The sequence below is a fragment of the Streptomyces sp. NPDC048295 genome, assembly GCF_040652135.1.
Taxonomy (GTDB): Bacteria; Actinomycetota; Actinomycetes; order Streptomycetales; family Streptomycetaceae; genus Streptomyces.
Genome location: NZ_JBEZLL010000015.1, coordinates 76,579 through 191,921 on the forward strand (window position 1 = coordinate 76,579; position 115,343 = coordinate 191,921).

The 115,343-nt window shown below is 70.7% G+C and carries 83 protein-coding genes, 2 tRNA genes, 4 pseudogenes and 1 riboswitch (1 of these 90 running past the window's edge); of the genes and pseudogenes, 28 read left to right on the forward strand and 61 right to left on the reverse strand.

Features of this window, described 5'->3' with window-relative positions; all coding sequences use genetic code 11:
• The first annotated feature begins 260 nt into the window (after positions 1-260).
• Positions 261-1,106 carry a hypothetical protein gene (locus AB0D53_RS22595; protein WP_362449313.1) on the forward strand — a complete coding sequence of 282 codons (846 nt, stop codon included), beginning with the start codon at positions 261-263 and terminating at the stop codon, positions 1,104-1,106.
• Between the two features lie 74 nt (positions 1,107-1,180).
• Here the strand turns inward: AB0D53_RS22595 and AB0D53_RS22600 are convergent, their stop codons facing one another.
• The 3 genes from AB0D53_RS22600 to AB0D53_RS22610 form a co-directional block, all read right to left on the reverse strand.
• Positions 1,181-1,498, reverse strand: coding sequence for a hypothetical protein (locus tag AB0D53_RS22600; RefSeq protein WP_329815249.1), 318 nt, complete (start codon positions 1,496-1,498; stop codon positions 1,181-1,183).
• A 119-nt stretch (positions 1,499-1,617) separates the two neighbouring features.
• The gene (locus tag AB0D53_RS22605; RefSeq protein ID WP_329815248.1) at positions 1,618-2,505 is read right to left on the reverse strand and encodes a Bax inhibitor-1/YccA family protein; all 888 of its coding nucleotides are present in this window, start codon (positions 2,503-2,505) and stop codon (positions 1,618-1,620) included.
• Positions 2,506-2,833: 328 nt separating this feature from the next.
• Positions 2,834-2,919: transfer RNA gene (locus tag AB0D53_RS22610), tRNA-Leu, on the reverse strand.
• 479 nt (positions 2,920-3,398) lie between these two features.
• Between AB0D53_RS22610 and AB0D53_RS22615 the strand changes: the two genes are divergently transcribed.
• Together AB0D53_RS22615 and AB0D53_RS22620 are read left to right on the forward strand one after the other, a co-directional pair.
• Positions 3,399-4,166 (forward strand): ABC transporter ATP-binding protein, encoded by a 768-nt coding sequence (locus AB0D53_RS22615; RefSeq protein WP_362449316.1) that lies wholly within the window; start codon positions 3,399-3,401, stop codon positions 4,164-4,166.
• Between the two features lie 58 nt (positions 4,167-4,224).
• Positions 4,225-6,753, forward strand: coding sequence for an FtsX-like permease family protein (locus tag AB0D53_RS22620; protein ID WP_362449318.1), 2,529 nt, complete (start codon positions 4,225-4,227; stop codon positions 6,751-6,753).
• Positions 6,754-6,847: 94 nt separating this feature from the next.
• On the opposite strand, the gene AB0D53_RS22625 is transcribed toward AB0D53_RS22620, so the two are convergent.
• The 13 genes from AB0D53_RS22625 to AB0D53_RS22685 form a co-directional block, all read right to left on the reverse strand.
• Positions 6,848-8,152, reverse strand: coding sequence for a cyclopropane-fatty-acyl-phospholipid synthase family protein (locus AB0D53_RS22625; RefSeq protein WP_362449320.1), 1,305 nt, complete (start codon positions 8,150-8,152; stop codon positions 6,848-6,850).
• 276 nt (positions 8,153-8,428) lie between these two features.
• Entirely contained in the window at positions 8,429-9,814 is a 1,386-nt protein-coding gene (locus AB0D53_RS22630; protein ID WP_329815244.1) for an NAD(P)/FAD-dependent oxidoreductase, read from the reverse strand.
• Positions 9,815-10,227: 413 nt separating this feature from the next.
• Positions 10,228-11,169: a Ppx/GppA phosphatase family protein gene (locus AB0D53_RS22635; protein WP_362449322.1), complete on the reverse strand. Its 942-nt coding sequence runs from the start codon at positions 11,167-11,169 to the stop codon at positions 10,228-10,230.
• Positions 11,170-11,254: 85 nt separating this feature from the next.
• Positions 11,255-11,788 carry a DUF501 domain-containing protein gene (locus tag AB0D53_RS22640; RefSeq protein WP_362449324.1) on the reverse strand — a complete coding sequence of 178 codons (534 nt, stop codon included), beginning with the start codon at positions 11,786-11,788 and terminating at the stop codon, positions 11,255-11,257.
• 58 nt (positions 11,789-11,846) lie between these two features.
• Positions 11,847-12,317 carry a septum formation initiator family protein gene (locus AB0D53_RS22645; protein WP_362449326.1) on the reverse strand — a complete coding sequence of 157 codons (471 nt, stop codon included), beginning with the start codon at positions 12,315-12,317 and terminating at the stop codon, positions 11,847-11,849.
• Between the two features lie 98 nt (positions 12,318-12,415).
• Entirely contained in the window at positions 12,416-13,696 is a 1,281-nt protein-coding gene (eno, locus tag AB0D53_RS22650) for a phosphopyruvate hydratase (RefSeq protein ID WP_329815240.1), read from the reverse strand.
• Between the two features lie 286 nt (positions 13,697-13,982).
• The gene (locus AB0D53_RS22655; protein WP_362449328.1) at positions 13,983-14,741 is read right to left on the reverse strand and encodes a transglycosylase family protein; all 759 of its coding nucleotides are present in this window, start codon (positions 14,739-14,741) and stop codon (positions 13,983-13,985) included.
• A 3-nt stretch (positions 14,742-14,744) separates the two neighbouring features.
• Positions 14,745-14,916: riboswitch (cyclic di-AMP (ydaO/yuaA leader) on the reverse strand.
• Between the two features lie 300 nt (positions 14,917-15,216).
• The gene (locus AB0D53_RS22660; RefSeq protein ID WP_362449330.1) at positions 15,217-16,158 is read right to left on the reverse strand and encodes a transglycosylase family protein; all 942 of its coding nucleotides are present in this window, start codon (positions 16,156-16,158) and stop codon (positions 15,217-15,219) included.
• Positions 16,159-16,263: 105 nt separating this feature from the next.
• Positions 16,264-17,577, reverse strand: coding sequence for a cytochrome P450 (locus tag AB0D53_RS22665; RefSeq protein WP_362449332.1), 1,314 nt, complete (start codon positions 17,575-17,577; stop codon positions 16,264-16,266).
• A gap of 50 nt (positions 17,578-17,627) precedes the next feature.
• Positions 17,628-18,590, reverse strand: a complete 963-nt coding sequence (locus AB0D53_RS22670) for a nucleoside triphosphate pyrophosphohydrolase (RefSeq protein ID WP_362449334.1) — start codon at positions 18,588-18,590, stop codon at positions 17,628-17,630.
• Positions 18,591-18,636: 46 nt separating this feature from the next.
• Positions 18,637-19,293 (reverse strand): SurA N-terminal domain-containing protein, encoded by a 657-nt coding sequence (locus AB0D53_RS22675; protein ID WP_362449336.1) that lies wholly within the window; start codon positions 19,291-19,293, stop codon positions 18,637-18,639.
• 138 nt (positions 19,294-19,431) lie between these two features.
• On the reverse strand, positions 19,432-19,833 hold the full coding sequence (locus AB0D53_RS22680; protein WP_362449338.1) for a GtrA family protein: 402 nt from the start codon (positions 19,831-19,833) through the stop codon (positions 19,432-19,434).
• Positions 19,830-20,792: a glycosyltransferase family 2 protein gene (locus tag AB0D53_RS22685; protein ID WP_362449340.1), complete on the reverse strand. Its 963-nt coding sequence runs from the start codon at positions 20,790-20,792 to the stop codon at positions 19,830-19,832. The genes AB0D53_RS22680 and AB0D53_RS22685 overlap by 4 nt, the downstream gene beginning before the upstream one ends.
• A 123-nt stretch (positions 20,793-20,915) precedes the next feature.
• Between AB0D53_RS22685 and AB0D53_RS22690 the strand changes: the two genes are divergently transcribed.
• Positions 20,916-23,414 (forward strand): YfhO family protein, encoded by a 2,499-nt coding sequence (locus tag AB0D53_RS22690; RefSeq protein WP_362449342.1) that lies wholly within the window; start codon positions 20,916-20,918, stop codon positions 23,412-23,414.
• A 4-nt stretch (positions 23,415-23,418) separates the two neighbouring features.
• Here AB0D53_RS22690 and AB0D53_RS22695 read toward each other — a convergent pair whose 3' ends face one another.
• From AB0D53_RS22695 to AB0D53_RS22735, 9 genes are all read right to left on the reverse strand, one after another.
• On the reverse strand, positions 23,419-24,435 hold the full coding sequence (locus AB0D53_RS22695; RefSeq protein ID WP_362449344.1) for a hypothetical protein: 1,017 nt from the start codon (positions 24,433-24,435) through the stop codon (positions 23,419-23,421).
• A gap of 511 nt (positions 24,436-24,946) precedes the next feature.
• Positions 24,947-25,450, reverse strand: coding sequence for a hypothetical protein (locus tag AB0D53_RS22700; protein ID WP_362449346.1), 504 nt, complete (start codon positions 25,448-25,450; stop codon positions 24,947-24,949).
• Positions 25,450-36,216 (reverse strand): LamG-like jellyroll fold domain-containing protein, encoded by a 10,767-nt coding sequence (locus AB0D53_RS22705; RefSeq protein WP_362449348.1) that lies wholly within the window; start codon positions 36,214-36,216, stop codon positions 25,450-25,452. The genes AB0D53_RS22700 and AB0D53_RS22705 overlap by 1 nt, the downstream gene beginning before the upstream one ends.
• A gap of 100 nt (positions 36,217-36,316) precedes the next feature.
• Positions 36,317-36,901: a BMP family ABC transporter substrate-binding protein gene (locus tag AB0D53_RS22710; RefSeq protein ID WP_362449350.1), complete on the reverse strand. Its 585-nt coding sequence runs from the start codon at positions 36,899-36,901 to the stop codon at positions 36,317-36,319.
• Between the two features lie 41 nt (positions 36,902-36,942).
• Positions 36,943-37,326, reverse strand: a complete 384-nt coding sequence (locus tag AB0D53_RS22715) for a hypothetical protein (protein WP_362449352.1) — start codon at positions 37,324-37,326, stop codon at positions 36,943-36,945.
• 165 nt (positions 37,327-37,491) lie between these two features.
• Positions 37,492-38,226 carry an HNH endonuclease family protein gene (locus AB0D53_RS22720; protein ID WP_362449518.1) on the reverse strand — a complete coding sequence of 245 codons (735 nt, stop codon included), beginning with the start codon at positions 38,224-38,226 and terminating at the stop codon, positions 37,492-37,494.
• Positions 38,227-38,522: 296 nt separating this feature from the next.
• Positions 38,523-40,586, reverse strand: a complete 2,064-nt coding sequence (locus AB0D53_RS22725) for an NACHT domain-containing protein (RefSeq protein WP_362449354.1) — start codon at positions 40,584-40,586, stop codon at positions 38,523-38,525.
• A gap of 58 nt (positions 40,587-40,644) precedes the next feature.
• On the reverse strand, positions 40,645-41,424 hold the full coding sequence (locus tag AB0D53_RS22730; protein ID WP_362449356.1) for a GntR family transcriptional regulator: 780 nt from the start codon (positions 41,422-41,424) through the stop codon (positions 40,645-40,647).
• Entirely contained in the window at positions 41,421-42,023 is a 603-nt protein-coding gene (locus AB0D53_RS22735; protein WP_362449358.1) for a UTRA domain-containing protein, read from the reverse strand. The genes AB0D53_RS22730 and AB0D53_RS22735 overlap by 4 nt, the downstream gene beginning before the upstream one ends.
• An 88-nt stretch (positions 42,024-42,111) precedes the next feature.
• On the opposite strand from AB0D53_RS22735, the pseudogene AB0D53_RS22740 reads away from it, so the two are divergent.
• Positions 42,112-42,513: pseudogene (locus AB0D53_RS22740) on the forward strand (ATP-binding protein).
• 54 nt (positions 42,514-42,567) lie between these two features.
• Here AB0D53_RS22740 and mfd read toward each other — a convergent pair.
• The 3 genes from mfd to AB0D53_RS22755 all read right to left on the reverse strand — a co-directional run bounded on the left by mfd (position 42,568) and on the right by AB0D53_RS22755 (position 49,796).
• On the reverse strand, positions 42,568-46,110 hold the full coding sequence (gene mfd, locus AB0D53_RS22745; RefSeq protein WP_362449360.1) for a transcription-repair coupling factor: 3,543 nt from the start codon (positions 46,108-46,110) through the stop codon (positions 42,568-42,570).
• Positions 46,111-46,425: 315 nt separating this feature from the next.
• The gene (locus tag AB0D53_RS22750) at positions 46,426-49,011 is read right to left on the reverse strand and encodes an FtsX-like permease family protein (RefSeq protein WP_362449362.1); all 2,586 of its coding nucleotides are present in this window, start codon (positions 49,009-49,011) and stop codon (positions 46,426-46,428) included.
• Entirely contained in the window at positions 49,008-49,796 is a 789-nt protein-coding gene (locus AB0D53_RS22755) for an ABC transporter ATP-binding protein (protein ID WP_329815219.1), read from the reverse strand. The genes AB0D53_RS22750 and AB0D53_RS22755 overlap by 4 nt, the downstream gene beginning before the upstream one ends.
• A 535-nt stretch (positions 49,797-50,331) precedes the next feature.
• Between AB0D53_RS22755 and AB0D53_RS22760 the strand changes: the two genes are divergently transcribed.
• Both AB0D53_RS22760 and AB0D53_RS22765 read left to right on the forward strand, forming a co-directional pair.
• Positions 50,332-50,736, forward strand: coding sequence for a DUF485 domain-containing protein (locus AB0D53_RS22760; RefSeq protein ID WP_362449365.1), 405 nt, complete (start codon positions 50,332-50,334; stop codon positions 50,734-50,736).
• A complete protein-coding gene (locus tag AB0D53_RS22765; protein WP_362449367.1) occupies positions 50,733-52,352 on the forward strand; it encodes a cation acetate symporter in 1,620 nt (539 codons plus the stop codon). Before AB0D53_RS22760 ends, AB0D53_RS22765 begins: the two co-directional genes overlap by 4 nt.
• A gap of 192 nt (positions 52,353-52,544) precedes the next feature.
• Here the strand turns inward: AB0D53_RS22765 and AB0D53_RS22770 are convergent, their stop codons facing one another.
• From AB0D53_RS22770 to AB0D53_RS22780, 3 genes are all read right to left on the reverse strand, one after another.
• On the reverse strand, positions 52,545-53,438 hold the full coding sequence (locus AB0D53_RS22770) for a cellulose-binding protein (protein WP_362449369.1): 894 nt from the start codon (positions 53,436-53,438) through the stop codon (positions 52,545-52,547).
• A gap of 206 nt (positions 53,439-53,644) precedes the next feature.
• The gene (locus tag AB0D53_RS22775; RefSeq protein WP_362449371.1) at positions 53,645-56,236 is read right to left on the reverse strand and encodes an SUKH-4 family immunity protein; all 2,592 of its coding nucleotides are present in this window, start codon (positions 56,234-56,236) and stop codon (positions 53,645-53,647) included.
• Between the two features lie 5 nt (positions 56,237-56,241).
• A complete protein-coding gene (locus tag AB0D53_RS22780; protein ID WP_362449373.1) occupies positions 56,242-57,219 on the reverse strand; it encodes an SMI1/KNR4 family protein in 978 nt (325 codons plus the stop codon).
• Positions 57,220-57,533: 314 nt separating this feature from the next.
• Between AB0D53_RS22780 and AB0D53_RS22785 the strand changes: the two genes are divergently transcribed.
• On the forward strand, positions 57,534-58,058 hold the full coding sequence (locus AB0D53_RS22785) for a YwqJ-related putative deaminase (RefSeq protein ID WP_362449376.1): 525 nt from the start codon (positions 57,534-57,536) through the stop codon (positions 58,056-58,058).
• Positions 58,059-58,068: 10 nt separating this feature from the next.
• Complete coding sequence (locus AB0D53_RS22790) at positions 58,069-58,602, forward strand: SUKH-3 domain-containing protein (RefSeq protein ID WP_362449378.1); 534 nt, start codon at positions 58,069-58,071, stop codon at positions 58,600-58,602.
• A gap of 212 nt (positions 58,603-58,814) precedes the next feature.
• Here AB0D53_RS22790 and AB0D53_RS22795 read toward each other — a convergent pair whose 3' ends face one another.
• A complete protein-coding gene (locus tag AB0D53_RS22795; RefSeq protein WP_362449380.1) occupies positions 58,815-60,131 on the reverse strand; it encodes a histidine kinase in 1,317 nt (438 codons plus the stop codon).
• A 671-nt stretch (positions 60,132-60,802) separates the two neighbouring features.
• Between AB0D53_RS22795 and AB0D53_RS22800 the strand changes: the two genes are divergently transcribed.
• From AB0D53_RS22800 to AB0D53_RS22825, 6 genes are all read left to right on the forward strand, one after another.
• Positions 60,803-60,873, forward strand: a tRNA-Gln gene (locus AB0D53_RS22800).
• A 109-nt stretch (positions 60,874-60,982) separates the two neighbouring features.
• Positions 60,983-62,431 (forward strand): bifunctional UDP-N-acetylglucosamine diphosphorylase/glucosamine-1-phosphate N-acetyltransferase GlmU, encoded by a 1,449-nt coding sequence (glmU, locus tag AB0D53_RS22805; protein ID WP_362449382.1) that lies wholly within the window; start codon positions 60,983-60,985, stop codon positions 62,429-62,431.
• Positions 62,432-62,551: 120 nt separating this feature from the next.
• On the forward strand, positions 62,552-63,526 hold the full coding sequence (locus tag AB0D53_RS22810) for a ribose-phosphate diphosphokinase (protein ID WP_030976866.1): 975 nt from the start codon (positions 62,552-62,554) through the stop codon (positions 63,524-63,526).
• Positions 63,527-63,708: 182 nt separating this feature from the next.
• The gene (locus AB0D53_RS22815; protein ID WP_362449384.1) at positions 63,709-64,296 is read left to right on the forward strand and encodes a 50S ribosomal protein L25/general stress protein Ctc; all 588 of its coding nucleotides are present in this window, start codon (positions 63,709-63,711) and stop codon (positions 64,294-64,296) included.
• A 117-nt stretch (positions 64,297-64,413) separates the two neighbouring features.
• The gene (gene pth / locus AB0D53_RS22820) at positions 64,414-65,007 is read left to right on the forward strand and encodes an aminoacyl-tRNA hydrolase (protein ID WP_329815203.1); all 594 of its coding nucleotides are present in this window, start codon (positions 64,414-64,416) and stop codon (positions 65,005-65,007) included.
• A gap of 254 nt (positions 65,008-65,261) precedes the next feature.
• A complete protein-coding gene (locus tag AB0D53_RS22825) occupies positions 65,262-65,732 on the forward strand; it encodes a hypothetical protein (protein WP_362449387.1) in 471 nt (156 codons plus the stop codon).
• Between the two features lie 28 nt (positions 65,733-65,760).
• Here the strand turns inward: AB0D53_RS22825 and ppc are convergent, their stop codons facing one another.
• Complete coding sequence (gene ppc, locus AB0D53_RS22830; RefSeq protein WP_362449389.1) at positions 65,761-68,490, reverse strand: phosphoenolpyruvate carboxylase; 2,730 nt, start codon at positions 68,488-68,490, stop codon at positions 65,761-65,763.
• 325 nt (positions 68,491-68,815) lie between these two features.
• On the opposite strand from ppc, the gene AB0D53_RS22835 reads away from it, so the two are divergent.
• The 3 genes and pseudogenes from AB0D53_RS22835 to AB0D53_RS22845 all read left to right on the forward strand — a co-directional run.
• Positions 68,816-69,817: a fatty acid desaturase gene (locus AB0D53_RS22835; RefSeq protein ID WP_362449391.1), complete on the forward strand. Its 1,002-nt coding sequence runs from the start codon at positions 68,816-68,818 to the stop codon at positions 69,815-69,817.
• Complete coding sequence (locus AB0D53_RS22840; protein WP_362449393.1) at positions 69,814-70,500, forward strand: TetR/AcrR family transcriptional regulator; 687 nt, start codon at positions 69,814-69,816, stop codon at positions 70,498-70,500. Before AB0D53_RS22835 ends, AB0D53_RS22840 begins: the two co-directional genes overlap by 4 nt.
• A gap of 820 nt (positions 70,501-71,320) precedes the next feature.
• A pseudogene (locus AB0D53_RS22845) lies at positions 71,321-71,535 on the forward strand (IS1380 family transposase); the annotation flags it as partial.
• A gap of 899 nt (positions 71,536-72,434) precedes the next feature.
• Here AB0D53_RS22845 and AB0D53_RS22850 read toward each other — a convergent pair.
• Positions 72,435-72,815, reverse strand: a complete 381-nt coding sequence (locus AB0D53_RS22850) for a hypothetical protein (protein ID WP_362449395.1) — start codon at positions 72,813-72,815, stop codon at positions 72,435-72,437.
• Positions 72,816-72,887 (reverse strand): annotated as a pseudogene (locus AB0D53_RS22855) (hypothetical protein); the annotation flags it as partial.
• Between the two features lie 55 nt (positions 72,888-72,942).
• On the opposite strand from AB0D53_RS22855, the gene AB0D53_RS22860 reads away from it, so the two are divergent.
• Positions 72,943-73,134 carry a hypothetical protein gene (locus tag AB0D53_RS22860; protein WP_362449397.1) on the forward strand — a complete coding sequence of 64 codons (192 nt, stop codon included), beginning with the start codon at positions 72,943-72,945 and terminating at the stop codon, positions 73,132-73,134.
• 298 nt (positions 73,135-73,432) lie between these two features.
• On the opposite strand, the gene AB0D53_RS22865 is transcribed toward AB0D53_RS22860, so the two are convergent.
• Complete coding sequence (locus AB0D53_RS22865; protein WP_362449399.1) at positions 73,433-75,529, reverse strand: RHS repeat-associated core domain-containing protein; 2,097 nt, start codon at positions 75,527-75,529, stop codon at positions 73,433-73,435.
• Between the two features lie 18 nt (positions 75,530-75,547).
• Here AB0D53_RS22865 and AB0D53_RS22870 point away from each other — a divergent pair.
• A pseudogene (locus tag AB0D53_RS22870) lies at positions 75,548-75,679 on the forward strand (Uma2 family endonuclease); the annotation flags it as partial.
• A 3-nt stretch (positions 75,680-75,682) separates the two neighbouring features.
• Here AB0D53_RS22870 and AB0D53_RS22875 read toward each other — a convergent pair.
• The gene (locus AB0D53_RS22875) at positions 75,683-76,048 is read right to left on the reverse strand and encodes a VOC family protein (protein WP_362449401.1); all 366 of its coding nucleotides are present in this window, start codon (positions 76,046-76,048) and stop codon (positions 75,683-75,685) included.
• Positions 76,048-76,845, reverse strand: coding sequence for a trans-aconitate 2-methyltransferase (locus AB0D53_RS22880; RefSeq protein ID WP_362449403.1), 798 nt, complete (start codon positions 76,843-76,845; stop codon positions 76,048-76,050). Before AB0D53_RS22880 ends, AB0D53_RS22875 begins: the two co-directional genes overlap by 1 nt.
• Before the next feature lie 88 nt (positions 76,846-76,933).
• Between AB0D53_RS22880 and AB0D53_RS22885 the strand changes: the two genes are divergently transcribed.
• Positions 76,934-77,431, forward strand: coding sequence for a MarR family transcriptional regulator (locus AB0D53_RS22885; protein ID WP_072487439.1), 498 nt, complete (start codon positions 76,934-76,936; stop codon positions 77,429-77,431).
• Here AB0D53_RS22885 and AB0D53_RS22890 read toward each other — a convergent pair.
• The 14 genes from AB0D53_RS22890 to rsmI all read right to left on the reverse strand — a co-directional run bounded on the left by AB0D53_RS22890 (position 77,390) and on the right by rsmI (position 95,034).
• On the reverse strand, positions 77,390-78,175 hold the full coding sequence (locus tag AB0D53_RS22890) for a response regulator transcription factor (protein WP_362449520.1): 786 nt from the start codon (positions 78,173-78,175) through the stop codon (positions 77,390-77,392). The genes AB0D53_RS22885 and AB0D53_RS22890 overlap by 42 nt on opposite strands.
• Before the next feature lie 337 nt (positions 78,176-78,512).
• Positions 78,513-79,709: a galactokinase gene (gene galK / locus AB0D53_RS22895; RefSeq protein WP_362449405.1), complete on the reverse strand. Its 1,197-nt coding sequence runs from the start codon at positions 79,707-79,709 to the stop codon at positions 78,513-78,515.
• Complete coding sequence (gene galE, locus AB0D53_RS22900) at positions 79,706-80,686, reverse strand: UDP-glucose 4-epimerase GalE (RefSeq protein ID WP_362449407.1); 981 nt, start codon at positions 80,684-80,686, stop codon at positions 79,706-79,708. The genes galK and galE overlap by 4 nt, the downstream gene beginning before the upstream one ends.
• Positions 80,683-81,726, reverse strand: a complete 1,044-nt coding sequence (gene galT / locus AB0D53_RS22905; protein ID WP_362449410.1) for a galactose-1-phosphate uridylyltransferase — start codon at positions 81,724-81,726, stop codon at positions 80,683-80,685. Before galT ends, galE begins: the two co-directional genes overlap by 4 nt.
• Positions 81,727-81,938: 212 nt before the next feature.
• A complete protein-coding gene (locus AB0D53_RS22910; RefSeq protein ID WP_362449412.1) occupies positions 81,939-82,649 on the reverse strand; it encodes a LuxR C-terminal-related transcriptional regulator in 711 nt (236 codons plus the stop codon).
• Positions 82,650-82,965: 316 nt separating this feature from the next.
• Positions 82,966-84,861 carry a PQQ-binding-like beta-propeller repeat protein gene (locus tag AB0D53_RS22915; RefSeq protein ID WP_362449414.1) on the reverse strand — a complete coding sequence of 632 codons (1,896 nt, stop codon included), beginning with the start codon at positions 84,859-84,861 and terminating at the stop codon, positions 82,966-82,968.
• A gap of 133 nt (positions 84,862-84,994) precedes the next feature.
• A complete protein-coding gene (locus AB0D53_RS22920; RefSeq protein WP_362449416.1) occupies positions 84,995-86,809 on the reverse strand; it encodes a PQQ-binding-like beta-propeller repeat protein in 1,815 nt (604 codons plus the stop codon).
• A gap of 246 nt (positions 86,810-87,055) precedes the next feature.
• Positions 87,056-88,801: a PQQ-binding-like beta-propeller repeat protein gene (locus AB0D53_RS22925; protein WP_362449418.1), complete on the reverse strand. Its 1,746-nt coding sequence runs from the start codon at positions 88,799-88,801 to the stop codon at positions 87,056-87,058.
• A gap of 108 nt (positions 88,802-88,909) precedes the next feature.
• The gene (locus tag AB0D53_RS22930; RefSeq protein ID WP_362449420.1) at positions 88,910-90,727 is read right to left on the reverse strand and encodes an ABC-F family ATP-binding cassette domain-containing protein; all 1,818 of its coding nucleotides are present in this window, start codon (positions 90,725-90,727) and stop codon (positions 88,910-88,912) included.
• Between the two features lie 100 nt (positions 90,728-90,827).
• Complete coding sequence (locus AB0D53_RS22935; protein WP_362449422.1) at positions 90,828-91,721, reverse strand: 4-(cytidine 5'-diphospho)-2-C-methyl-D-erythritol kinase; 894 nt, start codon at positions 91,719-91,721, stop codon at positions 90,828-90,830.
• A complete protein-coding gene (gene rsmA / locus AB0D53_RS22940) occupies positions 91,718-92,623 on the reverse strand; it encodes a 16S rRNA (adenine(1518)-N(6)/adenine(1519)-N(6))-dimethyltransferase RsmA (protein WP_362449424.1) in 906 nt (301 codons plus the stop codon). The genes AB0D53_RS22935 and rsmA overlap by 4 nt, the downstream gene beginning before the upstream one ends.
• 47 nt (positions 92,624-92,670) lie before the next feature.
• On the reverse strand, positions 92,671-93,537 hold the full coding sequence (locus AB0D53_RS22945; RefSeq protein WP_362449426.1) for a TatD family hydrolase: 867 nt from the start codon (positions 93,535-93,537) through the stop codon (positions 92,671-92,673).
• 57 nt (positions 93,538-93,594) lie between these two features.
• The gene (locus tag AB0D53_RS22950) at positions 93,595-93,966 is read right to left on the reverse strand and encodes a hypothetical protein (protein ID WP_362449428.1); all 372 of its coding nucleotides are present in this window, start codon (positions 93,964-93,966) and stop codon (positions 93,595-93,597) included.
• Positions 93,967-94,137: 171 nt separating this feature from the next.
• Positions 94,138-95,034 carry a 16S rRNA (cytidine(1402)-2'-O)-methyltransferase gene (gene rsmI, locus AB0D53_RS22955; protein ID WP_362449430.1) on the reverse strand — a complete coding sequence of 299 codons (897 nt, stop codon included), beginning with the start codon at positions 95,032-95,034 and terminating at the stop codon, positions 94,138-94,140.
• A gap of 53 nt (positions 95,035-95,087) precedes the next feature.
• Here rsmI and AB0D53_RS22960 point away from each other — a divergent pair, with 53 nt between their 5' ends.
• Positions 95,088-96,854, forward strand: coding sequence for a phospholipid carrier-dependent glycosyltransferase (locus tag AB0D53_RS22960; RefSeq protein WP_362449432.1), 1,767 nt, complete (start codon positions 95,088-95,090; stop codon positions 96,852-96,854).
• Between the two features lie 79 nt (positions 96,855-96,933).
• Here the strand turns inward: AB0D53_RS22960 and AB0D53_RS22965 are convergent, their stop codons facing one another.
• Positions 96,934-97,137, reverse strand: a complete 204-nt coding sequence (locus AB0D53_RS22965) for a hypothetical protein (RefSeq protein WP_266492964.1) — start codon at positions 97,135-97,137, stop codon at positions 96,934-96,936.
• A 201-nt stretch (positions 97,138-97,338) separates the two neighbouring features.
• Between AB0D53_RS22965 and AB0D53_RS22970 the strand changes: the two genes are divergently transcribed.
• The 3 genes from AB0D53_RS22970 (at position 97,339) to AB0D53_RS22980 (ending at position 100,461) form a co-directional block, all read left to right on the forward strand.
• Positions 97,339-98,976, forward strand: a complete 1,638-nt coding sequence (locus AB0D53_RS22970; RefSeq protein WP_362449435.1) for a penicillin-binding transpeptidase domain-containing protein — start codon at positions 97,339-97,341, stop codon at positions 98,974-98,976.
• Positions 98,977-99,112: 136 nt separating this feature from the next.
• Positions 99,113-99,613, forward strand: coding sequence for a YbaK/EbsC family protein (locus tag AB0D53_RS22975; RefSeq protein WP_362449437.1), 501 nt, complete (start codon positions 99,113-99,115; stop codon positions 99,611-99,613).
• Positions 99,610-100,461 (forward strand): DMT family transporter, encoded by an 852-nt coding sequence (locus tag AB0D53_RS22980; protein ID WP_362449439.1) that lies wholly within the window; start codon positions 99,610-99,612, stop codon positions 100,459-100,461. Before AB0D53_RS22975 ends, AB0D53_RS22980 begins: the two co-directional genes overlap by 4 nt.
• 255 nt (positions 100,462-100,716) lie before the next feature.
• On the opposite strand, the gene AB0D53_RS22985 is transcribed toward AB0D53_RS22980, so the two are convergent.
• The gene (locus AB0D53_RS22985; RefSeq protein WP_362449522.1) at positions 100,717-102,255 is read right to left on the reverse strand and encodes an MFS transporter; all 1,539 of its coding nucleotides are present in this window, start codon (positions 102,253-102,255) and stop codon (positions 100,717-100,719) included.
• Between the two features lie 288 nt (positions 102,256-102,543).
• Here AB0D53_RS22985 and AB0D53_RS22990 point away from each other — a divergent pair, with 288 nt between their 5' ends.
• The gene (locus AB0D53_RS22990; protein WP_362449441.1) at positions 102,544-103,536 is read left to right on the forward strand and encodes an AsnC family transcriptional regulator; all 993 of its coding nucleotides are present in this window, start codon (positions 102,544-102,546) and stop codon (positions 103,534-103,536) included.
• 40 nt (positions 103,537-103,576) lie between these two features.
• Here the strand turns inward: AB0D53_RS22990 and AB0D53_RS22995 are convergent, their stop codons facing one another.
• The 5 genes from AB0D53_RS22995 to AB0D53_RS23015 all read right to left on the reverse strand — a co-directional run bounded on the left by AB0D53_RS22995 (position 103,577) and on the right by AB0D53_RS23015 (position 108,209).
• Complete coding sequence (locus AB0D53_RS22995; protein WP_362449443.1) at positions 103,577-104,377, reverse strand: SDR family NAD(P)-dependent oxidoreductase; 801 nt, start codon at positions 104,375-104,377, stop codon at positions 103,577-103,579.
• Complete coding sequence (locus AB0D53_RS23000; RefSeq protein ID WP_329818484.1) at positions 104,374-105,537, reverse strand: serine hydrolase domain-containing protein; 1,164 nt, start codon at positions 105,535-105,537, stop codon at positions 104,374-104,376. Before AB0D53_RS23000 ends, AB0D53_RS22995 begins: the two co-directional genes overlap by 4 nt.
• A gap of 77 nt (positions 105,538-105,614) precedes the next feature.
• Positions 105,615-106,391, reverse strand: coding sequence for an ABC transporter ATP-binding protein (locus AB0D53_RS23005; protein ID WP_362449445.1), 777 nt, complete (start codon positions 106,389-106,391; stop codon positions 105,615-105,617).
• Positions 106,388-107,149, reverse strand: a complete 762-nt coding sequence (cbiQ, locus tag AB0D53_RS23010) for a cobalt ECF transporter T component CbiQ (protein WP_329818429.1) — start codon at positions 107,147-107,149, stop codon at positions 106,388-106,390. Before cbiQ ends, AB0D53_RS23005 begins: the two co-directional genes overlap by 4 nt.
• A gap of 1 nt (position 107,150) precedes the next feature.
• Entirely contained in the window at positions 107,151-108,209 is a 1,059-nt protein-coding gene (locus tag AB0D53_RS23015; protein WP_362449447.1) for an energy-coupling factor ABC transporter permease, read from the reverse strand.
• A 179-nt stretch (positions 108,210-108,388) separates the two neighbouring features.
• On the opposite strand from AB0D53_RS23015, the gene AB0D53_RS23020 reads away from it, so the two are divergent.
• Positions 108,389-108,751: an SsgA family sporulation/cell division regulator gene (locus AB0D53_RS23020; protein WP_362449449.1), complete on the forward strand. Its 363-nt coding sequence runs from the start codon at positions 108,389-108,391 to the stop codon at positions 108,749-108,751.
• 209 nt (positions 108,752-108,960) lie between these two features.
• On the opposite strand, the gene AB0D53_RS23025 is transcribed toward AB0D53_RS23020, so the two are convergent.
• The gene (locus AB0D53_RS23025; protein WP_362449451.1) at positions 108,961-111,195 is read right to left on the reverse strand and encodes an MMPL family transporter; all 2,235 of its coding nucleotides are present in this window, start codon (positions 111,193-111,195) and stop codon (positions 108,961-108,963) included.
• 136 nt (positions 111,196-111,331) lie between these two features.
• The gene (locus AB0D53_RS23030) at positions 111,332-111,904 is read right to left on the reverse strand and encodes a TetR/AcrR family transcriptional regulator (RefSeq protein WP_362449453.1); all 573 of its coding nucleotides are present in this window, start codon (positions 111,902-111,904) and stop codon (positions 111,332-111,334) included.
• 189 nt (positions 111,905-112,093) lie between these two features.
• On the opposite strand from AB0D53_RS23030, the gene AB0D53_RS23035 reads away from it, so the two are divergent.
• Positions 112,094-115,343, forward strand: partial view of a S41 family peptidase gene (locus AB0D53_RS23035; protein WP_362449455.1) — the 5' portion only. It continues 41 nt past the right edge of the window; 3,250 of the gene's 3,291 nt are visible here — the first part of the coding sequence; the start codon lies at positions 112,094-112,096; its stop codon lies beyond the right edge, outside the window.

Sequence of the window (115,343 nt, forward strand, 5' to 3'; positions counted from 1 at the left end):
AGCCCGAGCGGCTGAGCTGAGCACGCCCCCCCAAGGTGGCCGGTTCCGAGCCCCGACCGTGACCGAATCTCCCCCAGGATGTGACCTATCTCCTGGGGGAGAGTCATTCCCGCAGGTCACACCCACATCAGGGTTAAACCCCAGGCCCAAAGACCTGTCCACTTCGTGACGTAATGCACTGACACAGGGCGCAGGTAGGGGACAAGCTGATGTAGGAAGTCGGGGGATCGATTGAAACCGGGAGTATGTCAGTGAGCGCCATGTCTCTTGCCCTGTTGCTGACCACCGCCGCCGCCACGGCCGTGGGCGCTGCTGCTCTGCACGCCGCTCACGGGCTGCGCAAGCAGGTCACGGCCCTTCGTTCGGATCTCGCCGAGGCCCGTGCGCACGGCGTCGCCGTGCCCGCGCAGAGCCGCGGCACCGTCACCCCCGTCGCCGAGATACGCGCGGCCGTCGCCGAGGCACTCGCCGAGGAGCGCGAGCGCGAACTCGCCGAGGCCCGGGCCTTCTGGGCCACCCAGGAGGCGCGCGATGCCGCCGATGCCCCGTCCCTGCTGGGCGGCCTGACCGGTGCGGGCGAGGACGTCCCGTTCTTCATGCCCCGCCAGGCCGACTTCGTGGGCCTGGAGGCGATGGACCTCGACGCCGGCGAAGCCCTCGACGAGCTGACGGAACTGACGGAACTGGCCGACGTGACCGAGCTGCCCGGGACCGCGGAGTTCGCCGAGGACTCCCCCGAGCTGGCCGCCGCCCGTCGCCGGCACCCCTCGCACCCCGACTTCGTACCGGTGCAGACCCCGGTCGTCACCGACCACGAGCGCACCGTGGACCGCCTCGAAGAGCTCGCCGACAACCGTACGGAGCTGGCCGATGTGCGCCCCGGCCCGCTCGGCACGCTCGATGTCTATGTCTTCGCCGACGGCACCACGCTCTGTATGACCCCCGGGCACCGCGAGACGGCCGAGCGTCTGGCCGGTGCGCTGCGCGACGGTGAGCACCCGGTGCTGCTGGGCGGCTCCGGTGTCTCCGGCGCGTACGCCCTGACCTTCTCCTGCGGCGAGGAGAACGTCTACATCCTCGCCGACCGGGTCATCGCCTCGTTCTGACCCCGCGGCATCCGGGCACAGCGGCTCTCGCCGGCCGCCGCCCCCGGGCCGGTTCCCCGCGCCGCCGTCCGCCGCTACGCGAAGGCGCGCGCGGCGGCCTCGTCCACGAATTGCACGGCCTCGTCGAGCTCCTGCGACGGGGCCGTTTCCAGTGCCGTCGCCAGATCGCGCCCCGCCACGGCGAGCTGGTCGCCGATCGAGAAGATCCCGGCGTCCGGCATGACGCGCGGCTCCCGGTCCGGCGCCTCGATCCGCTGGGCGCGCAGCGCGAGCTCCCGCGCCGCGGCGAGCCCTTCGGCGGCGGCGCCGCGCTGGAGACGGCTCTGCGGGGCGGCGCGCAGCCGGTCGGCGAATCGGTCCACGGCAGTGATCAGCGGGGTCGTATCGAGCACCCAGCGACCCTACGCGCCCCGGCAGGACGGTCGCCAGCGGGCCGCCGATGCCCGGAGAACGCGGAACGGCCCGCAGGCGGTGCCTGCGGGCCGTTCCCGTCGTGCGGGTGCGGGCGGGATCAGTCGTCGCCGCTGAGGATGGAGAGCAGACGCAGCATCTCCAGGTAGATCCACACCAGGGTCATGGTGAGGCCGAAGGCCGCCAGCCAGGACTCCTCGCGGGGGGCGCCGTAGGCGATGCCGTCCTCGACCTGCTTGAAGTCCAGGGCCAGGAAGCACGCACCGAGGACGATCCCGATGACGCCGAAGAGGATGCCGAGGCCGCCGCTGCGGAAGCCCAGGCCGTCACCGCCGCCGAAGACGGCGAACAGCAGGTTGACCACCATCAGGAGCATGAAGCCCATGGCGGCGGCCATCACGAAGCCGTAGAAGCGGCGGGTGACACGGATCCAGCGCATCTTGTACGCGAGCAGCACACCGGCGAAGACACACATGGTGCCCAACACGGCCTGCATCACGACGCCCGGTCCGATGTACGTGCTGACCGCGCTGGAGATCACTCCGAGGAAGACACCCTCGAAGGCCGCGTACGAGACGATCAGCGCCGGTACCGGCTTGCGCTTGAAGGACTGGACGAGCGACAGGACGAACGCCACCAGGGCGGCGCCGATCGCGATGCCGTACGACTTGCCGAGGTTCGCCTCGTCGACCGGCAGCAGCGCCCAGGCGAGCGCGGCGCCGAGCACCACGGTGCCCAGCGTGATCGCCGTGCGCGTGACGACGTCGTCGATCGTCATCGCGCCGGTGCGCGCGGGCGCCTGCGGGGCGCCGTACTGGGCGTCCGGCTGGGCGTAGGGGTTGGTGGCGTACGGGTTGGCGGCGGTGCCCTGCGCGTACGGGTTGGCGCCCGCTGCGGGGGCCCCGGCCTGCGGCGCCGCGTTGAAGCCCGCGTATCCGTTGTCGCGGCTGAAGCCCCGTCGCGAGAAGACCGGGTTGCTGCTCCTCATCTCACTCCTCCATGGCCACCCTGCGTGGCCTTCCCACAAGAGTAATGGGTAGGCAAAAGAATCAGACTAGTGCTTGGGGAGGATCTTTGCGGAAGCGTGTCATCCGCGACACCCGCCCGTCGGCCACCCGGCCGAAGGGAAAACCGGCTCGCCCCATACCGCCCGGGCCCGCGGTCCAGTAACGTGCCGACCGACCGGTTTACGGCGCCGTCGCGCCGGGAAGACGGGAAGGGCGGCCACGTCGTGGGAAATGCACCGAGAGCGGCCCGCCGCACCGGAAGCGGCCGCGGTCCGAGGGGTTCCGCCGGCTCGGACGCCAAGTGAGAAGTGGTGCCTGGAACCGGACTCGAACCGGTACGCCCCCGAGGGGCAGCGAGGTTTAAGCTCGCCGTGTCTGCATTCCACCATCCAGGCCTGGCGCGCGGCTCCGCGTTGGCACATGACCCTATCCGGGGACTTCCCCCGAACAGCGGATCAGTGGCGCGATGTTGTCTTATTTTATTGACCGCTTGAGGGGTCGTCAGCACTCGCGAAAGGGCATCGCCACATGCCTGGGCGGGGTAGGGGGCACGACGGTCGGCAATCCGGATTGACGTAAAGTCGCCGCACCCGGACGGCGCATTCCCCGGCGCGCGACGGCGTCCGCCGCGGGCGCGCCACCGGGCCGGGCGCCGGGGGCCCGGAGCACCGGGCCGGACGGCGGCCCCCGGGCCGACGTCTCAGGGTCGGTGTCATACCGGAGGAGGACGCGACGCCCTCCCGGTGCGACTCAAGACTGCCCCGGGAACGGGCACGCGGACTGACGCCCGGCGGCGGAACGGCGGCGACGATTGAAGGGTTCCGAACAATTCCCGGACGAACCCTCGGCCGGAGCCCCGAAACAGGAGAATCCCGTGACCACTTCCACCGCACCCCGCGTCACCACGGTGGCCGCCCGCGCCACGGATCTGTCGAAGGTCTACGGAGAGGGCGAGACCAGGGTCACCGCCCTGGACCAGGTCACCGTGGACTTCCCCCGGGGCGAGTTCACCGCGATCATGGGCCCGTCCGGCTCCGGCAAGTCCACGCTGATGCACTGCGTGGCCGGCCTCGACAGCTTCAGCAGCGGTTCGGTACGGATCGGCGACACGGAGCTGGGCTCCCTCAAGGACAAGCAGCTCACCCAGCTCCGCCGGGACAAGATCGGCTTCATCTTCCAGGCGTTCAACCTGCTCCCCACGCTGACGGCGCAGGAGAACATCACGCTCCCCATGGACATCGCGGGCCGCAAGCCCGACACCGCGTGGGTGCGCCAGGTCATCGACATGGTCGGCCTCTCCGACCGGCTGAGCCACCGGCCGACCGAGCTCTCCGGCGGCCAGCAGCAGCGCGTCGCGGTGGCCCGTGCCCTGGCCTCGCAGCCGGAGATCATCTTCGGTGACGAGCCGACCGGCAACCTCGACTCCCGCTCCGGCGCCGAGGTCCTCGGCTTCCTGCGCAACTCGGTGCGCGAGCTGAACCAGACCGTGGTGATGGTGACCCACGACCCGGCGGCCGCCTCCTACGCGGACCGGGTGATCTTCCTCGCGGACGGCCGGATCGTCGACCAGATGCTGCACCCGACCGCGGACGGGGTCCTCGACCGGATGAAGGCGTTCGACGCCAAGGGCCGCACCAGCTGAAGCCCGCCCTTCCCCGCGCCCCTTTCCGGAACCCCTCCCCATCCCAGGACTGACAGACATGTTCCGTACCGCCCTGCGCAATGTGCTCGCGCACAAGGCCAGGCTGCTGATGACCGTCCTCGCCGTGATGCTCGGCGTGGCCTTCGTCTCCGGCACTCTGGTCTTCACCGACACCCTCGGCAACGCCCTGCGCAACCAGTCGGCGAAGAGCTACGACGACGTCGCCGTCGCCGTCACCACCTACGCCGACCAGCGCGACGAGAAGACGCCCGGCATCACCGCCGCCACCCTGAAGAAGATCCAGGGCCTGGACGGCGTCGACACCGCCACCGGCCGGGTCTCCGGCTTCGCGGGGGTCGCCGACCCCGACGGCAAACTGATCGGCAACGGCTGGTCGAACACCGGCGGGAACTACTCCCCCGGCAAGGACGGCAAGGACTCCGCGTACACCTTCGTCGACGGTACGGGCCCGGTCGCGGCCGACCGGATCGCGCTCGACAAGGAGACCGCGAAGCGGGGCGAGTACCACGTCGGTGACCGGGTCCGGGTCGCCACGAACGGGCCGGTGAAGGAGTACACCCTCTCCGGTGTCTTCACCACCGAGGACGGCGCGGTCAACGCGGGCGGCAGTCTGGTCCTCTTCGACACCGAGGTCGCCCAGAAGCTCTACCTCAGGCCCGGTGTGTTCCGGGACGCCAATGTGTCCGCCGCGTCCGGTGTCTCCGCCGAGAAGCTGCTGGCCGAGGTGAAGCCGCTGCTGCCCAAGGACGCCGACGCCAAGACCGGCCAGGCGCTCGCGGACGACCAGGCCAAGAACATCGAGGACGGTCTGAGCGGGCTCAGCACGATGCTGCTCGCCTTCGCCGGCATCGCCCTGTTCGTCGGTGTCTTCCTGATCGCCAACACCTTCACCATGCTGGTGGCCCAGCGCACCAAGGAACTGGCCCTGATGCGCGCCGTCGGCGCCTCCCGCCGCCAGGTCAAGAGCTCGGTGCTCCTCGAAGCGGCCGTCGTCGGCCTGATCGCCTCGGTCGTCGGCTTCGCCATCGGTCTCGGCCTCGCCATCGGACTGCGTTCCGCGATGGGCATGTTCGGCGGCAAGATCCCGGCCGGACCCCTGGTCGTCTCGCCCACCGCGATCGTCGCCGCGTTCGGCGTCGGCGTCCTGATCACCGTGCTGGCCGCCTGGCTGCCCGCCCGCCGGGCCGCCAAGATCCCGCCGGTCGCTGCGATGAACAGCGTGCACGCGACGGCCACCGTCAAGTCCCTGGTGCTGCGCAACTCCATCGGCGCGGTGCTCACCCTGCTGGGCGGGGCGGCGATCGTGGCGGGCGCGTCCAAGTCCGGATCGTCCGGCCGGACCGTCATCGCCGCGGGTGCCTTCCTCGCGCTGGTCGGTGTCATCGTGCTGATCCCGCTGCTGTCGCGGCCGGTGATCGCGCTGGTCCGCCCGCTGCTCAAGCGGCTGTTCGGGGTCTCCGGCAAGCTGGCCGCCCAGAACGCGGTGCGCAACCCGCGCCGTACCGGCGCCACCGCCTCCGCGCTGGCGATCGGTCTCACCCTGGTCACCGGCATCTCGGTCCTCGGTGTCACCCTCGGCCAGGCGGTCGACCGGATGACCACGGACAACATCAAGGCCGACTACATGGTGACGATGGCGAGCGGCGGTCCGCTCGACGAGTCGGCGCTCACCGCCCTGCAGAAGGCCGACGGGGTCTCTGCGGTCTCGCCGCAGCAGGCCACCTCGCTGGAGGTCAAGGGCGAGTACCACTCCGCGTCCGGCGTCATCCCCGGCGATGTGCAGCGGCTCTTCACGCTGCCGACCGTCTCCGGCTCGCTCGACGCGCTGGGCAGGGGCGAGATCGCCGTCGACGAGAAGACGGCCAAGTCCAACGGCTGGAAGACCGGCGACACCCTCCCGGTGAAGTTCGAGGACGACAAGAAGGGCGAGCTGAAGGTCGGGGCCGTCTTCCAGGGGAACGAGATGCTCTCCCCGGTCCTGGTCCCGAAGAACGTCGTCGATGCGCACGGCAGCATGTCCGACATCCGCGAGATCTGGCTGAAGACGGACGGCGGCGCGAGCGACGCCAACGAACAGGCCCTGGTGAAGGCCCTGGGTGACAACCCGGGGATGAGCATCATGGACCGTCAGGACATCCGTGACATGTTCGGCGGCTCGGTCAACCTCGCGATGAACATCATGTACGGGCTGCTGGCGATGGCTCTGGTCATCGCGGTGCTCGGGGTCGTCAACACCCTGGCGATGTCGGTCTTCGAGCGTCAGCAGGAGATCGGCATGCTGCGGGCGATCGGCCTGGACCGGCGCCGGGTGAAGCGCATGATCCGGCTGGAGGCCGTGGTCATCTCGCTCTTCGGCGCGGTGGTCGGTGTCGCGCTCGGCATGTTCCTCGGCTGGGCGATCGGGCACACCCTGTCGTCGGACATCCCGAACTACGCGCTGGTCATCCCGTGGGACCGGATCGCGGTCTTCCTGGTGCTGGCGGGGATCGTGGGTGTGCTGGCCTCGCTCTGGCCGGCCCGCAGCGCCGCGAAGCTGAACATGCTGACGGCGATCAAGACCGAGTAGCGGCGGGCGGGGCCCCGGGTCCCGCCGGACACGCCCGAGGGCCGGTACGCGCGCGAAGAAGCCGCGCGTACCGGCCCTCGGTCCGTTTCCGGTGTCAGCCGGTCGCGGACGCCGTCCAGTCGCGGGCCCTCAGCGGCATGCGGGAGGCCCCGCCCTCCGCCGGGCGCACCACGAGGATCTGGTTGACGCCGATCTTGTTGTGCTCGAAGGAGAGCGCCGAGGCGGCCATGTAGAGCCGCCAGACCCTGGCCCGCCCGGCCGAACTCATCCGGACCGCGCGGTCCCACTGCTTCTCCAGGTTGGCGACCCAGCGGCGCAGGGTCAGCGCGTAGTGCTCACGGATCGACTCGACGTCGCGGGCCTCGAAGCCGGCCTCTTCGAGAGTGGCCACGGTCCGGCCCACCGGGGCCAGTTCACCGTCCGGGAAGACATAGGCGTCGATGAAGTCGTCCACGTGGTACGCGGACTCGTCCTTCTCGGGGCGGCGGGCGATCTGGTGGTTGAGCAGCCGGCCGCCGGGCTTGAGGAGTGCGTAGAGGTCGTCGGCGTACTCACGGAAGCGGGCCGCGCCGACGTGCTCCGCCATCCCGATGGACGAGATGGCGTCGTACGGGCCGTCCCTGACGTCCCGGTAGTCCTGGACCCGGATCTCGATGCGGTCGGTCAGGCCCTCCTGTGCGATGCGTTTCCGGGCGAAGGCGGCCTGTTCGACGGAGAGGGTGACGCCGGTGACCCGGGCGCCGTACTCGCGGGCGGCGTGGATGGCCATGGAGCCCCAGCCGCAGCCGACGTCGAGGAGGCGGTCGCCCTCCTTCAGCGCGAGCTTGCGGCAGACCAGGTCGAGCTTGTCGCGCTGGGCGTCCTCGAGATTCCCGCTGTCCTCCCAGTAGGCGCAGGAGTAGACCATGGACGGGCCGAGGACCAGTTCGTAGAAGTCGTTGCCCACGTCGTAGTGGTGGCTGATGGCCTCCTTGTCGCGGCGCTTGGTGTGGAGGGTGCCGGTGCGGCGGCGCACCTCCTCGGGCGGCGGAGGCGGCGGGGGCCAGGGGCCGGCCAGCCTCAGCAGCCCCTTGGCGAAGGCCCGTATCCTCGGGTCGCGGACCGGGTGGACGCCGTCCTCGGCGTCGGCCCCGCGCTCCCAGATCAGCGCGGCCATCAGATCCAGGGCCTCGTAGAGATCGCCCTCGATGTCGAGCTCGCCCGCCACCCAGGCGCGGGCCAGGCCCAGTTCGCCCGGCTTCCAGAGCAGCCGACGCAGCGCGCGGCGGTTCCGGATCACAAGTACGGGGGCACCGGGCGGTCCGGATTCGCTGCCGTCCCAGGCCCGGATTCGGACCGGCAGCTGTTCTCCCAGCAACTCCTCGGCGAGAGCGGTCAGCCGCAACGCGGCGTCTGCCATGGCGCACACCTCCGTGATGGTGTTCCCAATGTGCCCAAACATGGTCGAACTTGCCTGCAACCACGCCGGGCACCTGTGCGCCGCGACGAGGTACGTACCCCTCAACAGTCCGCGAGGCGCCCGCCATCCCGCTACAGCGCAATGGAAGAGCAAAATAGCTGTACACGGCATGCACTTGGGGCCGGATACGCCCGAAGGGGCCGTCCGCACCACGGATGGCGGACGGCCCCTTCGGGCGTTGCGTGCAGCACGCGGGCGAGTGGGCCCGCGGTCGGACTAGGAGGCCTTGGCCTTCTCGCCCTCGGCCTTGGCGGCGGCCGGTGCCGGGGCCGGCTTGGCGGCCTCGTAGAACTCCTCGCGCGGCGTCTCCATGGCGCCGAGCGAGACGACCTCGCGCTTGAGGAACATCCCCAGGGTCCAGTCGGCGAAGATCCGGATCTTGCGGTTCCAGGTCGGCATCGCCATGCCGTGGTAGCCACGGTGCATGTACCAGGCGAGGCGGCCCTTGAGCTTGATCTTCATCTTGCCCATGACGATCATCGCGACGCCCTTGTGCAGCCCCAGACCGGCGACGGCACCCTTGTTGGCGTGGCTGTACTCCTTCTGCGGGAAGCCCCGCATGCCGGAGATGACGTTGTCGCCGAGGACCTTGGCCTGCCGCAGCGCGTGCTGGGCGTTGGGCGGGCACCAGGCGTTCGGGTTGCCGGCCTTGCGGCCGATCATGTCCGGAACCTGGGCGTTGTCGCCCGCGGCCCAGATGTAGTCGGTGCCCTGCACCTGGAGCTTCTCGGAGGTGTCCACGTGACCGCGCGGACCGAGCGGCAGGCCGAAGCGGGCCAGCGCCGGGTTCGGCTTCACGCCGGCCGTCCACACGATGGTGTTGGAGTCGACCTCGAGGCCGTTCTTCAGGACGACGTGACCGTCGACGCAGGAGTCCATGGAGGTCGAGAGGAAGACCTCGACACCACGGGACTCCAGGTGCTCCCGGCCCCAGGTGCCCAGCTTCGGGCCGACCTCGGGAAGGATCTTGTCGGCGGCGTCGACGAGGATGAAGCGCATGTCCTCGCGCTTCACGCTCGTGTAGTACTTCGCCGCGTCGCGGGCCATGTCCTCGACCTCGCCGATGGTCTCCGCGCCGGCGAAGCCGCCGCCCACGAAGACGAACGTCAGCGCCCTGCGGCGGACGTCCTCGTCGGTCGTCGAGTCGGCCTTGTCCAGCTGCTCGAGGACGTGGTTGCGCAGGCCGATGGCCTCCTCGATCCCCTTCATGCCGATGCCCTGCTCGGCGAGGCCGGGGATCGGGAAGGTACGGGAGACCGCGCCCATCGCGATGACCAGGTAGTCGAAGGGCAGCTCGTAGGCCTCGCCGACCAGCGGCGCGACCGTGGCGACCTTGCGGTCCTGATCGATAGTCGTGACGCGGCCGGTGAGTACCTCGGCCTTCGGCAGGACGCGTCGCAGCGGGACGACGACATGCCGAGGCGAGATGCTGCCGGCAGCAGCTTCGGGGAGGAAGGGCTGGTACGTCATGTACGAGCGCGGGTCGACGACCGTGACGGTCGCCTCGCCGTAGCGCATCTTCTTGAGAATGCGTCGAGCTGCGTACAGGCCTACGTACCCACCGCCTACTACGAGGATCCTGGGACGCTCCGTGGTGCTCATGCCATCGAGTATCCACCCCCCTCGGAGGGCATGCTCGTGAGCCCCTTCACAAGCTACCGGCAACCTTCTGCTACACTTCGCCGCCCACGTGACCGAGGTCATGACCCCGCAGGGGAACCACGGTGTGACGGCGGACGTTGTTCACCGCTTGTGAGCTGGCCCTTGGCCCTCCGGACGGGATGGACCACCGCTCCGATTCACCCGCCGGCAACATGCCTGGAACACTCCCGCACGGACACCCGACGCCCCCGTGAGCGGCTCCGGACACCCATACGGACCAGAACTGCCCCCCACGGGGCCGAATTCCTTGTGAAGAAGTTCACGAACTTTGTCGCGACGTGTCTCGCGAACCACCGCCCGGGCGGCCCACGAGGGCTCAAAGGTGCAGGCCAAAGCACGCATGTGCATCGGTCTCAGGCGATGGACCAGCCGATTCCGTCGAGGATGTCGTGCTCGCTGACCACGACCTCCCGGGCCCCGGTCCGCTCCATCAGGGCGAGCAGGATCAGCGCCCCGGACGTGATCACATCGACCCGTCCCGGGTGCATCGCGCCGATCGCGGCCCGCTCGGCGTGGGTGGAGACGAGGAGCCGCCCGGTGATCTCCCGCACCTGCTCCGCGGAGATCCGGGAGTGGTGGATCGCCTCGGAGTCGTACGCGTCGAGCCCCAGAGCGATCGCGGCGACCGTGGTGACCGTCCCGGCGAGGCCGACGAGGGTGGCGGCCCCGGTGAGCGGGACGGTCTCCTCGGCGAGGTCCAGGGCGGCGTCGATGTCGGCGCGGATCGCGGCGGTCTGGGAGGGCGTCGGCGGATCGGTCACGACGCCGTCGCGCACCAGGTGCCGCTCGGTCATCCGTACGCAGCCGATGTCCACGGAGCGGGCGGCCCGCACATGGTCGTCGCCGACGACGAACTCGGTGGAGCCGCCGCCGATGTCCACGACGAGATACGGCTCGGCGAGGTGGTCGCGGCCGGCGAGCTCCTTGGTGGCCCCGGTGAAGGAGAACTCCGCCTCCTGGTCACCGCTGATCACCTCGGGCTCGACGCCCAGGATCTCCAGCACCCCACGGACGAACTCGTCCCGGTTCTCCGCGTCGCGGGAGGCGGAGGTGGCGACGAAGCGGATCCGCTGCGCCCCGTGCTCCTTGATCACCGCCGCGTACCGGCGGCAGGCCGCGAAGGTCCGCTCCAGCGCCTCGGGGGCGAGCCGGCCGGTCCGGTCGACGCCCTGCCCGAGGCGGACGATCTCCATCCGCCGGTCGAGCTCGACCAGCTCACCGGTGGACGGGTCCGCGTCGGCGACGAGCAGACGGATGGAGTTGGTACCGCAGTCGATGGCGGCCACGCGGGTCATGAAGTACTCCCGAGATCAAGCGGACAAAGCCCCTCCGGCGATCGAGGGGCGGGGGTCCGGGGGCGGAGCCCCCGGCTGGGAAGGGTCAGCCCTCGTCCGACGCGCCGCACGGCGAGACGCACGGCCCCTTGCGCCACCACTCCGGCAGCATCGCGATCGCCTCGTCACCCAGCGGATTCACCCCCGGCCCCGCGGCCAGCGAGTGCCCCACCAGGACGTGCAGGCACTTCACCCGGTCCGGCATGCCACCCGCGCTCGGGAAGCCCTCCAGCACCTCGATGGCGTCGCGCCGTGCGATGTAGTCCTCGTGGGCGGCCCGGTACGCCGCGGCCAGCTCGGGGTCGGTGGCGAGGCGCTCGGTCATCTCCTTCATGACCCCGTTCGCCTCCAGCGTGCCGATCGCGGACGCGGCGCGCGGGCACGTCAGGTAGTACGTCGTCGGGAACGGCGTACCGTCCTCCAGCCGGGGCTGCGTCTCGACCACGTCCGGGTTGCCGCAGGGGCAGCGGTGCGCGATCGCGCGCAGGCCGCGCGGCGGGCGGCCCAGCTGCTGCTGGAACGCGGCGATGTCCGCCTCGGTGGGCGCGGTGGGCTCGGTCTGCGGAGGGGGGGTTTCCATGCCTGCCTTGGTTCTGATCGGGCTGCTCGAACTGCGGTTCTGCAGATGGATGAAGAAGTCAGTCGCGGTCGGCGCTGTCCACGCCGTCCCAGAGGTTGGAGTGCCACGGCCGGCCGGACTCGTCCGTCCTGCCCTCGCGCTCCTTGACCGCGTCGGGGTCGATCACGGTGTAACCGGTCTCCCCGGGAAGAAGGTAGTGCAGGTGCGTACGGGCCAGCTGCCTGATGTACGCGTCGTCCTGGAGGCGCGCCTTCTCGTCGCGCAGCTCCTCGGTACGGGCCCTGGCCTCCTGCGCCAGGCGCTCCTGGTCGGCGATCTCGTCCTGCTGCGAGACGTACTGCCGCATCGGGTACGCGAGCGCGACCACCAGGGAGCAGACGACGAGCGCGAGGAAGGCGGCCCGGCCGGTGAGCCGTGAGCGGCGGTCCTGGCGGCGGTTCTGGGACCGGTACACGCGGGCCGCGGTCTGCTCACCGAGCAGCCGCAGCCGGGTCGCGGTGGAGAACCGGTCCCGGTCCTTCGCGGCCATGTCTCCGCCTCCCCATTACGCACGTCCGTCCCCGCACACGGTACGGGACCGAGTGCGGGGACGGACGGAGGCCGGGGCAGTTGCCCCCGCCGGGCTTGTCAGCCCTTGAAGCGCGGGAAGGCGGAACGGCCCGCGTACACCGCGGCGTCGTCGAGGATCTCCTCGATGCGCAGCAGCTGGTTGTACTTGGCGACGCGGTCCGAGCGGGCCGGGGCGCCGGTCTTGATCTGGCCGCAGTTCACGGCGACCGCGAGGTCGGCGATGGTGACGTCCTCGGTCTCGCCGGAGCGGTGGGACATCATGCACTTGAAGCCGTTGCGCTGGGCCAGCTCGACGGCGTCCAGGGTCTCGGTCAGCGAACCGATCTGGTTGACCTTGACGAGCAGGGCGTTGGCGGAGCCCTCCTCGATGCCGCGGGCCAGGCGCTCCGGGTTGGTGACGAAGAGGTCGTCGCCGACGATCTGCACCTTGGCACCGAGCTTGTCGGTGATGACCTTCCAGCCGGCCCAGTCGTCCTCGTACAGCGGGTCCTCGATGGAGACCAGCGGGTACGCGGAGACGAGCTCCTCGTAGTACTCGGTCATCTCGGCGGCCGAGCGGGCCTTGCCCTCGAACTCGTACTTGCCGTCCTTGTAGAACTCGGACGCGGCGACGTCGAGCGCGAGCGCGATGTCCTTGCCCGGGGCGTAGCCGGCCTCCTTGATGGCCTCGATGATGAGGTCGAGGGCGGCGCGGTTCGACTCCAGGTTCGGCGCGAAGCCGCCCTCGTCGCCGAGACCGGTCGACAGGCCCTTGGTCTTCAGGACCTTCTTCAGGGTGTGGTAGACCTCGGCACCCCAGCGCAGCGCCTCGGAGAAGGACTCGGCGCCGATCGGCGCGATCATGAACTCCTGGATGTCCACGTTGGAGTCGGCGTGCGAACCGCCGTTGAGGATGTTCATCATCGGAACGGGCAGCAGGTGCGCGTTCGGGCCACCGAGGTAGCGGAACAGCGGCAGGTCCGAGGCCTCGGAGGCGGCGTGGGCGACGGCCAGCGAGACGCCGAGGATGGCGTTGGCGCCGAGCGAGCCCTTGTTCTCGGTGGCGTCCAGGTCGAACATCGCCTGGTCGATCAGGCGCTGCTCGGTGGCGTCGTAGCCGACGAGCTCCGGGCCGATCTGCTCGATCACGGCGAGGACGGCCTTCTCGACGCCCTTGCCCTGGTAGCGGTTGGGGTCACCGTCACGGAGCTCGATGGCCTCGAACGCCCCTGTGGAGGCGCCGGACGGAACGGCAGCACGGCCCGTGCTGCCGTCGTCGAGGCCGACCTCGACCTCGACCGTGGGGTTTCCGCGGGAGTCGAGGATTTCCCGGGCTACGACGACGTCGATGGACGGCACGAGGCATCTCCTTCTGGGATATGACGCTGTTTGTGCAGGGTCGCTTTGGCCTTGCGCCAAGAGCCTAACCGGCCCGGCCCGCTCAGCCCGACGACCGCCCGACCCCTGGGACGAAAAAGGACCCGAGGGCACACATTGTCGGACAAACAGTCAGAAATTTACTGGCCGGTAACTACAACAGTTGAACGGTCCGGCGCTCCCCCGAGCGCGGACGGCAGAACCCCGGCCCGGCGCGTACGGGGGAACGCGCGCCGGGCCGGGGTGCTCGGGGAGGAGCGAGCCGCGACTACTTCGTCAGGTGCAGCTGCTGACCCGGGTAGATCAGGTCGGCGTTCTTGACGATGTCCTTGTTCAGCTCGAACAGCTTCTGCCAGCCGCCCTCGACCTTGTGGTCGGCGGCGATCTTGCTCAGCGAGTCGCCGGAGACGACCTTGTACTCGCCGTCGCCCTTCTTGACCTTCTCGCCGGTCGGGGTGGTGACGGTCTTCTTCGACTCGGCCTGCGGGGCGGCGGAGCGCTCCGAGCGGGAGGCGGCGGGGGCCTCGGTGCGCTCGCTCTGCTTCGGCTGGGCCTGCTGCTTCGGGGCGGCCGGGGCGCTCTGCTGCTCGGAGGCGCCGGAGCTCGCGGTGGAGTTGGAGGAGGAGCCGGTGTTGACACCCGGGTCGACACCGTCGTTGGTCAGGTTGCCGGCGCCGGCACAGCCCCAGGCACCCGGGCCCTGCATGTCGAGGAGCCGCTCGGCGGTGGCGATCTGCTGGGCCTTGGTGGCCAGGTCGGCGCGGGGGGCGTACTGCGTACCGCCGGCGGCGGCCCAGCTGGACTGCGAGAACTGCAGACCGCCGTAGTAGCCGTTGCCGGTGTTGATGGACCAGTTGCCACCGGACTCGCACTGGGCGACGGCGTCCCAGGTGGCGACGGAGGCGGCGGAGGCGCCGGTCGCACCCATCAGGGGCACGGCGACAGCGGCACCGGCGACACCGGCGAGCGTGGCGATACGGACGGCCTTGGACGGGCGGCGGTGCTTGCCCTTGCTGGAAAGCAGCATGGAACTTCTCCTCACCGACGCCTACGAGGTGAGCTGTCGGGTTCGGGCCAAGTGAGTTGCCCGGTCGCACGTCCTAGCACGCGACTTCACCCCAAGCCGGTCCTGATGCGTCTTTCGACGATCGGGCCCGGCGCTTACCTGGGTCCCCCGCTCCTGCCTACGGCGCTTTACGCGTCTGTTCCCTTCGACCGACGGCAGGATTCGGCGTGACGGTCGACGGGGCCCGCGGTGCGAGCGGTTCCGACCGTAAACATACGCAACCCTCACATTCAAAGATGGACACATCGGACAATCTGCCCGTACTTGCATCTGAAGAACCGTCGTTTCCGCAGGTGGGACGCGATGCGGAAGGGGTCCCTGGGCGCGACACGCCAGTTGACCCAAAGAGACCCATGTCTCACTTACGCATAAGTGGACATAGGTCCCTGAACTGCCCCGATTTTCGAGGTGTTTTTAGTCGATTATCAGACTGCCTTCACTGGTCCTTCACATCGAGATCGAGGCTCTGGCCAGGGAGGATGAGGTCCGGGTCGGAGCCGACGGCGCCCTTGTTGGCCTCGTAGAGCGCGGGCCAGCCACCGGGAACCTTCTGTGCGTCAGCAATCGACCAGAGGTTGTCGCCGGGCCGAACGGTGTACGCGCCGTCAGCCGTCGGTTCGGCCGTGTCGCGCGCGTCACCGCCGCCGCGGGAGGCGTGCCGGCCCGACTCACGGTCGCCGCCGTCCGTGCCGCGGCTCCCCTCGGCGGCCGGCGCGCCGCGGTGCTTGCCGCCCGTGCCACTGGACGAGCCGGGCGCGCCGGACTCGTCACGGGACTCGTCGGGGGACGGGGTGGTCGAGCCGGAGGGCTTCGGGGACGGCGAGGTCTTCCCCGACGGCTTGCCGGACCCCTTCGAGCCCTTCGAGCCCTTCGAGTCCTCCGAGGCACTCCCGGACGGCGTGGCGTCGTCGGACGGGTCCGCCGACGCGCCGTCAGCCGGCTCGGTGCTCGCGGCCGGGTCCTCGGCGGGAACGGAGCCCGGGTCGACCCCCGGCAGCACCCCGTCCACCGCGAGGCCGGAGATGACCGCACAGCTGGGCCAGGCCTTCGGCCCCCGGTCCTTCAGGACCTTCTCGGCCACCTCTATCTGCTGCGCCCGGCTGGCGAGGTCGGCGCGCTCCGCGTACGCCTCACCGCCGTACGCCTTCCAGGTCTGCGGCGAGAACTGCAGGCCGCCGTACAAGCCGTTCCCGTAGTCGGCGCTCCACGCGCCGCCGCTCTCGCACTCGGCCACCCGGTCCCAGGTCGTCGCGTCGGCCGCGTGCGCGCCGGCCGCGCCGAGCAGCGGGATGGCGATGGCCGATCCGGTCACGCCCGCGGCGACGACGATGGCGGGTGCCTGACGGGGGCGACGGTGTCTGCCGTTCGCGGAGCCCATGGGGTTGCCTTCCGTGTGACTGACGTGTGACTGGTGAGTCGAACGGTGAACCTAGCGGGACTCGAACGCGCGTCACAAGTCGATGCAGCGCAGATCACGCCAAAGTCACAGAGTTGACGGTGTGTCACTTTCGGCGCGCGTGGGCCCCGGCGTGAACTCCACCGGGAGCGTGCGAAGTCCACGCATGATGAGCCCGCCACGCCACCGCAAATCGGTAGGTTCCACTGCAAGCCGCAGGTCCGGAAGGCGGGTCAGGAGCGTGGCGAGCGCGGTCCGTCCCTCCAGCCGGGCGAGCGGCGCGCCCAGGCAGTAGTGGATGCCGTGCCCGTATCCGAGGTGCTGATTGTCACGCCGTGCGAGGTCGAGCGTGTCGGGATCCTCGAAGCGTTCCGGGTCGCGGTCGGCCGCGGCGAGCACCACGAGCACGGGGTCCCCGGCCGCGATGTCCTGCCCGCCGAGCGTCAGCGGCTCGGTGGCGAACCGCCAGGTGGCCAGCTCCACCGGACCGTCGTACCGCAGCAGCTCCTCGATCCCGGTCTCCAGCAGCCCGCTCTCCCCCGCGTCCAGGGAGAGCTGGAGCCGTCGGCGCTGCCCGGGGTTGCGCAGCAGGGCGTGGACCCCGTTGCCGATGAGGTTGACCGTGGTCTCGAATCCGGCGAAGAGCAGGATGAAGGCCATGGCCGCGGCCTCGTTCTCGGTGAGGTGCTCGCCGTGGTCGCTGGCCCGGATCAGCCCGGAGATCAGGTCGTCCCCGGGGTTCTCCCGCTTGCGGTGGATGAGTTCGGCGAGGTAGCCGCGCATCTTCTTCACCGACCGGGCCACCCCGCCGCGCGGGCCACCGCCGTGGCGGATCATCATGCCCGCCCAGTCCCGGAAGTCGTCCTGGTCCTCGGGCGGGACACCGAGCAGATCACAGATCGCGTAGATGGGGAGCGGGAAGGCGAAGTCGTGGATGAGGTCCGCCTTCCCCTCCGCGACGAAGCGGTCGATGAGCCGGTCCGTCAGTTCCTGCACGCGGGGCGCGAACTCGGCGACCCGGCGCGGGGTGAACGCCTTGGAGACGAGGCGGCGCAGCCGGGTGTGGTCCGGCGGGTCGATGTTCAGCAGATGCGTCATCAGCTCCGCCTTGCGCTCCCCCGGGATGCCGGTCTTCCCCTTGGCGTGCGCAGGCTCGGCGTGGTGCGCCGGGTTCTTGGAGAGCCGGGAGTCGGCGAGCGCCTGCCGCGCGTCCGCGTACCGGGTCACCAGCCAGGCCTCGACACCGCTGGGCAGCACGGTCCGTTGCACGGGACTGTGCTCGCGCAGCCAGGCGTACGCCGGGTACGGGTCGGTGGCGAACTCCCAGGTGAAGAGTTCGGGTCCGCCGGCGGGGCAGGCGGCGGGCTGATCGGCGGGACGGTCGGCGGGGCTGTGGTTCACCCCCCCGACGTTATCCGCTGCCCCCGGACGCCCTCCGGCGCCCTCGGGCGCTAGGCGTCGCCCTCCGCCGCCCTGATGGCGTCCCGGTAGGCGCGGCCCGCGGCCCGCAGCGCCGCTTCGGGGTCGATGCCGTCCTGCTCGGCGCGTACGGCGAGGGCGAGGAGCTCGTAGCCGATGCCGTCGCCGGTGGGGAGCGGCACGTCGAGCCCCGCGGTACGGACCCGGCCGGCCAGCTTCGCCGCCAGCGCCAGGCCGGGCTGGCCGAGCGGGACTCCGTCGGTGACCGAGTCGCGCTGCTTCTCGATGGCCTTGGTGCGCAGCCAGTGCGCGTGGACGTCCTCCGGGGTCTCGGCGGTCTCGTCGCCGAAGACGTGCGGATGGCGGTGGATCAGCTTCTCGACGAGGGTGGCGGCCACGTCGTCGACGGAGAACGGCTCCTGCTCGTCCTCCTCGGCGATCCTGGCGTGGAAGACGACCTGGAGGAGTACGTCGCCGAGCTCCTCGCGCAGCTCGTCGCGGTCGCCGTCCTCGATCGCCTCGACGAGTTCGTACGCCTCCTCGATGGCGTACTTGGCGAGGCCCTTGTGGGTCTTCTGCGAGGTCCACGGGCATTCGATCCTGATCCGGTCCATGACCTGGACCAGGTCGAGGAGCCGGGCGCCCGGCAGGTCGTACGAACCGGGCAGCAGTTCCAGGTCCGGCATCCGCACCCGGCCCGAACCGGCGAGCCGGGCCAGACCGTCGGTCAGCGGCCGGTCGCCCTCGCCGCCCGCGAGGACGACGACGGACCGGCCGCCCGCGCAGGCGTCGACGAGCTCCTGCGCGGTGGGCGCGGAGTGCTCGACGGTGACGCCCGCCTCACTCAGGTACGGCAGCTGCGGGTGGTCCGGCTCGGCGCAGAGCACCCGGTCGGCGGCGTGCAGCGCCTGCCAGGCGGGCCAGGACAGGAGTCCGGGCGCGACACGGTGGCTGGCGGTGAGCAGAACGATACGGCCGGGGTCTTCAGCGTTCACCGTTCGAATCTACCCCGGTCGTTCCCGCCGCCCGTGCCGCGGCCGGTCAGGCCCCGGCCTCGGTGTTCGCGCCGGCCGGCTTGGTGACCCGGTTGATCCAGGGGGCCTTGTAGTCGGCGAGCTGGGTCTGCTTGTCGTCCCAGGCGCCGTAGCGCGGATTGACGTCGACGCGCAGTGCCTTCGACGCCTTGCTGAGCGCCTCGCCGACGGCCTGCTGACCGGCGGGCTGCTGCAGGTCGGCGCCGAGCGCCTGGGCCAGCTTCGTCAGCTGGACCTGCTCGCGCAGGACGGAGTCGATCTGGTCGGGGGCCACCCAGCTCTGCTGGAGCATCGCCGTCCGCAGCCCCGCCTCCCCGCCGGTCTGCGCCGCCGCGGCCTTGCGCATCTGCTGGATCTCGCTGCGGCTGACGCTCACGCCCGCGTCGCGCGCGGCCCGGTCCACGACCCGGTCGAAGATCATGCCGTGCAGCTTGGCGCGGCTGAGCTGACCGGACTTGTCGATGAGCTGGGAGGCGTCCTTCGAATCGCTCTGGGCCTCGCGTACGGACGCCACCTGGCTCTGCAGTGCGGAGACCTCGATCCGGTCCCCGCCGACGACGGCCGCGGCGCCCGGGTGGGCCTCGCTGCCGCAGGCGGTCAGAAGTGGGGCGCCGGCGAGCAGGGCGGCGGAGACGGTGAGCGCGGTGCGACTGCGGCGGTGCAAAGGAACCTCCCGGGGAGACTTTGTGCATCAGTGCACAAGACCTTGCGGTGATCGATGTTAGGCAGTGGACGTGGCCGGGGCCACCGATTCGACCAACGATTCGGGAGGAGTTGGGGATGTGGGCCCGGTCCGGGCCGCTCAGGGGACGCGTTCGGCCGGCGGGGCCGGGGCGTCCGGCCGCAGCATGATCGTGCGCGAGACGACGAAGGTGATCGGGATGGCCGCGGCGGCCGCGGCCAGTGGCGCGTACCGGCTGCTGAACCCGGCGAGGTCGACCAGCAGATAGACACCGCCGGTCGTGATGACGAAGTTGGCCGCGTTGGTGAGCGGGAAGAGCAGGAACTTCCGCAGGGTGGGACGGGTCCGGTAGGTGAACCAGCAGTTCAGGAAGAAGGAGCCGGTCATGCTCAGCGCGAAGGCGATCACATGGGCGGCGATGTAGGGCAGCCACGTCAGCAGGACGAGGTAACAGCCGTAGTACGTGCCGGTGTTCACCACTCCCACGAGGGCGAATCGGGCCATCTGTGCCGTGACCGTCATCGGCGTACGAACTCCTGGGGCTCTCGTGTCCGGTGCGGCGCCTCGGTGTTCGTGGCCTTCACCAGGAAGTGCGGGCGCCTCTTCACCTCGTAGTAGATACGGCCGACGTACTCGCCGACCACCCCGACCATCACCATCTGGACGCCGGCGAGCGCGGTGACCACGACGATGAGGGTGACGTAACCGGGGGTGTCCACTCCCTGCACCAGGGCGACGCCCACGATCCACGCCGCATAGGCGAAGGCCACGGACAGCAGCAGCATGCCCAGGTAGAGCGCGGCGCGCAGCGGTTTGTTGTTGAAGGACAGCAGCCCGTCGAGACCGTAATTGAGCAGCTTTCCGAAGGTCCAGGCGGAACTGCCCTGTTCACGGACGGCATTCTCGTAGCTGAAGGTCGTCGTACGGAATCCCACCCAGGCGAAAAGACCCTTGGAGAACCGGTTGTATTCGGTGAGTTGCAGTACGGCGTCGACGGTGCGGCGGGACAGCAGCCGGAAGTCCCCGACGCCGTCGACCAGTTCCACGTCCACCAGGCGGTTGATCAGCCAGTAGTAGGCGCGGGCGCTGAGCGTGCGGGTGACCCGGTCGCCCTTGCGGGTGCGGCGGGCGATCACCTGGTCGTGGCCCCGCGCGTGCTCCTGGAGCATCCGGCCCACGAGCTCGGGCGGGTGCTGCAGATCGGCGTCCATGATGACCACGGCGTCGCCCTCGGCGTGCTGGAGGCCGGCCAGCATGGCGGCCTCCTTGCCGAAGTTGCGGCTGAAGGAGACATAGCGGACCCGCGGGTCGGCGGCGGCCAGCTCCTGGAGGATCACCAGGGTCCGGTCCGCGCTGCCGTCGTCGACGAACACCAGCTGGAATTCATGTCCGAGCCCGGTCATTTCGTCCGTGACGCGTTCATGGAAACGTTCGAGGATCTCTTCCTCGTTGAAACAAGGCACCACCAGCGAGATCAGCACGGATGTACATCAGCGCGGCCAGATGTCGGAACCCGATGCAGCACGTGGCCGATGAGCGTCCATTACGTGAACTGACCTATTTCGGCACGGGTTTGAGCGTTCGGGGCTGGCATATTCCTGCGTATGCCGACTTCCCGTCCCCGCCTGCGCGCGGGCTCGCTCGCCGCGCTGCTCACCGTCGCCGCGGTCTGCGCGGGTGACGCCGTGGCGCGCGTCTTCCCGTTCGGGCCGCACACGCGCAGCGTCAACGACCTGGGCAATCAGTTCGTGCCGTTCCACGCCCGGCTGTGGGACCTGCTGCACCAGAACGCCGACGGCGGGCTGCTGCTCAACTGGTCCTCCGGGTACGGGACGAGCTTCCTGCCGGATCTCGGTACCTATCTGACCAGCCCGTTCGCCCTGCTCGTCGGGGTCTTCCCGCGCGACCGGATCGATCTCGCGGTCTATGTGGTCACGCTCCTGAAGATGGCGTCGGCGGCGGCGCTGATGACCCTGTTCCTGCTGACGCTGCGCGGCGGGCGCTGGTGGGTGGCCGGGGCGCTCGGCGGCTCGTACGCGCTGTGCGGCTGGTCGGTCGCCGAGGCCTCGTACAACCCGATGTGGCTGGACGGGCTGGTCGCCCTGCCGCTGCTCTGCCTGGTCGCCGAGTGGGCCCGTACGGGGAAGCACCGGATCGCCGGGCCGCTGCTGGTCGCGGTGGTGTGGGCGGCCAACTTCTACACGGCGTACATGGCGACGCTCGGAGCCGCCCTGGTGCTGGCCGTCCGGCTCTTCACCGGGCGGGACGACCGGCGGGCGGTGGTCCGGGGGCTGGCGCGGGCGGTCTGCACGGTCGGGGTGGGCGTCGGGCTCGCGGCGCCCGTCCTGCTCCCCGTCTATCTGGGCACCAAGCACGCCTACCCGGGCTGGGACCGCGCGTTCGCGCCCGCCGCCTGGCCCGATGTGCTCGCCCGGCTGCTGCCCGCCACGTACAGCTTCTTCACCCCGGCCCTCTTCCTCGGCACCGGCACCCTGCTGCTGGCCTGTGCGCTGGCCTTCCAGCGGTCCGTGCCGGGACGCGAGCGGTGGACCTGGGCGGGGCTGGTGGCGGGGGTCGCGCTGTCGTTGCAGTGGGAGCCGACCCATCTGCTGTGGCACGCCTTCGCCACGCCCAACGGCAGCCCGTACCGGCAGACGTTCGTGCTGGCCGGGCTGGTGGTGATCGCCGCCTGGGTCTCGGTCTCCTACGGCCGGCCCGATCGGCGGGCGCTGCTCGGCGGGGGCGCGGTCCTGGTGCTGCTCGCGGCCGGGGCCGGTTTCAGCGATCTGGTCACCGGGTGGACGTATCCGCTGTTCGGGGTGGGGCTGGTGGCCGCGGTCTGCGCCCTGGTGCTGCTCGGGCGGGGGCGGAGGCTCGCGGCGCTGGCCGCCGTGCTGCTGATCGGCGCACAGGCCGGGCAGGCCGCCGCGTCCACCGCGTACTTCGACCGGGAACGGCTGAACCGGCTCGACGACTACGCGCCCTGGGGCGAACGGCAGCGGACCCAGGCGGCCGTGGTCGCGGACGCCGACGGCTGGCCGGACTACCGCACGGACCCCGGCCGGGAGCAGACCACCGCCAACGATCCGCTGCTGGTGGGCGGGCAGGGCGGCGCGTACTACAGCAGCCACACGCCCGATGTGCTGACCCGCACGATGCGTGCGCTGGGCGGCGGGTGGACGTCGAACGGCCGGGCCGTGCAGAGCCTCGACAACCCGGTCACGGACGCGGTCTTCTCGGTCGGCGCGCGGGTGCGCGGGCCGCGTGATCCGCACCAGGGGGCCGGGCACACGGGCATGGGCGGCACGGACGACCGGCCGGTGACGGTGAGCCGTGCCGAGGTGCCGCCGCTGGTGACGGTGCGAAGGGCGGGCGGGCCGGTGCCGTACGGCCGTTCACCGTTCCGGAACCAGGAGCGGCTGCTCGGCTCGCGGGTCTACACGGTCCCGCCGACGGCGCTGCGCACGGCGGACGGCGGCTCGGTGGCCGGCAAGGGGGCGTACGACTACCGGGTGGGGCGCGGCGCGTACACGCTGACCGCCGCCTGCCCGGCGGGCAGCGAGGCGTATCTGTGGGCGCCCGACATGTTCGGCCGGGCACGGCTCGGCGACGGCCCGGAGGTCGAGTTCAAGGGGCAGCTGCCGGCCCGGCGGGCCGCGATGCACCGCTTGGGCGAGGTCGGCGGGGCCGGGACCGTGCGGGTCACGCTGGCCCCGGTACGTGCCGGGACCGTCCCGCACGAGGCGATCGGCTGTCTGGACCGGTCCCGGCTGGCCTCGGCGGTCGCCGGGCTGAAGCGCACCGGCGCGAGCGCCGTGCACGTCACCGCCCACGGCGTCCGGGCCGAGCTGCCGCCCGGCACCACCGGAACGGTCGTGCTCGCCGCGCCCCGGATCGCGGGCTGGAGCTGCCAGGGCCGCCCCGCGGACAGCTATCTGGGCCTGGTCGCCACCCCGGCCCCGGCCGACGGCACGGCCATCGACTGCACGTTCCGGCCGCCGGGGCTGCGGGCGGGGGCCTTGGCGGGGGCGGGGGCACTGGCTTTCCTGGTCGTGGGCGAGCTGGTCCTGGCCTACCGGCGGCGGTTCGACTGCACCTCGTAAAAGGTCAGCCCTGGAAGCTGAGCTGTGGCGAGTGGGTGTGGTCCGCGCGGCAGAGAAAGACATTCATGGAGCCCCAACGGCCCACGGTGACGTGTGTGGGGACATTGGCGTCCATGCCGTCCGCCGTGGGCCGGTCCTCCTCCGGAATCCAGCTGCGGCTCCCGCCGTCCCACTCCTTGCTCGCCACCGTCACCAACAGGTCGGTCCAGGCCCCGCACTCGCACAGTACGTCGGCGCGGCCGGTCGCGTGCCAGGAGGCGAAACCGCCCGCCTTCCAGCCCGGCGCGATCGACAAGTCGGAACGGTAGAGGACCGCGTCCTCATCCAGGTCGTCCTCGTCACCTTCCCACGCATCGATGCGTTCCCGCAGGTCGTCCGGGAGCAGGTGGATATCAGGATGCTCGATCACTTGCTCGGGGTCGAGCACACACGAGGACGGTACATATCCCTCGGCCCCCACCACTTCGGGCTCCAGCTGCTCGGTCAGGACGCCACCGACCTCGCCAGACCGCCGCCAGCGGAGCTCGACAGCGGGTTCGTGACGCCCGTGGTGCGCGTCGAACGGACACCACAGGATCTGGAGCAGATCGTGATCACTGGGACCCCCGAGGTCTGGTACGTCCCGCCGGAACAACTGGGCCAGCGCGAGGAGCGGTACGGGGTCGGCCTCGCCGAGCCAGGGGGCATGACGCCCGCGTTTGAGCGACCGGAGCACGTCACCCTCGGCGTCCGTGGGACCGGGGCGCTGCCCCGGGGCGGGAACCCGGCCCCACGCCTCCGCGAGGATGCGCCGGCGCATCCGTACGTCCGCCGTCCGCTCCCCGTAGCCCCGCCGGTGGCGCTCCGTGCACACCGGCCAGGCTTCCTCGGCCGGCCAGAGCAACGGCCCACCCACGGAACTGTCGTAGGGGCCTGGGGCACCCGGCCGGGGATGCAACCGTGTCGCGGTACGGCGGTGGACAGCGAGCTCCGGGAAGACACTCTCGATGTCCACCGGACGAGAGGGGGTGGTGCGGGACATGCGTCTCCTTGAACGACCTGGGCACCACAGGCTACTGAGCACTGTTCCGTAATCCCTGGCGGGCGAACGACGACAGCTACCCGATCACACCCGCACCACCGGTCGCCGCCGTACACCCGGCGAACACCACGACCCCCGTCGCCACCGACGCGATCGTCGAGGGTCGGATGAAGAACCAGGGCCGTGCGGACGCCCGCCCGGCCGGGGCACGCTCTCCGGCCCGGACCTCGGACGAGACGCCCGGTCTCGGCGACGCCGGGGGTCCGGTGAACGTCGGTGTGCACGCCGTGGCCATCGCCCCAGAGACGGACGGCTTCGGGCGCGATCGAACTCGCCCAGTGGGTCGCGCCGTCCCACAGGACGCGGTCGTAGCTCCTGCGAACACGCAGAACGCCCGGCCGGGGATCCTCCAGCCGGGCGTTCTGCCTATGTCGGACACGGTCAGTCCTGTTCAGCGCACCACCACGGTTGCCTGTCGCGAAGAGCGAGCGGCGTCACGGGGCATCACTCTCTACACGTCTTCCAGATGACGCAGCAGCTGCCACCACTCGTCGGATTCCGTAGAACCCGTGATGCGCAGGTACCCCGAGCCGAGTGCGTACTCCGACACGAACTCGGCGAGGCTGTCCGCCACACGCTCGAACCGGCGGCTCGCCCACCAGGAAGTCAGCATGTCCGGGTAGGCCCAGATCGATCCGTCCCGGCGATCGACCAGCACCGGGTTCTCGTTGATCTTCCCGACGACGAACCAGTTGTCCGGGTCCTCCGGGACTTCGACCCTGCCCGGAGAGATCAGCCCCTGCGACTTCTCGGCGAACTTCCTGTCGAGGATCACCACCGATCCCATGATGGCCCCGTCCGCAGCCAGCAGGAAGTCCAGGTACTCCTCCGGAGCATCCAGATCCGGCCGCCGGGAGACTCCTTCCGGAATGGAATTAAAAATGCTCCACTCCTCACTGGAGTCGATAGCTTCACGAGCCCTGGCAAGGCTCTGCCTGAATTCTTCGGTGATCATTAGGGCCCCTGAATGTTGACAGAGATTGGCGTGTAATCCGGCAGATGCATGATCTGCAGCCTGATCTGCCTGCCGATGACTTGATTGGTGGTGGCATCAAGCATGTGGAGGTTGCTCCGGACGTCAGGTCCGCCCAATTGAAGCTCCCAGACATGATCCGGGTTCATGTTTCCGAAGATTCTTCTGCGGGCCGCCGCAACGAATTCTGGATTATTTTTGTTGAACTGAGCGTAGACCCTCTTGAAGAATTCCTGCTTGTAACCCTTCTCGATACCGGCTCTCGCCGGAAGAGGATTGGGCGCCTTGACGAGCTTTCCGTCGTCGCCGAGCTGCTTGAGCGCATCCGCCTTCAGCTTGAACTGGGACTTGGGCATTCCCGGCTCCCAGCTCACCGTGATGCTGGTCTGGCAGATGTCGTTGTCGTTGTGGACGAGTACCGGAACGGCGCCGGCCTTCACATAGTACGTGTGGAGACCGTCGATGCTCAGGTCATACGTGGTGCGCTGCGCCGTGTATGCCTTGATATCAAGGATGACCGTGGGCCCGCCGCTCCCGTTCTGGAGTTTCTGGCCGGCCTTGAGGTCGGCGGCCTGGGTCCAGGCATCCTTGGTGGACTCGTAGAACTGGTGATGCTTGGTGGTCTGGATCGTCTTCGGGCCCGACTTCGTGGACACGACCACGTCCACGAACTCGCGGTCCGTCTTGGTGACGATGACCGCCTTGACCTTGTGCTTCTCCTGCTTCTTCTTGCCGGGTTCGGCCGTCAGGACATAGTCCCCGACCTTGATCTCGGAGATCGGCTTGGTGGTGGCGTTCGCCAGGACCACCGAAGTGGCGCCGGTGAAGCTGTGTGGTGTGCAGCCCTTCCGGCCGAACCGGCTCGCCGCCGCGCCGAACACGCCGCCCGTGACCGCGCCCACCGCCGTGGCCTTCGCCGCGCCGGAGGCGCTGCAGCCCTCCTCGCTGGTCACGCACGAGACTCCGTAGCCGACCGCACCTTCCGCGGCGCCGCCCGCGGCGCCCATCGCCGCGCCGTTCAACGCCTTGCCGCCGAAACCGCCAAGCAGTCGGCCCACCGCACCGGAAGCCGCACCGCCCGCCGCGCCGCCGAGGGCGCCGGTGGCCGCGCCCACGCCGACCGCCATGGCGAAGCCGCCCAGCGTCTTGGGGCCGTCACTCATCGCGTAGCCCACCGCGTTCGCCGCCGCGCCCGCCAGGGCACCGCAACCGATCACGCCGACACCACCGGTCGCGGCCGTGCAACCCGCGAAGACCACGATCCCCGTGGCCACCGACGCGATCGTCGAGGCGTGCTGCTTCACGAAGTTGGCCGTTGCCTTCGCCGCCTTCTTGACGGCTCTGCCGACCTTCTTGGCGGCCTTCACCACCTTCTTCGCCACGTGAGCGGCGGCCTTGGCCACCTTCCTCACGGTCTTCTTGACCTGCTTGACGACCTTGTGGACGTACTTCTTGACGCGCTTATACGTGCGTTTGACGTATCTCTTGACCTTCTTGACACTGTCGGCCACGTAATGCACGGCCTTGCGAATGGTCCGCGTCGCCCTCTTGACGACCTTCTTGGCCGCCTTCTTCACCTTCTTCGCAGCGGCCTTGACTTTCTTCGCGACCGTCTTGACAGCCTTCTTGGTCTTCTTCCAGGCCGACTTGGCGACCTTCTTGACCTTCTTCTTGACCTTCTTGATGGCCTTGTCGATGAAGCTCGGCCAGTGACCGGTCGGGTCGGTGGCCGTCATCGGGTTCTGGTCCGCATACGCGTACCGGTTCGCGGACACCGAGGCGGGCAGCGGGTCCATGCCCGCCGTGTCCCGGCTGTTGAACTGACCGGTCTCCGGCGAGTACCAACGCGCCGCCATGTTCACCTTGGCGGTCTCCGGGTCCGTCCACCCCGACTGGTAGCCGAGATGCCCCAGCATGCCCGTCGCGTCGGACACCTTGCCGAACGGCGTGTACGACGACGAACCGCTCAGCGCCTCGCCGCCCTCGGTGAACTGACCCACCACGTCGTCATGGATGTCGGTCAGCGCCAGCACCGCCGAGACCGCCGACTTGATCCCGACCAGCGAACCGTCGACGTTGCGGCTGTAGGTCGCCGTCCCGTCCGACGCGACGTCATTGCCCACCCCGCTGTAGGCGAAGTCGAACACCGAGCCGCCCTGGACGTCCGTCGCCTTCAGCGTGCGGTCCAGACCGTCGTACGTGTACGTCCGATCGCCCTCGTTGATGACCCGGTTGAAGGCGTCCGCCTTCAGCGAGGTCTGCACACCCGCCTCGTCCGTGACCGAACTCATCGTGCCGCGAGCCGTGTACCGGTACGTGCTCTGCCCGTCGGAGCTGAGCCGGTTGCGGGCGTCGTACGTATAGGTGTCACCGCCCACGCGGGTGCGGTTGCCCGACGCGTCGTAGCCGTACTGCTCGGTCGTGGTGCCGTTGTCCCAGGACGTCAGACGGTTCGCCCAGTCGTAGGTGTAGGTGTGGGTACCCGCACCCGCGACACCGGTCGTCGTTTTCGACGTCTCGTTGCCGTTGAGGTCATAGCCGTAGGAGATGGACGACAGAGTCTTGCCGCCCGGAGACGTCAGCTTGTCGGTCGACAGCTGGCCCAGCGCGTCGTACGAGAACGTCCGCTGCGCCTTGGAAGGCCCGTAGTCGATCGACTTGACGTTGGACTCGATGTCGTAGCCGTATGTCATCACCGTGCCGGTGGAGCCGTCCGCGACGGTCTTCAGCCGGCCGGCGGTGTCGTAGCCGTACGCCGACGTGCCCGACGCGTCCTTGCGCGACGTCATCGCCCCGTCACCGTTGTAGGCGAAGGACGAGCTGCCGGACGGGCCGTTGGCCGACAGCAGCAGGCCGCGGTCGTCGTAGGAGAAGGTGTCCTTCTCCTCGCCCGCCCCGGCCACCGCGGTGACCTGGTCGTCATCGTCGTAGGAGTAGGTGTGGTCGACCGTCTCGGCCTCCGCGCCCTCGCCGTGCTGGCGGATCAGGCGGCCTCGGTCGTCGTACTCGTTGCCGGTGACCACGCCGCCGGGCGAACGCCGCTCCTTCGGCCGTCCGAGACTGTCGTAGACCATCGTGAAGGTGCGGTCGGCGAGATCGGGGTGGGCCGGTGTGGACGGCTCGATCTCGGACTCCGGCAGACCCCACGCGTTGTACGTCGTGAGGAAGGCGTTGCCCCGCCCGTCCGTGAAGCGCGTCCGGTTGCCCGCCGCGTCGTACCCGAAGGTGGTGGTGATCGACTCGGTCGCCGAGACCGGCTGCACCGCCTTGGTGATCACTCCCGTCGCATCCGTGGTCAGCGTGACCGCATGGCCCCGGTAGTCGGTCACCGAGGTCGGGTTGCCGACGCGGTCGTAGGTGGAGCTGCTGGTACGCAGCACCTTCCCCGTCGGGTCCAGATCGCTGGTGGAGACCAGCTGTCCGAAGCCGTCGTAGGTGTTCTTCGTGCTGCTGCCGTCCGGGTCGACCGAGGTGAGCGGCTGCCCGTCCATGTCGTAGGTGAACCGGCTGGTCGAACCCGCGCCGTCGGTCACCTCGGTGGTCTCGCCGAGGGCGTTGTACTTGTAGGACTCGCTGACCCCTGTCGGGCTGACCGTCCGGGACAGCTCGCCGCCGGGAGCGTTGTACTCGTTGATGGAGGTGTAGGCCCGCTCCGTGGGCTGGCGCACGACGTCGGTGTCCGTCAGCGGACGTCCGAGGTAGTCCCAGGTGGTCTCCTGACGGGCACCGCCCGGCCGCACGGCCGAAAGCTGGTCACCGTTGGGGGTGTACGCGTACTTCGTCGTCGCCCCTCCCGGCTCCCGGACCGAGGCCAGGTCGCCGAGCTGGGTGTAGGCGTACTCGGTGCGCTTGCCCAGCGGGTCGACCTCGGCGATGACCTGGCCGAGCTTGTTGTACTCGTTCCAGGCCGTGGCGGTGACGGGCGCGGTGGCCCCCGGTGGGGTGTAGTCCGGCATCGTCGTCGAGGACTCCTGGCCCTCGGCGTCGTAGGCCGTCACGGTCACGTTGCCGAGCGGGTCCGAGGTCTCCGTGCTCTCGCCGAAGGTGTTGTACCCGGTCATCGACACCGGCCGGATGGCGACCGGCTTGCCGCCCCCGGACTCGCTGTCGACGGTGGGCTCGGTCACGCTGGTCTGCTGGCCGGCCTCGTCGTAGCCGTAGTCGGTGGTGGCCCCGTTCTCGTCGGTCATCGACAGCGGCAGTCCGCGCTGGTCAAGCTTCCAGGTGGAGGTGCGGACCGAACTGCCCGCGGTCGGCAGCGTGCCGCCCTTGGCCGCGGTGACCTGTGCCGCGGTCAGCGCCTCGCCGTACACCTGGATGTCGCTGAGCGAGCCGTTGGTGTACTCCCCGTACTTGCCGCCGGCGAGTCTGCGCCCGATCTGCAACGGGCCCGTCGCGTCCCACGGGGTGCCGAAGGCGGCGGAGGTGCCGGCCTGGGTGCCGTTGACGTACAGCCTGATCTGGCCGGCGTCCTTGTCGTACACCCCGGTCAGGTGCGTCCAGGTGCCGGTGGTGACGGCGGCGGTGCCGGAGGTGGCACGGGCCAGGACCGGGGACGCCGAGTCGTCGCTGAGCCGGTTGAACGTCCAGCCGTACGCCGTGGAGTAGTACAGCTGGAAAGCGCTGCCGACCGCACCGTCCTGCGCGATGAACGTGCTGTTGGCGGTGGTGGAGTTCAGCTTGACCCAGGCCGAGACCGTGAAGGACCCGGTGGTGTTGACCACTGACTGCCGCGTCTGGCCGTAGGCGTTGGCCGTGCCGTTGAAGACCGCCGCGCCGCCGTGCTCGGTGGAGCGGGTGACCGCGTTGCCGAGACTGACAGTGGCGTTGCCGCCGGAGGCGTCGCCGGCCGTCGCGCCGCTGGTCTCCGAGAGCTTCCAGCGGCCGGCCGGGGCGGTGGTGCCGTCGTGCAGCGTGGAGCGGGTGACGTTGCCCAGGTTGTCGTAGAGCGTGTCGGTGGTGCTGGTACGGCCGTTGGCCGGGTCGAGGTCGGTCTCGGACACGACGTTGTCGTCCGGGTCGTAGTCGACCTTGGTGGTGCGGGCGAGCCCGCCCGGGTCCAGCACTGTCGACGTGGTGCGGTCGGCGGCGTCCACCGTGAACGTGCTGGTGGTCTGGCCGTCGTTGGTGACCTGCTTGATCAGGTTCCCGGCCGCGTCGTAGCTGTTTGCCTCCTCGGTGAAGGAGGCACCGGTCCGCGGGTCCTTGCGCACCACTGTCGCGGCGAGGCCGTCATCGGTGTAGGTGTACGCGCTGACCCAGCCCATCGCGTCGGTGATCGAGGCGAGTCGGCCGCCCGGGTCGTAGGCACGGGACTCCTGCACCAGCATGGTCGGCGCGGAGGGGCTGTTCGGGTCGCCGGTGTAGTTCAGCAGGTTGGTGGTGAGTGGCCGGCCCTCGCCGTCGAAGGTGTAGGTGTTGACGTTTCCGGCGGGATCGGTCTCCTTGACCTTGTTGCCGTAGCCGTCGTACTCGAACAGAGTGGTGTCGCCGCCCGGGTCGGTGCGTGAGGCCATCCGGTTGTAGGCGTCGTACGTCATCGACGTGGTCCGGGTCGCATCGCCCCCGGTCAGGTCGGCGACGCTCTGCGCGGTGACGTTGCCGTCCGGGTCGTACTCCGTGGTGGTCCGCGCCGTGTGCACGGCCCCGGTGACCCGGTTGGTGACGGGCGGATCCGTCTCGGTGCGGACCTGGTCGTCCTTGTCGTACGTGAGGGTCGTGGTCATGCCGCCCGGCTGGGCGTCCGAGACCTCGGTCCTGGTCAGCGTGCGGCCGAGGTTGTCGTAGGTGCTGGACTCCTTGGCACCATTGGCGTCCGTCACCGAGGCGAGGTCGCCGTTGGCGAAGTACGTGTAAAGGGTCCGACGGCCGCCCGGTGTGACCACTTCGGAGACCAGACCCACCGGCGCCTTCGCGGTGCCGCCGTCGGCCGCCGCAGTAGCGGCGTCGGTGTACGCGGTGGTCGCGGTCCGGCCCTTCGGGTGACCCGGTACCGGCGGTGTCGTCACGGAGAGGACGTTGCCCGCGGTGTCATAGGTGTAGCTGGTGAGGTAGGTGTTGTCCGCCGGCCCGGAGGAACGGCCGTCCCGCTCGGTGAGCAGCAGGTCGTTGCGCGGGTCCATGGGCGGGAACGCCGTGGTCGCGTCCGGGTAGTACGTGTAGTAGTCGGTGGCGCACTTGTCCGCCGCCGTGTCCTGGCACATGGTCTGGGAGACCGTGTTCCCACGGATGTCGTGGCCGGTGACGGACCGGTTGCCGTTGGCGTCCGTCACCGTGTGCAGGAAGCCCGCGGTGTCGTAGCCGTACGTGGTCCGCTTGCCGTTGGTGTCGATCGCGGCCAGCAGGCGGTTGCCCATCTCCGCGTCGTACACATAGGTCAGCGTCCGGTTTCCGGGATCGGTGAGCTTCACCGTCCGCACCGGTGCGACCCCGGCGGATGCCTTGTACGCGGACCAGTGCTGCTCGACCTGGTCCTCGGTGAGGCCGCCCGCGTGCACGGCGACCTCGGCGATGGAGCCGGGGAAGTAGCTGATGTCGGCGGGTGCGCCGATCCAGCCCTTGGCGAAGCCGGCGCCGACGTAGGTGCGGGTGTTGGCCTGGTCGTTGACCGCGCCCGCGGCGTCGGCCTGCTTGACCCCGTCGACGTACAGGGTCTGTGTGGCGCCGGTGGCGGAGAGGACCGCGTGGTGCCAGGCGTTGTTGTCGACCTTGGCCTTGGAACCGAAGTCGGTGCCGGCCGATCCCGCGCCGTTGTACCAGTGGCCGCGCAGTTTGCCATCGGCTGCCACATACAGGACCGGGCTGTAATTTCCGCCCGCTCCGGCCGGGTCGGTCAGGACCCGCGACTGGTCGGAGACCAGCACACCGGGCTTGGCCGTCCTGAACCACAGCTCGACACTGCGGTCGCCCTTGCCGTGCCACGTGTTGTAGGGGATCTCCGCGTAGGAGCTGGTGCCGTTGAACTGCGCGGCCGTGACATCACCGCTGCCGAACGGTCCGGCGACCCCCTGGGTCACATTGCTGTAGGTGCCGAATCCGGTGTGGACCTCATTGGCTGCCTGCGGCGCGCCCTGGGTGTCGTCGAGGCGCCAGTACCCCGCCGGGGCGGTCCCCATCACCGCCGAGCGGTAGACCTGGGACGAGCCGGTGACGGTGGCCGGGTTGAGCTTCCAGGTACCGCCGTCGCCGTCGGTGGCCTGGGTGACCAGGTCATCGGTGCTGCCGTAGACGACGGACGCCTGCGTCTTGCCGTTCGGCGTGGTGATCTCGTTCAGCAGGCCGGCGGGCCGCTTGGCCGCCTGGTACTGCGCGGTGATCACCGACGGGTCGAGTGCCTCCGTGTAGATCGCCACCTCGGCGAGCTGGCCGGCGTAGTGGCCCAGCTTGTCGTTGGCGTTCATGGCAGGCCAGCCGTCGGTGTTCACGCCCGCGCCGAAGGAGATGTACGGCTGCTCCCAGTCGTTGATCGTTCCCGAGAGGCTGCCCTGCTTCACCCCGTCGAGGTAGAGCGTCTGGCTGGTGGCCGCGCCGGTCAGAGCGACGTTGTGCCACTGGCCGTCGGTGACGGTGGCGGTGGACGCGGTGGTGGTCATGCACCCCGGCGACATGGCGAGGCAGCCGCGGAGCTTCCCGTCGGTGCCCACGTAGACCGCCGGGGTGTTCTTCTTGGTGCCGGCGACCGGGTCGGCGTCGCTGAGCGGCTTGTCGCCGTAGTAGAAGAGGACACCTCCGGCCTGGGTGGTCTTGAACCACAGCGAGACCGTCGTGTACGAGGGGGTGGCGCCGGGGGCGCTGGGTATCTCGACGTACGAGGTGGTTCCGTTGAAGGTCGCGGCCTTCTGCGTGGAGCCGGTCAGCGGGCCGGTGCCGCCGGGCGTCACATTGTGGTAGAGGCCGTTGTACCTTCCCTGGTTGAGGTCGATCGCGTCGGTGGCGGCGGTCGCACCGGCGGCCTCGCCGAGCCGCCAGTACGCGTACGGATCGGCGTCCAGGACGGTGGTGCGGTAGTGGTTGCCGGTGGCGTATCCGTAGACCGTGCACTTGGCCGGGTCCTGCGGCGGACAGACCTTGGTGAGCTGGTCGCCGGTGTAGCCGTAGCTCCACTTCTGGGCGGTGCTCAAGTCACCCGCCTTCGCGGGGTCGGTGGTCACCGTGTCGACGTGGGGTGAGCCCGCGCCGGACGGGGTCTGCCAGGTGAGCGCCAGCGAGCGGTTGGAGGTCGCGTTGGTGATCTTGGTCAGCTTGCCGGAGGTGTAGGTGAAGGTCTCCGCGCGGTTCGCGTAGTCCTTGATCGCGGATATCGCGAAGGTGCCGGCCCGGCCGGTCACGGCCTGCTGGAAGCTGTAGGCCGTGAAGTCCTTGTCGGTCAGCACGTATCCACCGCCCGAGGCGGCCGGCGCGAGCCGTGCGTACCGGCCCATCGGCGGTACGTACGTGCCGTCGGCGTTGCGCCCGAACGCGACCTGCTCGCCACCGGGGTAGGTGACGATCACGCTGGTGAGCGTCCCCGAACCGTCCTTGACCTCGACGGCCTTCATGTCGGCGACGGTCGCCCAGCCCGCGCCGAACGCGCCGTCGGTACGCGGGTCACGGCTGTTGTACGAGCGCTCGACGGAGAGCGACGGGCCGACGACCTCGACCTCCGCGTCGGTGTCCTCGGTGGTGTAGTTGGCGTCGCTCGGGTCGAATTCGTGGCCGTCGGTGTTCTGCGCCAGCCCGGACGTGACGGGTGGCTGGGGCACGGCGGTGGCGAACCGGCTCGCCGAGTACATCACCGAGTCGTATCCGTCGGTGACACTGACGTACCAGGCGTAGTTCTTGCTCCACTTGAGCTTGCCGGACGGGACCTTCCAACTGCCCTTGGAGATCATGCCGGAGGTGGCGACGGGGGTCTCGCTGTCGCTGTCGGCGTCATAGACCTCGAAGGCGTAGGTCAGCGTGGCCATCGGCCACTTGTCGGCGTCGCTGGCGTAGACCAGGAGTTCTGGCTGGAGCGTGTTCGCCTGGTAGTTCTCCGGCGGGTACTGGGCGGTGATCTGCGGGGCCTTGTTGGCCGTGTACGTGAGGTCCAGCGCGGGCCGGAAGCCCGCCGTGGCGCTGTTGTCGGAGTGGAACTTCTTCCAGTGAAGCCCGTCGCCGGTCGGGGCGGTCAGGGCCAGCCCGTAGTTGGCGCTGCCGGTGGCGACGGAGTCGAACCAACCGGTGGAGAGCTTCACCGGCATCTTGACCCCGACCTTCAGGTCATTGGTTCCGCCGGCGTTGTTGCTGCAGGAGGCGCCGGGGGCGGCCGTGGCCGTGCCGATGGCGGTGCCGTATGCCGGGCCGGGGTAGGAGGTGACACCGGACGGGGTCCAGGATTTGGTCACCGGGTGGACGGAGAACGGTTCGGCGGTGCAGGTCGCGGACCAGAGCGCGTAGACGTTGAGGGTGGCGGCGCTGACCCGCTGGCCCTTCAGCGTGGTGCCCAGCGAGGAGAACTGGAGGAACGAGTTCGCCTTGTTGGTGCCGGAGTCGTAGGAGCCGACCTTGATCTGGTTCTCGGTGGAGTGGTCGCCGCCGATGGTGTTCTGGGCGTACGTCGAGTTGCTCGCGGCGATGGTCGGATCCACGGTCACCGGGTAGGTGCGGGCGGGGTCGTCCAGCCAGGCGCGGTCGGCGGTCAGCCGCAGCGCGGGCTTGCCGTCGTCGACGGTGGTCAGTTCGTACGTCACGGACCGGGACAGCGCGGCGTCCCCGGAGCGCGGGTCGATCTTCGAGTCCTCCATGAAGGCGTGCGGAATGGTGGCGGTCACCTCCCCGTCCGCGTCGGTGAACTGCACGCTGCCGTCGTCCGCGATGCGCGGGGTGAGGCCCTTGAGGTCCAGCGGGAACAGCCAGGAGTTCGGTGCGTCGGCCGAGCTCAGCACGAGGCGTTCCTTGAAGCCCTCGGTGAGCGGGGAGAGCAGCAGATCGGTGTCCGGCAGCACGTCGGCATAGGTGGCCGTGTCGTCGGCATCGATGGTGGGGGCGGCCTTTCGCGCGCCGCGCAGCGCGTACGCGAGTCGGCGGCCGGAGCCGAAGTCGACCGAGGCGAGCTGCTGGTCGGCGGCGTCCGGCGCGAACTCGACGCCGAGCGAGTTGGCTCGCTGCTGGAGCCGGCCGTCGGCGTCGCGGACGAGGGCGGTGTCGATCGGCTTCCAGACGCCCTCGGCGTCCTTGAAGTTGGACCGGCCGGTGTAATGCCGGATCGTGGTGGAGCCGTCCGCGTTGGTGTAGAAGTCCGAGGTGGCCGTGGACTTCTTCGCGTTCCGCCGACTGGTGCGGGCGTCGAAGCTCTTCGCCGTGCCCGCGACCGGATCGGTGACGGTCTTCGCGGCCGGGTCGTCGTACCGCTGGTAGGCGTCGAGTTCGCCCTTGCCGCGGCCAGGGCGGTGACCGGCACCGTGGTCGGCGCGGGTCTGCCGTGCGGTGGCCGAGTGGCTCTTACCGCGGGCCGTGCTGCCGTGCTGGTCGGGGGTTTGCAGCGGGGACTTGCCCACCCACTCCCACAGCCCGGACAGGGAGAGCCTGGGCATCGAGACGGCGGGCAGGGTCTCCCCCGCCGCAACCGCGGTCTCCGTGGTCAGCATGCAGGAGAACGAGACGAGCACGGCCAGGGCCGTGGCTCTCGCCCTGCGGCGCCCTACGGGCCCGGGCGGGAAGAGTGAGGATGGTCTGCGCCACCGGGCATGCATCAGGGTCGCCTTCTTCTTCACGAGATCAACAAACAACCTCGTGACTTTGTCCTACGCCCGTGCACAAGTTCTACACATTCCCACGATCTCTTTATGTGATCTTTATCCTGCGGGATGAATCATCCCGAATTGCTTACTATCCAGCATTCTTGACGGCCCGCCGGATCTCGTCGGCGACCTGTCCTGAAAGGCCCTCACCAGAAGCGACACGGGTGAGGTTTCCGGGCTCCCCCTCTGCCTGACTCCTCTCCGCCGACACCCCGCCGATCACCACGAACGGGGTCTCGGGGTGGCGCTTCGCCGCGGTCCGCGCGGCCTCCCTCTGGGCCGGACCGACGGCGAGCACGATGCCGCACCCGCGCTGCATCAGGCTGTTCATGTGCGGCTGGGCGTTGGCCGTGGTCTGCTCGCCCATGACCGGAAGGTAGGTGACCCTGGCCCGGGTGTCGGCGGACCCCTGCTGCATTCCGGCCCAGACCGGCGCGGCCGGGGAACCAGCGGCGATGCCCTGATCGCCGGTCAGCAGGCAGGCGTCGAAGTCGCGGTACTGACGGGCCCGCGTGTCCGGCGGGTTCGCCGGATCCGTGCCGCCGAACCACCGGACGCCGAGCAGCACGCATCCGGCCAACAGCAGCGCTCCGCCCGCAGCCCAGAGGGCCCGGCGTCCGCGGACCGCGCTCGCCGCGGCGGCGAGCGCCTGCCGGACACGGGGCCGGCGCACGTCCGTGGAACGTCGCGGCTGCCGCCACAGACGCCGGGTCCTCACCGGACCTCCCGCACCGGACGCTCCGCCCGCACACCGGCCCCCGCGCCGGCCCGCCACGCGAACAGGGCGTGGGCCGTGGCACCGAGCGTGGAGGCGACGAGCAGCAGGAAGTCCACGGCGAATCCGAACCCATGGGTCTCGTCGGGCGTGAGGACGATCCGGAGCACCCAGGCCGCACTCAGGGCCGCGAAGGCGGCGGAGGCCGACCAGTCGGCGGTCCTGCGTCGGCGCAGGGCCATGACCGCGGACGGTACGAACCCGAACACACCCAGGGTCACCAGGGGCACCACGCCCATCAGCAGACGAGGGGTGGCCGCCGCGGTGGCCGCGCCCAGGGAACGGGCGCCGCGGCCGATGCCGACGGGCGCAACAGACTTCACGAACTATTCCTCACGGGAAGGAGACGGGACACGGCCACGGCGCGGACGGTCGGCCGTACGGGTGCGGGGCGGTGCGGACGCCGTACCGTACACCGCCACCACGCCGGGCCGTTCTGGTGGGCGTCACCAACGGCGGCACGGACCGGCGGTGACCCGACCCGTCGCTCACCCGCCGCACTGCTCCAGCATCGCCTTCTTGTCGGCGGCGGTGACCGGCAGTCCGTACTTCAGGGACACCTGCGCGAACCGCACCGCGTACGAGCAGCGGACCGGCTTGTACGGCGGCAGCCAGGACGCCGGGCCCGAGTCGCGCTTGGCGTTGTTGGCCGGACCGTCCACCGGGATCAGGTTGAGCGGGTCGTTGGCGATCTGCTGCCGCTTGGCCTCGTTCCAGCGCGAGGCACCCATCTGCCAGTCGTACGAGAGCGGCATGACGTGGTCGATCTGGACCTTGGTGGCCTGCTGCTTGCGCCAGTCGATGGTGGCGCCGGTGTACGGGTCCTTGAGGGTCATCGACACGACCACGCAGTCCGAACCGGACCGGAACTTCACGTCCTTGCCGTCCCGGGCGAGGAGGTCGTTACGGGTGTCGCAGCCGTTCCTCGCGAGCGGTATCCCGTCGACCGAGTCCTTCCACGCGTAGCCGAACTTGTCCCGCGCGTAACCGGTCTTCGGCCCCCGCCCCTTCGTCGCCACCTTCTCGATGACCTTCCGCCCGGCCGCCCGGTCCGCCTCGGAGGTGAGCGGGGCGAGCCCCGGCTTCGTACCGTCGGCGTTGTCGAGCGGACTGGCCCCGAATCCGGTGACGGCCTGTCCGCCGCCACCCCCCTTCGAGGGCGCGGACTCCGGGTCGCAGCCGGACAGGGCCAGCACCGCCGCCACGCTGAGGGCGGGCAGCATCACTCGGTACGCACGGGGAGATATCACTCGAAACCGTCCTGACGGGGAGAAAGCCGAACCCGGGAATCCTACGGACGCCTTCTCCTCGCGGGCATGCACATGCCGATGGTCCGGGCGATTGCGGCGTGAATCACACCAGCCGAATCAGCGGACCACGCGGGTGAGGAATGCGGGCGGCAGCCAGGGTCCGGTCCCTCCGCTTCGGGGGCCGGGCGCAGTCACCCGCCCCCTGCTGCTGAGCGGCAACCTGGAGGGCCGTCGGACGGGCCGGGGCCCCGAGGAGGTGTTCCGCTCCGTCACGGAGTCGGTGTTCGCGTCGGCGGATGAGCGGTCGGCGCCGGACGGGCCGGAGCGGGGTGGCGCGTGAGCCACTCCTGGAACTCACGATGCCGGAACTGGTAGGCGGCACCGGTCACCCGGATCAGCCCCGCTGTCCGGGACCACTCCAGGAAGCGGCTCAGGCGGAACGGCAGCCGTCGGCAGTTGACCAGCAGCCAGCACGTGTACATGGCCATGGGGCCGCCCAAGGCACAGTAGAGCGAGCCGAACATGAAGAGGACCAGGAGGTCGACGGTCGGCCCAAGACCCGCGGAACGGCTGAGGAGCACCATGACGACCGCGGGCCACAGGACGATCAGAGCGAAGAAGGCACCCGTGCGCGGCCAGCCGGACGGCCCCACCGCAGCCGAACCGAGGGAGTGGGCGGTGAAGAGGATGAGAAACAGCGCGGGCGCGAACAGCATCGCCGCCGTCATCGGCCAGTTCTCGACACCACCGAACCGTTGAGGTGCTGCGACCCTCCACATGACGAGGACGGGCCAGAGTGCCGAGACGCGTGCCACCCAGCGGCCGCGTCCGCTCCACGCCAGCCGCATCCCCACCCGCCACAGCGGGCTGCCCCACGGAGGCAGGGCGAAGTCGGCGCGTCCCCACAGACCGTTTCCGCCGGACCGCAGATACCGCAGCGCCGTGGCCCCCAGGACCGCGAAGAAAGCGGACAGGCCCCACGTCACCGCATCCCTCTCCCCGTCGGAGAACAGCAGCACGACCGGACCGAGCGCGAGGACTCCGACCAGAGCTGTGTACAGCCGCCTCGCCCACACGGCCCCCGGGGAGTGGGCGAGTTCGGACAGCACCAGATCCGTCCCGCCACCGCCCCGCGCCCGAAGACCGCGTGCGAGGACGCCCAGCCACGCGTGCACGTCCTCGGGTGCGTACCGGCTCCGCGTTCCCGCGACGGTGCGGGCGGACGAGGGGATGAAGTGGCCGAGGAGTACGTCGCCCACCTCCTCCTGCGTGGTGCATGTCAGAAGTTCGCCGGGGTCGTTGGCCTGCTCGTACGCCGTGGCCACGAGCACCAGCCGCCACGGCGTGGAGAGCGAACGGGCCAGCATGCCCTGAGGGCGGGCGCGCAACTCCGCCAGGACCGGGGCCCATACGGACTGACGGTAGGCCGCCCCCGCGCGCCGCGACAGGAATCCCGCCGCCGCCTCGGCACTCACCGGGTCGATCTCGACCCGCGCCGTGTCCAGCATCGGCCTTCCGGAGGCTTCGAGCGCGTCGTAGAGATCCGTGCGGCACGTCAGGACGAGTGGTGCGGGTTCCAGGCCCTCCTGATAGTCGGCCAGGGCGTCCAGCGCGCCCTGGGCCCGTGACTCGTCGAGCGGGACTTCCGCCCTGTCCATCTCGTCCAGACCATCGATGACCGGGAGCACCAGTCCGGCGTCCACGAGCTGACCGGCACGCTTCCACGATCTGCCGTAGTCGCGCACCAGATGCCTGACGACCCAGTCACGGAAGCTCTCCTCCCGCTCCCAGTCCCCGAGCGCGATCAGCACCGGGACGGGGTCGCCATCCGCCCTGGCCTTGTTGAGCTCCGCCACGAAGGACCGGGCCAGCACCGATTTCCCGGCTCCCGGCCGGCCCGTCACCACCAGGCGCCGGGGTCTGAGGGCCTGGTAGTCGGCGACCAGACCGTCCAATCGCCCGGCCGGCGCCAGCGGCGGCGCCACGCCTCTGGCATGTGTGTAGGGGCGGAATCGGTAAGTGAGGTCCGCGACGACCCGATCCCCGCCCAGCACCCGGCGCGACAACGGCTCCGCCAGCGCCACGGCCCGGCTCAGCTGTCGCGCCGCGGCCACATCGTCCACCACCGCACCGGCCCGCTGCGTCGCCCACACCCCGAACACCGTCGCGACCAGCGTCAGGGCCGTGAGCAGCATCCCGGCGACACCCAAGCGGTCCGGCAGGCTCTCCGCGCCCTGCCCGGGGCGCAGGACGTACAGCAGGCAACAGGCCGGCAGCACGCACGTCACCACGATCCAGCGATTGCGGGTTCTCTTCTCCCTGCCCCTCTCCATGCGTCGCATCCTGCCTCACGGATCCGACAACCGGCCGGGCGAACCCGTAAGGCACCGCTCACTCGGGGACGAACGCGTACTGTACCTCGTACAGATGGCCCGCCTTGACCATCACCGTCGCCTCGACGGGCCGGTCGTCATCGCTGTGGACGATGCGCAAGGTGCGCAGTACGGGCAGGTCGCCGGGGAGTCGGAGCAATCGGTACTGATCCTGGGTGGCGACACGCGCGGACACCCGGTCCACACTGACCCGAGGTGGATAGCCCAGTGCCGTGAGAAGGGTGGGCGTACCACCGGTGATTCTGCGGCGTTCGGTGAGGGCGGTACCGAGTGCGATGTCCAACGGGTAGTAGGAGGCGACGAGTTCCGCCGGTTCGTCGTCGATCGACAGCAACTGACGCCGGAGGAGCGCAGTTCCGCCCGGCTGAAGGCCCAACGCCGCAGCGACGTCTGCCGGAGGCTTCTCCTCGGCCACCTCGATCAAGGTGCTGCGGGCGCGCGCACCCGAGTTCGCTGCTTCGCTCAGCCAACGGTACGGCCGGCCGGAGGCCGCCGGTGCCATGTACGCGGCCGGACGTATCGTCCGCTGCCGGTGTTCGCGAACCGTCACCGACGCACCTGGACGTCCAACGACCAGTCTTTCGCCTTTGAGGAGCTGCAACGCCTTCTGCACGGTGGCGTTCGAAGCGGAGAACCGTTCCTTGAGTTGCGCGGTGGAGGGAAGGCCGGCTCCCGGGGCCAGATCCCCGGACATGATCTCGTCGCGCAGATCCGCTGCGATCCGCTCATGCAGGGAGCGGCGGTCCCATGTCTCGTCGTCCACTCCGGGCACAGTCATCCGATCCTGATCTCGTACCGCAGGTTCTGACCTCGGGGAGACATGACCATCACATCGGCCTGGATGGGCCGGTCATCTCCACTCAGCGTGAGCCGTGTCAGTTCGAGCACCGGCTCACCCGCCTCCAGCGACAAGGACGCCCTCTCGCCTTCGGACGGCATGCGGGCCACCACATCCTCTTGCGCCCGGACACCCGCATACCCCAGATCGGCGAGCAGCCGGATGGCCCCTCCCCGGATTCTGCCCGCTGCGGCCAGCCCGGTTCCCCGAGCGATCTCCAACGGGTAGTAGGTGTCGGTCAACTCGCACGGCTCACCGTCGAGGTACATGATCCGCCGCCGCTCGACGATACGACCGCCACGCTCCACCTGGAGGAGGTCGGCCACTCTGTCAGGTGCGACCACCTCTCCCGCGCGCACGATCCGCTGGGTACCTCGTCGCCCTCCGGCTGCCGACTCGGCCCCCCAGGCATCACTTTCACCCCGTACGGGCGGCGCCAGGTACCGAGCGGATGTACCGGCCCTCTCTTCACCCACGGCCTTCTCCTTCGCAGTCGACGCCCGAGACCACCCTGCCGCTGCACACGGTAGGCGAAGCATTCGATCCCCCCAAAGAGTACCTTGCTGCCTTTCGCGAATAGCAGTACGGTGTGCGCGTCATGCCCCACGAGCAAGGCGGTGGACCACCGTGTCTCTGTCGCAGCAACGGCGCTTTCCCCGACGCCGCACCTCTGTCGGTGCCTCACGCGACTTCGTCGTCGATGTCCTCACGGAGTGGCAGCTCACGCACCTGATCGACGACATATAGCTCTGCGTCTCGGAACTGGCGACCAATGCCCTGCTGCACGGCGTCCCGCCGGGAAGGGAGTTCGCCGTCCGCCTCCGCGCAACAGAGGATCTTGTGCGCCTGGAAGTGCGGGATAGCGGCGGTGGACGACCGGCGGTCCAGCACGCGGAAGACGAGTGGTGCTCGGGGCGCGGCTTATTCCTGGTCGATGAACTGGCCGCGGAGTTCGGCATCGACCACCACATCGTCGGCAAAACCGTCTGGCTCACGTTCAAGAGGCCTGCCGCACCGCCCGCCCCATGAAAGGAACCGGCCCCGCCGGACGTCCGACGGGGCCGAGGCAGGAGCGTCCCGGGGCTACGACCCCAGGATCGTCGTGAGGAACTCCCCCGTCCACGCCAGCAGTTCGCGGCCGACGACCGGCTTTCCGCCGACCTTGGCGGTGGCGGGGCGGGGGACCAGGATCTGGTGGACGGCCGGCTTGATGACCGTCCTCGGGTAGAGGCGCTTGAGGCGGAGCTCCTGCGATTCGCGCAGTTCCACCGGGGCGAACCGGATGTTCGGGCCCTGGAGGACGATCTCGCCGACGCCGCAGGCGCGGGCCAGCATGCGCAGGCCCGCGACCAGGAGGAGGTTCTCGACCGGTTCGGGGAGCTTGCCGTAGCGGTCGGTGAGTTCCTCGCGGACGGCCCTGATGTCGTCCTCCGTGGTGGCGGAGGCGATGGCGCGGTACGCCTGGAGGCGCAGCCGCTCGCCGGGGGCGTAGTCGTGGGGGACGTGGGCGTCGACCGGGAGCTCGATCTTGACCTCCAGGGGCGGCTCCTCCTCCACGCCGCCTTCGAGGGAGGCCCGGTAGTCGGCGACCGCCTCGCCGACCATGCGGACGTACAGGTCGAAGCCGACGCCCGCGATGTGGCCGGACTGTTCGCCGCCCAGGAGGTTGCCGGCGCCGCGGATCTCCAGGTCCTTCATCGCCACGTACATGCCCGCGCCCATCTCGGTGTGCTGGGCGATCGTGGCGAGGCGCTCGTGGGCCGTCTCGGTGAGCGGCTTCTCCGGGGGGTAGAGGAAGTACGCGTAGCCGCGCTCGCGGCCCCGGCCGACGCGGCCGCGCAGCTGGTGGAGCTGGGAGAGGCCGAAGTTGTCGCCGCGCTCCACGATCAGGGTGTTGGCGTTGGAGATGTCGATGCCGGACTCGACGATCGTCGTGGAGACCAGGACGTCGAACTTCTTCTCCCAGAAGTCCACCACCACCTGTTCCAGGGCCTGTTCGGACATCTGGCCGTGGGCCGTCGCGATCCGGGCCTCCGGGACGATCTCGCGGAGGCGGGCGGCGGCGCGGTCGATCGACTCGACGCGGTTGTGGATGTAGAACGCCTGCCCCTCACGGAGCAGTTCGCGGCGGATGGCCGCGCCGATCTGCTTCTCCTCGTACGGGCCGACGAAGGTGAGGACCGGGTGGCGCTCCTCGGGCGGCGTGGTGATCGTCGACATCTCGCGGATGCCGGTCACGGCCATTTCGAGCGTACGGGGGATCGGCGTCGCGGACATGGTGAGGACGTCCACGTTGGCGCGGAGCTTCTTCAGCTGCTCCTTGTGCTCGACGCCGAAGCGCTGCTCCTCGTCGACGATGACCAGGCCCAGGTCCTTGAACCTCGTCTCGGAGGAGAAGAGGCGGTGGGTGCCGATGACCAGGTCGACGGAGCCCTCGCGGAGCCCTTCGAGGGTCGCCTTGGACTCGGTCTCGGACTGGAAGCGGCTCAGCGCCCTCACGTTGACCGGGAATTGGGAGTAGCGCTCGGTGAACGTGCCGTAGTGCTGCTGGACCAGGAGCGTGGTGGGGACGAGGACGGCGACCTGCTTGCCGTCCTGGACCGCCTTGAACGCCGCCCGGACCGCGATCTCCGTCTTGCCGTAGCCGACGTCGCCGCAGATCAGCCGGTCCATCGGGACGGACTTCTCCATGTCCTCCTTGACCTCGGCGATGGTGGAGAGCTGGTCGGGCGTCTCCGCGTACGGGAAGGCGTCCTCCAGCTCGCGCTGCCATGGGGTGTCGGGGCCGAAGGTGTGGCCGGGGGCCGCCATCCGGGCCGAGTAGAGCTTGATCAGGTCGGCGGCGATCTCCTTGACGGCCTTCTTGGCGCGCGCCTTGGTCTTCGTCCAGTCCGCGCCGCCGAGCCGGTGCAGGGTGGGCGCCTCGCCGCCGACGTACTTGGTGACCTGTTCCAGCTGGTCGGTCGGGATGTAGAGGCGGTCGCCGGGCTGGCCGCGCTTGGCGGGGGCGTACTCGACGAGGAGGTACTCGCGGGTGGCGCCCTGCACGGTGCGCTGCACCATCTCGATGTAGCGGCCCACGCCGTGCTGTTCGTGGACGATGTAGTCGCCGGTCTCCAGCGTCAGCGGGTCGATCGTCTTGCGGCGGCGGGCCGGCATCCGGCCCAGGTCCTTGGTGGCGGTGCGCTGGCCGGTGAGGTCCGTCTCGGTGAGCACGGCGAGCTTCAGCGCCGGGTCGACGAAGCCGTGGTCGATGGCCCCGCAGGAGACGTGGACGACGGACGGGGAGATCTCCGCCAGGTCCGGGTCGAGGCGGGCGGCGATGCCCTCGCCGCTCAGCACCTCCACGGTGCGGGAGGCCAGGCCCTGGCCCTCGGTGACGTACACCGTGCGCCAGCCGTCGGCGATCCTGCCCTTGGTGTCGGCGAACGCGCGGGCGGTGTCGCCGCGGTACGCCTCCGGGGCGTGCATGCCGAGCCTGAGCGTGTCGGTGTCCTCGCCGGCCCCGTCGGCCTCGCCGGCGGCGAACGGGGAGACCGACCACCACATCATCTCCAGCTCGCGGGCCCGGTCCCGGACGTCCGCGATGCCCCACAGCGAGGCCGCGCCGACGTCGATCGGGGCCTCCCCGCCGCCCGCGGTGGCCGCCCAGGACGCCTGGAGGAACTCCTGGCTGGTGGCGACCAGGTCGGCGGCCCGGGTGCGGACCCGCTCCGGGTCGCAGACCAGCGCCATCGAGCCCTTCGGCAGCACGTCGAGCAGCAGCTCCATGTCGTCGACGAGGACCGGTGCGAGGGACTCCATGCCCTCCACCGCGATCCCCTCGGCGATCCTGCCGAGCAGCTCGCCCAGCTCCGGGTGCTGTTCGGCGAGGGCGGCGGCCCGCTCCCGCACCTCGTCGGTGAGCAGCAGCTCGCGGCAGGGCGGGGCCCACAGCCCGTGCTCGGCGACCTCCAGCGACCGCTGGTCGGCGATCTTGAAGTAGCGGATCTCCTCGACGTCGTCGCCCCAGAATTCCACCCGAAGGGGGTGCTCCTCGGTCGGCGGGAAGACGTCCAGGATGCCGCCGCGCACGGCGAACTCGCCACGCTTCTCGACCAGTTCCACCCGGGCGTACGCGGCCGCCGCGAGCGCGTCGACGATCTTGCCGAGATCGGCGCTCTGGCCGTTGCGCAGCGCTACGGGTTCCAGGTCGCCGAGCCCCTTGACCTGCGGCTGGAGCACGGAACGGATCGGCGCGACGACGACGGAGACCGGGCCGGTCTCCGGGTCGTCCGCTCTCGGGTGCGCGAGGCGCCGCAGCACGGCGAGGCGTCGGCCCACGGTGTCCGAGCGGGGCGAGAGCCGCTCGTGCGGCAGGGTCTCCCAGGACGGGAACTCGGCGATCGTGTCCGGCGGCAGCAGGGTGCGCAGCGCGGCCGCCAGGTCCTCGGCCTCCCGGCCGGTCGCGGTGACGGCGAGCACGGTCCGCCCGGTCTCGCGGGCCAGCGCGGCGACGGCGAAGGGGCGGGCGGCGGGCGGGCCGACGAGGTCGATGTGCATCCGGTGGCCGTCCCCGGCGGCCTTCACCGCCTCGGAGAGTGCCGGGTCACGTACGACGACATCCAGCAGACCGTGCAGGCTCATGAAGCGCTTCCGTCCGGGTAACGAGGGCGAGGTCCGGCAGCCGGCTGCTGCCAGGGCGACACGAAGAGCAACGCGCAGGGCAACGCGAAGCGCCCGACACGTCACACGGGTCGGGGGTTTCCAGCGTACGGCTCCGGTGTGACAGCCGCGCCCGCAATCCGGCCCGGCGGGGTGTCCCGGGGCGGCGTACCGGACACCGCGCCGCAGGAACCCGGCCCCGGGGCGCGCCTCCCGGACGCACGAATCCGGCCCCGGGGTGTTTGGAGGAACACCCCGGGGCCGGATCGGGTCATTCTACGTCGGCGATCGCCCGCGCTAATCCGTGGCGATCGCGTTCAGGACGTTCATCCTGCCCGCCCGGAACGCCGGGACCAGTGCGGCGAACAGGCCCACGAAGGCCGAGGCGACGAAGACCGTGAGGATCGTCGGCCACGGGATCTCCAGGACGCCGAGGCCCTCCAGGGCCAGCAGCTTCTGGGCCGCGGTGCCCCAGCCCATGCCCAGGCCGAGGCCGAGCAGGGCGCCGAAGACCGCGATGACCACCGACTCCAGGCGGATCATCCGGCGCAGCTGGCGGCGGGAGAGGCCGATGGCGCGCATCAGACCGATCTCGCGGGTCCGCTCGACCACCGACAGGGCCAGGGTGTTCACCACGCCGAGGACGGCGACGATGATCGCGAGTGCCAGCAGGCCGTAGACGATGTTCAGGAGCTGGCCGATCTGGTCCTTCAGCTGCTCCTTGAAGTCGGCCTGATTCTTCACCTCGTACTGCGGGTACTCGGCCAGGGCGCTCTTGAGGGCGGCGTACGCCTCCTTCTCCTTGCCGTCCGCGGCCTTCGCGAACATGAGCATGTCCTGCGGCAGGGTGTCGGCGGGGACGTACCGCTCGGCGGTCGTGATGTTGACGTACATCGCGCCCTTGTCGATGTTCACGTCGTCCGAGGTGATCGCGGCGACCTTCAGCTTCGCGGTCTCGCCGCCCCGGAAGGCGACGGTCATCCGGTCGCCGACCTCGATGTGGTGCTCGGCGGCGTACGTCTCGCCGACGGACATGGCGTCCTTGCCGTACGCGTCGGCCAGCTTCCCGGCGACCGTCTCGCGCCGGACGTCCTCCTGGTACGTGGGTTCGAGGGCGGCCAGGGCCGTGTTCTCGGTGGTGCCGTCGGGCGCGGTCAGCCGGGCGCCCACGACCTTGTAGCCGGTGAAGTGCTCGATGTCCGGCACGGTCTTCAGGGCCTTCGCGGCCTGGTCGACGATGAGTGCGCCGTCGCCGCCGGCCGGCTGGACGATGAAGTCCGCGCCGACGGACTTGTCGAGTTCCTCGGTGGCCGAGGCGACCATGGAGGAGCCGACGACCGAGAGGCAGGCGACCAGGGCGAGGCCGACCATCAGGGCGGCGCCGGTCGCTCCGGTGCGGCGCGGGTTGCGCAGTGCGTTGCGTTCGGCGAGCCGTCCCACGGGGCCGAACATCCGCAGCATGACCGCGCTCAGCACCCGGACCACGAAGCCGGCCAGCAGCGGGCCGATCACGATGAAGCCGATGAGGGTGAGGAGCACACCGACGCCGAGGAGGAGCGAGCCCTCGCTCGACTTGTCGGCCTTCGTCGCGGCGAGGAGCGCGGCGCCGCCGCCGAGCGTGAGGACCAGGCCGATCGCGGCCCGGACCCGGCCCGCGCGGCCGTCCGCCGGGGTTCCGGCGTCGCGCAGGGCGGCCATCGGGGAGACCTTCCCGGCCCGGCGGGCCGGGAAGTACGCGGCGACGACGGTGACGAGGATGCCGAGCACGAGGCCGACCACGGGGGTCGTCCAGGCGACGGTGAGGTCCTCGGTGGAGAGCTCCATGCCCATGGCGCCCATGAGCTTCATCAGGCCGACGGCGAGGCCGACGCCCGCGCCCACGCCCAGGAGCGAGCCGACGACGCCGAGGAACAGCGCCTCGATCAGCACGGACCGGTTGACCTGCTTGCGGCTGGAGCCGATGGCCCGCATCAGGCCGATCTCGCGGGTGCGCTGGGCGACCAGCATCGAGAAGGTGTTGACGATCAGGAAGATGCCGACGAGGAGGGCGATCCCCGCGAAGCCGAGCATCGCGTACTTCATGACGTCGAGGAAGGAGCCCATCGAGTCCTTGTTGGCGTCCGCGGCCTCCTTCTGCGTCTGGATCTTGTACGTGGAGTGGCCGCCGAGCGCCGTGGCGACGTTCTTCTTCAACTGCTCGTCGGCCACGCCGGATTCCGCGGTGACGGAGATCAGGCTGAAGACATCGGGCCTGCCGAGCAGCTTGGTCTGCGCGGTGGCGGTGTCGAAGTAGACGACCGCGGCACCGGGGTTGGTGACCTTGAAGGTGGCGATGCCGCTGATCGCGGCCTTGATGTCGCCGTTGGCGGTGATGGTGCGCAGTTCGTCGCCGAGCTTCAGATGGTGCTTCTCGGCGGTGTCGGCGTCGACCATGACCTCGGTCGGGCCTCGCGGTGCGTGACCGGAGGAGATCTCCATCGAACGCAGTTCGTTCGTCGTCCAGTTGCCCGCGATCGTCGGGGCACCCGTGGTCGAGCCCATGTTCTTGTCGTGGCTGTCGACGACGGTGACGGACATGCTGGAGACCCCGCCCTCGGCCGCCTTCACGCCGGTGGCCTTCGCGATCTGCCCGACGACGGACGCGGGGATCGTGACGGGCTTGCCGTTGCCCGGGAGCCGGTCGTCCTTCTCGGGCTCCTTCGGGCCGACCGTGACATCGGCGGCGGTCGCGGCGAAGAGCTTGTCGAACGTGGTGTTCATGGTGTCGGTGAAGACGAGCGTGCCGCACACGAACGCCACCGACAGCAGGACCGCGACGGCGGAGAGCGCCATGCGTCCCTTGTGGGCGAAGAAGTTCCGCCGCGATGTCTTCCAGACGGTCATGACGTCCGCCCGCGCGAGTCGAAGTCCTTCATCCGGTCGAGGACCTGGTCGGCCGTGGGGCTGTGCATCTCGTCGACGATGCGTCCGTCGGCGAGGTACAGCACCCGGTCCGCGTAGGAGGCGGCGACCGGGTCGTGGGTGACCATGACGATGGTCTGGCCCAGCTCGTCGACCGACCTGCGCAGGAAGCTCAGCACCTCGGCGCCGGCCCGCGAGTCCAGGTTCCCGGTGGGCTCGTCGCCGAAGATGATCTCGGGCCGGGCGGCGAGCGCCCGGGCCACCGCGACACGCTGCTGCTGGCCGCCGGAGAGCTCGGTGGGCCGGTGCTTCAGCCGCTCGGCGAGACCGACGGTCTCCACGACCTGCCGCAGCCAGGCGGCGTCGGGCCTGCGGCCCGCGATGTCCATCGGCAGCGTGATGTTCTCCAGCGCGTTGAGCGTGGGGAGCAGGTTGAAGGCCTGGAAGATGAAGCCGATCCGGTCCCGGCGGAGCTGGGTGAGCTTCTTGTCCTTGAGCCCGGTGATCTCGGTCTCGTCGAGGAAGATCTGCCCCGAGCTCACGGTGTCCAGGCCGGCCAGGCAGTGCATCAGGGTCGACTTGCCGGAGCCGGACGGGCCCATGATCGCCGTGAACTGCCCGCGGGCGATGTCCACATCGACATGGTCGAGCGCGACGACCCGGGTCTCCCCGGCCCCGTACGCCTTGACGACCTGTCGCGCTCGCGCAGCCACGGCCGTACGCCCTCCAGTAACCCCGTCCCTGGGAATGGTCACAGCCGTTGTCACGGTTTCTCTCCTATGTCGGTCAGTGCTTGGAATGTGTCGCCGTATGCACGGAAGTCTGGTGTCGGGAGCAGGCCCTGCGCACTGGTGCCCGGCGCAGTCTCCGGGTGGGGTTTGCCCCACCCCCGCCCCTGTGCGCGACCGCGTCCCCGGTGGGATTCAGCCGCTTTTCGCGGTGTAGGAATACGGTAAGGAACGGGTTCCCGCCGCCACGTCCTCCGCCGGGAGGAAGCACCCCTGGCCAGAAGTAAGGAGCTCCCCCTAAGGGTCTCGGCCCCCGGGTGGAGGCCGGTATCAGGGACTGGGCCCAAGGGTGCAGTGGCCGTCGCCGCACGGTCATGTCCCGAAGACCGCTCCACGCCCGCCGGTCACCCTCCATTCACGGGGCCTCACGCAACTGAGCCATTACCGTGGGTAATTCAGGCCACCCTCTCCCCAACTGCCGTACCCACGAGTAATGTTCGCGCTTCCGACCGCACCCGCACTCCTGCCTTGCCGTCCAGACCAGGACCCGAGCCACGCAAGGAGCAGCACCCCGATGTCGCACGGAAATCCGCTCCCCTCCCCCCACCATCCCGACTATCTGCTCCCCTGGCAGAGCTCGGAACGGACACCGCCCGACCCGCCGCCGGACCCGGCCGGTGTCCCCGCGCCCGCGCCCGGCCGCCACAGCGATCTGCGCCGGCTGCGCACCGCGTACCGGCTGCTGCGGCGCATCGCGGCCCTGACCGCGCTCGGCTACTTCGTGGTCTTCCTGCTGCTCTCAGGATTCGCCAAGGAACTGCTGGACACCCAGCTGTTCGGCGGTCTCAACATCGGCCTGCTGCTGGGGCTCTGCCAGCTTCCCGTGACCCTGGTCGCGATCCTCGTGTACGAGCGGACCGCGCGGCGCACGGTCGACCCGCTCGCCGCCCGGATCCGAAGAGCGGGAGCGGCCCGGTGAACGGATTCGACAACTCCGCCCAGTCGATGTCCCTGGTGGCCTTCCTCGCCGTGGGCACCGTGGCGCTGCTGCTCTGCGTGATGACCGGCCCGGACCGCGACGACCTCGACGAGTTCTACACCGGCTCCCGCTCGCTCTCGCCCCTGCAGAACGGCCTCGCCCTCGCGGGCGACTACCTCTCCGCGGCCACGGTGCTCGGCACCACCGGCATCATCGCCCTCACCGGCTACGACGGGATGATCCTCGCCCTGAGCATCACCCTCTCGCTCGTCCTGCTGATGTTCCTGCTCGCCGAACCGCTGCGCAACACGGGCGGGTTCACCATGGGCGACCTGCTGGTGCGCCGCGCCCCCGGCCGCGCGGTCCGCATCACCGCCTGCGCGGCCACCCTCGCCGCGCTCGTCCCGATGATGGTCGTCCAGCTCGCCAGCAGCGGCGATCTGCTCGCCTTCATCCTCGGCTTCGACACCTCGGGGTTCCGCACCGGCGCCATCATCGGGCTCGGCACCCTGATGATCGGCTACGCGGCCATCGGCGGGATGAAGGGCACCTCGCTGATCCAGATCGTGAAGACCGTGGTCCTCTTCGTGGCCGCCTTCACCATCGCCGTACTGATCATGAACCGGTTCGACTGGAACACCGATTCGCTGCTCTCGGCCGCCCGGCAGAGCAGCGGTGCGGGGGCCGCGTACCTGCGCTCGGGGCTCCAGTTCGACGGCAGCGGACTGGACATGGTCAGCTCCGAACTGACCGTGGTGCTCGGCGCCGCCTGCCTGCCGCACGTCGCCATGCGGATGTCGAGCGCCCGCTCCACCCAGGCCGTCCGGCGCTCGATGTCCTGGGCGGTCGGGGTGGTCGCCACAATCTGCCTGCTGCTCGTCGTGATCGGCTTCGGCGCGGGGGCCCTCGTCGGCCACGACGTCATCACCGGCGCCGGGGCGTCCGGGAACAGCGCGATCCTCCAGATCAGCGGAGAGGTCGCGAACGGTACGCGGATGGGGGCCCTGATCATCACGACGATGACGACGGCGATCTTCCTCACCCTGCTCGCCTCGGTCGCCGGAATGATCCTGTCCTGCGCCAACTCCCTCGCCCACGACCTCTTCGCGCACGGCCTGCACGGGGTGCGCGACCCGGACCGCAAGCCTCTGCCGGGTCTGTCCGAGATGCGTACGGCACAGTTCTCGGCGATCGTCGTCGGACTGCTCGCCACCGTTCTCGCCGTCGTGGCCAGGCACTGGAACGTACAGGCGCTGGCGACGCTCTCGTTCTGCGTCGGCGCGTCCACGTTCGCCCCGGCGCTCGTCTACAGCATGTTCTGGCGGCGCTTCACCCGCACCGGACTGCTCTGCACCCTCATCGTCGGCACCCTCACCACCCTGGTGCTGATCACCGGCACCAACCTGGTCTCCGGCTCACCCACCTCGGTCTTCCCCGACCACGACTTCAACTGGTTCCCGTACACCACCACCGGGCTCGTCTCCATCCCGGCCGGCTTCCTGGCCGGCTGGCTGGGAACGGTCCTCCCCCGCCACACCGCCCCCGCCGCGCGCCGGCTCTACCAGAGCGAGGAGCCCCGGATCCTGGCGGGCGCGCAACCGGCACCCCGGCGCTGAACACGGCAGCCGGACAGCGCCCCGTACGGCGCGCGGGGCTCACCCCCCGCGCGCCGTACCGGAATTGCGCCACAGCCGGGCCGGCTCCGAGGGGTCGGTGGGTTGTTGTCCGCTCGGCGGGCCGGAGCGAGTCGCGGTGGCACACGACAACTCCTCGCACCCTCACGGCACCCGGGAGAGGAGCCGGCCGGGTCAGTCCTCCGCCGGCGTCACCCGCCCGGTGAGCGCCGCGAGCGAATTGCGTACGTGCGCCATGTGCGCCTGCACCTCCTCGCGGCCCTCCTCGTGCTCCCGCACGATCCGCTCCGTCTCCCGGACCACCCGCTCCTCACGGACCCCGGCCTCCGCGATCAGCTCCGCGGCCCGCGCCTCGGCGTCCTCCTGGCCGTGCCGCACGGCCTCCTCGGTCTCCGCCAGCGCCCGCCGCGCCTCGGCCAGGCGGGCCTCCGCCCGATCGGCCAGCTCGTCGTGGTGCGCCGACTGCGCGGCCTCGGCATCGGCCAGTTCACGCTCGGCCGTCTGCCACCGCTCGGCGTGCTCCTGCTCCTGGTGGGCGAGGACGCTCTCGGTACGGCGGACCGTCGCGGCCATCATGGACTCCGCCTCCTCCCGTACCTCCGCGGCCTCCTCACGGGCCTCGGCGACGGCCGCCCCGGCGGCGTCCCCGGCCGTGGACAGCGTCTCGTCGGCGTGGGCCACGGCCGCTGCCCGCATGGCCTCGGAGTCCGCCCGCGCCGAGGCCCGGATCCCGCGGCCCGCCTCCTCCGCCGCCTCCTGCAGCCCCTGCGCCTCCTCCTGGGCGGCGCCCCGTACGGTCTCCGCCTCGCCCTCGGCGAGCGCCAGGATCTGCTGGGCCCGCCCGCCCAGCGACTCGTAGTTCTGCGGGGCGAGCGTGGCGACGACCTCGCTCAGCCGGACCGACTCCGCCGACAGCTCCTCCACCAGCGCGGTCAGCCGGGACACCTCGTCCAGCGCCGCGTCCCGCTCCGCCGAGAGCCCGGCCACCGCGCGGTCCACCTGCTCCGGGCGGTAGCCACGTCCCCGTACGCCGACGAAGCCATGCGCGGACACCGGTGCAGAACTCATCCTTGAAGCCTCTTTCCGACTCTCCGACCATCAGCAATAGGTCAAGGATGCGGCAATTAGTACAGAAATCGGAATCGATCAGCTGCTTTCCGGACGGAAGCGACAGGCATCACAGGCAACGCAGGCAACACGGACAACACGGAGCAGACAGCACGGCGCCCGGCCCCCTTCCGGGGAGCCGGGCGCCGTCCGTGGGATCCGCCGGGTCAGATCAGCCCGTCCCACATCTGTTCGAGCAGTACGGACCACCAGCTCTCCGGAGACGCCAGCGCCGCCGCGTCCAGCGCCACCAGCTGGGCCTGGAAGTCGACCGTCCAGCGGCCCGCCTGCTCCGGGTTGAGCCCGAAGCGCAGCCGCCACATCCGGCCGAGCAGTGCCATCGAACGCTGGAACTCCGGCAGCCCGGTGTTCACGAACTGCGGCGCCGCCGACTGACCGCCCGGCCCCGCCTCGACCGGCACGGCCACGATGTTCGCGGTCCCGTACTGGACACAGATCGCCCGCCCGAAGTCGGACCCCATGACGAGGTACGACCCGGCGTCCGGGGCGGCCTGCACCTGGCGCTGCGCGGCGAGCTCGCCCAGCGTCGGCACCACCGGCTGACCGGGCTGCGCCCAGAAGAACGGCCCGAAGTCGGCGGGCAGCCCCGCCCACATCAGCGTCCGCGCCACGGTCTCGGGCACGCCCTGGCGGGAGACGGCGCGCTGGTCGAAGCGGCAGATGCCCTGCGGCCCGAAGGCCTGCAGCAGCTCGTCCGCCACGGCCTCCGGCGGCACCGCCATCGCGGGCGGCATCTGCGGCAGCGGGGCGCGCACCGGCGCCGGGCGGGCAGGACCGTCCGCCACCTGGTGCAGCTCGCCCTGGTGGGTGAGCAGATGCTGCATGCCCTGCTGACGGCTGGCGTGGTCGGTGCCGTACGGGGCGACGCTGGTGATCCGCACCTGCGGCCAGGTCTCACGGATCATCCGCGCGCAGTAGCCACCGGGCAGCTCGCAGGACTCCAGCTCGGTGTGCAGCTCGATGACCTGCTGCGGCGGTACGTTCATCGCCCGCAGCTCGTGCAGCATCTGCCACTCGGGGTGCGGGGTGCCGGGCGCCGAGCGCCGGATCAGCTGCTGCTCGCTGCCGTCGGGCGCGCGGTAGCGCAGCACGGCCTGGTAGCCGGGGCCGACGGTCGGCTGACCGGCCGGCGCCTGCGGATAGCCGTACGCCGGCGGCGGGGTGTGCGGATTCGGCGGTACGGGGCCGGGGGCGCCGCCCTGCGGCATCCCGGGCGGGCCGGGCGGGCCGGGGGGCTGCGGCGCACCGGGGCCGCCCATGCTCGGATCGGCCAGCATCGTCGCGGCATGATGCACACCGCCACCGGGCGGAGGCGTCGAACCGGGCGGCGGAGGCGGAAGCGGAGCACCGGGGACACCGGGCGCACTGGGGACACCCGGCGCACCCGGAGCACCGGGAGGCCGGACCCCACCCGGGCCGCCCATGCTCGGATCGGCCAGCATCGTCGCGGCATGATGCACCCCACCACCGGGCGGAGGCGTCGAACCGGGCGGCGGAGGCGGAAGCGGAGCACCCGGCGGCGGCAGCGGAGCACCGGGAGCACCCGGAACACCGGGCGGGCCGGGGGGCTGCGGCGCACCGGGGCCACCCATGCTCGGATCGGCCAGCATCGTCGCGGCATGATGCACCCCACCACCGGGCGGAGGCGTCGAGCCAGGCGGCGGAGGCGGAAGCGGAGCACCCGGCGGCGGCAGCGGAGCACCGGGCGGCCCCGCCTGGGGGGCGAGCTGAGTCGGCAGGTACCCGCCCGCCGGGGCACCGGGCGCACCCGGACCCGAGGGCGGCGGCACGGGCGGGCCCGGCCTGGCACCCGGGGTACCGGGGGCACCGGGCGGCGGAGGCGCCGAGGGGCCGCCGCGCGCACCACGCGGCGGCACGGCGGCCTTGCTGGTGGCCGCATCGGCGATGTCACCGGCACCCGGCCCCGGACCACCCTGGCCCGGAACACCCGGCGCCGGAGCGACCGGAGGAACGCCCGGAGCAACAGGAGGAACGCCCGGAGCGACCGGAGGAACGCCCGGAGCGCCTCCCTGCGGCCCCAGACCTGGCACGAGCGCCGTCCGGGGCAGCTGGCTGCCGCCCGACATCAGGGCGGTCGGCGCATCGGCCGGCACCACCGGCGGCGGGGTGCCGTCGTCGTCGGAACCCGAGAGCGGCGGCGCGAACACCGTGGCCGGCAACGGCACCGCCCCGTCGTCGGATCCCGCGTTCGTGTCCGTACCGGCCCAAGGGGTGGACCCGGCGGGCACGTTCGGCGGGGACACCGGGACACCGTCGTTCGCCGTGGGCTCGTACGCGACCCGCCCGCCGGGCGAATCCGGCGGTGCGGCGTCCCGGCCCTGGTCCCGGCTCTCCCGGCGGTCCGGGATGCCCAGCTTGTCCGCCGCTTCCTGGAGCCACTCCGGGGGGCTCAACAGGAACGACGTCTGATTGAGGTCGATGCGCTGCGGCGGCTCCGGAGCGGCCGCGACCGTCGCCTGCGCGCCGTACTCCTCCTCGTACCGCCGGATCACCTCGCCCACCGGCAGCCCCGGCCACAGGGTGGCCTCACCACTGTCCCGGGCGATCACCAGCCGCTGCCTGCCACCGTCCGAGACCGGGCCCTCGGGGCGGTCCTCGCCCCACACCACGAAGCCCAGCTCGAACTCCCGCACCCGCACCTCACGGTGCTGGTACGCGGCCACCTCGCCGTTGATCCACTCGTCCGCGCGCTCCTGCGCCTGTGCGAAGGTCACCATCGCGCTCACCCCTCCACCGGGACGGCCCGCGCGAAGCCGCCGTCCACCATCAGGTTCGCCACGGTCTCCAGCTCCGGCGGATTGCCCGCCAGCCGCTGGAGGAAGGCGTCGAAGTCACCACCGCACGGCAGCAGCAGCCGGTCCACCCGCTCCTGCACCGTCCAGCCGTCCTGGTCCCGGGCGTCGTCGTAGGCACAGAACCAGACCGAGCCGGCACCGTTGCCCTTCACCTTCACCGCGATGATGCCGCCCTGGACGAAACCGACGCCCAGGTAGTCCTTGGTGAGGTGGTCACGCAGGCACTTGTTGACGTACACCAGGTCGTTCACGGCGGCCTGCTCGCGCACCGTGAAGAACGGCTGGTCGACCAGCAGCCCCAGCTCCGCGTCGAGCGCCGCGCCGACCGGCGCCGAACCGCCCGCCGCCTTGAGGAACGAACGGTAGGCGCCGGGCAGCCGGTAGCCGAGGTCCTCCTCGACGTTCAGCACCGCTGCCTCGCTCACCGACACGGCGCCCTTCGGCAGCCGGAAGTGCGCGGGCCGGGTCTCCTGCAACGGGCGGGTGCCCCGCTTGCCGTGGTCGACCGCTGTGGCGGCCAGGCCGCCGTGGTGCCTGAGCAGCGCCTTCACCTCGACCGGGATCAGCTCCATGCGCCGGCCGCCGGGCACGTGGTGCCACGTCCAGCCGTGCGGAGTGGCGACCGCCGGGATCGTGTCCCACAGCTCGTGGCCGCTCGCCGCCAGCGCCGCGTTGGCCGAGACGTAGTCGGTGAGCCGCAGCTCGTCGACCCCGAAGCCCTGCGGCGGCTCGGCGATCTCGGCGGCGGCACGCGCGTACGGCGCGAAGCCCGGGCTGCCGTTCCCGTCCATACGCACACCACCGGGATGGCGGGACGCCCGGACCGGGTCCGGGAAATGCACGAGCTGCCCGGCGTAGGCCGCGTTCGGTGGCGCGGCTTGCTGCCCGGGCCGACCTGTCGTCATGGCGGTTGCCCCCTGCTGCGTCTGGCTGGTGAGGACCGGCCTGCCCGAGGGGGACGGTCCGGCCACAGCCTATGCGGTGGCGCAAGGGCGGGTCTCGCCCATGTGACCTGTCCTACGGCTCCCCCTCCGCATCCGTCACGAACCGTCACACCCGCGTGACGGACGAGCGACGCAGCCGCCCCCGTCCGGCGACACGGAGACACGTTTCACCGCCCCAGCTTCCCCACCAGCCGGGACATTTGGCAGGCTGTCACCGCAACTCGGGGGCGTGCACATCGCGCAGCTACCGCTGCGGGCACGGGAGGGAAAGCACCATGCACACTTCACAATCAGTCACATCCGGGGATCCGCGCCTCAGCTGGAGCAGCACCGACGCCGACCGCACACCCCGTCTGCACCACCGTCGCGACGGCATCCTGCCCGCGGTCGCGGCGGCGCTGTCCGTACGCGGCGAGACACTGACCTGCACCGCGGGCAAGGGCGACCAGCCCCCCGTGCTGCACCCGCTCGTCCAGGACTTCCTCGACACCCTCCCCAGCAGCCGGCGCGAACGCTTCACCGGCCGCTGTCCCGAGGCGATACTGGTCTCCCGGCAGCTCACCGCCGCGGAGTCGACCCGCTCCAAGCGCGCCCAGCGCAAGCCGCTGACCAACGGCGAGGCCCGGCGCGCCCTCAAGCACTCGCGGCTCACCGCACGGCGCATCCGTGAGGACGGCGACCCGATGCACGGCAGCTACGCGCCACCGTGCCGCTCCTGCACGGCGATGCTCGCCCACTTCGGCGTACGTCCCGTCGACCTCACGACCACCGGGGCGGCGACCACCGCCGAGAAGGGCTGACCGCACGCCGATGCGCGACCGAACCGACCTGCCCGAACAGACGGGCCCCGCCGAACGCGACCGGCACGCCTCCACCCGCTTCCCCGTCGCCGTCGACGCCGCCCTGCGCACCGCGGGCTGGCAGCCCGGCCGCTGGGACATCCGGCAGGCCGAGGAGTGGGCCGACGCACTGCGCTCGCACACCTCGCCCGCCGGCCACCAGCACGCGGTCTTCCCCGCGGCCGTGGAGGCCTGGGCCGAATTCGGCGGGCTCCGCATCACCGCGTCCGCACCGGGCCGCCAGATCGCACCCGCCCCGGTGCGCATCGACCCGCTGAGCGGACTCCACCTCGCCCGCACCCTCGGCGACCTCGGCCGGGCGCTGGAGACCGAGGTCAGCCCCCTGGGCGAAGAGGGGGACGGCCAGGCGGTCCTGGCCATCGACACCGAAGGCCGCGTCTACAGCATCGACCACACCGGCGACTGGTACCTCGGCCCGGACATCGACCAGGCCCTGGCGACCCTGATCGCCGGCATCCAGCCGGAACGCCTCGTATCGGGCTGAGGCCGTGGGACCGGCCGGTCCCGAACCCGTGCGACGCCCCACGGGACCGCTGGTCCCACAGCCCTACGACACCCCACAGGCCCGGCCGGGCCGACCCACCCGTACGACACCCCACAAGACCGCCGGGCCGGCCCGCCCGTACGACATCCCACAAGACCGCCGGGCCCCGTATCCGTACGACTATCCGTACGACGCCCGGCCGGTCCCACGGCTCAGGCCGCCTCCTCCTGGGCGGGCAGCACCGCCGACACCCGGAAGCCGCCCGCGTCCGTCGGCCCCGAGACGAAGACCCCGCCGAGCCCCAGCACCCGCTCGCGCATACCGACCAGACCGTTGCCGCCGCTCGGCAGCCCCGCGTCCGCCGTGGCCGCGTCCGACGGGCCGTTCTCCACCTGCATCGCGACCTCCGCGCCCCGGTGCGCCAGCCGGACCCACGTCTTCGCGCCCGCCGCGTGCTTGTGAACGTTCGTCAGCGCCTCCTGCACCACCCGGTACGCCGTCTGCTCGACCTCGGGCGGATACGCGCGCGCCTCGCCGTCCACCGACAGCTCCACCGTCATCCCCGCCGCCCTGGACTCCCCCACCAGGGTCTCCACCTCGTGCAGCCGCGGCCCGTCCTCCGTCGCGGCGGCGGCCGCGGCGGCCGCCGCCTGACCGACCGAGGCCAGCGGCACCTGGGCCGGCCGGGCCGTCACCGACTCCCCGGCCCGCAGCACCCCGAGCATCTCCCGCAGCTCCGTCAGCGCCTGCCGGCCCATGTCACCGACCAGCGCCGCGTTCCGCACCGCCTTCGCCGGGTCCTTCGGCGCGACGGCCTGGAGCGCGGCGGCGTGCACGACCATCAGGCTGACCCGGTGGGCGACCACGTCGTGCATCTCGCGGGCGATCCGGTGGCGCTCCTCCGTACGCGCCCACTCCGCCCGCTCCTCCGCCCGGTCGGCGAGCAGCGACAACTCCCGCTCCAGCGAGTCCGCCCGCTCCCGCAGGCTCTCCATCAGCCGCCGCCGGGCCCCTATGTAGAGGCCGAACAGCACGGGCGGCGCGGTGAGCCCCAGGGACATGAAGAGCGAGATCAGCGGCACGTACCAGTCGCCGGGCCCGAAGTCGTCCTGTTCCGCGACGCTCTGCCGCAGCCGTACATAGGTGACGATGAACGTCCCCGCGAAGGACATCCCCGTGAGCACCGCGGTGATCCTGCGCGGCACGTCGGAGGCGGCCAGCGTGTAGAGGCCGACCAGCCCCATCAGGAAGCCCATCTCGGCGGGCGTGGTCGCGATCGCCACCAGCACCACCGCGATCGGCCACCGCCGCCGCAGCACCAGCACCGACCCCGCGAGCAGCCCGAACAGCACCCCCAGCGGCACCGGCAACCCGGTGTCCCCGGCGAACGACACCCCCTCCAGCGCGCACTCCAGCGCCGACAGGAGCCCGAGCCCCACATCCAGGGCGACACTGCGCCGCCGCTCCCACCACCAGTAGCCGCGGGTGGTCCCTCCCGCCGCCTCCCGGTCTGCCCCCGTTGCGGTCATACCGCCCACCCTACGGGCGGGCGCACCTCATTTTCGGGCGACCGGGACAGCACGTCCGCATGCAGAACGGAGGCGAAACAGCAAGTTATCGCTTGAAATGGCGAATCGAGCAGGCTTTCACACCGGACGTCCGCATTCCGGACGGCGCTCGACACATGACGGAAATCACGAGCAGATATGCGGATTTCGATGGCTTGCGCGAGCAGGCGGCCGCCCTTCGCCGGGAGGGCCTCGGCCTGCGGCAGATCAGGGACTGGGCCGGAAGGCTCCAAGGACAAGACGTACAGCCGTCGAGAGAGCCTCCAGTTCATCGACAGCGACCCCGACACGATCACGCTGCACCCGCACCGGCTCGACCCGCTCGGGGTTCCGCGCGAGCGCATGCGCTTCCGGGTCGGCATCCACGAGTCGGGGAACGTCGCAGAGGCCGAGCGATTCCGGGCAGGCCCGGCGGGCGTTCCCGCCTCCACATTCCAGAGAGCGACCCTGAAGAGGCACAACCCCTGGACCACGCGCGGGAACACCACCGAGACCTACCGCGGATGCCTGATCATCCACGTCACCAAAAGCGCTGATCCTTATCGTCGCGTGGAAGGCACTTGGTACGGCATAGTGTTGGGTGCCGCACATTCGGCCAGCCGGCGAGCTGTCCGATTCGACCGCATTTGCCATCCCCTGTGGTGTAATGGCAGCACAGTGGCTTTTGGTGCCATTTGTCCGGGTTCGAATCCTGGCAGGGGAGCTCAGACGCAAGGGCCCCGACCTCTGAGGCCGGGGCCCTCACCCATGTCCGCCCACCAGCCCCCCGGTATCCTTCGGGTGTCCACCACCCGAAGCCGAAGGGCATTTCTGTGAGCTCCGAACGCCCGGCAGCCGTCGTCGTCCTCGCAGCGGGTGAGGGCACCCGCATGAAGTCGAAGACCCCCAAGGTCCTGCACGAGATCTCCGGTCGCTCGCTCGTCGGACATGTCGTCGCCGCCTCCCGCGAGCTGGACCCCGAGCACCTCGTCGTGGTCGTCGGCCACGCCGCCGAGCAGGTCACCGCGCACCTCACCGCCGTCGACGACCGGCTGCGGACCGCCCACCAGGCCGAGCAGAAGGGCACCGGCAACGCGGTGCGCGTCGGGCTCGACGAGCTGGGCGGCACCGTCGACGGCACCGTGATCGTCGTCTGCGGCGACACCCCGTTGCTCTCCGGTGAGACGCTCGTCGCGCTGGCCGCCACCCACACGGCCGATTCCAACGCCGTCACCGTGCTGACCGCCGAGGTCCCCGACTCCACCGGCTACGGACGCATCGTGCGCAACCCGGCCGACGGCGCGGTCACCGGGATCGTCGAGCACAAGGACGCCACCGACGCCCAGCGCGAGATCCGGGAGATCAACTCCGGGGTCTTCGCCTTCGACGGCCGGCTGCTCGCCGAGGCCCTCGGCAAGGTCCGTACCGACAACAGCCAGGGCGAGGAGTACCTCACCGACGTCCTCTCCATCCTGCGCGAGGCCGGGCACCGGGTCGGCGCCTCGGTGGCCGGCGACCACCGCGAGATCCTCGGCATCAACAACCGGGTCCAGCTGGCCGAGGCCCGGCGGCTGCTGAACGAGCGGCTGCTGGAGCGGGCCATGCTGGCCGGTGTGACCGTCGTGGACCCGGCGTCCACACTGATCGACGCCACCGTCACCTACGAGCGGGACGCGATCGTGCACCCGGGCACCCAGCTGCTCGGCGCCACGCACCTCGGCGAGGACGCCGAGGTCGGCCCCAACACCCGGCTCAAGGACACCGTCGTGCGCGCGGGCGCGCGCGTGGACAACACGGTCGCGGACGGGGCCGAGGTCGGCGAGGGCGCCACGGTCGGTCCGTACGCCTATCTGCGGCCCGGCACCAGGCTCGGCGCCAAGGCCAAGGCCGGTACGTACGTGGAGATGAAGAACGCCACGATCGGCGAGGGCACCAAGGTCCCGCACCTGAGCTACGTCGGTGACGCGACGATCGGCGACCACACCAACATCGGTGCCGCCAGCGTGTTCGTGAACTACGACGGTGTGGCCAAGCACCACACCACGATCGGCTCCCACTGCCGTACCGGCTCGGACAATATGTTTGTGGCGCCTGTCACGGTCGGGGACGGCGCCTACACCGCCGCAGGCTCGGTCATCACCAAGGACGTACCGCCCGGTTCGCTGGCCGTCGCCCGCGGCCAGCAAAGGAATATCGAGGGTTGGGTGGCTCGCAAGCGTCCGGGAAGCGGCGCCGCGCAGGCGGCTCAGGCCGCCGTATCGGAGCGCGACAGCGAAAGCTGACCGGAAACAGGTACGCCGTGCACGGCGTACCGTGATAGATGCTCACCCCATTTCGGCTGGCTCGTTGCGCATCGGGACACATGCGCGCAGCGCCAGGAACACGTCTGAGGAGACTGTGCTGTGACCGGGATCAAGACGACCGGCGAGAAGAAACTGATGCTCTTCTCCGGCCGCGCCCACCCCGAGCTGGCCGAGGAGGTTGCGCACCAGCTGGGTGTCGGCCTCGTGCCGACGAAGGCCTTCGATTTCGCCAACGGTGAGATCTACGTCCGCTTCCAGGAGTCCGCCCGCGGCGCCGACTGCTTCCTGATCCAGAGCCACACCGCTCCGATCAACAAGTGGATCATGGAGCAGCTCATCATGCTGGACGCGCTGAAGCGCGCGTCGGCCCGCTCCATCACGGTGATCGTGCCGTTCTACGGCTACGCCCGCCAGGACAAGAAGCACCGCGGCCGCGAGCCGATCTCGGCCCGTCTGGTCGCCGACCTGATGAAGACGGCGGGTGCCGACCGCATCCTCACCGTCGACCTGCACACGGACCAGATCCAGGGCTTCTTCGACGGCCCGGTGGACCACCTCTTCGCGCTGCCGATCCTGGCCGACTACGTAGGCGCCAAGGTCGACCGCTCGAAGCTGACGATCGTCTCCCCGGACGCCGGCCGGGTGCGCGTCGCCGACCGCTGGTGCGACCGTCTGGACGCCCCGCTGGCCATCGTGCACAAGCGCCGTGACAAGGACGTCGCCAACCAGGTGACGGTCCACGAGGTCGTCGGCAATGTGAAGGGCCGGGTCTGTGTCCTGGTCGACGACATGATCGACACCGGTGGCACCATCTGTGCCGCCGCCGACGCCCTGTTCGCGCACGGCGCCGAGGACGTCATAGTGACGGCGACACACGGTGTGCTCTCGGGCCCGGCCGCGGACCGTCTGAAGAACTCCAAGGTCAGCGAGTTCGTGTTCACGGACACCCTGCCGACCCCGGGTGAGCTGGAGCTCGACAAGATCACGGTGCTGTCGATCGCGCCGACGATCGCGCGTGCGGTGCGCGAGGTCTTCGAGGACGGCTCGGTGACCAGCCTCTTCGAGGAGCAGTAGGAACAGCGGTACCGAAGATCCACTTTGGGCGCGGCCTCCCCGCCGGGTAGACTCAGCGAGTTGCTCGGCGAGGGAGGCCGTACTCATGTGTACGGCGGTCCGTTATCGACGCGCTCTTCGTAGCAGGCCTGTCGTGGGCCGGGTGACCGTCCGATTTTCGTCACCTTACGAGGAGTGCAGTCATGGCTGAGGTCAAGCTCGCCGCCCAGGTCCGTACCGAGTTCGGCAAGGGTGCCGCCCGTCGCACCCGCCGCGCCAACCTGGTTCCCGCGGTCATCTACGGCCACGGTGCCGAGCCGGTCCACGTCACCCTGCCGGGTCACGAGCTGATGATGGCGCTCAAGACCGCGAACGTCCTGATCGGCCTGGAGATCGACGGCAAGGACGCGCTGGTCATCCCGAAGGCCGTGCAGCGCAACCCGCTCAAGGGCGACATCGAGCACGTCGACCTGCTGACCGTCAAGCGCGGCGAGAAGGTCAACGTCGAGATCGCCGTGCACGTCGAGGGCGACCTGGCCCCGGGCGGCAACCTCCTGGAGTACGTGCAGAACACCCTGCTCGTCGAGGCCGAGGCCACCCACATCCCGGAGTCGGTCACGGTCTCCGTCGCGGGCCTGGACGCCGGTGCGTCCGTTCTCGCCAAGGACATCACGCTGCCGAAGGGCGCCGTGCTGGCCGGTGACGAGGACGCCATCGTGCTCCAGGTCGTCGCCGCGCAGGCCGAGGAGCCGGCCGCCGAGGCCGCCGAGGGTGAGGGCGCGGAGGCCTGAGCCTCGCCCGCACTGCTTGACTGACGGGGTGGCGGTTCCTTGTTCGAGGACCCGCCGCCCCGTTTCCCTGTATCCGGGCCGTCCGGAACCATCCGTACACGAGGAGACCGAGCGCAGATGTCCGACTCCACCGACCCCTGGCTCATCGTGGGCCTCGGCAATCCCGGTCCCGAGTACGCGGCGAACCGGCACAATGTCGGCTTCATGGTGGCCGACCTCCTGGCCGAGCGGATCGGCGGGAAGTTCAAGCGGGCGCAGAAGGCGCAGGCGCAGGTCGTGGAGGGCCGCATGGGCCCGCCCGGACCGGCGAACCGGCGGGTGATCCTGGCCAAGCCGATGTCGTACATGAACCTCTCCGGCGGCCCCGTCACGGCACTGCGCGACTTCTACAAGGTGCCGACCGACCACATCGTGGCGATCCACGACGAGCTGGACATCGACTACGGGGCGCTGCGGCTGAAGCTGGGCGGCGGCGACAACGGGCACAACGGGCTGAAGTCGATGACCAAGGCGATGGGCGCGGACTATCACCGGGTCCGGTTCGGGATCGGGCGGCCGCCGGGGCGGATGCAGGTCGCGGACTTCGTGCTGAAGGACTTCTCGTCCACCGAGCGCAAGGAGCTCGCGTACCAGGTGGACCGGGCGGCGGACTCGGTGGAGTGTCTGCTGGCGGAGGGCCTGGAGCGCGCGCAGAGCGCGTACAACTCGTAGCGGTTGCCGTTGCGCGGTGGCGCGTACGACTCCTGGCGGTTGCCCCTGCGCGATGGCGCGCACAACTCCTGACCGTTGCCCCTGCCCGTGGCGCGTACGACTCCTGACCGTTGGCCCTGCGCGAGGGCGCGTGCGACTCCTGGCGACCGGAGCAACGGCGGTGGCACGCACAACTCTGACATTCCTGCCGGTACCTCGGCGATTTTCGGCCATGAGTTGACCGGTGGTGCCGGTCTGCCCAAGGATCGCTCCCCATGAAGCGGAGCTCCTCCCACCGCGCCCTGGTCTACGGCCGCAACGCCGCCATGGGCTGTGTCGTCCTGCTGCTGCTGGTGGCGGGTGTGCTGTCGTCCTGGAACGAGGCGCAGCACATCGTTCTGGCCAAGGGCCGTGAGCACGGCACGATGACGGTGACGGGGTGCGGCACCGATGTCTGCACCGGTCCGTTCTCGCCGTCGGGGCAGGCGACCGCGCGTTCCCGGGTGACGGTCGACAGGTCCGTGGCGGCGCGCCGGGGCGACCGGTTCCCCGTGGTGGTGAAGCCGGGCACGGATGACGTGGTGCGTACCGGGACCCCGGGCTTTCTGCATGCCTGGGTGCCGCTGGGCGGTGCGCTGGTGCTGGCCGGTCTGGTGATCGGTGGCGGTCTGCGGATGTCGCGGACCGGCTGGTGCACCGGGATCGCGGGTGCGGTCCTGCTCGTGGCGACGTTCTTCGCCCTGTGAGCGGGGCCGCACCCGCGACCGGGTGGGATCAGCCGGTGTTGCGCAGGCCCGCGGCGACACCGTTCACGGTGAGCAGCAGGGCCCTGGCGAGCAGCGGGTCGGGCTCTTCACCGCGTGCCGCGGCTTCGCGCTGGCGGGCCAGCAGCGATACCTGGAGGTAGGAGATGGGGTCCAGGTAGGCGTCGCGGATGGCGAAGGTCTGCTGGAGCACCGGGCTGGTGCCGAGCAGTTCGGTGGAGCCGGTGACCTTGAGGACTTCGCTCACGGTGAGCGCGTGCTCGGCCTCGATGGCGTCGAAGACGTGCTTCAGCTCGTCGGGGACGAGGGTGTCGACGTAGTGGCGGGCGATGCGCAGATCGGTCTTGGCGAGCGTCATCTCCACGTTGGAGAGGAAGTTCCGGAAGAAGTGCCAGTGCTCGTGCATCTCGTCCAGGACGCTGTCCAGGCCGGCTTCGCGCAGGGCCTTGAGGCCGGAGCCGACGCCGTACCAGCCGGGGACGATCTGGCGGGACTGGGTCCAGCCGAAGACCCACGGGATGGCGCGCAGTCCGTCGAGCGAGACGCCCGAGCCGGGGCGGCGGGAGGGCCGCGAGCCCAGGTGCAGGTCGGCGAGCTGGTCCACCGGCGTGGAGGCGAGGAAGTACGTCGGCAGGTCCGGGTCCTCGACGAGCTTGCGGTACGCGGCGTGCGCGGCGTCGGAGACGGTGTCCATCGCGGCGTCCCAGCGGGCCAGGGCCTCGTCGGACTGGCGGGGTGCGGTGTGCAGCGCGGAGGCCTGGAGGGTGGCCGCGACGGTCAGCTCCAGGTTCTCCCGGGCGAGCGCCGGGATGAGGTACTTGTCGGAGATGACCTCGCCCTGCTCGGTCACCTTGATCTCGCCTTCGAGGGTGCCCCAGGGCTGGGCGAGGATCGCGTCGTGCGAGGGGCCGCCGCCGCGGCCGACGGTGCCGCCGCGGCCGTGGAAGAGCCGCAGCCGTACGCCGTAGCGGTGTGCGACGTCGCGCAGCCGGCGCTGCGCGCGGTGGATCTCCCACTGGGAGGTGGTGATGCCGCCGAACTTGGAGGAGTCGGAGTAACCGAGCATGACCTCCTGCACGTCGCCGCGGAGCGAGACGAGGCGGCGGTACGAGGGGTCGGCGAGCATCTCGTCGAGGATCACGTCGGCGGCGCGCAGCTCGTCGGTGGTCTCCAGGAGCGGCACGATGCCGATCTTGGCCCAGCCGCCGTGCAGGTCGATCAGTCCGGCCTCGCGGGCGAGTACGGCGGCGGCGAAGACGTCGTCGGCGCCCTGGCACATCGAGATGATGTAGGACTCGATGACTTCGGGACCGAAGCGCTCGAAGGCTTCCTTGACGGTGTGGAAGACGCCGAGGGTCTTCTCGCCGGCGGCGTCGAGCGGGGCCGGGGTCGGGGCGAGCGGGCGGCGGGAGCGCAGTTCCTTGGCGAGGAGCTTCTGCCGGTAGTCGCGGGGCATGTCGGCGTAGCGCCAGGACTCCTCGCCGAGCCGGTCGAAGAGCTGGCCGAGGGCGTGGTGGTGGGCGTCGGCGTGCTCGCGGACGTCCATGGTGGCGAGCTGGAGGCCGAAGGCGGCGAGGGTGCGGATGGTGCGGGCCATCCGCCCGTCGGCGAAGAGTCCGCCGCGGTGCTCGCGCAGCGAGGTCTGGATGAGTTCGAGGTCGGCGATGAGTTCGGCGGTGCCGAGGTAGTCGCAGCCGGGGCGGTGCGGGGTGCCCGAGGCGAGGCGCTCGCGGGTGTTGACGAGCTTCTGCCGGATGCAGGTGGCCTTGAGGCGGTAGGGCTCCTCGGCGTTCAGCCGCTTGTAGCGGGGGCTGATCTCGGGGAGGCGTTCGAGGTCCGCTTCGAGTGAGGTCAGCAGCTCGTCGGTGGCGCCGGTGTAGCGGATGGAGTTGGAGAGCAGTCCGCGCAGGTGGTCGATGAGTTCGAGGGCGTCGGTGATGCCGTGCTCGTGCTGGAGGATCAGCACCTCCCAGGTGACGGCGGGCGTCACGTTGGGGTTGCCGTCGCGGTCGCCGCCGATCCAGGTGCCGAAGGTGAGGGGGCGGGTGCCCGCGGGCAGCTCGACGCCGACACGTTCGAGTTCGGCCGCCAGGTCCTCCAGTACGTCGCCGACCGCGTTGGCGTGCAGTTCGTCGAGGTAGTAGATGGCGTTGCGGGCCTCGTCGGCCGGCTCGGGGCGGACGACGCGCAGTTCGTCGGTCTGCCAGATGAGGTCGATGTTCTCGGCGAGGCGCAGGTCCTGACGGCGCCGGTCGGCCTCGACGACGGGCGTCTCCAGGAGTGCGGCGATGCGGCGGAGCTTGTTGAGCACGGAGCGCCGGGCGGCCTCGGTGGGGTGCGCGGTGAAGACGGGCCGGACGTTGAGGTTCTTGACGGTCTCGCGGAGGTGGGCGGGGTCGGCGTCCTTGAGCCGGTCGGCGGTGCGGGCGAGGAGCCCGCCCTCGGCGGCACGGCGGTCGCGCATCTCGTGGGCGCGGTGGACCTGCTCGGTGACGTTGGCGAGGTGGAAGTAGGTGGAGAAGGCGCGCACGAGCTGCGCGGCGGTCTCCAGGTCCGTGTCGCCGAGGAGCTGGGCCGCGGCCTCGCCGTCGGTTCGGGTCAGGGCGCGGACCCGCTCGACGAGGTCGAGGAGTTCCTGGCCTTCCTGGCGTACGAGGGTCTCGCCCAGCAGGTCGCCGAGGCGGCGGATGTCGGCGCGCAGCTCGGCGCTGGCGGCAGAGGTCTGGTCGGCACTGCTCACGGTGTGCGGCTCCTTGCAGTGGTTGAGCACGGGGGTTCTCCCCGGGGCCGCGGCAGGCAACGGCCACAGGGGTCTCCGGGGCCACGACAGGCAGCGGTGCTGACGCCACCCCGGGAAAGCAGAGTGCGGACCGCGCTGTCCGACCCCACCAGGATAGGTGTCCACTCCGTCGGCACCGCTCGCGGCCCGATCGGGTTTCCCCTTCGCGGGCGGCCCGTCGCGCTCTCGTGCGGCGGGCCCGAGCGCTGTCATACTTACGTCGCCGTAGGTTACGGAACCGTAGCCAGAGCTATCCGTCGTATTCCTCATCCCCAGGGGACCCCCCATGAACACCAGCCCCGCTGTGATCGACGACGCCCAGCCATCGGAGGCCGACGGTCAGCCCCTTCCCCCCGCCACGCTCGGCGGGGACAACAAGCGGTCGATCGAGCAGATCGCCCTTCTGCTGTTCATCGTGGTGCCGTTCGTGGCGCTGGTCGCGGCGGTGCCGCTGGCCTGGGGCCGCGGCGTGAGCTGGCTCGATCTGGGGCTGCTCGTGGCGATGTACTTCATCGGCTGCCACGGCATCACGATCGGTTTCCACCGCTACTTCACGCATGGTTCCTTCAAGGCGAAGCGCCCGCTGCGCATCGCGCTCGCCGTGGCCGGTTCGCTGGCCGTGGAGGGTCCGCTGGTGCGCTGGGTGGCCGACCACCGCAAGCACCACCGCTTCTCCGACGCGGAGGGCGACCCGCACTCGCCGTGGCGCTTCGGCGAGAGCCTGCCCGCCCTGATGAAGGGCCTGTGGTGGGCCCACATCGGCTGGATGTTCGACGAGGAGCAGACTCCGCAGCAGAAGTACGCCCCCGACCTGATCAAGGACCCGGCGCTCCGCGCCGTCTCCCGCCACTTCATGACCCTCACGATCGTGTCGCTGGCGTTCCCGCCGCTGGTCGGCGGTCTGGTGACGATGTCGTGGTGGGGGGCGGCGACGGCCTTCTTCTGGGGCTCGCTGGTCCGGGTGGCCCTGCTGCACCACGTCACCTGGTCGATCAATTCGATCTGCCACGCAGTCGGCAAGCGGCCCTTCAAGTCGCGCGACCGGTCCGGGAACGTGTGGTGGCTGGCGGTGCTGTCCTGCGGGGAGTCCTGGCACAACCTGCACCACGCCGATCCGACGAGCGCCCGGCACGGGGTGATGCGCGGTCAGATCGATTCGAGTGCCCGGTTGATCCGCTGGTTCGAGAAGCTCGGCTGGGCGCACGACGTGCGCTGGCCGGACTCCGCCCGGATCGAGTCCCGCCGTATCGACTCCCGGCGCGCCCCCGAGCGCGCCGACGCGGCATGATTGACGACGTGGCGACCGACTCCAGTACCAGCAGCGAAAAAAACCGTTCCTCCTCCCCCCGGCGTACCCGCCGGGTGCGGATGACGGGTAAGGAGCGCCGCGAGCAGTTGCTGGACATCGGTCGCACGCTCTTCGCCGACAAGGGCTTCGAGGGCACCTCGGTCGAGGAGATCGCCTCGCGCGCCGGGGTCTCCAAGCCGGTGGTGTACGAGCACTTCGGCGGCAAGGAGGGCCTGTACGCCGTCGTGGTCGACCGCGAGATGCGCCAGCTCCTGGACATGGTCACCAGCGCGCTGACCGCGGGCCACCCGCGCGAGCTCCTGGAGCAGGCGGCGTTCGCCCTGCTCGACTACATCGAGACGTACACCGACGGCTTCCGCATCCTGGTCCGCGACTCCCCCGTGGCCCAGTCGACCGGCACCTTCGCCTCCCTGATCAGCGACATCGCCACCCAGGTGGAGGACATCCTCGGTCTGGAGTTCAAGGCCCGCGGCTTCGACCCGAAGCTGGCCCCGCTGTACGCACAGGCGCTGGTCGGCATGGTCGCCCTGACCGGCCAGTGGTGGGTGAACGCCCGCAAGCCGAAGAAGTCGGAGGTCGCCGCCCACCTGGTGAACCTGGCCTGGCACGGCCTGGAGAACCTGGAGGCGAAGCCGAGGCTGATCGGGCACCGGAAGAGCTAACGGGGGGGTGGTCACCCCACCGCAAGAGCTGAACGGGGGTCACCCGTTCAGCCCGATCAGTCCGAATCGGGCAGGTGGAGCGAGGCTCCCGGGTCCGGATTCAGCCGGCGACTCTCTTACAGCAAGCGAAACGAAATCCATCCAGGAACCTTCCAGGCGGATCGGAAACCCGGCAGCCCTGCTGCTCCAGGGACAGCGCATCGGGGCGGGCCTCGCCTGCCTCATCACGGCCACGGACCTCGCCGCCAACTCCTACCCGGCGTGCGGCATCCAGCACAGCACCTTCCTGGAGCGGCTGAGCCTGCCACGCCTGACCGCCTTCTCCGCACTCGTCCTGGCAACCACGCCGCTCGCCAGGCGGCACCTGCACCCGGCAGTCATTGACGTAACCATGACCATCTCGGCCGAACACCCATCGACCGTGGCAAGAATCCGCATATCGACTTCAATCTCCGAAGTCGATATACGGACTGACGGAAAGGGCCCAGCGCGAGTCGGCGCCGAGGGAATTTACGATTCACCCTGACAGATATCCGACCACCCGGATACCTGCCAGGATGAATCCGACTGCACCAAGACATCCCCAGAGGAACCGCACCACATTGGGAGTGAACCTCGGATCCGGCGGACCTCCCGGAGTGAAGGATGAAATCAAATCGTAGACACGGATTCCAAGCCCTCGGACATCAGAAGCAACTGCCACACCAAATACACCGGGAAGAAACCCCCATACAACATAAATCATAATCACACCCTCGGTTGTACCCGTGTGTCCGCGTCGCAGGCGATGGCCGGTTCCGAGGAGCCGCCGGTCTGCTGCAAACCGGGGAACTCCGGCAGCAACACCGCCTCCGACCACGTCGAGACCACCCGCCTCGCCACGACCCAGCTCCCGAAGAAGTACCGGTGCGGGCGGCACGCCCTGGTCCGCACCGACTCCGCCGACGGCACCACGGATACCTCAGCTGGCTCACAGCACGCGGCCGATGTCTGTCCTGCCCGGTGGGCATGACCATCACCGACCCCATCCCGGATCCGGGCTCAGCCCCCCTCTTCGCATCTCAGCTGATCATTCACCCACTGCCGGCTGACGATTTTCCCTTTCGACGTCAGATACTCCCCTGCTTTCAGGGGACGTGGCGACTGAGCTGACAGATCAATCCAGTCGCCTCTGGCAGAATTCGACTTACCGTCACGTGACGATTCCTTTACCCCGACATAGAAGCCCTCGGGAAGTGCCCCTGCGAGAGGCTTTCCTTCCTGGCGAAAACTGTCTGACGTCCCCACAGTGAAGACGCCCCGCTTCACCTCTTCGGAAGCGGCCCCCCTGGCCTCCCACAACTTCTCGGAACTGCTCGTATCCCCGCGCTTGACACGGATGGTGATTTCAGCTCCGGAAACCTCATCCATCGGGCAGAGAGGGGAGGCGATCACCACGTTCCCCCGATCATCCAGCCGGTACCCGAACCGCACGGAACTCGGACCCGGGCCTACGCAAGAAGTAAGGGCGACGGCAAGGGCCACCGCGGCAATCCATACTCTCCCCCGGACTCTACTCAGCACGAAGAGTACCCGCCCTTACCCAGATCGGCCGCGATCTCATACCTGTTGTGACAGGGATCGAGTCCAGCCATGAAGTACTTCGGTACGAAAGCGAGCCCGGTCCGATCCCACTGCTTCGTGTGGACCCTCTCATGCTCCAGTCGCTCCGGGACGACATACTCGTCATCCCATCCCGTGACATAGGTCCCGCCCACGTTCGTTCCCCCTCGGCCGTACATGGGCAGAGCCGTCTGGCAGACAGTCAGACCCTGATCCTTGAAGCATTCGACTCCCCCGAGCATCGCAGCGGTTTCGTACGCAGCACCAGTGACCCGACTCTGCAGCTTGTTGAATTTCCCCATGACACCCTTCAAGGCTGGCTGAGACATGCTTCATGCTGCCCCGTAGTTGCCTTTGAGGATGCTGCCGAGGATCCCGTCCCTCCTGCGCTGCTCGGCTTCTGCCCTGGCCTTGGCCTGCGCCCGGTACTTCGCCGCCTCCTTCTTTCGCTGCTCCGCATAGGAATCGTTGATCAGATACCCGGAAGGGTTGGCCCGGTACGCCGCGTAGCGTTTCTGGGATTCCTTGTCCTTCATCGGGGTCTGGTTCCAGACCCACTTGCTGCCCTTCTTGGTGTAGCCGGCGTTCATTCCGCGGTCCCGTGCCCAGGCGTCGTCGTTGTACGAGGCGCCGCCGGCCGGACCATCGGGGCGGAGGCCGTCCGGGTCGGACTTGGTGAGGGGGTTGTTATGGGCGTAGCTGTACGCGTTCATCTGCGCCGGATCGTTGACGTCGATGACGGGGTCGGTGGAGAGGAAGCGGCCGAGGGCGGGGTCGTATTCGCGGGCGCCGAGGTGGGTGAGGCCGGTGGGGTCGTTGGTGCCGCCGACGAAGCCTCGGGTGCCGAAGGCTGCCGACTGGGTGGCGCGGAGTTTGACCGAAAGGCAGCTGCTTGCGGCGGGTCAGAGCGCGGGCCCGACCGTGATGGCCGCCATGCGCGACAACAAGGCCTGCGAACGCATCTGGGCCAACCGGGCAACGATCTCGGGCAAAGCAACAAAGAAGGTCGTCACCATTCTTCGCAGCCTCTGAGTGAGGGCCGCTACTGACCTCTCACCCCTGCAACCCGCACCTGCCGGCTTGGGAGCCCACCCGCCCCCAAACCGAACCGGTGGATCCAGGATCAGGTACCAGATCCCGAGTCGACGCCCATCAGAATGAGTCCGGCTGCGATGATCACGGCGCTCAGCGAGGCCCCCGCCTTCTGGCGTCTTGTCCAGATATTCCAGTCGCGTTGTCCCCGCGTTGAGACGATCAGGCCGAGCCCACCTATAACCATCACGGAGACTCCCACGTATCCCATATGACCTCTCTCAGTAACTACTGGCCACTAGTTGGAACTCGATCTCCATGCCCGGACCTCGTAAGTCAAAGTCCCCACAATCCCTATGTTCGTGTTGATTTTGTCATACCGGGCCGCTCGTTCTCCAACATCGACTACCTGGCCAAGCCCCGCACGCAACTGGTGAAACTGGTTTCTGCCGAGACCAGCCGACTTGCGAGTCACTGAACTTATGGCGGACCTGGCTGAAGCGCCTCGGTAGGCAATTCTCCCGAACTTCATTGCAACGCCACCTCCAGCCACACCCAAGAGATCCAGCGATCCGCTAACCCAATCACCCCTGGAAAAATCCGAGTAAGCATCCACTGCTGCACTGGCCATGGCTACGGGTATCAGCACAGGGACAAAGATTGACGCGAAAGAGAGAATAGTAGTGCGGTGAGTGTTGAGAAACTCGCCAGTGCTCTTCAATGCGTTGCCTGCACTGCTCAGGCCACTCTTGATGCTGCTCAATATGCCGTTCTGCTTGCGCTGCTGTTCAGCCTTACGTCGCTGCTCAGCAAGCTTGGCCTGCGCCCGGTACTCCGCTGCCTTATTCGCCCGCTGCTTCGCGTAGTAGTCGTTGATCAGATAGCCGCTGGTGTTCTGGCGGTACGCGGCGTAGAGGAACTGGGACTCCGGGTCCTTCTTGGGTGTCTGGTGCCAGACCCATTTGCTGCCCTTCAGGGTGTAGCCGGCGTTCATGCCGCGGTCCCGTGCCCAGGCGTCGTCGTTGTACGAGGCGCCGCCGGCCGGGCCGTCGGGGCGGAGGCCGTCGGGGTCGGACTTGGTGAGGGGGTTGTTGTGGGCGTAGCTGTACGCGTTCATCTGCGCCGGGTCGTTGACGTCGATGACGGGGTCGGTGGAGAGGAAGCGGCCGAGGGCGGGGTCGTATTCGCGGGCGCCGAGGTGGGTGAGGCCGGTGGGGTCGTTGGTGCCGCCGACGAAGCCTCGGGTTCCGAAGGCTGCCGACTGGGTGGTGCGGAGCTGTCCGAAGGGGAGTTGCTTGCGGCGGGTGAGGGCGAGAGTTCCAACCGTGATGGCGGTCATCGCGGTGCCCTGGTGGTCGCTGATGAGGTACGAGGTGGTCGCGCCGGTGCGGACGGCCACGGTTTCGCCGTTGTGCGTGTAGTAACGGGTACCGGTCTTGGTGCCGTTGGCGGAGACGGTGAGCTCGTTGCCCTGGGGCAGCGTGAGGGTGCTGGAGCCGTCGGCGTTCTTGGCGATGAGCCGGTTGCCGTCGGCGTCGTAGACGTAGCTGCTGGTCTTGCCGGCCTCGGTGAGGGTCGCGAGGTGGCCCTCGGCATCCCACTTCAGGTCCTGGACATTTGAGCCGGTGGTGCGCTTGGTGGTGTTGCCGTTGTTGTCGTACTCGAAGGTGGTGGTGCGGCCGTTGTCGGGGCCGCCGGTGACCTTGGTCTGCTGGACCGCGTGCGGGCGCTTGGCGCCGGGAGCGGGCTGGGTGTAGTCGGTGGTGACGTCCGCACCGGCGGTGGCGTGGTCGGTCTGGCTGGTGCGGTTGCCGAGCTTGTCGTAGCCGTAGCTCTGCCAGTACGCGTCGGGGCCTCCGACCGCCGCCGCGGCCGGACCGGTGGCAGCGCAGTCGGCCTTCGCTGTCCAGGCCTCGGTGAGTCGGCCCATCAGGTCGGTGGCGAAGCACTGGGTGTCCACGGACTTCTGGGCGTCCTGACCGCTGGCGGTGGTGACTCCGGTGACGTTGCCGGCCGGGTCGTACGCATAGGTGGTGTCGTCCACGCGTTGCGGCGCCAGGTCACGGTCGGCGGTCTGCTGCACCAGGCGGCCGGTGTGCTCGTCGTACACCAGGGACTTGTAGGCCTTCTTGCCGAGGGTAGCGCCGTACTCCAGACGGGAGGGACGGTTGAACACGTCGTACAGGGTGTTGCCGACCAGGGCCCCGTTCTGTCCGCTGGTACGGAAGGGCTGGTCATCACTGTTGTAGTTGGTGATGACCCGTTCCGAGGGAACGTTGCCGACGGCAGGGTTGAGCGTCCAGAGCAGGGCGCCCGTCTCGGCCTTGTAGCCGTACGTCGCCTGGGGGCAGCGGCGCGTACGCGGCGGTCTCCTCGTCTGGGCCGAGGTCGACACCGGACACGGGCAGGCTCTTTGCGGGTGTACGAGCTGGACCCGGTGTCCAAGGCGTATGCCCTGACGGGAATCCGCCACGACCGCCTCAAGGCGAGCGTGCCGTTCCCGATCGACATCGACATCACCCGGGAGGCGCTGGACGCGCTGTGACGGTCAGCCGTCCACCCGATCCAGGAACTCCAGCCGGTTCCCCACCGGGTCGTGGCTGAAGAAGCGCCGGTGCCCCGGCAGGTCGCCGTCCCAGCGCACCTCGGCGCCCCGCGCCTCCAGCCGGGCCGCGTATGCCTCGATGTCCGTGACGCGGAGGCCGGGGTGTGCCTTCTTCGCCGGGCGGAAGTCCTGTTCGATGCCCAGGTGGAGCTGGACCGGGCCCGCCAGGAACCAGCAGCCGCCGCGGGACGCGAGGGCCGGGGGCTTGGGGATCTCCGTCATGCCGAGGATGTCGGCGTAGTAGGCGCGCAGGGCGTCCTCGGAGCCCTGCGGGGCGGCGAGCTGGACGTGGTCGAGGGCGGCGATCATCACTTCTCCTTGCGGGCCACGGCGAAGATGCGACGGAACGGGAAGACGGTGCCGTGCGGGCCCTGGGGGTAGGCGGTACGGAGCAGGTCGCGGTATTCGGCGAGGAGGGCGTCGCGGGCCCCGGGGTCGTCGGCGAGGGCGGTCAGGACGGGGCGCAGGCCGGTGCCCTTCACCCAGTCCAGGACCGGGTCCTGGCCGGGCAGGAGGTGCAGGTACGTGGTCTCCCAGACGTCCGCCGTGATGCCGGGGGCGGTCAGCGCGTCGAGGTAGGCGGTGGGGGTGAGCACCGCGTCGGCGTGGCGCAACCGGTCGGCGAGGCGGTCGCGCCAGCGTGGGGAGCCGGCGAGTTCGCGCATCAGGACGTGGCTGGGCTGGTCGAAGTTGCCGGGGACCTGGAAGGCGAAGGTGCCGCCGGGGGTGATCGCGTCCAGCCAGGCCGGGAAGCGGGCGGCGTGGTCGGGGACCCACTGGAGCAGGGCGTTGGAGACGATCAGGTCGTGACGCTCGGCGGGGGTCCAGGTGGTGGCGTCGGCCTCGGCGAAGTCGAGGTGGGGGCCGGCGTGGGCGCGGGCCCGTTTGAGCATCTGCGGAGAGTTGTCGTAGCCGGTGATCCGGGCCCCGGGCCAGCGGTCGGCGAGCAGGACGGTGACGTTGCCCGCGCCGCAGCCGAGGTCGGCGATACGGGGCTCGGGGGCGGCCGGGAGGTCGGGGATGCGGGCGAGGAGGTCGAGGAAGGGGCGGGTGCGGTGGTCGGCATGGCGCAGGTACTGCTGCGGGTCCCAGGTGGGTGTGGTCATGGATTCAGGATCACGCGAGAAATATCTTGATGTCAAGACACTTGAATTCAAGAGACTTCATGTCGACAGACCCTCTACACTGATCCACATGGAGGACGAGGTCGACCGACTGGTCGCTGCATGGCGCCGTGAGCGCCCCGACCTCGACGTGGAACCACTCGAGGTGCTCAGTCGCGTCTCCCGCCTGGCCCGCCATCTGGACCGGGCCCGCCGGATCGCCTTCTCCGAGCACAATCTGGAGCCCTGGGAGTTCGACGTACTGACGTCGCTGCGTCGCGCCGGCGCCCCCTACCAGCTCTCCCCCGGGCAGCTCCTCACGCAGACCCTGGTCACCTCCGGCACGATGACCAACCGCATCGACCGCCTGACCAAGAAGAACCTCGTCGAGCGCCTCCCCGACCCCAGCGACCGCCGCGGCGTGCTCGTCCGGCTCACCGCCGAGGGGCGCGACAAGGCCGACCAGTCGCTGGCCGGGCTGCTCGCCCAGGAACGCGCCATCCTGAGCGAGCTCTCCACCCAGCAGCGGGGCGAACTGGCGGGGCTGCTACGCCAGTTGACCGCCCCGTTCGACAACATTCCCGGCTAGGGCCTGGACCGGTCCGGCCGGGTCGGCCGGACCGACGCCCGCCCGGCGGGCCAGGGCGACCGCGGCCAGGGTGGAGTGCACGCCCAGCTTCCCCAGCACGTTCTGCATATGGGTACGGACCGTGTGCGGGGAGAGGTAGAGCCGCTCGGCCACCGCCTTGCGGCCCAGGCCCGCCACCATGCAGCGCAGCACCTCGCGTTCGCGCGGGGTCAGTGACTCGACCAGCTGCTCGCTCTCGGTGCGGTGCTTGCGCGCCGCCGTCAGCTCCCGCAGTACGCCGGTGAGCAGCGCCGGAGGCAGATGCGTCTCGTCCCTCAGCACTCCCCGCACGACCGTGAGCAGCCGTTGCAGCGAGCAGTCCTTGGCGACCCAGCCGAAGGCCCCGGCCTGCAGTGCCAGTGCGGCGCGGACCGGATCGTCCTTCTCGGCGAGCACCACCGTGCGCACGGACGGCCGGCCCGAACGGACCCCGGCCACCAGGGAGATGCCGTCCACCGGGGTGTGCTCCCCGCCGTCGGGGACCGGGACGGGTGCCCGGTGGTCGCCGGCGATGCCCAGTTCGGCGTCGACCAGCATCACGTCGTAGCCGCGCCCCTCGGCGGCGGCCCGCTCCAGGCACCGTAACGCCGCGGGGCCACTGCCCGCCGCCGACACCTCGACATCCGGTTCGGCCGCGAGCGCCGCTGCGAGCGACTCGGCGAAAATACGGTGGTCGTCCACCACGAGAACCCGGATACGAACCACAGGCACCCCCATGCCGCGTCTGCTCCCGGGCCACCCCCGGCCCGCCGGAAGGGGCCGATCAGTGCGGGTACGGCGCCCGGATCGGGGAGATGGACCATGGTTCACGACCGCCGCCGTGTCCCGGCCACCGCCCGCCCCGGGCGCCGCACCCGACTGTCTCGTACCCCTGAATCAGCACCGGCCCCCACCGGTGCTGTGCATCAGGGTACGGCCGACGGGCCGTGGCGGAAGCCAATTCGCAGAACTGATCGGCTCCGGCCGCCCCCGGGACGTGATGCGTGTTTCGTCTTGCGACAGAAGTGACAAAAAGCCGCCCGCCCGGCCGGGTCGGCGGGGCTCAGCCGAGCCGGCGGGCTCCCGCCGAGGGCACGGCCGGGAAGATCCGCGGCGTCGCGTGGCCCGCCGCGGCGAAGGCCTCCAGTACGGACTTGGAGACCGCGTCCGCCTGCTCCTCCTCCACCAGCACGATCGCCGAGCCGCCGAAGCCGCCGCCGGTCATCCGCGCGCCGAGCGCCCCGGCCTCGCCCGCCGCCGACACCACGAGGTCCAGCTCCGGGCAGGAGACCCGCAGATCGTCGCGGAGCGAGGCGTGCCCGGCGTCGAGGACCGGGCCCGCGGCCCGCACATCGCCCGCGTCGAGCAGGGCGATGACCTGCTCGACCCGCTGGTTGTCGCTGACCACATGGCGTACGTAGCGCACCACGGACTCGTCGACGTCGGCCATCGCCAGGGTGTCCAGGGCCGCGCCGAGGCTCTCGTACGGCACCTCGCGCAGCGTGCGTACGCCGAGCGCCGCCGCGCCCGCCTCGCAGCCGGCCCGCCGCTCCGCGTACGCGCCGTCGCCGAGCGCGTGCTTGACCTGGGTGTCGACCACGAGCAGCCGCAGTCCGCTCGCGGACAGGTCGAAGGGGACCTGGCGCTGGGTGAGGTCGCGGGTGTCCAGGTACAGGGCGTGGCCCTCGGTGCAGCAGGCGGAGGCCATCTGGTCCATGACCCCGCACGGCACGCCCACGAAGGCGTTCTCGGCGCGCTGGCCGAGGACCGCCAGCTCCGGGGCCGTCAGCCCGAGCCCGAAGAGGTCGTTCAGGGCGAGCGCGGTGACGACCTCCAGCGCGGCGGAGGAGGACAGGCCCGCGCCGGTGGGGACGGTGGAGGTGAGCTGGATGTCCGCCCCGGTGACCGGGTGGCCGGCCTCGCGCAGGGCCCAGACCACCCCGGCCGGGTACGCCGCCCAGCCGTGCCCCTGCTGGGGGGCCAGCTCGTCGATCCGGAGCTGGACCACGCCGCCGGGCACATCGGTGGAGTGGAGCCGCAGTTCGCCGTCGGTGCGGCGGGCGACGGCCGCGCGTGCGGTGTGCGGCAGGGCGAGCGGCATCACGAAGCCGTCGTTGAAGTCGGTGTACTCGCCGATCAGGTTGACCCGGCCGGGGGCCGCCCAGATCCCTTCGGGCGCGCGCCCGTAGAGCGCGGTGAAGGAGGCGGTCAGCTCGGTGCTCCCGGTGAGGGAGGTGGTCGGCTCACTGGTCTCGGTCATGGGGCGGTGGGCTCCTCTCGGCGGGCGAACGTCCAGGCGTCGGTGACGATTCCGGTCAGGTCGGCGCGGGAGGGCGACCAGCCGAGCCGCTCCCGGGCGGTGGCGGCGGAGGCGACCAGCACGGCGGGGTCACCGGCGCGGCGGGGGGCCGCGGTCTCCGGGACGGGGTGGCCGGTGACCTCGCGGACGGTCTCGATGACCTCGCGCACCGAGAAGCCGTTGCCGTTGCCGAGGTTGCAGATCAGGTGCTCGCCCGCGGTGGCCGCGTCCAGGGCCAGCAGGTGCGCCTCGGCGAGGTCGGCGACGTGGATGTAGTCGCGGACGCAGGTGCCGTCGGGGGTGGGGTAGTCGTCGCCGTAGACGGAGATCGACTCGCGCCGGCCGAGCGCGACCTGGAGGACCAGCGGGATGAGGTGGGACTCGGGGCTGTGCCGCTCGCCGCAACTGCCGTACGCCCCGGCCACGTTGAAGTAGCGCAGCGATACCGCGGCCAGGCCGTGGGCGGCCGCCTCGCCGGTGATCATGTGGTCGACGGCGAGCTTGGTGGCGCCGTAGGGGTTGGTGGGCGCGGTCGCGTCGGACTCGGTGATGGGGGTGGTGGCCGGTTCGCCGTAGGTGGCGGCGGTGGAGGAGAAGACCAGGGTCCGCACGCCGGCGTCGCGCATCGCGGCGAGCAGCGCGAGGGAGCCGCCGACGTTGTTGACCCAGTACTTCTCCGGGTCCGTGACGGACTCGCCGACCTGGGAGTACGCGGCGAAGTGCAGCACCCCGTCGTAGGAGGGGTCCAGCCACTTCGCCGCGTCCTGGATGCGGCCCTCGATGAACTCGGCCCCGGCCGGGACGCCCTCCCGGAACCCGGTCGAGAGGTCGTCGAGAACGGTGACCGCGTGCCCGGCCTCCAGCAGGTGCTGGGCGACCACGCTGCCGACGTATCCCGCGCCGCCCGTGACCAGGTACTTCTTCTGGGGCTTGCTCACTCGCTCGCTACCTCTCGCAGTCGCTGGGCCGCGGCCTCCGGCGGCACATCGTTGATGAACACGTTCATGCCGGATTCGGAACCCGCGAGGAACTTCAGCTTGCCGGAGGTACGTCGGATGGTGAAAAGCTCCAGATGGAGTCCGAAGTCCTCCCGTCCGGGGACCCCGAACGGGGCCTGGTGCCAGGCCGAGATGTACGGGGTCGGCGGCTCGCCGGGGCCGAAGATCCGGTCGAATCGCCTCAAGAGTTCCAGATAAACCTGTGGAAACTCCGTGCGCGCGGCCTCGTCGAGTTCCCGCAGGTCGGGGACGCGGCGGCGGGGGTGGAGGTGGACCTCGTACGGCCAGTGCGCGGCGTACGGCACGAAGGCGACCCAGTGCTCGCCGTCGAGGACGATCCGGGAGCCGTCCGCCTGCTCGCGGGCCACCACGTCGTCGAAGAGGTTGCCGCCGGTCGCGGTGCGGTGGGCCGCCATGGAGCGGAACATCAGCTCGGTACGCGGGGTGACGAAGGGGTACGCGTAGATCTGCCCGTGCGGGTGGCCGAGCGTGACGCCGATCTCGGCGCCCCGGTTCTCGAAGCAGAACACCTGCTTGACCTGCGGGAGTTCGGCGAGTTCGGCGGTGCGGTCGGTCCAGGCCGCGAGGACCAGGGCGGCCTGTTCCTCGGTGAGGTCGGCGAAGGAGGCGTCGTGGTCGGAGGTGAAGCAGACGACCTCGCAGCGGCCGGAGTCACCGGCGAGCGAGGGGAAGCGGTTCTCGAAGACGGCGACGTCGTAGTCGGCCTCGGGGATCTCGCTCTGCCGGCCGTCCCGCGAGGGGCAGAGCGGGCATTCGTCGGCCGGCGGGTGGTAGATGCGGCCCTGGCGGTGCGAGGCGATGGCGACGCTGTCCCCGAGGAACGGGTCGCGGCGGATCTCGGACGAGGTCGAGACGGCGTCGAGGGGGCGTCGGTCGACGGCCTCCCGTACGGCGTCGTCGCGGCTGTCGTAGTAGAGCAGCTCCCGGCCGTCGGCGAGCGTCGTAACCGTCTTCTTCACCAGGTTCCTCCAAACATAACCAAACACAATGAACCACAACTCAACAAAGGCGTCAATGAGTGGTCCACGCCGGACGGCCCGGGGCATCGCGGTCCGGCGTCAGGCGTCAGGTGTCAGGCGTCAGGTGCCGAATGCCCGGCGTCCGGCGTCAGGTGTCAGGTGTCAGGCGCCAGTGTCGGGTCCTGTACGTGGAGGGGTGGTGGCGGCGCGGCTCAGAGGCCCGGCTGCTCCGGCCGGCCGACCGGTGCGGTGCGGGCCGGCAGCCCCGTGCGGTCCAGCAGCCCCGTGCGGGCCGCGAGCGCCGCGGCCTCCAGCCGGGAGCCGACACCCAGCTTCATCAGCACCCGCTGCACATGCGTGCGCGCGGTGCTCGGCGCGATCCGCATCCCGGCCGCGATCAGCCGGGTGCCCTCCCCCTCGGCCACGCGCACCAGGACCTCGATCTCGCGCGGGGTGAGCAGCTGCAGCAGCCGCTGCCCCTCGTCGTCCGGTGCCGCGGCCGGATTGAGCAGCTCGGCGAAGGCGCCCTGGAGGAGTTGCGGCGCCACCGCCGCCTCGCCCGCCCGCGCCTTGACCATCGCCCGTTCGACGCCCTCCATGCGCTCGTCGTGGCGGACGTATCCCGCGGCGCCCGCCGCGAACGCCGCCGCGATCCCGCGCGGGCTGGGCACCGGTCCGAGGACCACTACGGCCACCTGCGGGCGCTCGCGCCGGATCCGTACGATCGGGTCGAAGGCGCCGGGTTCGGCGGGCGCCGAGGTGCCGAACAGGCAGACCTCCGGTGCCCTGCTGACCACCAGTTCCGCCGCGCCCGAGGTCGGGGCGGCCGCCGCGAGGACGCGATGGCCCCGCAGTTTCAGTGCCGAGGCGAGCGCCTCGGCGAGCAGTCTGTGATCATCGACCACCATCAGCCGCACGCCCATCGAGCACACCCCCGTAGCACCGGCACACCGGGCCCCCCGGCCTTCCTGACCCGGCAAGCTACACGCTTGTTCGACGCCACGTGCGTCTTAGCGGCCAAAAGGCTTCAGAACGCCGGATCGGCGCGCGTTCAGGACTGGTTGACGGTGCGCCATGTCCGACTGATCACCGTTGCGATCTGCCTGCCGACCGTTACGGATCGCTTCCCGGCGTACGCGTGCGCCCGGGAACGGCCGGCCCGTGTCCGGACGCGGACATGCGCGCGGGGGTGGTGCCCGTCGGCCGGACACCACCCCCGCGCGCAAGCTGTCTGCCTGCTCAGTCCCTGCTGAAGCTGACCACCAGTCGGCGGCTCGCGTCCAGCGAGCCGCTCGGCTTGCTGACCATCGTGCTGGACAGGTACAGGTGCCCGTTGCCGTAGCGGAACTCGGAGTAGTCCGGCGTGAAGCTGGTCTCCGCGTCACGGGTGGACTCGTCGCTCGGGTTCTCCATCAGCACGGTCTGCTTGAACGTGGCGCCGTCGATGGAGACGATCTGGCCGCCCTTGTCGTACGGGGGAACCCGGTAGGCGATGATGTTGCCGCCGTCCATGCGGATCGGGAACATCTTGTAGCGGTCGCCCGCGTCGGCCCGGTCGCTGGTCGGCTTGCCGGTGGTGAGGTCGAAGGAGACGATCTCGTTGGTGTCGCCGTACTCGCCGCTGCCCTCGTGGTCCTCGGTCGGCACGTAGATCCGGTTGTTGCCGACGGCCAGCTGGCTGCAGCTCTCGACCTCGGTGGAGGCACAGCGCGCCGCGTACTTCTCGCCGTCCGCCGCGATCCTGGTGAGCAGCTTGCCGGTGGAGGCGTCGATGGAGAAGAAGTCCGAGATGCCGCTGCCGTCACCGGCGGTGTCGCCGACGTCGGCCGCGACGACCAGCGGCTTGGTGGAGACGATGCTCGCGTAGTCGACGCCGGGCGGCATCTTGTACGAGGAGAGCGGGGCCCCGGTGGTGGGGTTCAGCGCCTGGATGACGAGCTGCGGGTCGTCGTACGTACCGCACTTGCGGACCACCGCGAGGGCCTCGCCGCCGCCGTATCCCTTGTCGTAGCAGCCGTCGGTGCTGGCCTTGGGCTTCCAGCGCTCGGCGCCGGTGTTCAGGTCGAAGGCGGCGCCGCCCTCGGTTCCGCCCGCGGCGACCGTGGTGCCGCTGAGCGTGACCTCGTCGAACCTGACCGCCGCGTCACCGCTGGTGGCCGCGGTCACCGACTTGCTCCACATCAGCTTGCCGGTGTTCATGTCGATCGCGCCGACCTGGTTGCACGGCGGGTACTTGGACGCCTTGCTCGGCTTGCTCTGCTCGAAGGCGATCGCGGTCTTGAAGTCCTTGGACATGTGCCGCGAGGCGGCGCAGACCTGGCCCGCCAGCGGGATGGACCAGAGCTTGGTGCCCTTGGCCGGGTCGTAGGCGACGATCTCGTTCAGACCGGTCTTCACGTACGCCTTGTCGGTCAGCCACGAGCCGTCGACCTTGGTGACGTCGGTGACCTTCGGCAGCGGCAGCTGGAAGGCGACCTTGGACTTGGGGTCCGCGGGTGCCTTCTCCGTGCCGGCGCCGTCGGGGGCGACGCCGCCCTTGTTCTCGCCGCCCTTGCCCTCGGTGGCGCCGCTGGACGAGGAGGCCTGCTCCTTCTTGTCGCCGTCGCCGGAGGAGGCGTACCAGATGCCGCCCGCGACGATCAGCACCACGGCGACCGAGGCGGCGACGATGATCTGCATCTGGGTGGAGAGCTTCTTGCCGCCGTTGTTCTGCGGCGGCTGCGGCGGCTGCTGCATCGGCGTGGTCTGGTAGCCGTAACCCTGCAGCGGCGGCTGGCCGGGCGGCAGGCCCTGCGGGTATCCGTAGCCCTGCTGCGGCTGGCCGGGCACGGGTGCCTGCGGGTAGCCGTAGCCGGGCTGCGGGGGCTGGTTCTGCGGGTAGCCGTAGCCCGGCTGCCCGCCCTGCGGGTAGCCGTAGCCGGGACCCGGCTGCGGTGGGGCCCCGGCGGGCGGCCGGGCGTCCGCGGGCGGCGGCGTCGGGGCGCCGAAGCCGCCTGCGGGCGGGGTGGCCGGCTGCTTGCCGAACGGGTCGGCGGGCGGCGGCGTCGGGGCGCCGAATCCACCCGGCGGCGGGTCCTGCGGGGCGCCGAATCCACCCTGGGGCGGATCGTTGGGCGGCTGGGGCGGCTGCGTCATGGCGTACGTACCTCTGGGGAAAGGGAGTCGGTGGGACGGTACCGGCGGCGGTCGGTCGTGCTCCGGCCGCCGCCGGTCGTGAGCCGTGGGGCTCCGACGGCCGGGAACTGCCGTCGAAAGGCTTCGTGAGCCGTCAGTTGCCGAAGGCCATCATGGTCTTCGTCTCCAGCTCTTCCTTGTCGTTCCTGGCGCTGACCCGGCCACTCGCGATGAACGAACGGCCGCCCGCGTAGAGGATCTTCGAGTTGTAGAAGTCGTTCTCGATCTCGGCCGTCGACGCGGGGTGCTGCAGCAGCATCCGCGGGGTGCCGCCGGTCGGTGCGAGGGTGGCGATGCCGCCGCCCTTCTCGTAGCCGGACTCCACGTAGAGCAGCACGTTGCCGCCCTCCATGCGCAGCGGCTTCACCGTGCGCCCGGCCGGGGCCGCGGCCTTCCACTTGGACTTGCCGGTGTTCAGGTCGAAGGCCACGACCTTGTTCGTACGGGCGGTGCCGCTGGAGTCCGGCGCGGTCGCCATGTAGAAGGTGTTGGCGTCGGCGGCGACTCCGGTGCAGCCGTCGAGGGACTTGCCGAAGATGGCGAAGGCGCTGCCGCAGTCCGGTGCGAACTTGTCGCCCTTGTCGCTGACGATGCCGGAGCGGAAGGACCCGTTGTGCTTCAGCGACAGGATGCTCCACTCCTTGTCCTTCTTCAGCGAGACCACCAGCGGGTCCACCGAGTAGACCCGGTCGATCTCCCAGCCGCGCTTGGGCTGGTAGGTCCACCTGGGCTTCCCCGTGTTCGGGTCGAGCTCCTGGAGCTGGTGCTGCGGATTGTCGGTGTCGCCGGTGCGGCAGTTGGAGGCGGCGATCAGCTTGGATCCGCCCGCGAACGCGAACGGCTGGCAGGTGCCAGACTGCTTGCCGAACAGTTCCTTGCCGTCGCTGACCCGGTAGGCGTTGGAGTTTCCGGTGCGCCCGACCGTCACGGTGTCGCCGCTGATGGCCAGCGAGATGTCCGACAGGAAGTCCCAGGTGCCGTTCTTCTTGATCGACTTCTTCCAGCCGGCCTTGCCGGTGCCGAGGTCGATCATCTGGAGATCCGCGCAGTCCGCCTTGTCGGTGGTGCCGTTCTTGACCCCGATGACGATCTTGCCGTCGGCCGTGGGCTGCGCGGGCGCCGCGCACAGGTCGGCGGGCAGCTTGAGGGTCCACTTCTGCTTGCCGTCGGCCACCGAGTAGCCGGAGACCGAGCGGTACATGCCCTTGACGATCGTGTCGCCGGCCACCCAGGGGCCGTACACGTCGGAGCCGTTGCGCGGCAGGTCGACGTCGTTCTTCTGCAGCCAGAGGACCTTCGCCTCGCCGGCCTTGCGCCCGGCGTTGAGGTCGTCGGCGCCGCGGCCCTCGCCGTCGCCCTCGCCGTTGCCCTTGTTGACGGAGGGCGAGGTGCTCGGCTTGGCGTCCCCGCTCTCCTTCGCGACCGGCTTCTCGTCGTCGCCCCCGCTCGTGGCGACGTAGATGCCGCCGCCTATCACCAGGAGCGCGGCGGCCGCGGCACCGATGACGATCGCGGGCTTGCGCTTGGAGGAGCCGCCGCCCGGACCGCCCGGGGTGGGCGCGCCGGGGAACTGCTGCTGCGGATGGCCGTAACCGGGCTGCTGGCCGTACGGGCCGGGCTGCTGGCCGTAGGGGCCCGGCTGCTGGCCGTACGGACCGGGCTGCTGGGCGTAGGGGCCCGGCTGCTGCTGACCGTACGGTCCGGGCGCCTGGCCCGGCTGCTGCGGGTAGCCGTAACCGGGGGCCTGGGCCGGCGGTTGGCCGGGGGCCTGCGGGTAGCCGTAGCCCGGCTGGGTGGGCGGCGGCGGGGTCTGCGGCGGGCCCTGGGGCGGCTGAGGACTACCCGGCGGCGGTCCCTGCGGCGCGCCGAAGCCTCCCTGCGGCGGTTGCTGGCTGGGCGGCTGGGTCATCAGCACGTCCCCCTTCGTGCGGTCCGGTGCCCGGTCCCTTCTCCCCCGCGATTCCACGGAGCACCACGGGGCCGAAACCCCCTGAACTCCACGGAAAGGAGCGAATCAGGCATGGATCCCGCGGCGTTACGTCAGTCGAGCGGGGCTTCTTTGTACCACCCGCAACACCCTGGGCACCGGGTCGGTCCACCCCCTGTTCCCAAGGGAGAACCGGCCCGTGATGCCTCCGTTACGCCTCAGTATCCGTCAGTTGCCGAACATCTCCATCGACTTGGCCCGCTTCTCGTCCTCGTCCTCGACCCCGCTGATGCTCGTACTCATCAGGAGAGAACGGCCGTTCACATAGGCGACGCGGGGCTGGAAGACGGAGCGCTCGGTCCGCACCCCGCCGTCCGGGTGCTCCAGCAGCAACCGCGGTGTGCCACCGCCCGGCGGCAACGAGGCGATGGCGCCGCCCTTGTTCAACGACGACTCCACGAACAGCAGCAGCCGGCCGCCCTCCACCCGCATCGGCATCATGGTCTGCCCGGCCGGGGCCGCGGCCTTCCACTTGGTACGGCCGCCGGCCAGGTCGAAGGCGACGACCTTGTTGGTGGGGCCGGAACCGGACTTGGTGGCCTCGGTCGCCAGGTAGACCGTCCGCTCGTCGGCCGCCACCCCGAGGCAGTTGTCGAGGTTCCCGCCGCCGGTGATGAGGTCGGTGTCGCACTCCACCCGGTAGTGGTCGTCTCCGGCCAGTTGCGAGCGGTAGGCGCCGTTCGCGTCGAGCGTGACGATGGCCCAGTCGCGCTCCTTCTTCAGGGAGACGACCAGCGGGCTGACCGAGTAGAACTGCGAGATCTCCCAGCCCTTCTTGACCTGGTACTTCCACAGGACCTTCCCGCTGACCGGGTCGATCCGCTCCACCAGCTGTTCCTTGTGGTCGTCGGCCTCCGTCTGGCAGCTGGCCGCGGCGATCGCCAGCGGGCCGCTCGCGAAGCCGAACGGCTGGCAGTTGCCCGGCAGTTCTCCGAAGAGCACCTTGCCGTCGCCGACCCGGAAGGCGTCCGTCCTGGTCTTGCGCCCGACGGTCACGGTGTCGCCGTTGATCGCCATCGCGGGGTAGGAGAGCAGGTCCCAGGTGCCCTGCCGCTTGTACGTCTTGTACCAGCCGGCCTTGCCGGTCGTGAGGTCGGCCATCTGGAGCCCGTTGCACTCCGCCTGGTTGCCGCTGCCGCTCTCTACCCCGAAGACGATCTTGCCGTCGGCGGTGGCCTGCGAGGGGGCCCCGCACAGTTTGCCCGGCAGGCGCAGGCTCCATTTCTCGCTGCCGTCGGCGACCGAATAGCCGGAGACGGTGTGGAACATCGCCTTGACGACGGTGTCGCCGACGAACCAGGGGCCGTACACGCTCGCACCGTTGCGGGGCAGGTCGACGCCGCCCTCCTGGAGCCAGAGGACCTTGGCCTCGCCCGGATCGCGCAGGGTGTTGATCCCGTCGGCCTCCGCGCGCAGGTCGCTCGGCCCCGGGTCCTTCTCCTTGCCCCTGGACTCACCGGTGGGGGAAGTGTCCGGCCCGGGAGCGGCGCTCTTCTTCGCGGCGGGCTCGGCCTCGCCCCCGCTCGTGGCCAGCCAGACCCCACCACCGGCCAGCAGCACCACCGCGAGCACACCTCCGACGACCGCCCCGCGCCTGCCCCGGAAGAACCCTCCGCCCCCGCTGCCGCCCGAGGGACCACCGGACTGCGGTGGCGACGGCACACCGTACGGACCGGGCTGCGCCGACGCGCCGTAAGGCCCCGGCTGCGCGGGCACGTTGTAGGGACCGGGCTGCGTGGGAGCGTTGTACGGGCCGGGCTGCGTGGGCGGCCCGTACGGGCCCGGGGGCTGCGTGCCGTACGGACCGGTGGCCCGGCCGGGCGGCTGGGCCGGCGGGCCGTACGAACCGGGCGGAGGGTCGTACGGAGCCCCGAAGCCTCCCTGCGGCGGTTGCTGGCCGGGCGGCTGGGTCATCAGCACGTCCCCCTTCGTGCGGACGGGTCCGGCTTCCGCGCCGGGCAAGGTTTCTTTCTATCACCCGTCCCACGAGCCCCGGCTGTCACACTTGACGCACCGTAACGGTCAGGCGTCCTCGGCCAGTTCCAGCCAGCGCATCTCCAACTCGTCCCGCTCGGAGACCAGTTCGCGCAGCTCGGCGTCGAGCTCGGCCACCTTCTCGAAGTCCGTGGCGTGCTCCGCGATCTGGGCGTGCAGTGTGGTCTCACGGGTGGAGATCTTGTCGAGCTGCCGCTCGACCTTCTGGAGCTCCTTCTTCGCCGCACGGGCGGCCTGCGGGGAGAGGGCCGCGGCGGGTGCGGCCGTCTCCTTGGCGGGGGCGGGTGCGGCGGAGGGCGTGGCCGCCTCCTCCATCCGCTGCCTGCGCTCCAGGTACTCGTCGATCCCGCGCGGCAGCATCCGCAGCGTGCGGTCGCCGAGCAGCGCCATCACGCGGTCGGTGGTCCGCTCGATGAAGAACCGGTCGTGGGAGATCACGACCATCGATCCGGGCCAGCCGTCGAGGAGGTCCTCCAGCTGGGTCAGGGTCTCGATGTCGAGGTCGTTGGTGGGCTCGTCGAGGAAGAGGACGTTCGGCTCGTCCATCAGCAGGCGCAGGATCTGGAGCCGGCGCCGCTCACCGCCCGAGAGGTCGCCGACCGGGGTCCACTGCTTCTCCTTCGAGAAGCCGAACTGCTCGCAGAGCTGGCCGGCGGTCATCTCGCGGCCCTTGCCGAGGTCGACCCGGTCCCGTACCTGCTGCACCGCTTCGAGCACCCGCAGGTTCGGGTTCAGCTCGTGGACCTCCTGGGAGAGGTAGGCCAGCCTGACGGTCTTGCCGACGACGACCTTCCCGGCGGCGGGCTGTGCGTCGCCCTGGGTGCGGGCCGCCTCCGCGAGGGCCCGCAGCAGGGAGGTCTTGCCCGCGCCGTTGACCCCGACCAGGCCGATCCGGTCGCCGGGGCCGAGCTGCCAGGTGAGGTGGGTGAGCAGCGTCTTGGGGCCGGCCTGGACGGTCACGTCCTCCAGGTCGAAGACGGTCTTGCCGAGCCGGGCGTTGGCGAACTTCATCAGCTCGCTGGTGTCGCGCGGCGGCGGCACGTCGGCGATCAGTTCATTGGCCGCCTCGATGCGGTAGCGCGGCTTGGAGGTGCGGGCGGGGGCGCCGCGGCGCAGCCAGGCCAGCTCCTTGCGCATCAGGTTCTGCCGCTTGACCTCCTCGGTCGCGGCGATCCGCTCCCGCTCGGCCCGTGCGAAGACGTAGTCGCTGTAGCCGCCCTCGTACTCGTGGACCGTGCCGCGCTGGACGTCCCACATGCGCGTGCAGACCTGGTCGAGGAACCAGCGGTCGTGGGTGACGCAGACGAGCGCGGAGCGGCGGGCCTGCAGATGGCGGGCCAGCCAGGAGATGCCCTCGACGTCGAGGTGGTTGGTCGGCTCGTCGAGGACGATGAGGTCCTGTTCGGCGATGAGCAGCTTGGCCAGCGCGATCCGGCGCCGCTCGCCGCCGGAGAGCGGGGCGATGACGGTGTCCAGGCCGTGCTCGAAGCCCGGCAGGGCCAGCCCGCCGAAGAGCCCGGTGAGCACATCGCGGATCTTGGCGCTGCCCGCCCACTCGTGGTCGGCGAGGTCGCCGATCACCTCGTGGCGGATGGTCGCCTGCGGGTCGAGCGAGTCGTGCTGGGTGAGGACGCCGAGCCGCAGCCCGCCGCTGTGGGTGACGCGTCCGCTGTCCGCCTCCTCCAGCCGGGCGAGCATCCGGATGAGCGTCGTCTTGCCGTCGCCGTTGCGGCCCACGACACCGATCCGGTCTCCCTCGGACACCCCGAGGGACACTCCGTCGAGCAGGGCACGGGTGCCGTACACCTTGCTGACCTGCTCGACATTGACCAGATTGACGGCCATTTCACTCCTGCCCGGAAGGATCGATCGGCTTCCCAGGGTACGGGGCGGCGGCGGGGCGGTGTCCGCTCGCCCTTGCCCGCCCCCGCGGGGGCGGGCACCGTCAGACGAGCGAGGCGCCCGGTGCCGGGGAGACCGCGGTCCGCGCGTTCCTGCAGGTGCCCGAGGTGAGCAGGGCCTCGGCGACCTTGCGGGCCGACTCCTCGTCCGTCACCAGGAACGCGGTGGTCGGCCCGGAGCCCGAGACCAGGGCCGCCAGGGCACCGGCCGCGGTGCCCGCGGCGAGGGTGTCGGCGAGCGAGGGGCGCAGGGAGAGCGCGGCGGGCTGGAGGTCGTTGGAGAGCGCGCCGGCGAGCGCGGCGGTGTCACCGGCGCGCAGGGCGTCGAGGAGGGCGGGGGAGGCCTCGGGCGCGGGGACGTCGGTGCCCGCCGTGAGCCGGTCGAACTCTCCGTAGACGGCCGGGGTGGAGAGCCCGCCGTCGGCGACCGCGAAGACCCAGTGGAAGGTGCCACCGACATCGATCGTGGTGAGCCGCTCACCGCGTCCGGTGCCGAGGGCGGCGCCGCCGACGAGGCTGAACGGGACGTCGCTGCCCAGCTCGGCGCAGATGGCGAGCAGCTCGTCCCGGCCGGCGCCGGTGGACCAGAGGGCGTCGCAGGCCAGCAGGGCGGCCGCGCCGTCGGCGCTGCCGCCCGCCATGCCGCCCGCGACGGGGATGTCCTTGGCGATGTGGATGTGGACATCGGGTGCGATGCCGTGCCGCTCGGCCAGCGCGATCGCGGCGCGGGCGGCGAGGTTGCTCGCGTCCAGCGGGACCTGGGCGGCGTCGGGGCCCGAGCAGGTGATCCGCAGCCCGTCGGCGGGGGTGACGGTGACCTCGTCGTACAGGCCGACGGCGAGGAAGACATTGGCCAGGTCGTGGAAGCCGTCGGGGCGCGGGGCGCCGACCGCGAGCTGGACGTTGACCTTGGCGGGTACGCGGACGGTGACGCTCACTCGCCACTCCCGGAGGGCTCGTCGGTGGCCCCGGCGGTCCCGGTGGGCCCGTGCTCGGCGATGGCGGCGAACTCCTCGACCGTCAGCGACTCGCCGCGGGCCTGCGGCGAGATCCCGGCCGCGACCAGGGCCGCCTCGGCGGCGGGCGCGGAGCCCGCCCAGCCGGCCAGGGCCGCCCGCAGCGTCTTGCGGCGCTGAGCGAAGGCCGCGTCGACGACCGCGAAGACCTCGGCCCGGCTCGCCTTCGTCGCGACCGGCTCGGTGCGCCGGACCAGGGACACCAGGCCGGAGTCGACGTTCGGGGCGGGCCAGAAGACGTTGCGGCCGATGGAGCCGGCCCGCTTGACGTCCGCGTACCAGTTGGCCTTCACCGACGGCACGCCGTAGACCTTGTTGCCCGGCCGCGCGGCCAGCCGGTCGGCGACCTCGGCCTGGACCATGACGAGGGTGCGCTCGATGGACGGGAAGCGCTCCAGCATCGTCAGCAGGACGGGCACCGCGACGTTGTACGGCAGGTTCGCGACCAGTGCGGTCGGCGCCGGGCCGGGCAGCTCCCGGACGAGCATCGCGTCGGAGTGCACCAGGGCGAACCGGTCGGCGCGCCCCGGCATCCGCGCGGCGACGGTGGCCGGCAGCGCGCCCGCCAGCACGTCGTCGATCTCGACGGCGACGACCCGGTCCGCGGCCTCCAGCAGCGCCAGGGTCAACGAGCCGAGCCCGGGACCGACTTCGACGACGACGTCGTCCGGGCGGACCTCCGCCGTCCGTACGATCCGGCGGACCGTGTTGGCGTCGATGACGAAGTTCTGGCCGCGCTGCTTGGTCGGGCGTACGCCCAGCGCGGCGGCCAGCTCGCGGATCTCTGCGGGGCCCAGGAGGGCATCGGGCTCAGTGGTGCTCACCTGTAAAGCGTAAGGGCCCTCGCGGTCCGTGCCCGCCGCGCGGGCGCTCAGTAGTCGAAGGCCCGTGCCGTGTTGTCCGCGATCGCCGCCGCCAGGGTGTCCTCGTCGGTCCCCTTCACCTCGGCCATCGCACGCAGCGTGACGGGGATGAGATAGGGCGCGTTGGGCCGCCCCCGGTAGGGCGCGGGCGTCAGGAACGGCGCGTCCGTCTCGACCAGGACCAGCTCCGTCGGGGCGACGGCCAGGGCGTCCCGCAGCGACTGGGCGTTCTTGAAGGTGACGTTGCCGGCGAAGGACATGAAGTATCCGGCGTCCGCGCAGATCCGCGCCATGTCGGCGTCCCCGGAGTAGCAGTGGAACACGGTCCGGTCGGGGGCGCCCGCGTCGGCGAGGACGCGCAGCACGTCCGCGTGGGCCTCGCGGTCGTGGATGACCAGCGCCTTGCCGTGCCGTTTGGCGATCTCGATGTGGGCCCGGAAGGACTCCTCCTGGGCGGCGATGCCCTCGGGGCCGGTACGGAAGTAGTCCAGCCCGGTCTCGCCGACGCCGCGTACGTGGTCGAGCGCGGCCAGTGCGTCGATCTCCGCGAGGGCCTCGTGCAGTGCCGCCGGGCCGCCCCCTTCGCGCGCGCCCTGGCGTGCGGTGCCGTCGGGGTCGCCGTGCACGATGCGCGGTGCCTCGTTGGGGTGGAGGGCGACCGCCGCGTGCACGTTCGCGTGCGCGGCGGCGGTCTCGGCGGCCCAGCGCGAGCCGGGCACGTCGCACCCCACCTGGATCACGGTGGTCACATTGACCGCCGCGGCCCTGGCCAGGCCCTCCTCGACGGTCGCGTCCTGCATGTCCAGGTGGGTGTGCGAATCGGCGACCGGTACCCGGAGGGGTTCGGGCAGCGGCGGGGCTTCGGTACGGCTCATGGTGACGATCGTACGAGGACACGCCGATGCGCCCCGCTCACGGGGAACCGGCGGGGACTACCGCCGGTGGAAGGGGTGCAGCAGGTCGGACAGGTGCCAGTGGTGTCCGGTGCCCGCGGGGGCGGCGGCCACGGCCTCGTCGCCCTGGTTCCCCGGCCCTGCCGGCCGGGGGTTGTTGTGGAGCAGCTGCTGGACGGTCGAGACCCGGCCGGACCGCATGATGCGGAGCACATGTCCGCCGCAGTTCGCGCAGCTGGGCCTGGACAGGGGGGAGGGAACCCGCTCCCCGTCCGCCTTGTATATGACGAAGGCCTTGTTGGATCCGTCGACGTGGTGCTCTATCTCGTATGCCTGTTCCCAGCCGTGTCCGCACCTCATGCAGGCGAAGGCGTATGCCTCGTGTGCGGTGGCTGCTGCGATCTCGCTCATGCCCGCTCCTTTGTCCGCCGGACAGGCACTCCGGGCAAGTGCCCCGGAGATTGCGTCCCTGATTCAGTGGACGCCCATACCGGCCGGAACGCATCGGGCCCTGTCGACTGTTGGAGCGCTTTTGGCCTGCGCGTGGCAGAAAGGCCCGGTACGCGGCTCTCGCTTTGCCTTCTACGCTAGTCCTTTGCCTTCCGCGGGACCGGTTCGCGCCGCGTTCTTTGCCGCCACGACCGCGTCGAACACCTCGCGCTTGGGCAGCCCCGCGTCGGCGGCCACGGCGGCGATCGCCTCCTTGCGCCGCTCCCCCGCCTCCTCGCGCACCAGCACCCTGTGCACCAGCTCCTCGGCGTCCAGTTCCTCGGGCCCGGATTCGGCCGCGCCCTCGACGACGACGGTGATCTCGCCGCGCACCCCTTCGGCCGCCCAGGCCGCCAGCTCGCCCAGCGGGCCGCGCTTCACTTCCTCGTACGTCTTGGTCAGCTCCCGGCACACGGCGGCCCTGCGGTCGGCGCCGAAGACCTCGGCCATCGCGGCGAGGGTGTCGTCGAGCCGGTGCGGGGCCTCGAAGAAGACCATGGTGCGGCGCTCGTCGGCCACCTCGCGCAGCCGGCCGAGCCGTTCGCCGGCCTTGCGGGGCAGGAAGCCCTCGAAGCAGAAGCGGTCGACGGGCAGCGCGGACAGCGCGAGCGCCGTCAGCACGGCGGACGGGCCGGGCACCGCGGTGACCTTGATGTCCTTCTCCACGGCGGCGGCCACCAGGCGGTAGCCGGGGTCGGAGACGGACGGCATCCCGGCGTCCGTGACCAGCAGGACGCGGGCGCCGCCGGTCAGTGCCTCGACGAGTTCGGGGGTACGGGCCGACTCGTTGCCCTCGAAGTAGGAGACGACCCGCCCCGTGGTGTGGATGCCGAGCGCCTGGGTGAGGCGGCGCAGCCGCCGGGTGTCCTCGGCGGCGACGACGTCCGCCGTCTCCAGCTCGGCGGCGAGGCGGGGCGGGGCGTCCGCCACGTCGCCGATGGGGGTTCCTGCGAGTACCAGCGTTCCAGTCGTTCCAGTCACATGAGCCATCTTCCCAGCACGGGCGACAGCCTTCGCACAGATGCGTTCCCTACGATGGCGCGGTGACGAGTACTGCGCCCGAAGCCCGACAGGGCCAAGACGCCGGGGAACCGCACGGCGAAGAACCGGCCTCCTGGCAGCAGCGGCTTCGCCGCTTCGGCCATTCGCCCCGGCCCGGGATCGGGCTGCGCGAGCGGCTTGTCCCGCCGTACACCCGGCCCGGCGCCCAGCTGTGGGCGGTGCTCGGGATCTCCCCGCCGATGGCCGAGCGGCTGGTGCGGTGGTCGGCCTGGGGCGGTCCGCTGCTGGTGGCGCTGGTCGCCGGGGTGCTGCGGTTCTGGAAGCTGGGCAGCCCGCACGCGCTGATATTCGACGAGACGTACTACGCCAAGGACTCCTGGGCGCTGATCAACCAGGGGTACGAGGGCGACTGGCCCAAGGACATCGACAAGCTGATCCTCGCGGACCCGTCGCAGGTGCATGTCCCGGTGGACCCGGGCTATGTGGTGCACCCGCCGGTCGGCAAGTGGGTCATCGGGCTCGGTGAGCACTTCTTCGGGTTCACGCCGTTCGGCTGGCGGTTCATGGTGGCGGTGCTCGGCACGCTGTCGGTGCTGATGCTGTGCCGGATCGGCCGGCGGCTGTTCCGTTCGACGTTCCTGGGCTGTCTGGCGGGCACCCTGCTCGCCGTGGACGGTCTGCACTTCGTGATGAGCCGCACCGCGCTGCTCGACCTGGTGCTGATGTTCTTCGTGCTGGCGGCCTTCGGCGCGCTCCTGATCGACCGCGACTGGGCGCGGCGCAGGTTCGCCGCGGCGCTGCCGGTCGACGAGGAGGGGGTGCTGCGCCCCGACGCGGAGATCGCGGAGCGGCTGCGGCTGGGCTGGCGTCCGTGGCGGATCACGGCGGGCCTGATGCTGGGGCTGGCCTTCGCCACGAAGTGGAACGGCCTGTACATCCTGGCCGCGTTCGGGCTGATGACGGTGTTGTGGGACGCGGGCGCACGGCGCACCGCGGGCGCGGTGCGCCCGTATCTCGCGGTGCTGAAGCGGGATCTGCTGCCGGCCTTCGTCTCGACGGTCCCGGTCGCGATCCTCACGTATCTGGTCTCCTGGACCGGCTGGATCGTCACCGGCAAGGGCTACTACCGCAACTGGGCGCAGACCGACGGCCGGGGCGGCAACTGGACGTGGCTGCCGGACTGGCTGCGCAGCCTGTGGCACTACGAGTACCAGGTCTACGAGTTCCATGTGAACCTGACGTCCGGCCACACGTACCAGTCCAATCCCTGGAGCTGGATCGTGCTCGGCCGGCCCGTCTCGTACTTCTGGGAGGAGGAGCCGGGCTGCAAGGCGTCGGCGACCGGCAAGTGCGCGCGCGAGGTGCTGGCGATCGGGACGCCGCTGCTGTGGTGGGCGGCGTGCTTCGCCCTGGTGTACGTGCTGTGGCGGTGGTTCTTCCGGCGTGACTGGCGGGCGGGCGCGATCGCCTGCGGTGTGGCGGCGGGCTGGCTGCCCTGGTTCCTCTACCAGGAGCGGACGATCTTCCTCTTCTACGCGGTCGTGTTCGTGCCGTTCCTGTGTCTGGCGGTGACGATGATGATCGGCGCGATGCTGGGCCCGGCGGCCGGAACGGGGCCGAAACGGGAGCTGGGCCTGATGAGCGGCGACCCCTCGGGGGAACGCCGGCGGACGCTGGGCGCGATCGCGGCGGGCGTCCTGGTCCTGCTGATCATCTGGAACTTCATCTACTTCTGGCCGATCTACACGGGCACGCCGATCCCGGACGGGTCGTGGCGCGACCGGATGTGGCTGGACACCTGGATCTAGCCGGATGGAACCACCGAGGGGCCGCAGTCGTGGACTGCGGCCCCTCGGTGGTTGTTGCTTGCCGGCGACGTGAAGGCGCTCAGTCGCCGACGGGCTCCGCAAACTCAAGGACGTCCTCAAGCCGTCCCCTGCCAAGTCCCCCTCTTTCGTCGAGATCCTCGGTCTCGACGTAGGTGACCTCGCCGACGACGAACACCCCGGTCACCCGGAAGCAGTGGTCGTGCTGCGGAGCGTCCGGGAAGCGAAGGGCCCAGACAGAGCCGACCTGCGGCTGTGCGGTCATGCGGTCAGTATGCCCACTGCTTCTCTGCGGCCATGCCCCATCCGTGCCGATCACGGCCCGGATGCCCCGATCGGCGTGCTCACGTCACTCATATCGCGTTCCGATAACAACTGTCCCGGCCCTCACCACCGTCCCGTAGGGTGCGCAGCAGCATCCCCTTGAACGCGTTCAAGGGGGCTCCTGGGGAGGGGGACTGCAGGCATGCGCAGTGGAGCGAAGGTTGCGATAGTCGGCGGAGTGTTCGCGGTCGTGGTCGGCGGGGTGGGCTACGGGGCGTACAACGTGCTGGACGGACTGGGCGGCGGGGGCGGCGGCGGCACGGGCAGCAAGTCCGCCACCACCGAGGTGAGGACGGGCCCGGTCACCAAGGCGGAGATCGACGAGGCGTCGAAGAAGTTCCTGAAGGCCTGGGCGAGCGGCGACCCGGACACCGCGTCCCAGCTCACCAACAACGCGGCCGAGGCCGGGCCGTTGCTCACCGGCTACCGCGAGAGCGCCCACGTCACCGAGGCGGTGATCACCCCGGGCCCCGCGGTCGGCTCGAAGGTCCCGTACACGGTGAAGGCGACCGTCTCCTTCGACGGCACGTCCAAGCCCTGGTCGTACTCCTCCGAGCTGACCGTGGTGCGTGGACTGACCACCGGCAGGCCCCTGGTGGACTGGTCCCCCGCCGTGATCCATCCGGACCTGACGGACGGGGCCTCGCTGAAGACGGGTGAGGCGGCGGCCCCGTCGATCGAGGCCGTCGACCACAACGGCAAGGTCCTCACCAAGGAGAAGTACCCCTCCCTGGGCTCGATCCTGGACACCCTGCGCCAGAAGTACGGCGAGAAGGCCGGCGGCACCGCGGGCATCGAGACCTGGATCGAGAGCCCGGACGCGGACAGCCCCGGCAAGACCCTGCTGACCCTCACCAAGGGCAGGCCGGGCAAGCTGCGGACCACCCTGGACGCCGACGCCCAGGCGGCGGCCGAGGTGGCCGTGAAGAAGTTCAGCCAGGCCTCGGTGGTCGCCGTGAGGCCGTCCACGGGCGCGATCCGCGCGGTCGCCAACAACCCGGCCACCGGGTTCAACGCGGCGATGCAGGGCACGCAGGCTCCCGGTTCCACGATGAAGATCGTGACGGCGGCGATGCTGATCGAGAAGGGCCTCACCTCGGCCGGTCAGAAGATCGAGTGCCCGCCGACCGTGACGTACTACGGCCGCACCTTCAAGAACCTGGACGGCTTCTCCATTCCCGACGGCACCCTGACGACCAGCTTCGCCCGGTCCTGCAACACGGCCTTCATCAAGCTGATCGACGAAGCGAACGACGACGCAGCGCTCGCCAAGGAGGCCCGTGACGTCTTCGGGATCGGTCTGGACTGGCAGACCGGCGTCGTCACCTTCGACGGCAAGGTGCCCGAGGAGACCCAGGGCGAGGCCGCCGCACAGTACATCGGCCAGGGCACGGTCCAGATGAACGCCCTCAACATGGCGTCCATCACCGCCACCGCGCGGACCGGCACCTTCCGCCAGCCGATCATCGTGGACCCGGAGCTCGACGGCCGGCCGATCGCCACCGCCGCGCGTTCGCTGCCCCCGTCCGTCTCCCAGCAGCTCAGCAACATGATGCGGCAGACCGCCGGCTGGGGCACCGGCAGGGCCGCGATGGCCTCGGTCGGCGGCGACAAGGGCGCCAAGACGGGCTCGGCGGAGGTCGACGGCCAGGCCACGTCCAACAGCTGGTTCACCGGTTTCAGCAACGACCTGGCCGCCGCCGCGGTGGTCCAGTCCGGCGGCCACGGCGGCGACGCGGCGGGCCCGGTGGTCGCGGCGGTGCTCCGCGCGGGATCGTGAGATGCCGGCCGCGGGGGCATGCGGAGTGCCGCCGGCCGGCCGCTGCGCGGTGAATTGCACCAAGGAGCGGTGACAGCCGTTCCACCGTGCGGAACTCCGTCGCACGCCCCGCACGGGGTTCGCTAGCGTGCGGGGCATGAGCACTTCCGATGCCACCGCCGCCGCCGAGGCCCACCCCCGATTCGCCGAGGCCCTGCGGGAGCTGGGACTCGACGTCGAGGTCCGCCGCTTCCCCGAGGCCACCCGTACCGCCGCCGAGGCCGCCGCCGCGATCGGCTGCGAGCTCAGCGAGATCGTCAAGTCGCTGATCTTCGAGGCCGACGGGGTCCCCGTGCTGGTCCTGATGGACGGCTCCTCGCGCGTCGACGTGGAGCGGGTACGCGCGGAGCTGGGCTCCGGGAAGGTCAAGCGCGCCGGGGCCGAGCTGGTCCGGGAGACGACCGGGTACGCGATCGGCGGCGTACCGCCCTTCGGGCACCGTACGAGGACCCGGGTGCTGGCCGACCGGGGGCTGCTGGACCACGAGGTGGTGTGGGCGGCGGCGGGCACCCCGCACACCGTCTTCCCGCTCGACCCCAAGTCGCTGATCGGGCACGCCGGCGGAACCGTGGTGGACGTGCGCGAGCAGTCGGAGTGACACCGCTGGTCGCGTTCGCCGTCCTGATCGCGGCGGTGACGCACGCGAGCTGGAACGCGATCGCGCACGCGATCAAGGACCAGCTCCTCTCCTTCACCCTGATCTCCGGCGGCGGGCTGCTGATCGGCGCGGCGGGCGCCCTCCTGGTGCCGTTCCCGGCGGCCGGGGCCTGGCCGTACCTACTGGTCTCGGCCGGGCTCCATGTGGCGTACATGCTGCTGCTGATGCGCTCGTTCACCCTGGGCGACTTCGGGCAGATGTACCCGATCGCCCGGGGCACGGCTCCGCTGGTGGTGACGGTCCTCGCCGCGGTCTTCGTCGGCGAGCACCCGGACGGCTGGGCCACCGCCGGGGTCGCGGTGGCCTCGGCGGGGCTCGTCGGGCTGGCCCTCTGGGGCATCCGGGGCTCCGGCAGGCGCCCCGACTGGCCGGCCCTGCTGGCCGCCCTCGCGACCGGTCTGGCCATCGCCGGGTACACCACGGTGGACGGCGTCGGCGTCCGCGCCTCCGGCACCCCGCTCGGCTACATCGCCTGGCTGATGATCCTGGAGGGGCTGGCCATCCCCGCCTACGCACTGTACCGCCGCCGCGCCGAACTCCTCCCCGCCCTCCGCCCCTTCGCCGTACGCGGCCTGCTGGGCGCGGCCCTGTCCGTGACGGCGTACGGCCTCGTCCTGTGGGCCCAGACCCGGGCCGCCCTGGCCCCGATCGCGGCGCTGCGCGAGTCGTCCATCATCGTCGGCGCGGCCATCGGGACGCTGTTCTTCAAGGAGCGGTTCGGCGCACCGCGCATCGCGGCGGCCGGGCTGATGGTGGTCGGCATCGGGCTGATGCTGCACACGAGTTGAGCAGGACGGCCCTGGGGGCGGAGCCGGGATCGGCATCGGCGTCGATCCGGTCCGCGGTCCACCACGGCCGACCACCCGGCCACCCGGCCACCCGGCCACCGCAGCGTCGGCACCGGCACCGGCACCGGCACCGGCACCGGCACCGGGGAAATGGTCCCGCACGTACCCAGCACGTGCTGGGTACGTGCCTCCTTCACCAACGGCCGGCTGCCCTCCCGCGACGCGCCGGCCGCATGGCCCCGGGGAGCGCCGCGCTCAGCCCGCCGGGACCGGTGCCGGGCGGGCCGGCGTCTCGTCGGTGGACGGAGCCGCCGGGGTCGCCGGCTTGGCGGCCGGGCGGAGGAGGAAGGCGCAGGCGAGGGCGGCCAGCAGGGCGAGCGAGGCCGAGACGGTCAGGCACAGCCGCATGCCGTCGAGGAAGGAGTCGCCCAGGGCGGTCAGGGCCGGGCCGGTGGCCGCGTTCAGGTCGAGCCCGGCCACGGCACCGAGACCCTGCTCGCGGGCGGTGTCGACGACGAGGTCCCCGGTCCGTGCCGGTACGCCCGCGTCGGCGAGGCGGCCGGGCAGCGCGTCGAGCGCCCGGGTGGTCAGCAGGGCGCCGAGCACGGCGGGGCCGAGGGCGCCGCCGACCTGGCGGAAGGCGTTGTTCCCGGCGGCGGCCATCCCGGCCAGGTGATACGGGACGGAGGACACCGCGGAGGCGGTCATCGGGGTGAGTACGGCGCCCATGCCGAGGCCCAGCAGGACCAGCCGCCAGGCGATCGAGCCGTAGGAGGTGTGGGCGTCGACGCCGGTCAGCGAGAGCATCGCGCCCGCCGCGACGACCAGGCCCGTGGTGATCAGGACCCGGGCGGAGACCCGGTGCATCAGGCGTCCGACGGGCAGGCCCGCGACGAGGGACACCCCGGACACCAGCACCATCCGCAGCGCCGCATCGATCGTGGTCAGGTGCTGCACCATGCCGAAGTACAGGCTCAGCACGAAGAAGAAGCCGATCAGCCCGAGGAAGCTGATCATGGCGACCAGGGCGGTGGCGGTGAAGGCCGGGCTGCGGAACAGTGCCAGGTCGAGCATCGGGCTCGCGCTGCGGCGCTCCACGACGACGAACACGACCGCGGCGACCGCGCCGAGCACCAGGGCCGTCACCACGGCGGGCTCGCCGAAGCCGTCCGCGCCGCCCTCGATGACGCCGTAGACGACCGCGGTGACGGCGACGGCCGCACTGATCTGGCCGGGCCAGTCGAGGCGGCGGCCGTGCGGGGCGCGCGAGTCGGGCAGCCGGAACGCCGCGACGACCAGCACGACCAGGGAGACCGGTACGGGCAGGAGGAAGATCCAGCGCCACGCGACGTGCTCCAGCAGCACACCGGCGATCAGCGAGCCCACGGCGAGCGAACCCATCAGGGACATCGCCCACAGACCGATGTACTTGCCCCGCTCACGGTGGTCGGGGACCGCGTGGCTGATCAGCGCCAGCGTCGTGGGCAGCAGCGCCGCCGCCCCCAGACCGGAGACCGCCTGACCGGCCCACACCCACTGCACCGAGTCCGACGCCAGCGATATCGCCGCGCCCAGCGCGCAGAGGGCCATGCCCGTCTGGAACACCCGCTTGCGGCCGTGGACGTCGCCCCACACCCCGGTGGTCAGGATCAGCGCGGCCATCGGCAGCACGAACGCGTCCGACACCCAGGACAGCTGGGACGTCGAGGCGCCCAGCGCCCGCTGGATGGCCGGCAGGCTCACCGACACGGTGGTCACGGGGAGGTAGGCGACGAAGACGCCCAGACAGGCCATGACGAGCGTGACGCCGCGCCCTGATCTGTCCTGTGTCGTTGCGGGATTCACGAAGAGGTTCCTTCTGCTGCGGGGGTGCCGCACGGGCACCGGCTGCGACATGGGCACCGCCGTCCGGCGGGCGCCCGCTCCCGGGCGCACCGGCGTACCACCGCGTTCCGCGCTGTCCACCGAATCACCCGCAAAGCCGCCGACCAGCTTCTCCCCGACCGTCGCTCCATCCCCAAGCGATCCCGGCGAACGTCACGAAACCTCCGGACAGGACGCTTCTTATGTGACCATTCCTCCATGCCTGACGATCTGGACCGCAAAATCATTCATGGGCTGAACTGCTCGCCCCGGGTCTCCTTCCGCCGCCTCGGCGAGGTCGTCGGCGTGTCCGAGCAGACCGTGGCACGCCGCTACAACGCCCTGCGCCGCAGTGGCGTCATCCGCGTCGTCGGGGTGAGCAGCCCCGCCGCCCTCGGCAGGTCCGAGTGGATCGCGCGGCTGCGCTGCCGCCCGGACGCCGTGGGGCCGCTCGCGGATTCCCTGGCCCGCAGGCATGAGGTCGCGTACACGAGCATCGCGTCCGGCGGTTCGGAGATCATCTGCATCATCCGTTCGCCCGCCGGGACCGCCCGGGACGACGTGCTGCTGCGGCAGCTCCCCCGGGCCGCCTCGGTCCTGGACCTCAACGTCGACCTGCTCGTCCACGCCTTCGGCTCCCCGGACACCGCCGGGTGGACCGGCCGGGAGGGCTCGCTCACCGACGGGCAGGTGCGGCTGCTGACCGCGGAACGCCCCACCCCCACCGGTCCCCCGCTCCCCGCGACCGACGAGGACCTCCCCCTCCTCGAAGCGCTGGCGGAGGACGGCCGCGCCTCCCACACCCGCCTCGCGGAGATCACCGGCTGGTCCAAGCCGCGCGTGGCCCGCCGGCTGGAAGCCCTGGAGGGCAGCGGCTCGCTGGTCTACGACGTCGACACCGTGCCCGAACGGCTCGGCTACGAGCTCAACGCCACGCTCTGGCTCCAGGTCGACCTGCCCCGGCTCCAGGAGATCGGCGAGGAGCTCAGCAGGCACGACGAGTGCGCCTTCGCCGCGGCCATCAGCGGCAAGCACAACATCATGGCCGTGGTCATCTGCAAGGACACCCCGGACTTCTACCGCTACCTCAGCGGCCGTTTCGCCCGCACCGAGGGCATCAGGGGGTACGAGATCAGCGTGCGGGTGCGCCGGCTCAAGCAGGCGGTCTCGCTCGTCCATCACGGGCGCCTGATCCACCCCGCGCTCGCCTGACACGCGCACGCGTACGCGGGGCGGACCGGCTCCGCGCGTTTCAGTTCTCCGAAACCGCCTGCTGGAAGCCGTAGTTGACCGCTGTCAGCCCGCCGTCCACGCGCAGCGTCGTCCCGGTGATCCAGGCCGCGTCGCGCGAGGCGAGGAAGGCGACGGCGGAGGCGATGTCCTCCGGCTCGCCGACCCGGCCGAGCGGGTAGAGGCCGCTCACCCGGGACAGTTCGGCGTCCCGGCCCGCCCAGGCGTCCGTGCGGATCGTGCCGGGCGCGACGAGGTTGACGCGTACGCCGCGCGGTCCCGCGTGGCCCGCGAGGGTGCGGGTGAGGCTGGCCAGGCCCGCCTTGGCGGCGCTGTAGCCGTGGTTGCCGAAGTCCTGTTCGCCGTTGACCGAGCCGATGTTGACGATCGCGCCCCGTCCGGAGGCCACCAGGTGCGGGAGGGCGGCGCGGGCGCAGCGGTAGGGGCCGGTGAGGGTGACGTCCAGGTCGCGCTGCCAGGCCTCGTCGGGCTCGTCCTCGAAGAGCGGGGCGTCGGTGGTGCAGGCGTACGCGTTGTTGACCAGCACGTCGAGGGAGCCGAAGGCGGCGACCGCGTGGGCCACCGCCGTCTCGACGGCCGCCCGGTCGGCCACGTCGCAGGGCAGCGCCTCGGCGGCCCCGCCCGTCTCGCGTATCGCCGCGGCGGCCTTCTCGGCGCGGTCCCCGTCCAGGTCGGTGACCAGGACGCGCGCGCCCTCCGAGGCCAGCCGGCGGGCCGTGGCCGCGCCGATGCCCTGGCCCGCCCCGGTGATGAGCACGCCGTATCCGTCGAACCGTGAACCAGCAGAGCGATGAGGAGTCATAGCGCCGACCGTACTGCCCTGACCAGTGCCTGGGCACGGGGATCGGCGGTCACTCCCTTCTGCAGACCGTTCGTCACATAGCCGAGCGCGACGCCGGATTCGGGGTCGGCGAAGCCGAGCGAGCCGCCCCGGCCGGGGTGGCCGAACGATCCGGGGGCGAGCAGCGGGGCCGCCGGGCCGTGCAGCATGTAGCCGAGGCCGAACCGGGTGTTGACGGCCAGGACCCGGTCCGGGCCCGCCGATTCCTCGGTGCGGGCGAGGGTGAGGGTGGCCGGGGCGAACAGGCGGTGGCCGTCGACCGGGCCGATCATCGCGGCGTAGCAGCGGGCCAGCGCGCGGGCGGTGGCGATGCCGTTGGAGGCGGGGAGTTCGGCCGCCCGGTAGCCGGGGTCGTTCTCGTCGGGGAGCGGGTCGATGGCGCCGAAGGCGCGGCGGGTGAGGGACTGCGGGTCGCGGTACGCCTCGACGACGGACCGCTTGGGCCGCACCCGCAGGGTGCCGCCGTCGCCCGGGGCCGCGGGCGGTTCGACGGGCCCGATGCGGCCGACCCGGTGGGCCTCGTCCGCCGGGAGGCCGAACCAGAAGTCCAGGCCGAGCGGGCGGGCGATCTCCTCGGCGATCCAGCGGCCGACGGTGCGGCCGGTGACCCGGCGCACCAGTTCGCCGACTAGCCAGCTGTAGGTCTGGGCGTGGTAGCCGTGGTCGGTGCCGGGTTCCCACTGGGGCCGCTGGGCGGCGACGGCCTGCGGGCCGGAGATCCCGTCGGCCGCCTCGGAGGGGGTCAGCGGGCAGTCGAGCGCGGGGAGTCCGGCCCGGTGGGACAACAGGTGGCGGACGAGCACGCGTTCCTTGCCGGCCGCCTTGAACTCGGGCCAGTACGTGCCGACCGGGGCGTCGAGGTCGACCTGGCCGCGCTGGTGCAGCAGCAGCGGTACGGCGGCGGCGATGCCCTTGCCCGCCGAGCGGACGATCTGCACCGTGTCCACGGCCCATGGTTCGGTGCCGTCGACGTCTCTCGTTCCGGCCCAGAGGTCGACGACCTTCTGTCCGTCCCGGTAGACCGTGACGGCGGCGCCGCGTTCGCCGCGCTGCTCGAAGTTACGGATGAAGGCATCCCTGACCGGTTCGAATCCGGTCGCCACCGTGCCCCGTACGTCCACGCCTGCTCCTGCGCTCCCGCTCATCCCCCCATGGTGCATCCCCTCGCGGGTACCGGGTGTGGCGGGTCACCTCATGTTCACCGTCGCGGAACATCCAGGGTGACGGAGCGCGGGTCGAAGCCGAAGGGCAGCTCCAGGCGGTAAGCCCGCATCAGCGTCTCGTCGCAGAGCAGGTCCTGTGTGCGGTCGTCGGCGGCGATGACGCCCTCGCTGAGGATCACCGCGCGCGGGCAGAGCTCCAGGGCGTACGGCAGGTCGTGCGTGACCATGAGCACGGTGACGTCCAGGGACCGCAGGATGTCGGCGAGTTCGCGCCGGGAGGCCGGGTCCAGGTTGGAGGACGGCTCGTCCAGGACGAGGATCTCCGGCCGCATGGCGAGGACGGTGGCGACGGCGACGCGGCGGCGCTGGCCGAAGGAGAGGTGGTGCGGCGGCCGGTCGGCGTACTCCTCCATGCCGACCTGTTTCAGGGCCTCGGTGACACGCTCCTCCAGTTCGGCGCCGCGCAGCCCGGAGGCGGCGGGGCCGAAGGCGACGTCCTCGCGGACGGTGGGCATGAAGAGCTGGTCGTCGGGGTCCTGGAAGACGATGCCGACCCGGCGGCGGATCTCGGCGAGATTGCGCTTCTCGACGGGGAGGCCCGCGACCCGGACCCTGCCCGCGCCGGCGTCGAGGATGCCGTTGAGGTGGAGTACGAGGGTGGTCTTGCCGGCGCCGTTGGGGCCGAGCAGGGCGACCCGCTCGCCCCGGCCGACCGTGAGGTCCACCCCGAAAAGCGCCTGGTGGCCGTCGGGGTAGGCGTAGGCGAGGCCGCTGACTTCCAGGGACGGTGCGAGGGCGGTGGGCTGACTCATAGGGACCATCCCAGCAGACAGATCGCGAGGGCGAGCACGGGGAGTACGGCGGCGTGCGCCCACTGGGCGCGGGAGGCCGTCACCTCGTCGATGACCGGCATGGAACCGGCGTAGCCGCGGCTGACCATCGCGAGGTGGACGCGTTCGCCGCGCTCGTACGACCTGATGAAGAGCGCGCCCGCCGACTTGGCCAGGACACCCCACTGGCGTACGCCGCGCGCCTCGAAGCCCCGGGAGCGGCGGGCGATCGACATCCGGCGCATCTCGTCGGTGATCACGTCGCCGTACCGGATCATGAAGGAGGCGATCTGGACGAGCAGCGGCGGCAGCTTCAGCCGCTGGAGGCCGAGCAGCAGCGAGCGCAGTTCGGTGGTGGAGGCGAGAAGTACGGACGCGGCGACGCCGAGGGTGCCCTTGGCGAGGACGTTCCAGGCGCCCCAGAGGCCGGGGACGCTGACGGAGAGGCCGAGGACCTGGGTCTGCTCGCCGGGCACCACGAACGGCATGAGCAGCGCGAACGCGACGAACGGCACCTCGATGAGCAGCCGCTTGAGCAGGAAGCCCGCCGGGATGCGGGCGATGGCGGTGACCGCGCCGAGCAGCACCGCGTACAGCCCGAACGCCCACACCGACTCGCGGGGCGTCGAGACGACGACCACGACGAAGCAGAAGGCGGCGGCGATCTTGCAGTGCGGCGGCAGGTCGTGGACGGGCGAGTGGCCGTGCCGGTAGAGCTTGTGTGCGTGTCCCGCGCCCATGTCAGACGTTTTCGCTGGTGCGTGCGGTGTCGTCGGGGGCGTCCTGCGTACGGCGGCGGCGGACCACGTAGAAGACGCCGCTGCCGACCACGATCGTGGCGCCGACGCCGATCACTCCGGCGAGGCCGCCGGAGAGCCGGGCGTCGGAGATGTCCTTGACGCCGTAGTCGGCGAGCGGGGAGTCCTTGGCCGCGTGTTCCTCGGTCTTCTTGTCGATGCCCTGGTCGGCGGCGACCTTCTCCAGGCCGTCGGGGTCGGCGGAGGCGTAGTAGGAGACGAAGCCCGCCAGGACGAGGGCGGTGACCAGGCCGGTGGCCCAGATCCCCCGGTGGGAGCGGGCGGCGACCGGGGTGGCCGGCTGCGGGGCGGGGGCGTCGACGAGTTCGCCGTCGACCCGGAGCTTGAGCGAGGAGGTGAGCCCGCGGGCGCCGTGGACCAGGTCGGGGCGGACCGCGATGACGGCGCCGACGGTCAGCGCGGTGATCACGGCCTCGCCGATGCCGATCAGGACGTGGACCCCGACCATGGCGGTGAAGACCTTGCCGATCGGGATGTCGGTGGTGCCGCCGATCCAGTAGATCAGCGTGAAGACGCAGGCCGCGGCCGGTACGGAGACCAGGGCGGCGACGAAGGACGCGCCGGTCACGGAGCGGCGGGTCTTCGGCAGCACCTTGAGCAGCCCGCGGAAGAGGGCGTACGCGACGACGGTGGTGGTGATGCCCATGTCGAGCACGTTCACGCCGAGCGCGGTGAGGCCGCCGTCGGCGAAGAGGATGCCCTGCATCAGCAGGACGACGGTGACGCAGAGCACGCCGGTGTACGGCCCGACCAGGATCGCCGCCAGCGCCCCGCCCAGCAGATGCCCGCTGGTGCCCGCCGCGACCGGGAAGTTCAGCATCTGCACGGCGAAGATGAACGCGGCGACGAGACCGGCGAGCGGCGCGGTGCGCTCGTCCAGTTCCCGGCGGGCGCCCCGCAGGCTGACGGCGACCGCACCGGCCGCGACGACTCCGGCTGCGGCGGAGACGGGCGCGTCGATGAATCCGTCGGGTACATGCATGTGGGGGCTCCGCTTCCTGCGGTCCTGCGTTGCTGCGGACGATGTCGTGAACCGCTCAATGATAGGACCTTGTTGCGAACCCTTCGCAAGAGCGGCTGCATCACGACTGTCGACCGCACCGCTTGCGGAAAATATGGGACATTGGAGGGCGAAGCAGTACGCACAGGAGGAGTCGTTCCATGCCCCCCGTGATCCATGAACAGGCAGATGCCTGGCTCGTCAACGACACCCCCGATCTCCCGGCCGTCCCGGTCGACCTGCTGTACGACGCCGACAAGGACCCGCGCACCGTCCACGTCGCCTTCCCCGGCGGCGACGAGTGGGCCTTCGCCCGCGATCTGCTGGAGGGCGGGCTGCGCGCCCCCACCGAGCGCGGCGGCGTCCGCGTCTGGCCCTGCGGACGGACACAGCTGGTCGTGGAGGTCCATTCGAAGGAGGGCGTGGAGGTGGTGCAGTTCGACAGCGCGCCACTGATCCGCTTTCTGCACCGCACGCACACCGACGGGGGCGCCAGACCCGCGCCCGACGCGACGCCCGCGTGACCGGCCCCACTCGACCGGCCCATTCGGCCGGACCCGCGTGACGCGCCCGTCCCCGCCGTATGACGGAAGCCCCCGTGCCGCTCGCACGGGGGCTTCCTCATGTGCCCCGGCCCCCGTCCCCACAGGTGACCGGCGCGTCCGGGGCCGCGCTCCGCTCAGGCGCGGCCCCGGAGGCTCTTCCACGGCCCGACGGGCCCCGGGCGCAGGGCTCAGACCCGGGTCAGCTCGCGCTCACCCCCGGCGTCGCCGCCGGGCGTCTCGGCGAGCTGCTCGCGCAGCCCCTCGCCCTCCACGTCCACGTTCGGCAGGATCCGGTCCAGCCAGCGCGGCAGCGACCAGGCGCGGTGGCCGAGCAGGGCCAGGACCGCGGGGACGATCGCCATCCGGACCACGAACGCGTCGAAGAAGACGGCGATGGCGAGCGAGAAGCCGATCATCTTGATCATCTGCTCGCTGGAGCCGATGAAGCCGGCGAAGACCGCCATCATGATCACGGCCGCGGCCGTGACGACCCGGGCGCCGTGCCGGAAGCCGGTGACGATCGCCTGGCCCGGCTTCTCGCCGTGGACGTACGCCTCGCGCATCCGGGTCACCAGGAAGACCTCGTAGTCCATCGCGAGGCCGAAGACCACGCCCACCATGAAGATCGGCATCATCGACATGATCGGACCGGTCTGCTCCACCCCGAAGAGCGAGCCGAGCCAGCCCCACTGGAAGACCGCGACGACCGCGCCCAGGGCCGCGACGACCGAGAGCAGGAAGCCCAGAGCCGCCTTCAGCGGCACCAGCACCGACCGGAAGACCACCATCAGCAGCAGGAAGGCGAGTCCGACCACGAGCGCCAGGTACGGCAGCAGCGCGTCGTTCATCTTCTGCGAGAAGTCGATGTTCATCGCGGTGGAGCCGGTGACCAGGACCTCGGCACCCGTGTCGGACTTGATGTCCTTGCCCGCGTCACGGATCGAGTGGACCACGTTCTCCGTGTCGACGGAGCTCGGCCGGTCCTCCGGGACGACGGTGATCATCGCGGTGTCGCCGGCCTTGTTGAACTGGGCCGGGGTGACGGCGACGACGCCCTTCATGCCGGAGATCTCGTCGGAGACCTGCTTGGCGGCGGTCTTTCCGTCGGAGCTGTTCGCGGTGTCCACGACGACCATCAGCGGCCCGTTGAAGCCGGGGCCGAAGCCCTCGGAGAGCAGGTCGTAGGCGCGCCGCTGGGTGGTGCTGGTGGGCTGGGAACCGTCGTCGGGCAGGCCCATCTCCAGGGAGGCGGCCGGGACGGCGATCGTGCCGAGGCCGATGACGCCGACCAGCAGCACCCACACCGGCTTGCGCAGCACGAACCGCGCCCAGCGGGTGCCCATGTTCGGCTTGTCCTCGGCCCGGGCCGGGCCCTCGGCGCCGCCCGGGGCCGCGGCGGCCTTGCGCGCCTTGCGTCCCATGACCCGCCTGCCCGCGAAGCCCATCATCGCCGGGACCAGGGTGAGCGCGATGAGGACGGCGATCGCGACCGTGCCGGCCGCGGCGAAGCCCATCTTCGACAGCATCGGGATGTTGACGACGGCGAGGCCGACCAGCGCGATGACGACGGTGAGACCGGCGAAGACGACCGCGGAGCCCGCCGTGCCGACGGCCCGTCCGGCCGCTTCCTCGCGCTCCCGGCCCTCGGCCAGCTCGGCCCGGTAGCGGGAGACGATGAACAGCGCGTAGTCGATGCCGACCGCGAGGCCGATCATCATCGCGAGGGTGGAGGTGGTGGAGCCCAGATCCAGTACGTTCGCCAGCGCGGTGATCGTCGAGACGCCGATGCCGACCCCGATCAGGGCGGTGAGCAGCGGCAGCCCGGCGGCGATCAGCGAGCCGAAGGTGATGACCAGCACCACCGCGGCGATGGCGACACCGATGATCTCGGTGGCTCCGGTCTCCGGCATCGCCTGGAGCGCGTCACCGCCGATCTCCACGGTCATCCCGCTCTTCTGCGCCGCGTGGCCCGCGTCCTCCAGGGCCTCCCGGGTCGCGTCGGTCAGCTCCATCGAGTTGACCTTGTAGGAGACCGAGACGTACGCGGTGGAGCCGTTCTTGCTGACGGCGTCGGCCGTGTACGGGTCGGTGACCGAGGCGATCTGGTCGGAGCCGGACTTCAGCTCGCCGACGACCTTGCGGACCTCGGCCTTGTTCGCCGGGTCGGTCATCTTCTCGTTGCCGGGGGCCTTGAAGACGACCCGGGCGCTCGCACCGTCGGCACTGCCCCCGGGGAAGCGCTGTTCCAGCAGGTCGAAGGCGCGCTGCGCCTCCGTGCCCGGGATCGAGAAGGAGCTGGAGGTGGCGGTGGACGCGGAGGCCGCGCCGAATCCGGCGAGCGCCAGCAGTGCCACCCAGATCAGGGCGACATAGCGGCGGCGCCGGAAGGACAGCCGTCCGAGTTTGTAGAGGAATGTGGCCACGGAGGGGTACTCCCGGGTCGGGTCGTGAGTGGAAAAGGGCGTGAGGAACCAGCCCGACGACGAGAGCGGCGTGTCAGGTGGGGCTTGGGGAGGGGGCCGTGCGATGGGGACGGACCGCACGGGGCGGTCCGGGGGGTCAGACTCCGAGAGCGGGGAGAATCACGGAGTCGACGTAATCGGTGAGGAACGCCTGGTCGACGGCGCGGTCGTCGACCAGCTGCCGAGCGGTGAAGGCACCGATCAGCATGTGCGATACATATTTCAGCGCCGGGTTGTCCGGACGCAGTTCACCCCGGTCCACGGCTCGGCGCAGCAGCGTGTCGAGGCCGGTCATCTCCGGCTCGATCAGCAGCTCGCGCAGGGCCTGGAGCAGATCGGGATTGTCGTGGACGGCATGGGCCAGACCCCGCATCAGCGCGGAGTTCTTCTCCATCTGACAGTCGTCGCTGCGGCCCAGGGCGGCGTGGAAGTCGCCGCGCAACGACCCGGTGTCGATCTCTCCGAGGGACACCGGCTTGTTGTTCCGCAGGGCCTTGACGACCAGCTCGGGCTTGCTCCCCCACTGGCGGTAGAGGGTGGCCTTGCTGGAACGGGTGCGAGCGGCGACGGCATCCATGGTCAGGGCGTCGTAACCGACTTCGCGGAGCAGGTCGAGCACGGCGGCGTACAGCTCGCTCTCGCGCTCGGGCGTGAGCCGGGTGCGTGCCATGTCTCGACCTCCCGTTCGGGTGCTCGTACTTCTGCTGCTCGTACGCCAGTCAATCGAACGAAACTGTTTCGTACACATCGACGGTACCCCGCCCGTCCAGCGAAACGGAATCGTTTCGCTTGTGTTCCGCACCACAACCGGCCCGCACCACGAGTTGCCGGGGCCCTTCCACGCGGAAAGCATTGAAGGGTGAGTGACGACGTCGCGTATCTCCGTTTCCCGCACCTCCACGACGACCTGCTCTGCTTCGCGGCCGAGGACGACCTCTGGGTCGCCCCCCTCGCGCCCGAGGGGGAGCGGCCCGGCCGCGCCTGGCGGCTGACCATCGACCGGACCCGGGTCAGCCACCCGCGCTTCTCCCCCGACGGCAGCCGGATCGCGTACACGACCTGGCGCACGCTCGATCCCGAGATCCATCTCGCACCGGTCGAAGGCGGCCCGGCCCGCCGGCTCACCTACTGGGGCTCGACGGACACCCGGGTCTGCGGCTGGACCCCCGACCCCCCGGACGCCGCCCACATCCTCGCCGTGTCCTCGCACAGCCAGCCGTTCTCGCACATCTCCTGGGCCTACAGCGTCCCCACCGACGGCAGCCCCGGCGGCAAGCTGCCCTGGGGCCCGGTCTCCGACATCGCGGTCGCCGACATCGACGGCGAACGGCGCACCCTGCTCCTCACCGGCACGCCCCCGCACGAACCGGCCGCCTGGAAGCGGTACCGGGGCGGTGCGACCGGCCGGCTCTGGCTGCACGGCAAGCGCCTGCTGCCGGACATCGGCGGCCATCTCGCCTCACCGATGTTCGTGGGCGGCCGGATCGCGTTCCTCTCCGACCACGAGGGCGTCGGCAATCTCTACTCCTGCCGGCCCGACGGCACCGACCTGCGCCGCCACACCGACCACGACGCCTTCTACGCCCGGCACGCCTCCAGCGACGGGCACCGGATCGTCTACCAGTGCGCGGGCGACCTGTGGCTGGTCGACGACCTGGCCTCGCCGGACGCGGTGCCCCGGAAGCTGGAGGTCCGGCTCGGCGGGCCGCGCACCGGACGGCGCGTCCACCAGGTCCCGGCCGCCAGCAACATCGACTCGCTCTCCGTGGACGAGACGGGCCGGGCCAGCGCCGTCACCGTACGCGGCAGCCTGTACTGGCTCACCCACCGCGACGGCCCCGCCCGCACCATCGCCGACACCCCAGGGGTCCGGGTCCGGCTGCCCGAGATGCTCGGCAGCGGCGGCCAGGTCGCCTACGTCACGGACGCCGACGGCGAGGACGCGATCGAGATCGCCTACCTGCCGCGCGCCAGCGGCGACCGCGCGCCGCGCCGGCTGGCCTCCGGACAGCTCGGCCGGGTCCACGAACTGATCGCCGACCCGGACGGCGAACGCCTCGCCATCGCGACCAACGACGGACGGTTGCTGCTCCTGGACACCGACGAGGAGATCTCCACCGGCGAACCCACCGAGCTGATCCGCTCCATCAACGGCCCGGTCCGCGACCTGGCGTTCTCCCCCGACGGCGCCTGGCTGACCTGGTCGCACCCCGGCATCGGCCGCTCGCTGCGCCAGATCAAGCTGGCCCGCATCATGGGCACCGGCGCGCCCGTGATCGTCGACGTCACCAACGGCCGCTTCGAGGACGAGAACCCCGTCTTCACCGGCGACGGGCGCTATCTCGCCTTCCTCTCCTGGCGCGGCTTCGACCCGGTGTACGACGTCCACACCGGCGACCTCTCCTTCCCGCTGGGCTGCCGCCCGTACCTGGTGCCGCTCTCGTCCGCCACCCCCTCCCCGTTCGCCCTCTCCCCGGAGGGGCGCCCGGCGGCGGGCGGGCTCGATCCGGCCGACGACATCCCCGACGCCGTTACGGGCGAGGGTCCGTCGACGGTCACCGTCGAGTTCGAGGGCCTGGAGAACCGGGTGACGCCCTTCCCGGTCTCCGCCTCCAAGTACTCGGCGCTGCACCCGGTGAGCGGCGGCGGGCTGGTCTGGCTGCGCTGGCCGATCTCCGGCGCGCTCGGCGAGACCTTCGCCAACCCGGCGGACATGTCGGGCCGCCCCACCCTCGAACACTTCAACATCGTCAAGGCCAGGAAGACCGAACTGGTCGGCCACCTCGACTGGTTCGCGGTCAGCGGCGACGCGAGCCGGCTGGTCGTCATGGACGAGGGCGAGCTGCGCGCCGTCCCCGCCACCGAGCCCGGCGACAGCGACTCGACGGTCTACCTCGACCTGCGCCGCATCCTGCACGAGGTCGACCCGGCGGCGGAGTGGCGGCAGGCGTACGAGGAGGGCGGCCGCATCATCCGCTCCTACTTCTGGGACCCGGACATGTGCGGCATCGACTGGACCGCCGTGCTCGACCAGTACCGCCCGCTGGTCCAACGGGTCGCCTCCCCCGACGAGTTCGCCGACCTGATGCGCGAGGTCCTCGGCGAACTGGGCACCTCGCACGCCTATGTGACCCCGGCCCGCCGCAACGAGGGCCCGCCGCACTACCAGCGGGCGATCGGCCTGCTCGGCGCGAACCTGGTGTGCCGGGACGGCGACTGGACGGTCCGGCGCATCCTGCCCGGCGACTCCTCCGACTCCAAGGCCCGCTCCCCGCTGGCCGGTACGGGCATCCGGGAGGGCGCGGTCCTCACCCACGTGGACGGACGCCCGGTCGACCCGGTCGCCGGTCCGTATCCCCTCCTCACCGCGGCGGGCGGCACCACCGTCGAGCTGACCTTCCGCCCGGCCGGGGGCGGGAGTCTCCCCCGCCGCGTCGCCGTCGTCCCCCTGGTCGACGAGAGGCCGCTGCGCTACCAGGACTGGGTGGCCAAACGCCGTGACGTCGTACGGGAGTTGAGCGGCGGCAAGTGCGGCTATCTGCACATCCCCGACATGGGCGGATCGGGCTGGGCCCAGTTCAACCGGGACCTGCGCCTGGAGGTGTCCCGGCCGGCCCTCATCGTCGACGTGCGCGGCAACGCGGGCGGCCACATCAGTGAGCTGGTGGTCGAGAAACTGACCCGCACCATTCTCGGCTGGGACCTGACCCGCAACGCCCAGCCGGTGTCGTACGCCTCCAACGCCCCGCGCGGCCCGGTGGTCGCCCTGGCCGACGAGGCGACCTCCTCCGACGGCGACATGATCACCGCCGCGTTCCGCCTGCTGAAGCTCGGCCCGGTCGTGGGCCAGCGGACCTGGGGCGGTGTCGTCGGCATGACCGGCCGGACCAGGCTCGGCGACGGCACGGTGATCACGGTGCCGATGAACGCGGCCTGGTTCGACACCTACGGCTGGTCCATCGAGAACCACGGCGTCGAACCGGACCTGGAGGCGCTGCGCACCCCCCTCGACTGGGCGGAGGGCCGGTACGCGGTGCTGGACGACGCGGTACGGGTGGCCCTGGACCTGCTGGCCGCCCAGCCCGCGGCGGTCCCGCCGACGTACGAGG

Coding starts and splice junctions, on each gene's coding strand:
- AB0D53_RS22605 (WP_329815248.1), bottom strand. CDS start 2,505: ATGAGGAGCAGCAACCCGGTCTTCTCGCGACGGGGCTTCAGCCGCGAC.
- AB0D53_RS22760 (WP_362449365.1), top strand. CDS start 50,332: ATGTCGCACGGAAATCCGCTCCCCTCCCCCCACCATCCCGACTATCTG.
- AB0D53_RS23030 (WP_362449453.1), bottom strand. CDS start 111,904: ATGGCACGCACCCGGCTCACGCCCGAGCGCGAGAGCGAGCTGTACGCC.
- AB0D53_RS22875 (WP_362449401.1), bottom strand. CDS start 76,048: ATGATCGCCGCCCTCGACCACGTCCAGCTCGCCGCCCCGCAGGGCTCC.
- AB0D53_RS22930 (WP_362449420.1), bottom strand. CDS start 90,727: ATGGCCGTCAATCTGGTCAATGTCGAGCAGGTCAGCAAGGTGTACGGC.
- AB0D53_RS22780 (WP_362449373.1), bottom strand. CDS start 57,219: ATGACGACAGGTCGGCCCGGGCAGCAAGCCGCGCCACCGAACGCGGCC.
- AB0D53_RS22795 (WP_362449380.1), bottom strand. CDS start 60,131: ATGACCGCAACGGGGGCAGACCGGGAGGCGGCGGGAGGGACCACCCGC.
- AB0D53_RS22690 (WP_362449342.1), top strand. CDS start 20,916: ATGCCGACTTCCCGTCCCCGCCTGCGCGCGGGCTCGCTCGCCGCGCTG.
- AB0D53_RS22995 (WP_362449443.1), bottom strand. CDS start 104,377: ATGACTCCTCATCGCTCTGCTGGTTCACGGTTCGACGGATACGGCGTG.
- AB0D53_RS22970 (WP_362449435.1), top strand. CDS start 97,339: ATGCGCAGTGGAGCGAAGGTTGCGATAGTCGGCGGAGTGTTCGCGGTC.
- AB0D53_RS22835 (WP_362449391.1), top strand. CDS start 68,816: ATGAACACCAGCCCCGCTGTGATCGACGACGCCCAGCCATCGGAGGCC.
- AB0D53_RS23020 (WP_362449449.1), top strand. CDS start 108,389: ATGCCCCCCGTGATCCATGAACAGGCAGATGCCTGGCTCGTCAACGAC.
- AB0D53_RS22695 (WP_362449344.1), bottom strand. CDS start 24,435: ATGTCCCGCACCACCCCCTCTCGTCCGGTGGACATCGAGAGTGTCTTC.
- AB0D53_RS22815 (WP_362449384.1), top strand. CDS start 63,709: ATGGCTGAGGTCAAGCTCGCCGCCCAGGTCCGTACCGAGTTCGGCAAG.
- AB0D53_RS22725 (WP_362449354.1), bottom strand. CDS start 40,586: ATGGAGAGGGGCAGGGAGAAGAGAACCCGCAATCGCTGGATCGTGGTG.
- AB0D53_RS22635 (WP_362449322.1), bottom strand. CDS start 11,169: ATGACCCGCGTGGCCGCCATCGACTGCGGTACCAACTCCATCCGTCTG.
- AB0D53_RS22840 (WP_362449393.1), top strand. CDS start 69,814: ATGATTGACGACGTGGCGACCGACTCCAGTACCAGCAGCGAAAAAAAC.
- AB0D53_RS22785 (WP_362449376.1), top strand. CDS start 57,534: ATGCACACTTCACAATCAGTCACATCCGGGGATCCGCGCCTCAGCTGG.
- AB0D53_RS22770 (WP_362449369.1), bottom strand. CDS start 53,438: ATGAGTTCTGCACCGGTGTCCGCGCATGGCTTCGTCGGCGTACGGGGA.
- AB0D53_RS22775 (WP_362449371.1), bottom strand. CDS start 56,236: ATGGTGACCTTCGCACAGGCGCAGGAGCGCGCGGACGAGTGGATCAAC.
- AB0D53_RS22965 (WP_266492964.1), bottom strand. CDS start 97,137: ATGACCGCACAGCCGCAGGTCGGCTCTGTCTGGGCCCTTCGCTTCCCG.
- AB0D53_RS22595 (WP_362449313.1), top strand. CDS start 261: ATGTCTCTTGCCCTGTTGCTGACCACCGCCGCCGCCACGGCCGTGGGC.
- AB0D53_RS23005 (WP_362449445.1), bottom strand. CDS start 106,391: ATGAGTCAGCCCACCGCCCTCGCACCGTCCCTGGAAGTCAGCGGCCTC.
- AB0D53_RS22790 (WP_362449378.1), top strand. CDS start 58,069: ATGCGCGACCGAACCGACCTGCCCGAACAGACGGGCCCCGCCGAACGC.
- AB0D53_RS22975 (WP_362449437.1), top strand. CDS start 99,113: ATGAGCACTTCCGATGCCACCGCCGCCGCCGAGGCCCACCCCCGATTC.
- pth (WP_329815203.1), top strand. CDS start 64,414: ATGTCCGACTCCACCGACCCCTGGCTCATCGTGGGCCTCGGCAATCCC.
- AB0D53_RS22850 (WP_362449395.1), bottom strand. CDS start 72,815: ATGAACGCGTACAGCTACGCCCATAACAACCCCCTCACCAAGTCCGAC.
- AB0D53_RS22950 (WP_362449428.1), bottom strand. CDS start 93,966: ATGAGCGAGATCGCAGCAGCCACCGCACACGAGGCATACGCCTTCGCC.
- AB0D53_RS22880 (WP_362449403.1), bottom strand. CDS start 76,845: ATGACCACACCCACCTGGGACCCGCAGCAGTACCTGCGCCATGCCGAC.
- AB0D53_RS22945 (WP_362449426.1), bottom strand. CDS start 93,537: ATGAGCCGTACCGAAGCCCCGCCGCTGCCCGAACCCCTCCGGGTACCG.
- cbiQ (WP_329818429.1), bottom strand. CDS start 107,149: ATGGGCGCGGGACACGCACACAAGCTCTACCGGCACGGCCACTCGCCC.
- AB0D53_RS22985 (WP_362449522.1), bottom strand. CDS start 102,255: ATGGCCTGTCTGGGCGTCTTCGTCGCCTACCTCCCCGTGACCACCGTG.
- AB0D53_RS22620 (WP_362449318.1), top strand. CDS start 4,225: ATGTTCCGTACCGCCCTGCGCAATGTGCTCGCGCACAAGGCCAGGCTG.
- rsmI (WP_362449430.1), bottom strand. CDS start 95,034: ATGGCTCATGTGACTGGAACGACTGGAACGCTGGTACTCGCAGGAACC.
- AB0D53_RS22630 (WP_329815244.1), bottom strand. CDS start 9,814: ATGAGCACCACGGAGCGTCCCAGGATCCTCGTAGTAGGCGGTGGGTAC.
- AB0D53_RS22750 (WP_362449362.1), bottom strand. CDS start 49,011: ATGACCGTCTGGAAGACATCGCGGCGGAACTTCTTCGCCCACAAGGGA.
- AB0D53_RS22645 (WP_362449326.1), bottom strand. CDS start 12,317: ATGGCCGCGAAGGACCGGGACCGGTTCTCCACCGCGACCCGGCTGCGG.
- mfd (WP_362449360.1), bottom strand. CDS start 46,110: ATGAGCCTGCACGGTCTGCTGGATGTCGTCGTACGTGACCCGGCACTC.
- AB0D53_RS22925 (WP_362449418.1), bottom strand. CDS start 88,801: ATGACCCAGCCGCCCGGCCAGCAACCGCCGCAGGGAGGCTTCGGGGCT.
- AB0D53_RS22825 (WP_362449387.1), top strand. CDS start 65,262: ATGAAGCGGAGCTCCTCCCACCGCGCCCTGGTCTACGGCCGCAACGCC.
- AB0D53_RS22625 (WP_362449320.1), bottom strand. CDS start 8,152: ATGGCAGACGCCGCGTTGCGGCTGACCGCTCTCGCCGAGGAGTTGCTG.
- AB0D53_RS22680 (WP_362449338.1), bottom strand. CDS start 19,833: ATGACGGTCACGGCACAGATGGCCCGATTCGCCCTCGTGGGAGTGGTG.
- galK (WP_362449405.1), bottom strand. CDS start 79,709: ATGACCGAGACCAGTGAGCCGACCACCTCCCTCACCGGGAGCACCGAG.
- AB0D53_RS22990 (WP_362449441.1), top strand. CDS start 102,544: ATGCCTGACGATCTGGACCGCAAAATCATTCATGGGCTGAACTGCTCG.
- AB0D53_RS22660 (WP_362449330.1), bottom strand. CDS start 16,158: ATGGGCTCCGCGAACGGCAGACACCGTCGCCCCCGTCAGGCACCCGCC.
- AB0D53_RS22640 (WP_362449324.1), bottom strand. CDS start 11,788: ATGGAAACCCCCCCTCCGCAGACCGAGCCCACCGCGCCCACCGAGGCG.
- AB0D53_RS22700 (WP_362449346.1), bottom strand. CDS start 25,450: ATGATCACCGAAGAATTCAGGCAGAGCCTTGCCAGGGCTCGTGAAGCT.
- AB0D53_RS22735 (WP_362449358.1), bottom strand. CDS start 42,023: ATGCTTCGCCTACCGTGTGCAGCGGCAGGGTGGTCTCGGGCGTCGACT.
- AB0D53_RS22885 (WP_072487439.1), top strand. CDS start 76,934: ATGGAGGACGAGGTCGACCGACTGGTCGCTGCATGGCGCCGTGAGCGC.
- AB0D53_RS22730 (WP_362449356.1), bottom strand. CDS start 41,424: ATGACTGTGCCCGGAGTGGACGACGAGACATGGGACCGCCGCTCCCTG.
- AB0D53_RS23015 (WP_362449447.1), bottom strand. CDS start 108,209: ATGCATGTACCCGACGGATTCATCGACGCGCCCGTCTCCGCCGCAGCC.
- AB0D53_RS22910 (WP_362449412.1), bottom strand. CDS start 82,649: ATGGGCGTGCGGCTGATGGTGGTCGATGATCACAGACTGCTCGCCGAG.
- AB0D53_RS22915 (WP_362449414.1), bottom strand. CDS start 84,861: ATGACGCAGCCGCCCCAGCCGCCCAACGATCCGCCCCAGGGTGGATTC.
- AB0D53_RS22720 (WP_362449518.1), bottom strand. CDS start 38,226: ATGCTGCCCGCCCTCAGCGTGGCGGCGGTGCTGGCCCTGTCCGGCTGC.
- AB0D53_RS22920 (WP_362449416.1), bottom strand. CDS start 86,809: ATGACCCAGCCGCCCAGCCAGCAACCGCCGCAGGGAGGCTTCGGCGCG.
- AB0D53_RS22655 (WP_362449328.1), bottom strand. CDS start 14,741: ATGCTGCTTTCCAGCAAGGGCAAGCACCGCCGCCCGTCCAAGGCCGTC.